Genomic DNA, 115,343 nt, shown 5'->3' on the forward strand with positions numbered 1-115,343 from the left:
TACAACATGTATGACGTGATGCCCGCTGACGAGAGCGGCTGGGAGGTCTCCCCGTTTGTTGGCGGTCTTTGCGACTGGCCTGAACTGGGGCGGGTATTTGTCGGGCGCGGTGCCGAAAACAATAAAGGTCCGGTGGCCGCCATGCTGATTCTGCTCTGCGAGCTTCAGCAGCAGCAGCGGCTGGACTTCAATATTGAAATTCTGCTGGAAGGCGAAGAGGAAGTGGGCAGCGGCACCCTGCGCCGCTATCTGGCACAGCAGCCCTGCCCAATTGCACCTGCCGAGGCGGTACTGTTTCCGTCGCTGTGCGAATACGGTGGTGGTGCACCGCGCGTTTACCTCGGATTTACCGGGCTGGCCACCGGCCGTTTAAGCGTCAGCGGCGGCGAATGGGGCGGGCCGTCTTCCGCCATTCACGCCAGCAACGCCGGATGGATTGCCAGCCCCGCGTGGCAGCTGGTCAACGCACTGAACGCCATTGCCCCGGCCGCCGACAGCGGCGTGCTGGGCCGCCTGATGCCGGACGAAGAAGCCAACCGGCTACTGGCCGAGCTGGCCAAATCGTTCAGCCTGGAAGATGAATTGCGTTTTCGCCGCAGCCAGCGGCTGATGATTGAAGGCGATACGCTCAGCTGCCTGCAAACGCTGCTCGGCAGCGCCGTGCTGACGCTGGCCGAACTGCACAGCAATCCGCCCGGCGGCCGTGGGGTGATCCCGTATCGTGCCAGCGCGGAGCTGGCGTTCCGCATCCCGCCGGGATTTGACCAGGACGCGATGATCGAACGCGCCCGCCAGCGTCTGACGCAGCCGGATCTGGCCGGGAGTGAACTTGAGCTGTTCGACAGCTATCCCGGCATTCGCTTCGGCCGCAGTGCAAACGGCGTCGATGCGCTGATCGCCAGCTATCAGGCGCTGGACGCCACGCCGCAAATCTGGCCGTGGGCACCGGGCTGCGCGCCCGCCTACGCCTTCGCGGCGGTTGCCCCGGCCTTTCTGATCGGCGGGCTGGGCCACGGCGGTAACGCCCACGCCGTTAATGAATTTGCCACGCTGGAAGGACTTGAACGCTTCCAGCAGTCGCTGAGCCTCTGGCTCACAGGATTCAATGATCCGGCCTCTGGCCGGGTCGCGCGCCACACCAGGGAAACACCAAAGACTATTAAAACAGGTAAAAAACCATGAAATCAGTTGAAGAGTTCGAACGCGTTCCGCTCGGCTTCTTCCCCACCCCGCTTGAGCCGCTACCCCGGCTCAGCGAAGCGCTGGGGATTACGCTGAGCATCAAACGCGATGACTACAGCGGCTTCGGTGGCGGGGGCAATAAGGTCCGCAAGCTGGAGTACCTGATGGCCGAAGCCCGCCGTTCCGGGGTCAATGTGGTGATCACCACCGGCGGGCATCAGTCTAACCATGCCCGTATGGTGGCCGCTGCCGCTCGAAAGTTCGGTATGCGTCCGGTGCTGGTGCTGCGCGGCAACCCGCCATCCAGCTGGCAGGGTAACCTGCTGCTGGACAAGCTGTTCGGGGCCGAAGTGCAGTTTCTTGACCCGGACGGCTACTTCACCCAGATCGAAGGGGCGATGCAGGCACATGCCGATAAGGCGGTTGCCAACGGCGAAACCCCGCTGATTATACCGCTCGGCGGCGCGACGCCGCTGGGTGCGCTGGGCTACGTGCGTGCGGTGGAAGAGATCGCTGCACAGCTTGAGCCAGGCGGCACCGCTGCCCCGGACTTTATCGTCGCGCCGACCGGTTCCGGCGGTACGCTGGCCGGGCTGCATGTCGGCACGCGACGCTACTGGCCCGACAGCCGTGTCGTGGGTATCAGCGTCAGCGCGAAAGCCGACTGGTTCCAGCCGCGCATTGCCGGGATGGCACAGGACTGCGCCGATCTTCTGCAGTGGCCGCAGCAGTGGCAGCCGGAAGATATCTGGATTGAGGATGGCTATGTCGGCCAGGCCTACGGCGTGCCGTCGGATGGCGGCATTGAGGCGATCTACACACTCGCGCAGTCGGAAGGCGTGCTGTTAGATCCGGTCTATACCGGCAAGGCGATGCACGGTCTGTTCTCGCTGGTTGAGCAGGGCAAGATCCCGCAGGGATCGCGCGTCACCTTTATTCACTGTGGTGGTTCTCCTGCGCTTTATCCGTTTGCCAACCGCCTGCTGGAGCAGTAATGGACGGCCTGCTGCGCGTCCTTAATGACGCTGACGTCGCCCGGCTGGGCGGCGCAGACGTGGCGCTGGCGCTGGAGGATGTCCGCGAGGTGGTGAAGCTGATGCGGCTCGGCGAGGCGCAGATGCCCGCCGAGAACGCCGTCGACCTCGCCACGCCGCTGGGCAAAGCCTATGCGCTGCCCGCCCGCGTCGGAGGCCGTTTCAATGCGGCCGGAGTGAAATGGACGGCGCACCGGCCCCTGCGCCCGGATGCCCTGCCCGCCGCGCTGGCCGTAACGCTGATTAACGATGCGCAGAACGGCTTGCCGCGCGGCCTGTTAGCCAGCGGCGCGTTAACCGCCGCGCGTACCGCCGCCGTTACCGCCGTAGCGCTACAGCACGCCGCACCGCAGCCGGTGAAGCGGGTGCTGCTGCTCGGCAGCGGTATCCATGCGCAGGCCCATCTGCAGATGCTCAGGCAGCTGTTCCCGGGCCTGGCGCAGATTGGCGTCTGGAACCGCACCCCCGGAAAAATTCTGCCCGCCGCCGATCTGACGCTGGAAACCGATCTTCAGCAGGCGCTGGCACAGCCGTATGACGCGGTGATTACCTGCACCAGTGCGGACCAGCCGATGTTAACCGAGACCGCCGTTCGCCCGGGGCGAATTGTGATTCAGGTGGGCTACCACGAGGTCAGCTTTGACGCCATTCGCGCCAGCGATCGGGTGGTGGTGGATGCGTGGGGCGATTTTGCCGAACGCAGTGCCAAGAGCCTGTTCCAGATGTACCGCGCCGGGCTGTTTCAGCCGCAGGAGGTGGCCGCCGATCTGGCCGCGCTGCTGCTGGACGGCTGGCGCGCCGCAGCGGATGACAGCGTCTACTTCTCTTCATTTGGCCTCAACGTGTTTGATATCGCCCTTGCCGCCCGCGTGTTACAGGCCGCGGAACGTGACGGGGTCGGGCAACGGCAGTCGCTGTTTACGGGAGCACTTCAATGATTATCTCAGCTCAAGCGCTGCACCTGCACCAGTCGCGCGGCGAGCACTTTCTGCTGATAGACGTGCGCGATGCCGCCGAATGGCAGCAGGCCACGCTGCCCGGCGCGCTACACTGTAACGTTTATGACTATTTTATTGCCGACAGCACCGAAGCGGGCCTGGCGGTGATGGCCGCTGAGGCCGCCAGCGCGCTCGAGCCGCTGCTGGCGAGCTATCCCGGCGCCACGCCGGTCTTTTTTGAGAATCAGGTCGGCATGCGTTCACCGCGCGGTGCCTGGTTTGCCTGGCTTCTCGGCCATGAGGATGCGCTGATCCTTGACGGCGGCATTGAGGCCTGGCGCGAAGCCGGGTTTGCCAGCGCTGCCGGGCGGGGATTAAGCCGGACGATCGCGCATCAGCCCGCCGCAGAAGCCACGCGCTGGCAGCGGGATCTGGTCTGTACACGTCAGCAGGTGCAGGAGGCCGACGGCGTCGCGGTGATTAACGTTGATGCCCGTCGACCCAGCGAGTTCGACGGCAGCTTTGCCCACGACTGCTGCCCGCGCGCCGGGCGCATTCCGCATTCTGCACTGCTGTTCTGGGAGGATGTGGTGTCCGGTGGTCATTTCCTGGAGCCGGAGGCGATCCGCCAGCGTGCCCTGAATGCCGGACTGCGTGAAGAGGCAAAACTGCAGGTTTACTGCCATCGCGGTGCCCGTGCGGCAACGGTGCTGGCCGCACTGAAACGGGCGGGCTTTAGCGATGTTTCAGTGTACGTCGGCTCGTGGCACGAGTGGGCCGAACATCCTGAACTGCCGCTACTGCGCGGCAGCTGAGCGCTGTGCCAGCGCCTGATGGACATCGGGCGCTGCGGCCAGCAGTTGCAGGGTATACGGGTCCTGCGGCTGGCTGATAACCCGTTCGGTCGCCCCTTCTTCCACCACTTTACCGTGATACATCACCACAATGCGGTCGCACAGCTGGCGCACCGCGCTGAGATCGTGGCTGATAAACAATACGGATAAACCCAGCTTGTGGCGCAGTTCGTTAAACAGCGCCAGGATCTGGCCGCGCACCGATAAATCCAGCGCGGCGACCGCTTCATCGGCCACCAGCAGCTTCGGTTCCATCGCCAGCGCGCGGGCAATGACGATACGCTGGCGCTGCCCGCCGGAGAACGCGCCCGGCAGTCGACCGGCATGCTGCTCCTGCAATCCCACCAGCGTTAACAGCTCTTTGACCCGGGCCTGCACCGCCGCTTCGCCTTTGCGCAGCTGCCAGACCCGCAGCGGTTCGGCAATCTGCTCGCCGACGGTGATTTTGGGATTCAGGCTGGAGTAAGGGTCCTGGAAGATGATCTGACAGTGGCGGCGCAGCACTTTGCGCTGCCGCCCACGCAGCGCCTCGCCCTGGAAGCGGATCTCGCCATTATCGGCCTCAATCAGCCCAATCGCCGCGCTGCCCAGTGTGGTTTTACCGGAGCCGGATTCACCGATCACCCCGACAATTTCGCCCTGCGCAATGCTGAGATCCAGCGGATGCAGCACTGTCTGCCGCTTAGCGGGCCAGAACGGCAGCGGGCGCGGCAGCGGATAGCTTTTGCAGATGGCGCTCAACTCAAGCAGCGGCTGCGTTTTGACGGAGGCCTGCGACGGCAGCTGCGCCACCGAGGCGTCTACTAGTTTGCGGGTATAGGGGTGAACCGGGCTGCCGAGCGTGGCGACCGTTTCCCCCTGCTCCACCAGTTGCCCCTGCTGCATCACGCACACGCGGTCGGCATAGCGGGCGACCACCGACAGATCGTGGGTGATAAGCAAAATACCCATGCCCATTTCCCGCTGCAGATCCTGCAACAGGCTGAGAATTTGCGCCTGAATGGTCACATCCAGCGCGGTGGTCGGTTCATCGGCGATCAGCAGCTGCGGCTGGCCGCTTATCGCGCTGGCAATCATCACCCGCTGGCGCATACCGCCGGAAAGCTGGTGGATGTACTGCCGCGCGCGCAGCGCGGGGTTGACGATGCCCACGCGATCCAGCAGGGCAATCGCCTCCTGCTGCGCCTGCTTCCAGCTCATCTGGCGGTGACGCACCAGCACTTCGGCAATCTGCTCGCCGATGCGCAGTGTGGGATTCATGCTCGACATGGGTTCCTGAAATACCGTCGCTATGCGGCAGCCGCGCAGCGATTGCACGTTGCCGGCTTCCAGCCGCTGGCCTGCAAAGGTCAGCTCGCCTGCCGCCTTCTGCACGCCCGCAGGCAGCAGGTCCATCACCGCCAGCGACGTCAGCGTTTTACCGGAACCGGATTCCCCCACCAGCGCCAGGATCTCCCGCTGGTCGAGATGAAACGAGACGTTATCGACCAGCAAACGGCCTTCGGCGGTTTCCAGCGACAGATTTTCAACGGACAGCAGGCGGGAATGCGTCATCGGAACGGGCTCTCTTCGGGCTTAAAGAATACATGATATATTCTGTGTTATAGCGCCTCAAGAACAATAGGTTTTCATTCTGGCCCAAATGGAATAAGCCCCGTGGGCCAGACGTTTTACTTTTAACCCGATTGATTCAGTTTTACCAGGCCAATGGTTTTCTCAATCACCATCAAAAGCAGAATGGCAATGACGATAAAAATCACCGAAATGGCGTTTACCGTGGGATCGAAAGTCTGGTCGACATAGTTAAAGACCTGCACCGGGACGGTAATCGTGCCGGGAGCGGTCATAAACAGGCTGACCGACACCTCACCAAACGAGGTAACGGCGGCAAAGACCGCACCGGCTAAAATTCCCGGTTTAATCAGCGGCAGCGTCACCGTGCGAAAGGTATACCAGCGCCCGGCTCCCAGGCTCATCGCCACCGACTCAAGGCGTTTATCCATCGCCGCCAGGCTGACGCTGACGGTGCGCACCACGTAGGGCAACGCCACCACCGCATGGCCGATCGCCAGCCCGCTGAGCGTTCCGGCGATCCCGGCGGCGGTCAGCACGTACAGCAGCGCGATGCCCAGTACCACCTGCGGGATCATCAGCGGCGACAGAATAAATGCCTGTAGCGCCTCGCGGTAGCGGAAATTAAGCCGCGCCAGCGACCAGGCGGCAAAGGTGCCCAGCACCACCGTTAGCGGCGTGACAATCGCCAGCAGCAGCAGGCTGACCCACAGTGACTCAGTCCAGGCCGGGTCCTGCAACAGCGCTTCAAACCAGCGCAGCGACAGCCCCTGCGGCGGAAACTGCGGGTAAGGCTCCGGGCTGAACGCCGACAGCACGATCACCACGACCGGCAGCGCCAGAAACAGGTAAACAATAATACCGGCAAGGGTGACGGCCAGGCGGCTCAGCCGCAGCGACAGACGGTGTAAGGCATCAGCCATGATTTTTTTTCTCCCAGCGTTTCAGGAAAATCCCGGCCACGCCCGCCACCGCCAGCGTCATCACCAGCAGCGTCAGCGACAGCGCCGCTGCCAGCGGCAGATTGGCAATCTGCATCGCCTGCTGATAAATCGCAATGGGTAGCAGCGGCTGCAGGCGTCCGCCAATCAGCAGCGGGGTAATATAGCTGCCTGCGGCCAGCGAGAAGACGATGATAAAACCGGTCAGCATTCCCGGCAGCGTCAGCGGCAGGATCACCCGGCGAAAGGTCATCCCCGGCGTGGCTCCCAGGCTCATCGCCGCCAGGCGCAGCGCGGGGGCAATCTCATTCAGCGAGGTGATCAGCGGCAGCACGGCGAACGGCAGCATGACCTGCACGTAGGCGATCACCACCGCATTCATATTCCACAGCAGGCTCAGCGGCTGCGGGATCAGCCCGGTAAACAGCAAAAAGCCGTTAATCAGGCCGTTCTGCGCCAGCAGCACAATCCACGCAAAGGTGCGGATCACCACGCTGGTCAGCAGCGGTGAAATCAGCACTACGTACAGCAGCGTGCGCCAGTGACGTTGACGGGCGTTGACCAGCAGCCAGGCGGCGGGCCAGGCAAGCAGCACCGTGATGGCCGCCGTCAGCAGCGATACCCACAGCGTAGTCCAGAGCGCGTGCAGGTACTGGGGATCGCGGAAGATCGTCACGTACTGTGCCAGGCTGAATCCCGGCAGCGGATTGAGCAGGCTGTCGACATCGGTCAGGCTCTGGTCGAAAAGCAGCAGCAGCGGCACCAGTAAAAACAGCAGCAGAAACAGCAGGCAGGGCATCAGCATCAGCCAGGGAAACAGGTTACGCGTGCGCATCATCACCCCGCACCTGCTGCGGCAGAACAATCACATCCCCGGCCTGCCAGTGCAGCCAGCAGCGGTCACCCGGCGCGGGCAGCCGGGCGAAGTGTGACTCGGCGGGCTGTACGCGGATTTCTCCTCCGCCCGGTAGATCGCACGCCAGCCGCAGCGTTGCGCCCGCAAAGCTGACCTCTCTGACCACGGCGGCACAGGCATTCACTCCGGCGATACCGGGTTCAGCGCTGTACTGCACGCGCTCGGGGCGAACCACCAGCAGATCCGCATTCACCGCCGTGGCCGCCCGCAGCCGCAGCGGCACGCCGTCGGCGACAAAGTGCTCGCGCGCGGCGTACTCTTCACCCTGTGTCGCGACGGGAAAGAGATTGGCCTGGCCGATAAACTCCGCCACAAAGCGATTGGCGGGCTGGCGATACAGCGCCGCCGGGGTGCCGACCTGCTGCAGCTCGCCGTGGCCGAGGATGCCGATGCGATCCGAGAGCGTCAGCGCTTCTTCCTGATCGTGGGTGACCAGGATAGTGGTGATACCGACGCGCTGCTGGATCGCCCGCAGCTCGTCCTGCATCTCTTTACGCAGCCGCGCATCCAGGTTGGACAGCGGTTCATCCAGCAGTAGCACCTGGGGTTCAATCGCCAGCGCGCGGGCAATCGCGACACGCTGCTGCTGCCCGCCGGAAAGCTGATGCGGCATACGCTGCGCCAGCCCTTCCAGCCGGACCAGCCGCAGCGCATCGGCCACGCGCTTCTCCTGCTCGCTGCGGGAAACCTTACGCACCTTCAGGCCAAACGCCACGTTGTCCCCCACGCTCAGATGCGGGAACAGCGCGTAGTTCTGAAACACCATACCGATATTGCGCTGGTAGGGCGGCAGCGCGGTCACCTCCCTGCCGCCCAGTAAAACCCGCCCCTGATTCGGGGCGAGAAAACCGGCGATGATGTTAAGCAGGGTGGTTTTACCGCAGCCGCTCGGCCCGAGCAGGGAGAAAAACTCCCCCTGCGCGATGGTCAGGCTGACGTCATTCAGCGCGCGGTGGTTGTCGAACTGCCGCGCCACGCCGTCGATGACGACAGAACTCACTGGTTACCGCCCAGCGCCTGGCTCCAGCGACGGGTCCAGTCGGCCAGCTGCGGGGTGGCCGTGCTGTAGTCGATCCAGATCAGCTTGCTGTAGGCCTCTTCACCCACCTTCACCTGGCTCTTGAGGCTGTCGCTGTACTGCACGTCTTTGTTGGTCATGCCGTACAGTGACTTATCCGAGAATGCTTTCTGCACCTCGGGGGCGGACATGGCATTCACCAGTTTGTAGGCGTTGGCGAGATTCGGTGCACCTTTCGGGATCACCCAGTTTGCCGCACCCACCACCGGACCGTCCGACGGATAGACAAAATCAATCTTCATCCCCTGCTGCTTCAGCGCAAAGACCCGGCCGTCCCAGTACGGCACCACCCACGCATCGCCGCGCTCCAGCAGCGTCTGAATCGCGCCCGGGCTGTCCGGGAACGCCACGACATTGCCGCGCAGCTCCTGCAGTTTGCTGAATGCCTTGTCCACCGCCGCAGGCTGATTCAGCTCGCCGCCGAGCGCATGAACCAGACCGGCAAAGAACTGCAGCCCGGCCGCATAGGTCGGTGAGGAGATAGCAACGTGGCCTTTATATTCCGGGTTCCACAGATCCAGCCAGCTTTTCGGCGGGTTTTTCACCAGATCGGTGCGGTAGGCCAGGCCCAGCTGACCGAGGCTGAACGCGGCGGCATAGGTCTGATTATCGTAAATAAAACGCGACTGCACGGTTTTATACAGGTTGTTCAGGTTCGGGATATCTTTGGCATCCAGCGGCTGCAGCAGCCCCGCAGCCTGCGCGCGCTGGACGGTATCGGGCTGGAACACCACCACGTCATACGGCGCGCGGCGCCCCTTGGCGGCACGCAGTTTGGCAAACCATTCCGCGTCCGCGCCCGGCACGATGGTGAGCTTCAGGTGATTATCTTTAGCAAACTGCTCAAGGCCGGAGGCGCGAATGTTTTTTTCCCAGTCTCCGCCGTAAACGCCCACGACTACCGAATTGCTGGCCTCGGCCGCAACGGCGGCGTGGCCGATAAAGATGCCCACCAGCGCGGCGAGCAGACGTTTTTTATTATGAATATTAGGCATGGTTGTCTCCTGGTATTGATGTCTCTGAAACGGCAAGCTGCTCGGCCAGCCTTTCCAGCGCGTCGGCGAATGCACGCCGCGCAGGGGTAGGATCGGCAGAAACAGAACGGGGGAAATTCTCCGGCAGGCTGCCCAGCGCGGCGGCAAAGACCGCCTGCTTATGGCGCTGCCGTTCGGCCGGGCTTAGCGGATACAGCAGCCGGTTCAGCCGGGTCAGTGAGGCACTGTCAAACACGCTCAGCCAGTTGGCCCTCGCGTCAGACGTTGCATTATCGGATTGGCGCGGCTGGCTGCGGGCGGCTGCCGTGGCGGCGTCATCAACGCCCTGTGCGCCGATCGCCACGCCGTAGTGCCGCAGCGCCTGTTCGGCGGTCAGCAACTGGTTATCCACATCCCGCTGCACCGCAAGGGGATCGCGCAGCCAGGGATCGCCCCAGCCGCCGCCGCCCGGGGTTTGCAGCAGCACTTCATCGCCACGGTTGACGCTGAGCAGATCGATTTTGCCGAGTTTTTTCGCCTCGGGGCTGTCAGGATTGAAGGTCAGCGTGGTGGGCGCACCGGACTGGCCGCCCTGCACGCCCCACGGCTGGAACAGCATACGCTCCAGGCCGCGCGCCAGCAGGGTGCTGTCGTCCTGTAAAATCCGTACACGGATCTGCTGGCCCATACCACCGCGCCACTGACCCGCGCCTGCGGAACCGGGCCGCAGTGCGTACTGGCGAATTTCGATTTGGGTTTCCGCCTCTACCATCTCGACCGGGTTGTTCGCCAGGTTGGAGATACTGTTATCGCGGCCATCGATGCCGTCGCGCCCTGCCCGCCCACCGCCGCCGCCGACCAGCGGCTCAATCACCTGCACATTCTGTTCCCGGCCGTGACGCGCCGACTCGGCAATCACCAGCGGGATAATGGTTCCGCCGCTGGCGGCAGGCATCACGTCGGGCAGCGGCTGGCCCAGCAGTCCGTTCAGCAAGTCGTTTACTCTTACCGCCGCCGCATGGCGCACGCCCACCGCGGCCGGATAGTGCGGATTGACCAGCGAGCCCGGTGGCGCATACAGCGTAACCGGAGCCAGCAGGCCCGCATTCAGCGGCACCGTTTTATCCAGCGTGCACACCAGCGCAAGTATCCGCAGCGTCAGCCACGCGTGGGGATCGCCGTGGCTGGGAATATTGATGGCGGCCGCCACCTGCGCATCGCTGCCGGTAAAATCCAGGTGGACCTGGCCGTCAGTAAAGGTGGCGGTTATCGCCAGCCGTACCGGCAGGCCGCTGCCTGCGGCATCATCCAGATAGTCTTCAAACTGATAAACGCCGTCGGGAATGCGTTTCAGCACTTGTCGCGCACGCGCCGCCGAGTAAGCCTGCAAATCCTGCTGTGCCTGGCGCACCGCCGGAACACCGTGCTGTGAGGCAATCCGGCTCAGACGCTCGCGGCCTGCATTCAGCGCCGCCAGCATCGCCTGAATATCGCCGCTAATCGCCTCCGGGGTGCGGCTGTTGGCGGTGAGGATCGCCATCACATCGCGATTCAGCTCCCCGGCGCGCATCAGCTTCACCGGTGGGATCTGCAATCCTTCCTGGTAGATATCGCTATTGGTGGGGGAAATGCTGCTCGGCACGCGCCCGCCAACGTCTGAGGCGTGCAGGAATGCCCAGCCCCACGCCACCAGCTCACCGTCAATAAACCACGGGGCCAGCAGCTGCAGGTCGGGAAGATGGGTGGCCAGCCCCCGTGAGCGCCACGGATCGTTGGTCAGGATCACATCGCCAGGAGCCACTTCTCCGACGGCGGAAATCGCCGTCAGGGCATTCAGCCCGACGAAGCCGGACACCCCAATGCCTTTGGGATAGGCAAAAAAACGCCCCTGCAAATCCGCCACCGCACAGCAGAAGTCGGCGGTTTCTTTCACGTACAGCGTGCGGCCGGTGCGTTGCAGAATATGGCACATCTCTTCCGTCAGCGCGGTGAGTTTCTGGTTAAGAATTTCAAGCGTAATCGCATCAAGCTTCATGCCGTGCCTCCCGGAATACGGACGATCAACAGATTGCCGTGGGCATCGGGACGCGCCGTCCAGCCCGGTAAAATCACCGTGGTCGTGTCATCCTGTTCGATGACCGCCGGGCCGTGAATCGCAGTGTCGGTGCGCAGATTCTCACGCTGCCAGATCGCGGCCTCCGTCCAGCCGTCGGCAAGGAAAATCGGCCGACTCGCCGGGGCAACGTGGGCCGTTTGCGCACCGAGCGGTTTGTCCTCCGGCTGCGGCAGCGCCGCATTCAGATACAGGCGCAGCGTCGTCAGCTCAACGGCGGCTTCCGGGGTAATAAAGCCGTAGCGCTGCTGGTGCAGCTGCTGGAATCTGGCCCTGAGCTGTTCCAGCGTAACGTCCTGCGGAGAACCGAGGCTCACGCTGAGCTCGTAGGCCTGTCCGACATAGCGCATATCCGCTTCCACGCCGTAATCAACCCGACTGCTGAGGCGGCTGGCCTGCTGAGTAAACCAGCCTTCGGCCAGCTGATGCAGTTCTTCAAGCGTGGCGGCGATTTTGCTCCAGCTGCCCGCCGTGAGCGTTATCCGCAGGCTGCGGACAAAATCTCGCCGGATATCTGCGCCGATAGCGCCGTCGGCGCAGAACGTTCCCGGGCGCAGCGGCACCAGAATACGTTGCAGCCCGGCTTCGGCGGCGAAGAAGTTGGCGTGCGTCGGGCCTGCACCGCCAAACGGGATCAGCGTCAGCTCATCGGAGGCAAGACCGCGCTGTGCCAGCGCCTTGTTCAGCTCGGTGGCCATCTGGGCCGTCGCCACTGCAATCGCACCGCGAGCAACCTCGGCGGCTTCCATCCCCAGCGTTTCGCCTGTTTGCTGAAGTGCGCGCGTGGCGGATTCACGATCCAGTTTGATACTGCCCGCCAGGCGGTTTTCCGCAGACAGGATGCCGCTGACCAGATAGCAGTCGGTCAGCGTCGGCTGCGTGCCGCCGCGCCGGTAGGCAACCGGTCCGGGATCGGCTCCGGCGCTTTCCGGCCCGACTTTCAGGATGCCGTATTCATCCACCTGCACGAGCGAGCCACCACCTGCGCCGATGGCCGATACGCCAACCACCGGCAGGATCAGCGGCAGGCCGCCGATTTCGGTGCGGTTTACCCGCTTGATGTCCCCTTCTGCCGACAGCGAAATATCGCTGCTGGTGCCGCCCATATCGAAGGAAACGAAGCCGCGACCTGCGGCAAGCCGCGATGCGGCCGTGACCCCGGAGGCCGGACCGGAGAGCAGCGTATCCACCGGGCGCTGCTGAGCGGCATCCAGCGGCAGCACGCCGCCGTTAGAGGCGGTGATCAATAATGGAACCTCAATCCCCTGCCTGGTCAGTAATGTGTTAAGGCGGGTAAAGTAGCGCTGCATCAGCGGCTGGATATAGGCGTTAAGCCCGGCCACCAGCGTACGTTCATATTCGCGAATTTCCGGCCACAGCTGCGCGGAAGAGAGTACCGGCACATTGCCGAGCCTGGCGGCCAGTGCTGCCGCCAGTTCCGCTTCCCGCGCCGGGTTGGCATAGCCATTGATGGTCACCAGCGCCACCGCGCTGACGTTTAACGCGGCCAGTTCTTCGGCAGCCTGTGCCAGCGCGGCCTCGGTGGGCCACTGCGTCACCTCACCCTCTGGGCTGAAACGCGCCGGGATCTCCACCACGCGACGGCGCGGTAAAAACGGTGCTTCGCGATCGGCGTGAAAATCGAACGAGGACGGCATACGGGCGCGGGCAATCTCCAGCACATCGCGAAAGCCCTCGGTGATCGCCAGGGCAATATCCGCCCCGCGACGCTGGATAATGGCATTCAGCCCCAGCGTGGTGCCGTGCAGTACCAGCGACAGCGCGCTGGCCGGTAAATGGCTTTTTTGCAGGATCGCCTGTAGCCCTTCACTGACGGCCAGGGCAGGATCGGCGGGCGTGCTGGGTTGTTTATGGTAAAAACGCTGCTGGCGCTGCGGGTCAAATAGAACAAAGTCGGTAAAGGTTCCGCCGACGTCCACGCCGACGGTTGCGCCGGCTGCGGGGCTGTTATCCACCTTACTTCTCCTGCATTACAAGTCACTGAGATAATCGGTACGGTCTGTAACCCCTTAATCTCCTTTGATTTGCCGGATATCACGACTAACAAAAATGACTTAGCTTTGCCGAAAAATGCATGAAGTGGATTCTTCACTTGATGGCTACTGAGATGACATATCACTCACAATAGATTTAAGAGGCTTAATTTAAGCTTTTATAGTGGATTTATCGCTTTTAAAGGCGTTAAAACAACTCTTGTGATAGACTTGCGGTTAAAGTTATTTGTTGACATAAAAGAGCTTAAAACACCCCTTGTCGATGATTTTAACTATCAGGAGCGTTTATTATGTCTCTTAAACTCTATTCGGAATCGACACTGATTGCCCAACTGGGGCAACGCCTGCGCGAGCATCGCTTACGCCGCAACCTGCTGCAAAAAGAGCTGGCCGAAAAGGCGGGGATTTCAGTCTCAGCGCTGAAAAAGCTGGAAAGCGACGGTAAAGTGACGCTGGAAAACTTTATGAAGGTGGTGTTCGCGCTGCGGCTGGAGAGAGAGATGACCGGCCTGTTTGAACTCCCGGCGATGAGCATTGCGCAGGTCGAAGCGCTGAAAGCGCCCACCCGGCAGCGTGCGGCTAAACGCCGCGCGCTTTAACCCGGCGAGAAGACGAATGACGGTTCCGCCGCTGTGGGCAACGGCGGCTGACGCGCTTCCGCCCCGTTAACCGCCGACAGAAGCTGGCGGGTCCAGGCGTGCTGCGGCCGGTGCCAGACATCGGCCGCATCCCCTGCTTCAATGATTTCCCCCTGATTCATCACCATAATCCGGTCTGACATATAACGCACCACGGCCAGGTTGTGGGAGATAAACAGATAGCTCAGACCCAGTTCCTGCTTCATCTCCAGCAGCAGATTAAGGATCTGCGCCTGCACCGAGACATCCAGTGCGGAAACCGCCTCATCGCAGATTACCAGCCGGGGTTTAACAATCAGCGCACGGGCAATGCCAATACGCTGGCGCTGACCACCGGAGAACTCATGGGCGTAGCGATGCAGCGACTGCCTCGGCAGGCCCACCCGGTCCAGCATGGTATGAATGCGCTGTAATCGCTGTGATGCCGGAGCGGGATCGTGCAGATGCAGTACGGAATCCAGAATAGTGAAAATGGTTTGCCGTGGATTTAACGACGCGTACGGGTCCTGAAAAATCATCTGCACGCTGCTGCGCAGGTTTTTCAGCCCGGATTCCGGCAAAGGGGTAAGATCCTTGCCGTCCAGCCGAATCCTGCCGCTGTCCGGGCGCAGCAGGCGCAAGATACTTCGCGACAGGGTTGATTTCCCGCAGCCCGATTCACCGACCAGGCCCAGCGTTTCACCGGCGTGTAAATCAAAGCTGATGTCTTTCAGGGCGGGGATGCGCGTGCGGCCCCGGCTGTAGCTCACATTGAGCTGGTTGACCGACAGCAGCGGCTGCACTTCCCGCTGGCTGGCCGCCTCAGGAAACGAGAGCGTAGCGGGCTGATGGAGATGAAAGCGATCGGCACCGTCGTGGCGAATTTCGGTGAGCAGGCGCTGGCGATAGTGCAAATCGCGCTCGCCCGTCAGCGAGGCGGCCATCAGGCCACGGGTGTAGTCATGGCCCGGCTGGTGCAGTATCGCCTCGGCGGCCCCCTGCTCGACAATCCTGCCGTTGTGCATCACGGCGACGCTATCGGCCCAGCGGGAAACCAGTCCCAGATCGTGGGTGATCATCAGCACGCTCAGCGAAAGTTCCCGGCGCAGCCGGTCCAGCAGCGACATAATGCTGGCCTGCACCGTGACGTCGAGTGCGGTCGTCGGCTCATCGGCAATCAGCAGCCGGGGTTCACAGGCAACGGCCATCGCAATCATCACCCGCTGCCGCTGGCCGCCGGAAAGCTGATGCGGAAAATCATCCACCCTCCGGGCAGGATCGGGAATATTCACCAGCGCCAGTAGTTCGATGGCGCGGGCGCGGGCCTGTCTGTGCGACAGACGCTGATGAATCCGCAGGGTTTCTGCGATTTGTGCCCCGACGCTGTACACCGGATTCAGTGAGGTCATCGGCTCCTGGAAAATCATCGACAGCGCATCACCGCGCAGTTTTCGCAGGGCGGACGGCGGCAGCTTCACCACATCGCGTCCGGCAAATTCAATGCGCCCGCTGACCCTGGCCTGGTCTGACAACAGCCCCATAATTGCCAGCGCGGTCGCGGATTTCCCGCTGCCGGATTCACCGACCAGCGCGAGCATTTCACCCTGTACCAGGCTGAAATTCACGTTGTTAACCGCGGCATGACTGCCGAAACGAATGTGCAGATTTTCCACGGAGAGAAGCGGTTGCATTATTGGTCACTCAGTCTTGGATTAAAGGCGTCATTCAGCGCATCGCCCAGCAGATTCAGCCCCAGCAGCGTTATCACCAGCGCCACGCCCGGCTCGGCGGTCAGATACCATGCGGTGCGGAGCATTTCCCTGCCGCTGCCGATCAGGAAACCCCAGCTCACGACGTTAGGATCGCCCAGGCCGAGAAAGGACAGTGCGGCCTCCATCAGGATGGCGGACGCCACCATCACCGATGACGTCACCACGATAGCCGGGAGGGCATTGGGCAACATCTCGCGAAAGATGATGTGCGCAGAGGAAAAACCCTGGCAGCGGGCGGCCAGCACAAAGTCAGACCCGCGCAGGGTACGGAATTCTGCCCGCACCAGTCGCGCGATGGTCGGCCAGGTAGTAGCACCGATACTGAGGGTGATTAAGGTCACTGTCGGCGTGGAGATAGCCAGAATGATAATCACCAGCAGAAAGGCGGGCATGGTCTGAAACAGCGTGGTGATGCGCATCAGGAGATAGTCAACGCTGCCGCCGAAATAGCCGCTCAGGCTGCCGACCAGCGTACCGAGCAGCAGCCCGATCAGCGTGGCACCCAGCCCAATCAGCAGCGAGACGCGCGCGCCGTGAAAAATACCGGCGGCCAGATCGCGCCCCATCGCATCGGTTCCCAGCGGCCACGCCGGGTCGGTAAACGGCGCCAGCAGCGGTGAGGCGACCATATCCAGCGGATCGCCGGGGAACAGCCAGGGGGCGATAACGGCCATCGCGACGGTCAGCAGCAGGATAATTAACCCGGCGATGCCCGCCGGGTTGCGCATAAACTGGCGCAGGGCGCGGCGGTTAACCGGGGAATGAACAGATACAACGGACAGCGTGGCCATAAATCATCTCGCAATTCGGGGGTCTAACCAGGCGTGGAGAAGATCCACAATAAAGTTGGCGAGTATCACCATCAGTGAGGAGAACAGCAGGATGCCCAGCAGGATATTAACGTCGCGCGCCATCACCGCATCCAGCGCCAGTCTGCCCAGCCCCGGCCATGAAAACACGGTTTCTACCACCGCCGCGCCGCTGAGCAGCGTCGCGATATGCATGCCGCTCACGGTGACCAGCGGAATTAACGCGCAGCGAAGGGTGTGAACCAGCGTGACGCGCAGCGGCGACAGCCCTTTGGCATGGGCGGTGCGCACAAAATCCTGATGGGCAATTTCCAGCATCGCCGCGCGCGTCAGGCGGGCGTAAATCGCCAGGAAAAAACTCGCCAGCGACAGAACCGGTAACACCGCATGCTTCAGCCGATCGCTGATATAGGCCCAGCCGTGCAGATCGGCACCGATAGTCATATTGCCGTTGCTGGGCAGCCAGCCGAGATGCACGGAAAACAGCACCAGCAGCATCAGCCCAATCCAGAATCCGGGCAGGGAATAAAGCAGCAGGCTGACGAGTGATAATACCCGGTCAGGCCAGCGCCCGACGAATAACGCCATCAGCACACCGAAAATCACGCCAATAATTAACGCAATGGCCTGCGCGGCCAGCATTAAAATAAGCGTGGCGGGAAGCCGTGAAAGAATCAACGTGCTGACCGGAGTATTAAAGCGGGGGGAAAATCCCAGATTACCCTGCAGGATGTGGCTGCCCCAGTTAAGAAACTGCTGCCAGCCGGGCAGATTAAGACCGTACTGTTCACGCATCAGCGCCATGCTGGCGGCGCTGGCTCCGCCCGACTCCCCCGCCAGCACGTCAACGGCATCACCGGGAATGGTTTTGAGGATGATAAACATAATCAACAGAATACCAATAAACGTTGGCACGACCTGAAGCGCACTTTTAAACAGAAATATCAGCAGCCAATGGCGCTCTCGCTGCATAGCCAGCGTCCTTAAATCACAATCTGTGGAGAGAGTCGAAATTAACAGGCGATGTTTTTCTCACTTAATAATTTTTCCGGGAAACCTTTTCTGAAATAAGGCGATTGAGGAGCAATGGACGCTTTTGCAAATTACGAATGAGTTAACCCGAAATACTCAGTAGCCATCGTTTACCTGATACCGGTTAATGACGCCCTCCACTTTTTATTATGTATAAAGGCGAAGGTATGTCAGAGAGAGGGGGTAACGGCCCCGTTAACCGGGTTGCTGTAGATGTTGGCGGGACATTTACCGATATCGTGATGCTGCACGGCAGTACGCAATTTTCCGCAAAAATTCTCACCAGTGCCGACGCACCGGAACGTGCGGTGATTACCGGCATCAGCGACGTGCTGGATCAGGCGAAATTAACCTTCAACGATATCGATGCGTTGATTCTGGGGACGACATTAGCCACCAATGCGCTGATTGAACGCAAAGGCGCGCGTACGGCATTGATTACCACCGCCGGATTCCGCGACCTGGTCGAAATCGGCCAGGAAGATCGCTTTGCCCAGTATGACGTTTTTCTGCAAAAGCCCCGGCCGCTGGTTGAGCGTGAATGGCGCTTCACCGTAGAAGAACGCATTGATGCCCAGGGACAGGTACGCATTCCGCTCAATGAAGCGCAGGTTGTCGCGCTGGCGGCAGAGCTACGGGCGCAGCAGTTCGAGAGCGTGGCGATTGGCTATCTGCAGAGCTTTATCAATCCGCAGCATGAGCAGCGTACCGCTGAGATCCTGCGCGATTTGCTACCCGGTGTGACCGTGTCACTTTCCAGCGAGGTCTGCCCTGAAATCCGTGAGTACGAGCGGCTGTCAACGGTTTCAGCCAATGCCTACGTGCAGCCGCTGGTCGCGGGCTATCTGCACCGCCTGCAACAGCAGCTGGCAACGCGCGGTCTGCGGGTTCCGCCCTATCTGATGACCTCCGGAGGGGGCATTACCACTCTGGAAAACGGCATCCGCGAACCGATCCGTCTGGTGGAATCCGGCCCGGCGGGCGGTGCGATTCTGGCGAGTAATATTGCCAGCCAGCTCGGTCTGCAAAAGGTGCTGTCATTCGATATGGGCGGTACAACGGCCAAAATTTGCTTTATCGATGGTTTCCAGCCGCAAATCTCCCGCAGCTTCGAATTCGGCCGCGTGCATCGTCATCAGAAAGGCTCCGGCTTACCGATACGCATTCCGGTGATCGACCTGGTGGAAATCGGTGCCGGAGGAGGATCGATTGCCCGCATCGATCATTTGCAGCGCCTGCAGGTGGGGCCCGACAGCGCCGGTTCTGCCCCCGGCCCGGTCAGCTATAACCTCGGTGGTGAATTGGTCACGATTACCGATGCCAATGCGCAGCTGGGGCTGCTCGATCCGGCCAGTTTTGCCGGGGGAAAAGTGGAGCTGAACGTCGGTAAAGCGGCTGCGGCGCTGACGCAGCAGATCGGCAAACCGCTGGGGCTGGGAACGGATGAAGCCGCACTGGCGGTCACTGAAATTATTGCCGAGAACATGGCTAACGCAGCGCGTGTTCACGCCACGGAATCCGGTAAGCAGGTGGACAGCTACACGCTGATTGCCTTTGGCGGTGCGGCACCGCTGCATGCTGCCCGACTGGCCGGCAAGCTGGGCATCGATCGCGTGGTGATCCCGCATGCCGCAGGCGTGGGGTCGGCGCTGGGCTTTCTGTGGGCACCGGCGTCCTATCAGGCCGTGCGCAGCTTTTATCAGCGACTGGATAACCCCGACTATCCTGCCGTCAATGCGCTGCTGGAAACACTGAGCGAGCAGGCCCACCGCATCGTTCAGCAGGCCGATGAAACGGCGGAAGTCACGCTGCAGCGCAGCGTTTATCTGCGCTATGCCGGTCAGGGACATGAGGTGGCGATACCGCTTGAGGGGCAGCACGTTGATGAGCAGGAGCTGACCGCACTGCATGAACGCTTCACCCGGACCTATCGCCAGCTCTACGGCCGCAGTCTCGATCACGTGGCGGTGGAAGCCATCAGCTGGACGGTCACCGCCACCACGGCCGCGCCGGAAATTGCCTTCCCTGCTCCCGGCGAACCAACCGTGCCGACTGCCGGTGCGGCCGAACGGACGATCTACTCCCTGCAACAGCAGCAGCGGATTCAGGTACCGGTCGTGACCCGTGCCGATATTGCACAAACGGGCCAACGTCCCGGTCCACTGGTCGTGGTCGACCCCGAAACCACCACGCTGGTGGATGAACGCTTTACGGTCAGCAGCACCCGCGAAGGCCATCTGCTGCTGGAACGTCAACCCCTGTCAGGAGCGGCACAATGAGCCAACAGGTTATTCAGTCTCAGGTGATCTGGAATCGTTTGATTTCGGTGGTAGAAGAGCAGGCGCAGGCGCTGATCCGCACCGCATTCGGTACTGCCACGCGCGAAGCGGGCGATCTGTCCGCCGGGGTGTTTTTACCCGACGGGCGGATGATCGCTCAGGCGGTTACCGGCACGCCGGGGCACGTCAACTCGATGGCGGAGTCGGTTAAGCATTTCCTGCGTGAATTCCCGCTGGATACCCTACAGCCTGGGGATGTGCTGCTGACCAACGACCCCTGGAAAGGCACCGGACACCTGTACGATATCACCATGGTTACGCCGGTATTTCATCACCAGCGCCCGGTGGCGCTGTTTGCCTCTACGCTGCACGTGATTGATATCGGCGGGTTAGGCCCGGGACCGGACGGTCAGCAGATCTGGCATGAGGGATTATTCCTGCCGATCCTCAAATTTATCCATGCCGGACGGCTCGACCAGACCGTGCTGAATATCGTGAAGGCCAACGTTCGGGAACCGGCGCAGGTGGAGGGCGATTTTCTGGCGCTGGTGGCCTGTAACGATGTGGGTGCCCGCCGTCTGCTGACGCTGCTGGACGAGTTTGCCCTGACCGATCTGCTGGAGGTGGGCAAGTATATTTTAACGCGCTCCGAGCAGGCGATGCTGGAAGCGGTCAGAAGCTGGCCTGCCGGCAGCTGGGAAAGTGAACTGTGGGTTGACGGCTACGACCAGCCGCTGCGGCTACAGGCGAAACTGACCCTCGGCCACGACGGTATTCACGTTGATTTTGCCGGCAGTGCGGGCTTTGTTGCTAAAGGGATTAACGTCGTCAAGGCCTATACCGACGCCTATACCTCCTTCGGCATTCGTTGCCTGATCGGGGCCGATATTCCCAATAATGCCGGTTCTCTCGGCGTGATTAAAATTGATGCGCCGGAGGGGTCGATACTCAATGCGCCTTATCCGGCGGCGGTCACCTCTCGCCATATTATTGGCCAGATGCTGCCCGACGTGGTGTTCAACTGCCTGCGGCAGGCACGCCCCGGAGAAGTCCCGGCCGAGGGGGCATCCTGCCTGTGGAATATTCAGCTTTCCGGCGGCCATATTTTGCCGGAATACGATGCCGTTAATACCCTGACGCAGCCTCGTTTTTCCATCACCAGTTTTTCAACCGGCGGCACCGGCGCACGTCCCCGGCTTGACGGGCTGTCCACCACGTCGTTCCCCAGCGGGGTACGTAACGTGTCGCTGGAAATCCTGGAGTCGATCAGCCCGGTGGTGTTCTGGCGCAAAGAATATCGTCAGGATTCCGGCGGAGCGGGCCAGCAGCGCGGCGGTCTGGGCCAGGTGATCGAACTGTCTCACGGCCAGGATCTGCCCATGGAGCTTGGCGCGGCGTGGGATCGCATCCATTTCCCTGCGCAGGGTGCCGAGGGCGGTCTGGCCGGTGCTCCGGGCCGGGTGACGCTCTCCACCGGCGAGACGCTGTCCGGGAAAGGCCGGCAGATCGTGCCACCAGGCAGCCATCTGATTGTGGAAACGCCCGGCGGCGGCGGGCTGGGGGACCCCCGCGAACGCCCTGCCGCCAGCGTTGCCCGCGACCTCACCCACCAGCTTATCAGCCCCCAGGCCGCTGCGACATCGTACGGCCACCCGGCTCAATCAACGAATAAAACGGAGTAAAACATGCTTGAGACATTTCGCCGCTCGCTGCTGGCGCTGGCACTGGGTGCCAGCCTGATTGGCGGTGGCGCGCAGGCCGCCGAGCCGCAAAAGGGCGGTACATTAAATCTGCTGCTGAACTATGAGCCGCCCGCGCTGATTGCGCTGACCACGGTCGCCACGCCTGCACTCAGCGTCAGCGCCAAGGTTACCGAAGGGCTGCTGAGCTATGATTATGAGCTCAATCCTCAACCCCAGCTGGCTACGAGCTGGGAGGTCAGCCCGGACGGCACGCGATACACCTTCCATCTGCGCCCTGGCGTGAAGTGGCACGACGGGCAGGATTTCACCTCTGCCGATGTGGCGTTTTCCATTGAGCTGCTGAAAAAAGTGCATCCGCGCGCCTCCAGTACCTTCGCCAACGTCACGAAAGTGGAAACGCCCGACCCGCTGACGGCGGTGCTGGTGCTGTCGAAACCCGCCCCCTATCTGATTAAAGCGTTTGCCGCCGCCGAGTCCCCTATTGTGCCCAAACACATTTATGACGGTACTGACGCACTGACCAATCCGCACAACAATGCACCGATTGGCACCGGTCCGTATGTCTTCGACAAGTGGGTGCGGGGCAGCTACATCCTTTATAAGCGGAATCCTCACTACTGGGATAACAATCGCCCGTACCTGGATCAGCTGGTGGTGAAGTTTATTCCCGATGCGGCAGCGCGCTCGGTGGCGTTTGAAACTGGCGATGCGGATCTGGGCTATCGTACCCCGGTGGCGCTGAATGATGTGGCGCGGCTGAAAACGCTGCCGCAGCTGGGCTTTGAAACCAAGGGCAACAGCTACTCCTACAACGTCAGTTCGTTACAGTTCAACCTCGACGATCCGCATTTTAAAGATCTGCGCGTGCGTCAGGCGGTGGCCCATGCCATTAACCGAAATGTGATTTTGCAGGTGGCCTACTTTGGTCTGGGCCAGGTGACAGCGTCACCGATTGCGCCGGGGATTAAGGCGTATCACGACCCTTCTCCGTCTCCTTATGACTTTGATATCAAGAAAGCCAATGCGTTGCTGGATCAGGCGGGCTTTGCCAAAGGCAGCAACGGTACGCGGTTTAGCGTGACGCTGGATTACAATCCAATCTCAGAGGATCTGCGCAAAACGGCGGAATACACCCGCTCGGCGCTGGCGAAAATCGGTATTAAAGTCACGCTGCGCGCTCAGGATCTCTCCAGCTTTGTGCGCCGCATCTATACCGACAGGGACTTCTCTTTCACCATAAACGGGCACAGCAATCTGTACGACCCGACGGTGGGCGTGCAGCGCGTGTACTGGTCGAAAAACTTCCGCAAGGGCGTGCCGTTCTCTAACGCATCGGATTATCACAACCCGGAAGTTGACCGTCTGCTGGAAGCCGCTCAGGTGGAAAACGATCCGCAGAAGCGCGTTGAGGAGTTTAAGGCCTTCCAGAAAATCGTTGAACAGGAACTGCCCGATATCAATCTGATATCACCGCAGTTTATTACTATCTACAACCGCAAAGTTCACGATCATTCGGTGACCGCCGATGGCGTGGAGGGGAATCTTTCGCAGGTCTGGCTGGAGAAGCAGTAAGAGATGTGGGAAGCCGTCGCTGACGGCTTCCCTCTCGCGATGTCAGGATCAGAAGCGATACTGCAGGCCCGCGGTTACCGTGTAGTTTTTGTTAGCAATACCGGCCGCATCACCGCCGATTGAGCCAGACTCAGCGGTGCTGTTGTCGATAATCTGCGTGCCGCCCTTACCTTCTTCGTATTTGCTGTAGCTGAATTCAGCGAAGACTTTGGCGTTTGGCGTCACGTAGTAACCGGCATCAACGGACACGCCGTAATAACGGGAGCCGGACGTCTTCTCACGGAAGGTCAGTTCGCGGACATAGTGTTCGTCGTTATCGTGCGCGCGGACCCAGTCGCTGAATTTGAACTGAGTATTGAATTCAAAGTCATTGAAGCGGTACTGACCCACCAGACCGATATACGGCAGGGTGAAGCGCTGGCTATAGCCAATGCCGACCTGATCATTCGGGAAGTTACCCACGGTACTGCCGTTATCGTAGTTGTAAGACCCGCCGGTCGCCGTCCAGCTAAAGCGCGTTTCCTGATAACCGGCCACGATCCCGGCTTTGTAGTCCTCGCCACGCAGCAGCCAGCCCTTCACGTTCAGGTCATACTCGTTGGCGTAGTTGACGTCGGTGCTCGGGTGAGACGAATGGTCAGTCCAGCCTGACTGGTTGCTGTTGTCCCAGTCGTAATCATCCATATGACCGGAACCGGATGCCAGCGATGTCCAGCCGCGCGCGTTCAGCGTCAGGAATGAGTAGGCATCCCAGGAGAAATCCGCTTTCAGGATCGCCACATTTTTGATTTTCCAGTCCAGCTGGCTGAGTTTACGGCCGGTCGTTTCGTCATAAACCAGCTCGGTTGATTTGCCGCTCAGCAGGCCCACGGAGGTGGAAACGCTGAGGCTGTCAGAGGATAAATTCGGTATATATTGTGAAGACTCAGCGGAAGCCGTTCCGGAAATCCCAGCCATCACCATCATGCAGATAATACTTTTTTTCATTATATTTCCTGTGGGTAATTATATTAATCCTTAAACTGCGCGCGCAGATTAAAACATGACAAATTGTAAAGCAAGTGTAAGGATTCTATTAAGATGAAATCAGAATCATGCGGATGATATGGTGATGGGATGATTCGTAGTAGATTTTAAAAATCCACCGTCTTATTTCGCGTAATGAAATTTGTCACTGAGTTTATTTTTCCAATGAATAACTTTCATGTTGTGTTAAAAATAACCTGATGTCAGGATGTGTCGCTACATTTGATAATCATCAGACACCGATATCTTAATAAGCAGAACGGTGGATATCCTCAATCTGAACGCGTCAGGCAGAGCCTGAATGTTACGCAGGTTAGGAACATGGAAACGCAACTTAGCGTGCGTTATGACAGGTTTATGGAGAGGTAACCAGATGAAATACAGTGTTTTTATCGCCGCAGCGATGCTGTCCCAACCCGTCCTTGCCGAAACGGATTACGATAAAGCGGTCAGTGCCTACATTGAATATAACTGCGATTACAATGCCAAATCGTTAATCAAAGAAGAGGCGAAAATCCCCTATAACGACCTGATTGAAGCCTGCAAGAAAGGCGCGGCGGATATTAAAAAGTTTATTACCGACTGGCCCGACTTTGGCACTAATGAAGGTATTATGGCATTCCAGGATACCGTGGCACCCTATGCGAAAGAAGCCAGTGCTGAGGGCGCGTATAAAAACCAGATTTACCAGTATGGCGTGGGCTCATGGGGGATTGGGTATATTCAAAGCCCGGCAGCAAAAGCCAATACGGTAAAACAGTGGAAGCAGGGAAAGTTTAAAGTGAAATAACCGCCGGGCGATCCGTCGATGGATTGTCTTCGGATGACCATTGGTCCGATTCAGAAAGCCGCCTGCGTTAACAGGCGGCAATGTCATTAGAAAAGTACCGAATAGCCTCATCAGGCATTCGCGCAAATCATGCCGTAGTTGGTGACCCTGCACCTGCTGCTCGATTTAGCCCCTACGATCGCACGGGTGGTTTTCGCCATGTCGGCCACAAAGATCTAAAAACTCGCAGAGAGATCGTCCGTTTATGACAAAGGACAGCGCTGGATAAATAAATCCCTGTTTACGATTGTTATATATTTTCGGGGAAATAATTTTAATTTGCCGAACGACATTACCAGGTAATTTTTATGTCAGCTTTCTGACTGGAAATTAGATTTTATGATCTTAATTTAACGTTATTATCATAAATTCCCACCCCGTGAAATGAATGATATTCATTAGTGTTTTCTGCTAAAGCCATGATAAAGTTGTTGTTAAAATCGTCTGTATTCCCACTGGTGTAGAATTATGCAACATGAGATCGATCAGTACATATCAGTCATTCTTAATGAATGGATTCCTTTAAGAAAGAGCCTACGCGAAGATACCGTGGCGTTATTATCTCAGATAGCTGAATGCGAGTCGGAAAAGCTGACCAGCAAATTCTACGACAGCATGCTGAAAGATCCTGATACCGCCTCGCATCTTTCTTATGAACTGGTTCAGGTGCAGCTGAGTCGCTCACTGATCAAATGGCTAAAAGCCGTACTTTGCGTGAAGACCGATGAGCTGGAACCGCTGGCGAAACAGCAGTACCACATTGGCGGTGTCCATGCACGAATCGGCATTCCCATCCAGTTTGTTCAGCGCGGCTCCCGCCAGATTAAATACGGCATCTACCAGTATCTGAAAGAGTATGACGCCGATCGTGCGGTCATTTTTGAAGTGAAGCATTACTCATCAATGGCTATTGATATGGCGATAGAACTCATGAGTCATGCTTATGCGATGTCGCATCACCGCGCTACGCAGAACGAGGAGTCCTATCGTCTGCACGTGCTGATGAACAATTCTGACCTGGAACAGGGCAAGCAGCAGGCGGCTCTGTCCAGCTGGGAAAACACCGTCATGTACGATCTGGTGAGCGGAGCCAGGAACACGGAGTCGTTAATCAGCCTGTCCAGTTCCGGGTTCGGCCTGTGGTTCCGGCATAAATGCGTTAAGAATTTCGGTGAAGATCGTAAGGTTAGTGAAATTCGCCAGTTAATCGATGTTATCGACCGGGAAATACTGGGCATTGATACCAGCGTGGAGCTGGAAGTGAAAAAAACGCAGGAGCTGTTACGCGTTATTCATTCCAACTGCCAGCAGATACATATGAATCTGGAGATGTTATTCAGCGATGCTTCTAATATGAAGGACGGTAAAGATGCGCTGACGAATCTGCTCAACAAACGCTATCTGCCAACAATATTAAAACATGAGGTGAGTCTGGCAATTGAAAATAAATTGCCGCTCAGCGTGGCGATAATTGACGCCGACTACTTTAAGAAAATAAATGATAAATGGGGCCATCCGGTTGGCGACCGTGCGCTGATGCATATTGCCGGGCTGCTGGGCGATAATATCCGCTCGAGCGATTATCTGTTCCGCTACGGCGGCGAAGAGTTTTTGCTGATCCTGGTGGAGGCTGGCGAGTTCGACGCCCGCACCTCGCTGGAGCGGATAAGAAGAACGATCACCAGTACGCCGTTTGAAGTGCTGCCGGGAGAAACTATCCAGATCACCGTCAGTATCGGCTATGCGATCCATAACGGCCATCCTGACTATAACCTGTTATTGAAAAACGCTGATGCCGCGCTGTACACCGCGAAGGGTAACGGCAGAAACCGCATCGAGCGTTTTTAAGTTTGAGATAGTCGTTTAGCGAGTCAACCCCGTGGCGTAGCATCCCTGCTCCACGCCATCCGGAGTATGAACGGAAGAGAATTAACGCAAAGGCTTGCCGCGAACCGGCGCATCGCCCGCCACATAGTAATCGGCGGTGCTACGCGGCAGCGGTGCGCGGCCACGAATGGCGTCGGCCATCTTTTCACCGATCATAATGGTGGTGGCATTCAGGTTGCCGGTGATAATCAGCGGCATAATCGAGGCATCCACTACGCGCAGGCCGTCCAGGCCGTGCACGCGCCCTTCTCCGTCGACCACCGCCATCTCGTCGGTGCCCATTTTACAGGTGCCGCACGGGTGGTAGGCCGTTTCGCCGTGATTGCGCACGAACTCATCCAGCTCTGCGTCAGTCTGGTAGGCGTCACCGGGGCTGATCTCTTTACCGCGAAACGCATCCAGCGCGGGCTGATTGATAATCTCGCGGGTGATGCGGATTGCCGCACGGAACTCAATCCAGTCCTCTTCATCTGCCATGTAGTTAAACAGAATGCTCGGGTGCTGGCGCGGATCGCGGGATTTCAGCTGCACGCGGCCGCGGCTTTTGGAGCGCATTGAACCGACGTGGCACTGGAAGCCGTGAGCTTCTACCGCGTTGGAGCCGTTGTAGTTAATCGCCACCGGCAGGAAGTGATACTGAATATTTGGCCAGGCAAACGCGGCATCGCTGCGGATAAAGCCACCGGCTTCAAACTGGTTGCTGGCACCAATGCCGGTGCCGTTGAACAGCCACTCCGCGCCTATTTTCGGCTGATTCCACCATTTGAGCGCCGGGTAAAGCGAAACCGGCTCTTTGCACTCGTACTGCAGGTACATTTCCAGGTGATCCTGCAAGTTCTCACCCACGCCGGGCAGGTCGTGCACCAGCGGGATATCAAACTGTTTTAACAGCTCAGCCGGGCCCACACCGGAGCGCTGGAGGATCTGCGGCGAGGCAATCGCCCCGGCGGAGAGCAGCACTTCTTTACGGGCGCTGGCGCGATGCAGCGTATCGCCGTCACCCACCAGGTATTCCACGCCCACGGCGCGTTTGCCGTCGAACACAATGCGGTTGGTCAGCGCGTGAGTGATGATTTTCAGGTTCGGGCGCGGTTTGGCCTGGTCCAGGTAGCCGCGTGCGGTGCTGGAGCGGCGGCCTTTCGGCGTCACAAAGCGATCCATCGGACCGAAGCCTTCCTGCTGATAGCCGTTCAGATCGTCGGTGCGCGGATAGCCTGCCTGCACCCCCGCTTCCACCATCGCCGCGAACAGCGGATTGTTGCCCGCTTTGGGTGTGGTGATGCTCACCGGACCATCTGCACCATGCCAGTCGTTGGCGCCGGTGTCGCGGTTTTCCAGCTTGCGATAGTACGGCAGGCAGTCCAGGTAGCTCCAGTTCTCCAGACCGGGCTGCTGCGCCCAGCCGTCGAGATCCAGCGCGTTGCCGCGAATGTAACACATGCCGTTAATCAGTGAAGAACCGCCCAGGCCTTTACCGCGCCCGCACTCCATCCGGCGGTTGTTCATATGCGGCTCCGGGTCGGTTTCATACGCCCAGTTATAGCGTTTTCCCTGTAGCGGGAAGGCCAGCGCCGCCGGCATCTGCGTGCGGAAATCAAAACGGTAGTCCGGGCCGCCCGCTTCCAGCAGCAGCACGTTAATATTTGCGTCTTCGGTCAGGCGGGTGGCCAGCACGTTACCTGCCGAACCCGCACCGATAATAATGTAATCAAATTCCATGAGTTGCTCCTCTAAGCAGGGATTAAAACACCGACTGGAAGGTGGCCATCTCAATCTGTACTGACTTCAACTGCGTATAGTTTTGCAGGGTCATCACGCCGTTTTCGCGGCCGATGCCTGAATGCTTGTAGCCGCCCACCGGCATTTCAGCGGCGGATTCGCCCCAGGTATTAATCCAGCAGATACCGGCCTCAAGCTGGTGGATCACGCGGTGCGCGCGGTTCAGGTCGCGGGTGACCACACCCGCGGCCAGGCCGAACTCGGTGTTGTTGGCGCGGCGAATCACTTCGTCTTCGTCGTCGTAGCTGAGGATCGACATCACCGGGCCGAAGATCTCTTCGCGGACGATGGTCATCTCGTCGTGGCAGTCGGTAAATACGGTCGGTGCCACCCACGCGCCGTTGTCGAAGCCTTCGCCGGTTAAGCGCTCACCGCCGCACAGCACGCGTGCGCCTTCGGCCTTGCCGCTGTCGATAAAGCGCATCACGTTGTCGCGATGGGCGAAGCTGACCAGCGGGCCGAAGTTGGTTTGCGGATCGTTGAGGTCACCGGCGCGAATGCGGGAAACGCGGAAGCGGATTTTGGCTTCAAACGCGCTCTTCAGCGCCGACGGAATAAACACCCGGGTGCCGTTGGTGCAGACCTGGCCGGAGCTGTAGAAGTTGGCCATCATGGCGATATCCGCCGCCAGATCCAGATCGGCATCGTCGAAGATAATCAGCGGCGATTTACCGCCCAGCTCCATCGTCACCTCTTTCAGCGTTGAGCCTGCGGCGTTGGCCATCACCTTCTTGCCGCTGACCACGCCACCGGTAAAGGAGACTTTGTCGATGCCCGGATGCTCGGTCAGCAGCTGTCCGGTGACCGCACCGATGCCAGGCAGGACGTTAAACACGCCGTCCGGCACGCCCGCCTCGGTGTAGATTTCGGCCAGCTTCAGCGCGGTCAGTGGGGTGACTTCGCTCGGTTTGAAGATCATCGCATTACCGGCGGCCAGCGCCGGAGCGGATTTCCACAGGGCGATCTGGATTGGGTAGTTCCACGCGCCGATACCGGCCACCACGCCCAGCGGCTCGCGGCGGGTATAAACGAAGGACGTTTCACGCAGCGGGATCTGCTGACCTTCCAGTGAAGGTGCCAGCCCGGCGTAATACTCCAGCACGTCCGCACCGGTGACGATATCAACGCTGGCGGTTTCGCTCAGCGGTTTGCCGGTATCCAGCGTTTCTAATTCTGCCAGCGCATCGTTGCGCTCGCGCAGGATGTCGACCGCACGGCGTAAAATGCGTGAGCGTTCCATGGCGGTCATCGCGGCCCAGATCTTCTGGCCTTTGCGCGCGGATTCGACGGCGCGGTTGACGTCGGCGGCACCGGCGGCGTGAACCTGGGCCAGCACTTCACCGTTCGCGGGGTTGATGGTGTCGAAACGCTCACCGCTTTCTGCTGCGACGTAGCCGCCATCAATATAGAGTTTCTGCTCCGGGAATCGTGACATGGTATCTCCTTTCTCAGGTTATTCGGTTCGTGCAAGCTGTTGACGAATAAAGCGGCTGGTCAGCGTCAGCGCCAGCTCTTCGTCAAACGGTTTGCCGCTTAGCGCGGCACGTAGCCAGAGGCCATCAATCAGCGAGGCCAGTCCGTGCCCGGCAATGCGCGCCGCTTCTCGCGGCAGTTCCCTGCGAAATTCCACCACTAACATGCTGAACAGCCTGCCGCTGCTGACCCGCTCCAGGCGGTGTAATGAAGGCTGATGCATGCTGCTGGACCAGAAATCCAGCCAGGCCTTCATGGCGGCGCTGTGGACCTGCGTTTTATCAAAGTTCCCTTCAACGATGGAACACAGCCGGGCTTCTGCCCCGGCACCGGCCAGTTTTTCCAGCCGCGCCGCTACCGCGTCGCGCAGCTGGCGGGTTACATCACGCATGGTCGCTTCCAGCAGACCGTTCTTGTCTTTGAAGTAATGGCTGATGATGCCGGTAGACACGCCAGCCCGCCTGGCAATCTGCACAATGGTGGCATCGTTAATGCCGACTTCATTGATGGTGTTCAGCGTGGCATCTATCAGCTGTCTCCGCCTGATTGGCTGCATCCCTACCTTTGGCATATCCTCAACTCCACGAGTAAAACGAGACGCTAGTGTAACTTTTTATTGATTGAACGTTCAATATAAAATGTTTTGTTGCTAGTATGTATGTGTTGCAGGCGATTCGTTACGAACCGCAAGTAATTGTTGTGAATTCTTTTTGTTGATTTAAAAACCAGAGGTAATTGATGAATAATCCACCTGCCAGTGAAAAGGACAAAATCAATCCCGTGGTGTTTTACACGTCCGCCGGGCTGATTTTGTTGTTTTCCCTGATGACGATTCTCTACAGCGACCTCATGGCGAGCTGGATACTGCGCGCCGTTAACTGGGTTTCCGCCACGTTTGGCTGGTATTACATGCTGGCTGCCACGTTGTATGTGGTGTTTGTGATTTTTATGGCCTGTTCGCGATTTGGCGCGATCAAACTCGGGCCCGAGCAGTCGAAACCGGAGTTCAGTATCCTGAGCTGGGCGGCGATGCTGTTCGCCGCAGGCATCGGTATCGATCTGATGTTCTTCTCGGTGGCTGAACCGGTAACGCAGTATATGCAGCCACCGGAAGGCCAGGGGCAGACGTTCGAAGCGGCCCGTCAGGCGATGGTCTGGACGCTGTTCCATTATGGCCTGACCGGCTGGTCGATGTACGCCCTGATGGGCATCGCGCTGGGCTACTTCAGCTACCGTTACAACCTGCCACTGACCATTCGCTCCGCACTGTATCCCATCTTTGGTAAACGCATTAACGGCCCCATCGGCCACACCGTGGATATCGCCGCCGTTATCGGCACCATCTTCGGCATCGCTACCACGCTGGGTATCGGCGTGGTGCAGCTAAATTACGGGCTGAAGGTGCTGTTTGATATCCCGGAAGGGCTGGGTGCCCAGACGGCGTTAATCGTGCTGTCGGTGATTATCGCCACGATTTCCGTCACCTCCGGCGTCGATAAAGGCATTCGTATTTTATCCGAGCTGAATGTGGCGCTGGCGCTGTTCCTGATCCTGTTCGTGCTGTTCTTCGGCAACACTGAATTCTTACTGAACGCGCTGGTGCTGAACGTCGGTGACTATATCAACCGCTTTACCGGTATGACGCTGAACACCTTTGCCTTCGATCGCCCCGTGGAGTGGATGAACAGCTGGACGCTGTTTTTCTGGGCGTGGTGGGTGGCCTGGTCGCCGTTTGTCGGACTGTTCCTCGCGCGTATCTCACGCGGCCGTACCATTCGTGAATTCGTGCTCGGCACGTTGATTATCCCCTTCACCTTTACCCTGCTGTGGCTGTCCGTGTTCGGTAATGCCGCACTGTATGAAATCATTCACGGTGATGCAGGATTCGCGCAGGAAGTGATGAGCCATGCCGAGCGCGGTTTCTACAGCCTGCTGGCACAGTACCCGGCCTTTAAGTTCAGCGCCTCGGTGGCGACGATCACCGGTATGCTGTTCTATGTCACCTCGGCGGATTCGGGATCGCTGGTGTTGGGTAACTTCACCTGCAAACTGAAGGACATCAACAGTGATGCACCGAACTGGATACGTATTTTCTGGTCGGTCACCATCGGTCTGCTAACGCTGGGTATGCTGATGACCAACGGCATTTCCGCGCTGCAAAACGCCACGGTGATTATGGGGCTGCCGTTCAGCTTTGTGATCTTCTTTGTGATGGCCGGTCTGTATAAATCGCTGAAGGTGGAAGATTACCGCCGGGTGAGCGCCAACCGCGATACCGCCCCGTATCTGGCCAGCGCACACGATCGGTTAAGCTGGAAAAAGCGCCTGTCGCGCCTGATGAACTATCCTGGTTCGCGCTATACCGAGCAGATGATGCAGACGGTGGTTTATCCGGCGATGCAGGATGTGGCGAAGGAGCTGGAGCTGCGCGGCGGCAAAGTGATGCTGGAAAGCCTGCCGGCCCAGGAAGGGGAAGACCTCGGCCATCTGGAGCTTCGCGTGCATCTGGGCGACGAGCAGGACTTCGTCTATCAGGTGTGGCCGCAGAAATACTCGGTGCCGGGCTTTACCTACCGCGCCCGCAGCGGGAAATCCAGCTACTTCCGCCTGGAAACCTTCCTGCTGGAGGGCAGCCAGGGCAACGACCTGATGGATTACAGCAAGGAACAGGTGATTATTGATATTCTCGATCAGTACGAACGTCACCTGAACTTTATCCACCTTAACCGCGAAGCGCCGGGCAACAACCTGACCTTCCCGGATATTTAAAGCCCCCCGCACGCGGCGTTCTGCCGCGTGCTTTTACCACATAGACTTATTACTCTTCTCATTAACTGACACTCTGAGGCGGCAGGCAATATCATTCATCGCCTTTGCGCCGGGGAATAACCCTTTCGTTGATAATAAATATAAGTCGTGATGCTGCCGTGCACTGGCAGGATGATTCTTATGTTACTGAACAGGTGACTATTTCTGGTTAGTTATCATTTAAATCATGGCGGATTTTTTGTTATTACCACCTCGATGGTAATTAATTTAACGATGGTTAACTTTCAGTTCGGATAATTCTCATAATGCTGTCAGGTAGGGATTATTTATAGGGAAGGCTCAATTTTTCCGTGTAACTTTATGTATACAAAAATACGCAAAAAGACATGGATTATTACAAACAAAGGGCTTTCATTAATGTTCAACTTTAAAACGACCTTGTTACTTTCCGTTATTGCACTTACTGCCTGCGGTGGAGGCGGCGGTGGCGGTGGCGACGACAGCGCTCCCCCGGTCACCACCTCGCCGGGCGAAACCGATGGCGGCAGCGGCGGCGAGAATAACGGCGGCACCACCACCCCAACGTTGCCCACTTCACCGGCAGCCAGCTACGCCACCGGCGGGACTGTTTCCGGCTACACCTACACCACGCCGGACGGCAGTAAGTACACCATGCGCCAACCGGGCCTTGTCGTGACTGGCGTATTCACCCAGATGCTGACCCGCACCGACGGCACCCAGGTTTCCGCCACGTCCTGGTGCTGCGGCACGATGAGCTACACCACCTACGGCACCTGGACGCATTTTGAAAAGGGCACGCATGACGTGTTCTACACCGGCGATGCCACGCTGGCGGCCAACGTTCCGACTCAGGGCACGGCGACCTATGCCGGTAGCGGCATGCGCGAAAGCACCCGCAGCGACGCCACCTTCAACGTGGATTTCGCGGCGAAAACCATTAACGGCAGCATCGCCGCCGGTGACGATTACGGCAGTGCGGTCGCCATGCAGGGCAAAATCAGCAACGGTGGCTTCAGCGGTGACGCCCAGTCCGGCGGCGAGAACGGCACCTTTATCGGCCACTTCAACGGCCCGGCAGCCGAAGAGCTGGGTGGCATCGCGCAGTTCAGCGATAGCACCAAGAACACCTCGTTTGGTGCGACGAAAAAATAATCCCTTTCCGGCCAGCCAGCCTGGCCGGTTTTTCTGCAATGGTAATGTCTATGAAAGTCCGGGCTTTAGCTGTACTGGGATTATTGTGCCCGCTCAGCACGCTTTTTGCTGCACCACCTGAAACCCAGTATCTTCCCGCCGCCAGTCATTTAGAGCGGCTTGAACAGCCGACCGCTACCGGCGACAGCCGCCGTACGCAGCACATTAACAATAGCGATCTTGCGGCGCAGCCTGAGTTGGCCAAAGCGATGCTGGACCGTGCCGTCAGTGAAGGCCAGTGGCCGATCGTGCGCGCGATTTTACCGGTTTACGCCGCTTCCCCGCAGCCGGACGAGATACTGATCCACTTTGCCCGCGCGGGTCTGGCCCGCAGCGAAGGCCATTACGATCGGGCGATAAAACACTATCGCGCGATACTCAGTGCCCACCCCGATTTTGCTGCGGTGCGGCTGGAACTGGCGCGGGCAATGTATGAAAACCGGCAGACCGACGCCGCGGAATATCAGTTCCGCCGGGTACTGAGCAGCAATCCGCCGGAGAATGTTCAGCAGATTATCGCGCAGTACCTGGACCGTATTCACCGCGGCAGCCCGCTCACCGGGAGTTTCAGCCTCAGCTATCTTAACGACAGCAACGTGAATAACGCCTCGTCGGGCGACACCGTGCGCATCGGCGATCGCCTGTTTATCCGCAATAAAGACAGCCTGCCGCAGCGCGGCGAGGGCGTGCAGTTCAGCGGCGCGCTGCAAAAAGACGTGCAGCTGTATAACCAGCACGGTTTACGCTTCCTCGGCACGGTGTATGGCAAAAGCTACTGGAACAATCACCGCTTTGATGACGTCACCGGGCGCGTTTACGCCGGCTATCAGTGGCGGGATTTCCGTCAGCAGTTTGCCGTTCTACCGTTCTTTGAGCAGCGCTGGTACGGCACCGAAAGCTACTCTTCCGGCCCCGGCGTGCGTGCGGAATACAGCTATCTGCTCTCTCCCCGCTGGCAGATTAGCCAGGCGCTGGAGTATCAAAAACTCGGTTATGACAACGGCGACTATGCGTTTCTGCGCGGCCATAACCGGCTTTCCTCCACCACCCTTTCCCACGCGCTGAACTCGCGGGTTTCCCTGTTTGGCGGGGTGGATTTGCTGGAGCAGCAAACGCTGTCGCAGAGCGAGAATAACCGCCGCATCGGGCTGCGCACCGGCACACAGGTTGATTTACCCTGGAAACTCTCTTTCTCCGCGATGGGGGCGTTTTCCCGCCGCCAGTACCAGGCGGACAGCGATATCTTTTCCATCCGGCGCAGGGATAACGAGCAGTATTACAGCCTGGCCGTCTGGCACCGCGATCTCGACCTGTTTGGTCTTATGCCAAAGTTGAATTTCACCTACAAACGGGTAAACAGTAACATCGATTTTTACGACTACCATCAGCGGAATATCAGTATTTCGCTGGATAAAAACTTCTGACGGCCGGGTCGTCGCCCAGGGTTATGCGGCGGCGATGAGCGGCTAAGGTGGACATAATCGATGACGACATTACGTGATTTCAATCATCTCTGGCGTGACCGCAACGACACCTCTGCACTTAAAACGCCGCGCGTGCTGATCCGGGTTTTTGTTAAACCCGGTGAACTGGAAAGCAGCGTGGCCTTTTACGAGCATCTGCAATCAACCCTAGCGGATGGCGGATTCCCGTTCCCGGAAGCAGGCTTAAGGCTGGCGATGGTCGGTGCTTTTTTGCTGATTGAAGGCAGCGAGGATGCGCTGGCCCCGTTCACGTCCACAACCGGCACGCTGCTGGTAGACGACGTTCAGCCCTGGTACGACAAACTGATTGCTGCCGGTGCCACGATCGTTTTTCCACTTCAGGTCGTGCCGACCGGAGCAGCGTTTAATGCCGTTCATCCTGATGGCACGGTCGTGGAATACGTTCACCATCGGCCTGATGGTGAGGGTCGCTAAGGTTTATATGGTGATAAATATACGGCGATAATTGCCGTGTATTTTTAATGCAATAAACCGCTGAACACTCCCTCAACTATGCTTATGTCACTCCCCCTACTCCAACACAGCAAAGTGACGACTCTAAATGGACGCCTGGACGGGCTGAACATCTCCGAAGACGAATTCTTTATGGAGCTGCGCCAGAGTGGGTTGAGCACCTGGGACAGGTACGGCTGGCGCTGATTGAACTGGACGGGCAGCTGAGCCTGTATTATTTCGACGATCGGGACGTGCGACCCGGCCTCAGCGTGCTGCCGCCGGAACATCGACCCGCGTTTGCCCGGGTGCCGAATACGGGGTTATATGCCTGCACCCGCTGCGGGCTGAGCCTGCATATTGTCGGAGGTGAAAGCCCGCCCTGCCCCCGCTGCAAAAATACGCTGTGGTCGGTGGCACTGGCGACCCGACGTGCGCAGTAGAGCCAGACCACTCAGAGTGGTGTCCTGGCTGCTATTTAAGTGCAGCGTGTTATCGATTATGGAGAATCAATCTTTATATCTATCTCAAAAAAAAATGAATTTGAGATAGATTCCATCAGCTGTACTATACTATCGCAAAACTGAATAATTTTGAGGTAGTCACTATGTCAATTAAACGACCGCCTGCATTAATCCCGCTGGCGTCGCTCTCCGGTGCTGACTTCGCCGCTCACCAGCAGTATAACCGGGTGGTCGATGAAAGAGGCCGTTATCTGCCCTTTGATGAATTTCGACATCGCGTTTCGCGCCGCGATAACGTGGATCTTGCCTGGTCGATGACGCGTCGCGCCCGTAACGCGGCAATGCAATGGATTAACTATCATGATGAAGCCGGTCAGCAGGCCGGGTTGATTATCACTCCAGCCATGGCCGCAGTTTGCGAGAGGGTCGATAAGCATGCAACCCGACTGGCGCTGAAGGAACTGACGCAGCGTCTAAAAGGCGCGGGAGCTGAACTGAGCCAGCTACAGCTGGATGAACCTATTACCAGTAGCCAGTTGGAAGGCGCGAACACCACTACGCTGGTTGCGCGAAATATGCTGGAAAGCGGTCGCGAACCTCGTACTGCTGATGAACATATGATCGCCGGTAATGCCCGCCTGATGGCTGAAATACCCGACTGGCTAAGTGAGCCCTTAACGCCTGATTTAATCCGGCGTTTCCACGCAACGGGTATGGCGGGTATTGATGACGAAAAGTACCAACCCGGTGAATTCCGCACCACCGACGACATTGTCATTGCCGACTATGACGGCAACATTGTGCATCAGCCACCTGCTGCCGTTCTGCTGCCGGAACGCCTTGAAGCCGTCTGTGACTGGGTTAATGACAGAGCGGTATATATCCATCCGCTGATCAAAGCATGCATTCTGCATTTTATGATTGCTCACGAACATCCGTTCAGGGATGGCAACGGGCGTACCAGCAGAGCGCTATTTTACTGGTTTATGTTGAAAGCAGATTACGACACTTTCAGATATATCTCGATCAGCAGCCTGCTCCATTCGGCCCCGGTAAAATATGCGTTGAGCTATCAATACAGTGAGACTGACGGCATGGATTTGACCTATTTCCTTGAGTATCAGACCCGTATTATTGCGCGAGCGCTGGAGCATTTGCTGCAGCACGTTGATAAGTTGACCCAGCGGGCTGCGGCATTGGACCGCCAGCTTTTTCAATCAGGTGCGCTAATCCGCCTCAGCCCAAGGCAGGTTACGCTGCTGAACGTGATGCTGTCGAGCGAGGGCAAAGAATACACCGCAGCAGACGTGAGCCAGGCGTTGGGGATCTCTGATAATACCGCCAGAAATGATCTACGAGCGATCGTTCGGGAAGGCTTTGCGGAAGAAATCGCCGTTAACGATCAAAAAACGGTTTATATCAGCCACCCGAACCTCGTATAACTTGGCTCAGTGCGGCCGTGATGCTGCCCCAGGGTAACTCACCGAGCCGCAGAAAAAATATCTGAATCAACCATGGGAAACACGATGAAGCTACATATCTATCAGCACTGCCCTTTCTGTAACCGCGCGCGCATGATTTTTGGTTTTAAGAATCAGCCCGTTGAGCTGTCGGTAATTATGGAAGGCGATGTGGAAACGCCAACCCGGATGGTGGGTAAAAAAGTGGTGCCGATCCTTGAGAAAGATGACGGCACCTATATGCCGGAGAGCATGGATATCGTTCACTACGTTGATGGCCTGCAGGGCGATCGCGTGGCGGCGGAGCCAGCGGATCAGGCGATCGTTGAGTGGAGCAAGCAGGCGTCCGGTGCGATTTATAAACTCGCTATTCCCCGCTTCACCCGCGCTGATTTTGCCGAGCTGGCAACGCCGGAAGCCCGCGCGGCCTATACCCAGCGCGAAATCGCCGCTTTCGGTAATCTGGATGAGCTGCAGGCGCAGAGCGAGGCGTTTATTGCTGAGACGGTGGAAAAGCTGACTGAGATTGAACCTTATCTGCAAAACTTCAGTAAGGTATCCACCACCGAGTTTATTCTTTTCCCCGTGCTGAACAGCCTGAGCATTGTGAAAGATTTCCCGTTCAGCCCGGCCTGTTTGGCCTATTTGCAGAAGGTTTCTGCGCTGAGCAAGGTGCCGTTGTTTATTGAGAAGGCGCTCTGATTCACTTGTTCGCCCTCTTCCCTGAGGGCGAATCCTGGCTTCCTCATTCGTTCTGCGCTGCGGATTATCCTGGTGAGGCAGCCGCCAGTCCGCTCAGCAACATTAGTGATAGCTTTCAAAGTCAAGGGATTACCTGCTTACCTGCTTTCCCGCCCTCACCCGATAGTATAAAAGCGACAGCAGGATCAGCGCACAGCCCAGCATCTGCTGCAGGCTCATCATCTCGGTAAACCACAGCGCGGCGGCGACCACGGTCAGTAGCGGTTCCAGCAGCATAATCAGCGCGGCGTTGGCGGCGCTGGTCATGCTCTGGCCTTTCAGCTGTAGCCAGAAACGCAGGCTGGTGGCGATCAGCACGCTGGCGGCCAGCCATCCCCATGTGGATAGCGCAACCTGCGGCGGCCAGGTTTCCAGCAGCAGGGAGAGTGCGGAAGCAATCACGCCGGTGCAAATCAGCTGGAAGGACGCCAGTGGACGCACGGATACAAAGCTGGCGTATTTGGTGTTATAGCAAAAGTAGATCGCCTGCAGGATAGCCGATCCGAGGAAAAAGAACTGGCTTGGCTCAAACACAATGTTCTTTTTCAGAGTCAGCAGGCCCAGACCCATCATACCCACGGGCAGGGAAACCCAGAATGACGCCGACGGACGAGCCTGTAAAATAACCCATGCGACAATCGGAACAAACAGCATCGACAGGCTCATAATAAACGCTCCCTCCCCCAGCGATCGGGTGGTGGCAACGCCGTATATCCACAGCAGCATACAGCAGGCCAGCAGCAGGCCGCTGATCAGGACCGACCGGCGATGATGCAGAGCCTGTCTTAATTCGCTGCGTTTGCAAAAGCAGAGCAGCAGCAGGCCGGCCAGCAGGAAACGCAAACCAAGAAATGCCATGGTGGGCATACCGGACACTGCCTCTCTGGAACAGATCCAGCCAAATGCGGCAATCATAGTGGTGCAAACCAAAAAGATATCTGCGTGGCCCTGCCGTGACGACATGTTCAGTCCTTAAGTCGTTGAAAAATGATGTCTGCTTTGCTGGTGCGGCGATGCTGGCTTTCGCTCGTTCTCTGCCAGGATGAGTCGTGATACCGGTAAATTGTATGGAATTTTTCTTCCGCTTTATATATCAAGCGAAAATATTAATTCACTAAAAGGTTAAGCCGGCGCGAGCCCGCAGAGCCGCTTATCCCTCCAGCATAATCAAACTCACACTAAAACCACATGTTGGTTTCTGATACCGGGAAGGCGAATGGGTCGTGTTAAGGCCGCCTGCTTTCGTCGGGAATTAATGTATTTTATCATTATAACAGCCAGTTACCTGTTGGTTTCCGCCGTTAATGAGCAATTTCTCGGAAAGTTGTGATGTGGTTTTAGTGTGGCTAATACGCTGTTTTGTTGTTGTGGTTGTGTGGTTTTTGTGTTTAGATAATGACAGAACCTGAAGCCGGGATGATGTTTATGACACAGTTGAATGAAAATGTTGATGTGGTGGTGATCGGCGGTGGCGTTGTCGGATGTGCGGTATTCCGGCGCTTCACGCTGATGGGCGCACGCACCATGCTGCTGGAAAAAGGGGGAGATATTCTTTCCGGTGCCAGTAAGGCGAATAGCGCCATCCTCCACACGGGCTTTGACGCCCCTACCGGGAGCCTGGAACTGCAATGTATGCAGGCTGGCTACGAAGAATATATGGCCATTCATCAGCAGATGAATTTGCCGCTGCTGAAAACGACGGCCATCGTCGTTGCCTGGAGTCAGGAGCAGCTGGACGCCCTGCCGGGAATTGTGCAGCAGGCCCATAACAATGGCGTGTTCGACGTCGAACAGATTTCTTCTGAGGAAGTCTATCGCCGCGAGCCGCACCTGGCAAAAGGCGCACTCGGCGGCGTTTACGTTCCGGGAGAATACGTCATCGATCCGTGGAGCTCGCCGCTGGCCTATATGACTCAGGCGGTGATGCACGGCGGTCAATATGCTTTCAACTGTGAAGTACAGCGTGTGAAATCCACCGATGACGGCTGGGAGCTGACGACCAGCAGAGGCCGTGTACAGACACGACTGGTGATCAACTGCGCCGGGAATCACGGCGATCTGATTGACGGCATGTGGCGCACCCCGGAATTTGAAATCCGCCCGCGCAAGGGGCAGTTCCTGGTGTATGACAAGGCGTCGGCATCACAGATTAACGCCATTATTCTTCCGGTTCCTACCCCGACCACCAAAGGCGTGCTGCTGTGTAAAACCATTTTTGGCAACATGATCCTCGGCCCCACTGCGGAGGAACAGCAGGACCGTAATCGTGCTGACGTGGATGAAACGGTCATGCAGGGGCTGATTGAGAAAGGCAGCCTGATGCTACCGACGCTGACAGACTATCCGGTCACAGCGACCTACGCCGGTCTGCGCCCTGCCACCGAGAAAAAAGAGTACCGCATTTTTCATTATCCGCAGGACAGCTGGATCACCGTCGGGGGAATTCGTTCCACCGGATTAACCGCCGCGTTGGGGATCGCCAGCCACGTGGAATCGCTTTATCAGCAGCACTTCCCGGCGCTTTTTGCGCTGAATGCGCCTGCCGAGCTGCAATGGCCACGTATGCCGATGCTCTCAGAGTATGAAAAGCGGGATTACGCCTGCCCGGGTAACGGCGGCATTGTCTGCCACTGCGAGCTGGTCACACGCCGCGAGCTGGAAGCGACGTTTGACTCCGCCATCCCGCCGGAATGCATTGGTGCGTTACGACGCCGCACCCGGGTAATGATGGGGCGCTGCAACGGCTTCTTTTGCAGTAATAACGTTGCTGAAATCATCGGTCATCGTTTTGAAAACACACTGGTCGTCGGGAAAGTCGAATGAGCAATCAGTATGAAGTCATTATTATCGGCGCGGGCCCATCCGGGCTTGCCGCAGCCCGCTCTCTGTTTGAGGACGGCATTCGCAACGTTCTGTTAATTGAACGCGAAGCAGAAGCCGGTGGCGTTCCCCGCCACTGCCGCCACCCCACTTTTGGTTTACAGACCTGTTTCCGACCGATGAACGGCCATAACTGGGCGGCGCGCATTCTCAAACGTGTTGCCGGAAAATATGAAATCCGCACCAGCACCACCGTGGTGAATATTAAGCCCGGCGGTGAAGTTGACGTGTCGTCCGATCGCGGTTTTGAAACGCTGAAGGCGAAGCGGGTGATTATCGCCACCGGCGTGCGCGAAACGCCCCGCCACGCTCGCCTTGTCAGCGGCCTTCGGCCACAGGGCGTACTTACTGCCGGTGCGCTGCAACAGTTTATCTATCTGAAGAAGCTGAAACCCTGCAATCGTCCGGTGATTGTCGGTTCCGAACTGGTGAGCTTCTCGACTATCTGGACATTGCGCAACGCCGGAATCAAAGCGCTGGCGCTGATTGATGAGAATTCCCGTCCGGTGGCGTTTCGCCCCAGCGCGCTGTACGCAAAACTGATGGGGGTGCCGTTGCATCTGGGGGCGCATATCACGAAAATTAACGGCGGTGAGCGGGTGGAAAGTGTGGAGTTCACCGATGCGAAAGGCCGGACGCAGTTAGTGGAGTGCGACAGTATTATCTTCACCGGGCGCTTTACCGGCGAGTACACGCTGATCCGTAAAAGCCATCTGGCCTTTGAACCGAACAGCGGTCGGCCGCTGTTCGACCAGTCCGGGCGCTGTTCCGATCCCTGCTATTACGCGGTCGGCAATATGACCCATCCGGCGGACATGGGCGATCAGTGTTATCAGGAAGGCCAGCAGGTCGGGCATGCGGTGGCGAACTCTCTGAAGAGTGAGGATGCAGGAAGTTTCAGCGTGCCGGTTTCACTGGCCGAGGTGTTCCGTATTTCTGCGCCGAATGTGATTCGCTGTGGTGAGGACGGCCGTGGTGAGGTGACGCTGAATGTACGTGTCAACGCAGCGTACAGCGGAGAGATTGTGATTCGCGATGGTGAGAAAGAGCTTTATCGTAAACGTCATCGCTGTATGCCGGAGCGGCGCGTTCTGCTGAAGAATATTGATGTGGCGGGGCTGACGCCGGAGAGCGTGTTAACGGTCTCTGTTCGCTGATTGTTAGCAGATGCCGGTTGTTTGCAGCCGTTATCGACTGAAGCCTCAAAGTAAACATTTTGAAAGCCGCGACTCTATTAGATCGCGGCTTTTTTTGTTGCTGGATGAATGGTGAACGGCGGCCAGCCTTTGCGGCTGCCGTGCGGTCCTCGCGCCGCTTGCGCGGTTCCCTCGGTTACGGCATCCGGCCTGCCGGACCGGTGAAGATGGTGCCTCCCTGCACCAGCTTCACCTGACGCACACATCCCTGTTGGCGTCTCCTGGCCTGCTGCCTTCACCTCAGCGCTGCGGATTACCCGGCAGCCGCAAAGGCTGGCCACCTGCATCGATCCAGTCCGCTGTTAAAAAAGCAGTGAAGTTCGAAGTGAGAAGCGTGCTGTATTGAACTCCTGGCCATAAGCTTCTTTCAATGAACAGCCGCAAAGCTGCGGATTTTCCTGTGAATGCGACTACTTTTGCCACATACACTTAGTCGCTGAGTCATACTTGCCAGAACTGTCCACGCGCTATGGCTACCTTCAAACGGGGTTTCTCAATTGTGTTCTGCTGCTAGTCCTCACCTCGACTTTTATCCCGACGCTACAATGGCTTAAATGACCGAATGCGTCAGTTTGCCTGAAAATAATCCGCATTGCTGAGTACAGTCAGGAATCCCGATTCAGTTCATCAGCCCAACACGACGTTCCCCCCTGGAAAAACTCAAGCGATATAGCTATCAAAACGCAGGCAGGTTACGAGGGAGTGTGGTCAATCCACAGTGCAGAACAGAGAGAGGAAACCAGATTCGGACATAAATTCAGATCGACTTCTGCCTTAAAAGGTTTTCTCAGATGACACAAATATCGAAACGCGGGTGGGTGGCGGAGACTGTGGTCAATCCGCAGCTCTGAACAGAGAGAGGAAACCAGATTCGGGCATAAATTCAGATCGACTTCCGCCTTAAAAAGTTTTCTCAGATGACACAAATATCGAAACGCGGGCGGGTGGCGGAGCCTGCGGGCAATCCACAGCGCTGAACGGAGAGAGGAAGCCAGGATTCGCCTGCATGGACGCAGGCGAAAGGCACAGCCGCGCAGGACGCGCGTCTGTGCCGGTCCGTCAGGCTGACGAGCGAAGTGAAGGAACCGCGAAGCGGCGCGAGGACCGCCCGCAGGCTCCGCCACCCGCCCGAGTCAGCACTATGCCAACCAGATTAATTAAACTCCCCCGCCACCTCAGACCACAAACTCACCCGCTGGTCCCTTCCTTTATAGAATTCGATCTCACGCTGAATCCCCGCGCTCTTATCCCAGCCTTCGAGGTCCAGAATAATCAGCTCACTCATGGCATCAAGAAACACAGCATCGATCGGTGCCCACATCTTGCCGATATTCGCTTTCTCCGTTTTCTCCAGCACCAGATTAATCGGATGAGACATAGTGACCTGGCTGAAAATAACATTTCCCGACTCGGCGATTTTCGCGGCAACTTTATTACAAGCCAGAAAACGTTCGTGAACGACCTTCTCGTCTGCGTGGCTGTACGGGCAGGCAAGGAAAATTTTACGCATATAAACCTCAGTAATATAAGAGTCTGATAAAAACTGTAAAAGTTATTCAGAGGGAAAACATGATTGCTTACGACAGCAATACGGTTAACCCTGATTTAAAATATCGGCCATCTGCAATAATTAGATAGCGCCTGTTCTGGTGGGAACCAGATGAGTGCCGCCTGCTAAATAATATTTAAAAGAATAAAGGTTATTACTTGACCATTTCGCAAAAACTTTAATAATTAAAAGAATGACTCAACTCATGGCGCGGGTGATAAAAAGTCGATGCTATTAAGCGTTTTTCATCACAGGCAGTATGTAAACTTCATGAGTACCATCGTGCTTATCGCATTACTGGCTTAACTGCGCGGCCATTTTAGTTTCGGATGATTCACTCTCATTTAATTCATCACGTTTTTCCATTCTCTCCGCTTCTGGTACGGAAATAAATATCGCAATCGCCACTGCAATGGCCCCGGCCATAAATTTACCCACCATAATCGGCAGTACCAGAGTCGGCTGGAAGTTAGCCGTGAAGGCCAGATGGTCACCTAACGTTGCCTGAGCACAGATCCCGAAGGCCACGCAAAGCACTTTGTCACGGGCGCGCATGTCTTTAAAGATATGATACACCGCGATAATGTTCGCCAGCACCATCACAATCCCCAGTGCACCGGCTTCGGTCAGCTTCAGCTGGCGACCAATAAATTGCATCGGGCGGTGACAGTATTTCTGGAACAGATAGCAAATCGGGAAGGTTCCGGCCAGCATAATGCCGATATATCCGGCGATCTCAATGGCGCGATACAGCTCCTTTTCATCGGCGAATAGCGGGTCGAATACCCAGCCGCCGAAGACTTTGGTAAATACGCCGGTGAAATGCTGAATAATACAGGCCGCCAGCACCAGCTTAATAAAGGCATCCATGATTTTACCGAACATCAGGAAGCCGCGAACCATCCATTCAGTGCGGTATTTTAATCCCAGCGCCAGCAGGAAGCAGAAGGCAAAAAGCGGTGATAAAAGCTGTAGCGCATTAACAAAGTCAATGGTCAGATAGTGACTGGCCGGTGACGATGTGGAAATAATATCACGCACCGGGATGTTATTGACGGTAATAATCATCAGTGAAATCAGTACGCCAAACGGAATACTGATTAATCCCGCCATTGCGCCCAGCGCCAGATATTTATGGTCGCGCTTTTGCAGCATAATTAACCCTACCGGGATCAGATAAACAATACTGGCTCCCGAGGTATAACCAATCAGCATCGCGGTGATCCACTGATCGCGGTTAGAGGCAATCACATCCGCCAGCTGGTAGCCGCCCATATCCACGGCAATAATAGACAGTGCGGCAACCGACACATCCGACCCCATCGACTCGAACAGCGGGCCGATAGTATGCGTAATACCGTAGGAAATAATCGGAATGGCAGCCATTATCCCCGCCTGCGCCAGAAATACCGGGCCGATGGAGTGAATACCGTTAACAAACTCTTTCCCCAGTCCGCTTTCCGGGCGAACGATCGACGCCATTGCTCCTAGCAGCGTGCCAGCCATGATGATGTAAATAATGATATTTCCAATCTCTGACATGATAGCCTCTTATTATTATGCGTTCCGCAGGTTGCGTGAGCGATTAATGATGTCCTGATACCGTTCAAAATAGGGCGTGAAGTCCCTGCTTTGTGGTTCAGTGATGGACTGCTGGTTTCTGACTTTCATCGGATGCGTATTGCCTAACCCTCTTCTCGCCAGCAGCGCCACGCCCTGGGCGGTAATTTCGCGATTCGAAGGTGAGACAATGCGTTTCTGAATCAGGGTGGCAAGGAACTGCTTGAAGTAAACATTGGAGGACAGCCCGCCGTCGACGGAGATGGTGTCGCCAATGCTGCGCACCTTGTCCATGGCGTTAATCACTTCGGCGGAGCGCACGGCAATGCCTTCCAGAATGGACTGCAGCATGTCTTTGCGTTCGGTTTCCAGCGACAGCCCGGCCCAGACTCCCGCCGCTGAGCGATCCCAGTGCGGGCAGCCCAGCCCGGAAAGCGCCGGAACAAACGCCAGGCCGCGTGCAATCGCCGGTTCGTCCGGAAAATCGGAGAACTCCTCCAGGTCGCTGTACAGGCCGATTTTTCCCGCCCAGTTGATCGCGGAGGCCGCGTTATAGACGCCGCCGTCCAGACCATACAGCGGGTTTTCACCCGGGAGCTTCCAGCACAGCGTGGGGAGCAGGCCGGAACCGGCGGCATCAGGCACTTCTGCGCCGGTAATTGATTGTAAAAATGCGCCGGTGCCAAAGGTGATCTTCATCTGGCCGGGTTCCAGACAGCCGTGGCCGTAGGTTCCGGCAAACTGGTCAACGATGCAGGCGGTCAGCGGGGTGGTGTTCCCTTCATAGCGCACGTCGCCAAAGTGGCTGATGTTGTGACGCACTTCCGGCAGGGCTTCTATCGGCACGCCGAAGATGCGACACAGCTCTTCATCCCACTGCAGGGTGTGGATATTGAACAGCGAAGTGCGGGAGGCGGAGTTGTAATCCGTGGCATGCACGCCACACAGGTGGAACATAAAGAAGGAATCCATCGTTCCCAGCCGCAGATCGCCACGGCGCAGCAGCTCCTGCGCGCCGGCAACGTTCTGCATCACCCAGCCCATTTTGCTGGCGGAGAAATAGGTATCCAGCGGCAGCCCGGAGCGCGCACGCACCGTCTCTTCTACGCCGTCGGCGCGCAGTTTACGAATGGTGGCTTCAGTGCGCTGATCCTGCCAGATAATTGCATTGCACAGCGGCAGCCCGCTGCGTGCGTCCCAGGCAACAATGCTTTCCCCCTGATGGGCCAGCCCGATAGCATCCACCACGCCACAGTGATTCAGGCAGTTGCGGATGTTACGCAGGATCTCCATCGGATCGTGTTCAACCCATCCCGGGTTTGGCGTGAGCTGTTTGTGGGCGATCGCGGCGGGCGAAAAGTGTTTGCCGTCCTCGCTGAACACGACAACGCGCGTTCCGGTTGTTCCCTGGTCAATGGCTGCATAGCGTTGGTTAAGCATATAACCCTCAGTTCTTATGTGTTACTTAAATGTTGCCAGTAAGCGATTTCCCACCATTTAGCATCATAACCACACATCAAATCAACATTAATATCACATTACACTGTGCAAACGTGACATGCCTCATACTTTTTCCTTATGTCCATGTGGGTATTTTGCAGCAGTTTTCAGGGATATAGCCGAGCCATAAAAATGGGTCATATGATGGCGAAAGATACCGTCAACCCCTTGAGTATCGCGGTTCTGACGGGAAACAAGGCGCGGTCGCTCACAGAGATGAAAAATGTTCTGAGGGGGAATTTGCAGATAATCGCGGCGAGCCGGTGGGGAAATCAACAAACAAAAACAACATGAAAACAACATTGAGATGTGGTTTCTGTTGACGGCATCGTACTTGTCCGACATTTAGCGAATGCGTACTATTGCGGTTTACGATCGGATGACCGGAAATTTACATGGATCACTCAAACGGTTCGGAACGCAGGAACATCATCCTGGAAAAACTCAGGGAAAGCGGCCAGGTGTTTGTTAACGATCTGGCGGAGTTCTTCAACGTCTCTCAGGAAACGATTCGTCGCGACTTCAACAAGCTTGAAGAAATGCGCTATATCAAGAAGATCCACGGCGGTGCGGTCAGCGCCCAGTTTGGTTTTGAGCTGGAATTTAAGGAACGGGCAAAGCTGGCAGAGGAAGAGAAAAAATCAATTGCCGCACGCGCCGCAGAACTGGTGAAGCCGGGAGATTCCCTGTTTATCGACTTTGGCACCACCACCATGGAGTTCGCCCGCCAGATTAGCGCAATTAACAATCTGACGGTGATCACCAACTCGCCGGTGATCGCCAACCTGTTCCATGACAATGCCACCATCAAGCTGATTCTGATTGGCGGCGAGTTCGGTTCGTCGAAGATGGAGTGCATTGGCCCGATTGCCCTGCAGTCCATCAGCGCGTTCTACGCCGATTATGCGTTTATCGGTGCCGGGGCCGTCAGTCCGGAAGCCGGTGTGATGGACCAGGATCTGAACGAAGCCGCCATCGCCAGGCAGATGATTAAACAGAGCAATCAGGCGGTGGTGCTGGCGGATGGCCACAAGGTAAACAGCCGCGCAACCGCGCTGGTGGCCGTGTGGAAGGATATTTCCTGGCTGATTACCACCGATCCCGACCGTAAAATCAGGCAGCTCTCGTTCCCGAAACACCTGAATGTGGTTGTGGCCTGAGATAACAGGATGTTCTGATGGATGTTAATCTTGCAGGTTTTCTTCCCGCCCTGCTCCCCGTTGCGCTTTCGCCCGGAGCCAGCTTTACGCTGGCGATGAACAGCGCCCTCGCCGGAGGCCGCAGCGGTCTGATTCGCACGCTGGTGGGCACTGCGCTGGGGATTTATACCCACGCGCTGCTGATTGGGCTGGGGGTGACGGCCGTTCTGGTGGCTTCCCCCGCGATGTTTGGCGTACTGAAAGTGGCCGGGACACTGTATCTGCTGTGGCTCGGCGTGCAGCTGATCCGCAGCGGCCTGCGAGCGGGCGCGATGGACTTCAGCGGCGATGAAGGAGCGATAACGCTAAAGAATGCCTGGCTGGCGAACGTGCTCAATCCCAAGGCCATCGTGTTTTATCTGACCGTGGTGTCGCAGTTTGCCGGGCGGCAGGGTGACATAACCGATTATCTGGTTCTGGCATCGGTGCATATCGCGGTGATGGTGTTATGGCTGATTGTTGTCAGCTATTTACTGATTTTCTCCGCCAGCAAAGCCGATCCGGTGAAGATAAAAAAAACCGTGAATATTGCCGGTGGGGCGTTGCTGATTATCTTTTCGGTTTTGGCGGCTTTTCACTGATCTCTTTCTAATGCGGCTACTGTCGCAGATGAAACTACTACTGAGGTGCACCAGCCTGAGGTCGTGAATTTTACTGTGTAGATAAAAAAACACCGCCAGCACAACGCCAGCGGTGTTTTCTAAGCAGAACGACTAACCCGTTACGTCCTGACCCGCAGCGCCGCCTCGATCTTATCGGCGACCTTGGTCACCACCCATGCAATCACCATATAGAACAGCACCGCAATAGCGAAGGCTTCCAGATAGTAGAAGTTCAGCGCGGCGGTCAGCTGCGCCTGAGCGAAGATATCCACCACCTCAATCGCAAAGGCCAGCGACAGCGCCTTCATAATCACCATAAACGAGTTGGCAAGGTCGGGGATTGCCGAGACGATAATCTGCGGGAACATCACCCGGCGGAACAGCTGCCAGTTGCTGTAGCCCAGCGCATGCGCGGCATCGGACTGGCCGCTGTCAAAGGCGTTCAGTGCGCCCTTCACCACTTCGGCCTGAAACGCCGACACGCAGGCGGTCAGCGCCACGATGATAATCACCCAGTTCGGCAGGGAATGGGCATTCACTTCCACGTTCAGCACCGAGGCAACAAAGTGCAGCGCGGGCGGCAGGCCGTAGTAGGCGAGGAAAATCACCACCACCATCGGCATCCCTTTGAAGGCCACCTTCCAGGCGATCACCAGCTGGCGCAGCACCGGGATGCGCCGGTATTCCACCAGCGCGAACAGGCCCCCGACCAGCGTGGAAGTGATAAAAATCAGCACCGCCATCGCCAGCGTAACGGGCACGGCATCCAGAATGCTCCAGAAGTCCGGCAGTAATACATCGATATCAAACATCACACTCTCCCGGTCAGAGGCTTGCCGTGAACTTCACCTTCGAAGCGGCCGTTTTTGAGCTGTACTTTGCATGGCGGCGTTCAAAGAAGCGCACAATAAGCCAGGCCACCAGGCACAGCAGCGAGTAGATCACCGCCAGCACCAGATAGGTGCCGAACTGATACTGGTTATAGTCGCGCTCCATAATGAGATGCGCCGTTGCCATAATGTCGGCGGCCCCGATATACATCACCAGTGCCACGTTGTGGATCAGGTAAATGATCGCGTTACCGTAGCCGGGCAGCGCGATGTGCACCGCCTGCGGGCCGATAACGCGGAATATTTTTTGCCGGAAGGAATAACCGAGACTGTCCGCCGCATCGTGCTGTCCGCGCTCAACGGCCAGATACGCCGGGCGCAGTACCTCCGACAGATAGCCTCCGTGATACAGGCTCAGGCCAATCATCGCGGCGAAATTGGCGGAAAACACATCACCCAGCCCCAGCAGAGATGACACCAGCGGAAGCCCGTAAAAGGCCACAAACAGTTGCAGCACCACCGGTACGCTGCGCGCATAGGATACGTACAGATCGGCCAGCTGACCGACCACGGGGATACGGTAAACCCGAAGGGTTGTGGCGATCAGCGCGAGGATAAACCCGACGATGATGGCGACGAACATAATCCCAAGTGTCAGCGGCAGGGCCGACAGCAACTCGGGAATCATGGAAGCGAGATCCACGTTACACTACTCCTGAATACAGTTTCAGCCGGTGTGCCCGGCTGAAAACCTCGGGTTTAAGCGGAGGCGTTATTTGATGTACTTGCTGACTTCTTCGCCAAACCATTTCACCGACAGCTTATCCAGCGTGCCGTCATCCTTCAGCTCTTTCAGCGCCTTGCTGATGTCATCGCTCAGGACTTTGTTCTCATCCGATTTGTGGATCAGCGCGTAAGTGTTGTTGATCACCACCGGCTCGCTGGCCACGATGTTCAGCTTCTGGTTGTCGATAACCGTCTGCTCGCCGAGGTTGGAAGGCAGGATCAGCGCATCGTATTTGCCGTTCTGAACCTCTTTCAGGCGATCCGGGTAAGGGATACCGGCGCTGGAGGCTTTGATATCAATCTTGTCGGCCGGGTTTTCCTGCTGCCACTGGGTGATGAACTTGTACACGCCGCCACCGGCGGTGACCGGTACGATTTTCTTGCCGACCAGTCCTTTCATATCGTCGATCTTGTCGTCTTTACGGCTGTAGATCTTCATCAGGCTGGCACCCATCGGGCTTTCCGGGATCAGGAACTGCTTGCTGCGCGCGGGCGCTTTGTAATAGCCGCCGGTGGCCATATCGTATTTACCGGTGACCAGCCCGGTTTCCTGCGCGATATCCGCCGCGCCTTCCATCACAAACTTATACTGCGGCAGCTTCGCGTTCACCGCCTTCAGCACGTCCGGCTCGTAGCCCTGCGGCTCCACGCCAATCGCACCCCAGGAGAGCGGCTTGGATTCTGCGGCGGTGGCGATTTTGATGGTGCGAACGGACTCTGCGTAGCTGGCTCCGGCGGCGGTCATCGCCAGCGTGACGGCAACCGGCAGGGCCAGGCGGCGTAAAACAGTTTTGAATGCAGGCATGTCTTCGTTTCCTTTTAATTATTAGATGATGCGTTCAGCGTTAAGGAATTGCGCAAGTCGTGGCGTTGACGGGTTGTCAAAGATCTCCGCCGGGCTGCCTTCTGCGGCCACCACGCCCTGATCCATAAATACAATTCGGTTCGAGATATTTTTGGCAAACTGCATTTCGTGCGTCACCAGCAGCGAGGTAATGCCGGAAGACGTCACATCTTTAATCACCTTCAGCACTTCACCCACCAGTTCCGGGTCCAGCGATGAGGTGGGTTCATCAAACAAAATCACATCCGGGCGAACCGCCAGCGCGCGGGCGATGCCGGTACGCTGTAGCTGCCCGCCGGAAAGCTGCGACGGGTAATTGTCGAGCCTGGTCGACAGGCCAACCCGATCCAGTTCCTGACGGGCGATTTCCCGCGCTTCCTCTTTCGATTTGCGCTGAACCACTATCAGAGGGTCCATGACGTTTTCCAGTACCGTCATATTCTTAAAGACGTTGAACTGCTGGAACACCATTGCGGTGCGCAGGCGGATAGCCTGAATTGCCGCTTTATCCGCCGCGCGATAATCCATGCGGATATCGTCAAAGGTGATGGTGCCGGAGGACGGTTTCGCCAGATAGTTAATGCAGCGCAGCAGCGTGGTTTTACCGGTGCCGCTCGGGCCGATAATCGACACCACATCGCCACGATTTACCGAAAGGTTGACGCCTTTCAGGATCGGGGTGCTGCCGTAAGAGAGCGTAATATCGTTAAGTTCAAGCATGGAATTCAGTGTCCTCTCGGCTATGCCGGGCGCAGAACGGGTTTATTTTTCCACCCCGGCATGGCCGAGGACGTGCATCAGGCGATTCGCCCAGCCAAAAATGGCGGTGGCGTGGATCAGGTCGATAATTTCGTGGTCGTTCATACCCACTTCGCGCAGCGCCGCCACATCTTCCGGCGTGGCTTCAGACGGCGTGACCGACAGGCGGCGGGCAAAGCGATAAATTGCCGCATCGCGCGGGCCGAGCTGGTCTTCGCGGTGGTAATACAGGGCGCTGACCAGCGCGTTATCTTTGCGCAGCTGCGCGTGGCGGCGGGCGTGAACCACGGCGCAGTATTTGCAGCCGTTGACCAGCGATGCGCCCAGCGCACCCAGCTCGCGGTCGGCGCGGTCCAGGCCGCCTTCCACGTACATAATGGCGTTAAACAGCAGCGTGCGGGCCACGTAACTTTCCGGGTCGTGCGCCAGAGTGCGCACGTACTCCGACACCTTCTTGTTTGACGGCGTGACCTGCATGGCGGCCAGCTGTTCCGGGGTGGCATTGGCCAGTTCAACCGGGGCGATCCACGGGTGCCAGCTCAGCGGTTTCAGGGTAACGGACGGGATCATGCGGACCTCATCAGACGCAGACCCGCGGCGACGCGCGTCTGGAAATTCACAAAGGCAATCAGTTCAGACAGCGCCACAATCTGCGGATTGTTCAGCCCGGCCTGCTCAAGCCGCCGGATCGCGTCGGCATCGGCGCGGTCAGGCGTCAGGGTGATCAGGTCGCTGTGGCGGCCCAGCGTTGCCAGCGGTTCCGGCAGCGCAGACTCCCCGGCGGCCAGCGCCAGCAGCGATCCATCCGGCTGCTGTTCTGCCAGCAGCGCATCGTATTCGGCGATCAGCGGGTCATCGCTATTCAGTGCGGCGATGCGGCGGGCCAGCGCCAGGCGCAGTGCCGCATTCAGCCCCAGATCGTGTTCGGGCGTCAGTACGGAACGGCGACAGGCTTCTGCACCGTCAACAAACTCGGTACGGAAGCGACGGGCGTGGAACAGCGCATCGTCCGGCTTCAGCCCGGCGGCTTTATCTATGGCGTCGATCACAACGCATTCTCCTTTTTCAGCAGAGGTGAGGCATCCACCCACTCGTCGCCCTGCAGTTCTGGGGTGTCGTAAGCCTGTAAACTGGCGTAATGGCTGGCGACGTCTTCGGCAAACAGCGACGCGGTAATGCCGCGCACCAGCCGCTCGGCCCCGGCGCTGACCGCCGGAATATCGCCGGATACCTTGCCGTGCGTCAGCATGGCGGCATCGTTAAAGCAGTAAATCTGGGCAAGCTGCGGGCAGGTTCCCGGTACTTTCTCGCGGAATTCAAAATCCGGCCCGAGGTCGGGCGCGTCCAGCATACTGGCGCGCGGGGTGCCCATTTCCGGCGTGTAGCGGCCGTCAGACCAGCTGCGGATAAACGGGGCAACGGCGGCGAACTCAGGGCGGCCGTTGAAATCGTTGGCAAATCCGGTGGCGGCAATCAGAAAGTCGTAATGCTTCTCGCCCTGAGTGGTGGTAATCGCCAGGCCGTCGCCCTCTTCCCGCACCGCCTTGATGCCGCAGTTCAGGTAGAAGTGCGCCTGCGGGTGGCGGGAAACGCGCAGCGTGGAGGATCGCGGCGGCGGCGTCTGCGAAGCGGAGGTGTAGTCAACGAACTTCCACTTCCAGTCGTCCGCCAGGCGATGCATACCGTGGACTACACCCTGGCTACCGATGCCGGTCATTTTATTGATGCGCGGCATTTCAGCACGGCGGATCAGCATATCTACCGCAGCGGCACCGGCCTCCAGCGCCGTGGCGGCGTTATCCATTGAGGATGCGCCCGCACCGATCACCGCCACGCTTTTCCCGCTCAGCGCCGCGAAGTCGATATCGTCAGCGGAGTGCGCCCAGAAGCGGCGATCGACGCCCTGCAGGAAGTCAGGAACGGCAGCCCCGCCCAGACCGGAGCGTCCGGTGGCCAGCACCAGCCGACGGGTATAAATTCGCCCGGTTTCGGCACCGGTGAGGTCCAGCGCAATCAGGTCGTCGATTGGGGTGATGGCAGTAATGCGAACGTTGTTACGCACCGGCAGATCCAGTACCTGGCGATACCACACCAGATAATCCATCCACTGTGCTTTAGGGATTTTATCCAGCTCATGCCAGGCCTCTGCGCCCCACTGGGCGGTAAACCAGGCGCGGAAAGTCAGCTGCGGCAGACCGAGCGCCGGGCCGTGCAGCGTTTTTGGTGAGCGCAGGGTTTCCATGCGGGCGAAGGTGATCCACGGCCCTTCCTCTCCGGCCGGAGCGGCATCATAGGCCACCACGTTGCTGATGCCGGTAAACAACAGTTTCGCCGTAGCCGCCAGGCCGCACATCCCGGCTCCAATCACCACCACGTCACGCACGGTTTCACCTTGCAGGGTACGCGGCGGCACCCAGGATTTTGCCGGGAGTTCTAGCAGTTCAAGATCGGATCGGAGCCGCTCTTCCAGAGCCTGAAGGCCGATCGCCGTTGCTGGTGCAGCAGAATGCGTCATGGTTATTTTCCTGAATGCTATCTTCTCCGAGCGGCGGGCAGCCTGCCTGCAAAACCCCGGATAGCGTCAATTTTTATTATTCAAAAAAAGCATGATTGAACAGTAAGGATTAGATATTCACATAATCATGCGCAATCGCTGGATAATCCTCCGCGCCATGATTTGTGTCAAGAAAGTGCTTACAATTCGAACGACGGATTTCTTATATCTTATGCCGAAATTGATATATAGACGGGTTTGGCAAGGTCAGAGCAGCGGCGCATTCCTGAAGGAGATGCGCCGTGTAGCGATCAGCTGTCCTGGTTGATCAGCCGCATCACGCGCGGGTGTTCAGCGGCAGGCAGCTGCTGGAAGCCGGGCAGCAGCGTGGCGGCCGACGTAGCCAGCGCGCTGACCAGCGACTGCGCGGCGCTGGAAAGCGGCCGCCCCTGCGGGGTGATAACGCCAAAGAAATAGGGGATCTCTTCCTCAAGTGGGCGAATCGCCACGCCCGCCAGCGGCATGCCCCAGGCAGTAACCGGCTCAAGTATCGCCACGCCCAACCCGGCGCGCACGCAGGAAAGGATATTGGCGGAGGAGTTAGTTTCGATGGTTTCGTGCAGCGGCGTTTTCAGCTTTTTGAGGGCTTTTTCAAAGCGGCCGCGCAGGCGCAGCGGATTCCAGGGCGCAATCAGACGCCGTCCGGCCAGATCTCCGAGCGTGATCTGCTCCTGCGCCGCCAGCGGGTCGTCCTGCGGCAGCGCTACCGCACAGCGCGACTGGCCGATCCAGTGCAGTTCCACCGCGTGATGCTCAAGCGGCAGGCTGCACAGCGCAATGTCTGCTTCACCGGAGATCACCGCGTGCGCCGTATGCTCGGCGGATTCACTGATAATCTGCACCTTGTTTTGCAGGCTCAGCGAGGCCAGCGCCAGCGGCAGCAGCCCCGCCGCCAGCGCGGGCGTGGCGGCGATATGCAGCGGGCGATGCTGCTGGCTGCCGATTTCCTGCGCCCGCAGGCGGATCTGCTGAAGTGACAGCAGCGCTTTTTGTACGTACTGATGCAGCTGTAGCGCTTCCGAGGTGGGGTGGATGCGCGGCCCGTTGCGGATAAACAGCGGATAGCCCAGCGACTGCTCAAGATCCTGAATCAGCCGTGAAACAGCGGGCTGTGAGCGATCCAGCGCTTTCGCCGCCGCCGTCACGCTTCCGGCGGAAATCACCGCGGCGAAGGCTTCCAGCTGCTTTAAATCCAAATCCTGCAGTGGCGTCACGGCTTCACTCCTGTGCCAGGATGGCTTCGGCCAGCAGCGTATCAATCACCAGCGTGTTGGCAAAGCCGCCCTTCAGCGCGGCAACGATGGCGGTAAGCTTATCCAGCCCCGAAGCCACCAGCAGGCCGTTCATCTGGCGCAGGGTATCCAGCTCAATGCCGATCACGCGATCGTCCACCTCGCCGAGCAGCGGCTGCCCTTCACTGTCAATAAAGCGACCGGCAATAATCCCCGCCGCGCCGTGGGCAACGTAGCGTTCAACTTCTTTTTCGGTAACGATTTTAAACTGGGTGACGTGGCCGTCCGGGGTGCAGGGGCTGACGGTGAAAATGGCTTTATTACAGCGGGTCAGATGCTGTAGCTGTTCGGCGATAATCGGTTCTTCGCGCAGCAGGCGGGCCAGTTCGTTGTTGCTGCACACGGCGGGTGCGTTGAGCGTGACGCATAACGCACTGAGCCGGTGGGCTATTTCAATCGAGCAGCGTTCGGCGGTGGGCAGCAGCGGGTTGGACATCGCCCCGATCAGCTGCCGTACCGTCAGATTTTCAATTGGCCAGTACGGCACCTTATCCGAGATCAAACTCAGCGTGGAGCCCCAGCTCACGCCGAGCTGATCGCCAGGCTCAAGGAAATCAAGCAGGACATGCGCAGCCGCTTCGCACACTTCGTTAAACCGACTTTCGTCCGACAGTCCGTCAGCGGGAATAACAAAGGCATCGTCCAGAGAAAAACGCTCCGCAAGACGGTCGGCAAGATCGTTGGTGCGGAAGTGTTCCCCGCTTAACCTTACCGAGACAATCTCCCGCGTTTTGGCCAGCCTGAGGTAGTTAATCACCGTCAGGCGGGACAGCTTCATGCGGGTGGCGATTTCGCTTTGCGTCAGGTTTTTCACATAATAGAGCCATGCCGCTTCGGCAATGATCCTGTCTGACGGCGACGTACTCTTAGGCTGCGTCTTGATATCCTTGCTCCTGGTTAGGTTAAATCTGACCGGAGCACATCTTCCGTTATCTCGCTATCGGTTTCAAGATGACGATCGGCACGCAGGCCTAATCGTTGTAAATCCGCATGATAGCCGCGCACGGCTTCCAGCGAGGTGGCTTCGCGATCCACCACCCGGCGCATCCAGTTCACCATGGTCGGCTGATGCTCCGCGCCGTTGATCTTGCGGCCAAACAGCGCCAGCCTGCCGCCGCGCCGTTCGGCCTGCGCCAGCAGCTCAAAGGTATCGCGATGCGTCCCCTGCCCACCGCCGAGTACGCCCACCACCACCGACGGATCGTGGCTGACCAGCTCTTCCAGTGCCTGCGGGCCGTTATAGGCCACTTTAAGAAACTCCGGGCGCTCTGCACGGGTCAGCGAGGCCAGCGTGCGGATAATGCAGTCGTTAATAAACGCCGGCGTATCCCGGGCGCTGAGCCCGGTATCCACGTTCGGGTTAAACACCTCCAGGAAGTGCATAATCCCGTGCGAGCGGGCGTCAGCGCGGAAGCGTGAGTATGCTTCCAGTGAGGCGACATCGTGTCGTGCATCATTGATCCACGTCAGCGAGTAAAGGCAAATCGGCGCGCTGGCAAACTCCAGCGCCGCGCCGCGATACGGCAGCGGAGTAAACTCGCGGTAGCGGCCGCCGCGCAGCCCAACCCAGGCATCCGTGGCTTCATTGCCGCGAAACGCCGCCAGCATCCGGCTGCCCTCGAAAGCGCCCTCTTCCTTCAGCTGCTCCATGGTGGAGGTAGAGGTCAGCATAATATCCAGCGTATCCTGCTGGATCAGATCGCGGATCTGCTGATGGAATTCAGGCCGGGTGCGCAAACCCACAGCGGCACCGCTGCCGTCGCGGCGATAGCCCATTGCGGTAACGCCTGCGGCCAGATCGCCGTCTTTGGCATCGGCCAGCATAAAATCACCCGAACGATATTCACCGCGACGGATACGATCGATTTTTTCAGCAAATCGCGTGGTTTGAAACGGTAGTAACGAACTCATTTTTTACCCTTATCAGTAATCGGAAGGTTGAACGTCTAGCAGCGCTTTTATTCCCTGGTCGAGGCGCGTGAATTCCCGATAGCGGGCCTGCAGTACCGCCACATTTTCGGCAACGGGTTCATGGCGGCGCAGAATGCGGCTCATGGCGGCAGTAGCCTGCTCCAGCGAGGGATAAATCCCGCCCGCCACGGCGGCACAGATCGCCGCGCCCAGCGCGCCGACCTCCGGCGTATCCACCACTTCAACCGGACGGTTACAGGTATCGGCGAAGATCTGCGCCCACAGCGGCGAACGCGCCGCTCCGCCGGTCAGACGGATAGCCTCCGGCCAGGCACCGTCGGTGTGAACCAGCAGCGCTTCGGCGTGGCGGCGGTGCTCAAACGCCACACCTTCGCAGATGGCGCGAATCATCGAAGCCTCGTTGTCCGTGGCGCGCAGGCGCATAAAGCTGCCCTGGTACGGATCGGGGCCGTGGATATACGGCATAAAGAAGCAGCGCTGGCTGTCAACCGGGCAGCCTGCCGCGATATTCATCGCTTCGTCCACGCCGATCCGGTTGCCCAGTGCGTGCTTGAGATACCAGCCTAAGTTGGCGGCCGATGACGGGCTGCCTTCGGCGACCAGTCTGGCTGCACCGTCGCGGTAGAGCATATTTAGCAGCGGATAGTTCTCGCTTATCGGGCGCGGCACTTCGATGGCGTTAATCGCCCAGGTACCGGCAATAAACACCATACGGTCCGGCGAAGTAACGCCCGCGCCCAGTGCGCAGGAGGCCACATCCATCATGCTACCGGCGACCGGAATGCCCTCGCGCAGTCCGGTCAGCTGGGCAATCCCGGCGGTGATCCGCCCGCCGATGGCGGAGCTGTTGACCACCGGCGGAAGCTTCTCCGTCAGCGGTCGATGGCCCAGCAGTTCGAATGCCTCCACGGAATAGTCCTGCCTGTCGAGATTCATCAGCCCGCCGCCGCTGGCATCGGACGGATCGGTCAGCGCCTCCTGTGTCAGGCAGAAGCGAATGAAATCCTTGCAGGCCAGGCCCCAGCGGGTTTTCGCCATCACCGCAGGTTCATTCTCCGCCAGCCCGGCCAGCTGGATCAGCGTCTGGCCGCCCCACGGACGGTGGCCGTTTTCATCACTTAACGCACGGTCCTGCCCGGCGGCAATGGTGCGATCGGCGATCGGCTGGGCGCGATGATCCACCGAGACAATGCCGGGACGGGTGGGCTGTCCATGCTGGTCAACGAGGAAGATGCCGTTGCCGAAACCGGTACAGCCAACGGCAACCACCCGTCCGGCGGTATCGCCTTCCAGCACGTCGCGGATGGCGGTGAGCGTGGCCTGCCAGAACGCATCACCGTCGCGTTCTACCCGGCCATCCGGGTAGTGTTCGGTGGTCACTTCGGCGTTGCGGTGGCTGACCAGACGCCCCGTGCTGTCAAACAGGGCCACTTTAACGGCGGTGCCACCGGCATCGATGGCGAGAACGAGAGGTAAGTAGGATGCAGACATAATTCTTATTTTCCATTCCAGAGAATGCGGGGATCGGCGGCGCAGCCCTGTGACTGCGTTTGCGCCCATAAATCATCATGGCCCAGCGTTTCGGCCATAATGTCAGCGATGTTGTCGAGCGTGCAGGTTGAAAGGCGTCCGGTCATGACGATATTTGTCCGGCGCAGGATCATATCCTCCAGATTAAGGGTCATACGATTGCGGGTCAGCCAGATGATTTCGCGGCGCGAGTAGCCCGGCGCATCGGTAACCTGCGCATCCTCCTGCTCGCCACAAAACGCGGCCACTTCGCGGGCCACGGTGCCGTAGCGGCTATAAAGCTCTTTCGTTCGCTGGGTGGTCAGTCCGCTATCCTGCGCCAGCTGCACGACATCCAGCGCGCCCGCTCCCGGGTAGGCACGATCGGCGGTACTGGCCGTTCGCTGCCGCCCCAGCAGATCGAGCACACTGTTGGCCGCCATTTCGGCAAACGAGCGGAAGGTGGTCCATTTTCCCCCGACCAGCGAGATAACCGGCGTACTGCCCGCGCGGTCTTCAAAGAGAGCATGATCGCGGGCGGCCTGTGTCGCACTGCCGTTGCCCGCCTGCAAAGGGCGGATGCCGCTGGTGACCGCGACAATGTGTTCCCGGGTCAGGGTGATATCGTCAAACAGGTGATTCAGTGACGACAGCAGATAGTTCACTTCATCATCCACCACCAGGCGGTCCTGCGGATCGTCGGTTTCCACCTCGGTGGTGCCGATCAGCGTTACGTCCTGCACCGGCATACAGACCACCATCCGTCCGCGCCCGTCGTCGAAATAGAACGATCGCCCGCCCATACGTCCGTGAAGCTGAGGATGGCGCAGCACCAGATGCGCGCCCTTTACGCCACGGACGCGGGTTGCGTCGATGCCCAGCTGCGAATTGACCCGGTCAATGGCCGAGCCTGCGGCATTTATAATGACCCGGGGCCGCAATTCTGCCGTCTCGCCGCTCAGCGGATCGGTCACGGTAATACGTCCATCCTGCATGTATTGCCAGCGGATGTGGTTCACTGCGGTTACGCCCTCAATGCGGCTGGCGGCCTCCAGCATTTCAAAGACCAGTGCTTCCGGGCCGGTGATTTGCCCGTCGTAATAGCTGATCACTGAACGCACCGCTTTAGGCAAGCCTGGCGGAAAGTTCCTGCCGCTGAGAACCACTTTATGATGCGGCAGCGCCCGGCGGATCGCCCCAAAACGTTCGTAGGCCAACAGGCCACTTTTCAACGCCACGAAACTGAGTGGACCTGGGCTGCGGGAAAAGCCAAAAAAGCGCAGCGCCGTGCCCGGCAGCCCTTTCACCCAGTGACGTACCGGCACCACCACCTCCAGCGGTTTCACCAGATGGGATGCGTCGTGCAGCAGCATATTACGCTCCCGCGCCGATTCCCGTACCAGATCGAACTCGCGGTTCTCCAGGTAGCGCAGTCCGCCGTGAGCCATACGGCTTGACGCACTGCTGGCCCCGGCGCAGAAATCCCCGCTGTCGATCAACGTTGCCGATACGCCGTTGAGGGACAGGTCCCGCAGCAACCCCACCCCATTGACACCCCCTCCAATCACCAGCACGTCCGGCACCGGGTTCGCTTTCAGCTTTACCCAGGCTTCCTGACGGCCAGTCTGCGATTGATCCCTGCTTTCAGAACTCAACATGCGATCTGCCTCACGAAACTTTGATTATTAAACACGTCGTACGTATTACATATGTCAATAACGATAGACTAATGTCAATATCGATGTAACAGTAATGTGAAGAAAAAACACCTGCCTGCGGGATTTCACCCCCCGACAGCCGCAGGTTTTTTTCTTCTTACCTACTGAAAAACAACGAAAACCTGCATAACTTTGGAGTGAAATGATGGATAGAGTGAAAAATAACGGGCTGCTGCTGAGCGGAAGCATCATTGCCTTTGTACTGATGGGGGCCGGGCAATCGCTGATGGGGCCGGTGCTGCCGGAGTTTCGCCAGATGTTCGATCTGACCATTGCTTCAGCCAGCATGGTGGTGACTGCTCAGTGGGTCGGCGCGTTAATTGGCGTTATCGCACTGTTTTTCGCCGGTAAGCGCGACTGGACGGCGCTGGCCTTTACCCTACTGGTGGTGGGTGCGGCGCTGATGGCGTTTCATCTGAACTGGCCGCTGACGCTGCTGGGATCGCTGGCGTTTGGAGCCGGTTACGGTGCCAGCCTGGCGCTGGTGAATACGCGCCTGCTTGACGCCTTTGGCAAAAAGGGGCCGTCAATGGTCAGCCTGGTCAACGCCCTGTTCGGCGGCGGCGCCATTGTTGCCCCGCTGGTATTTGTGGCGCTGGCGCGCAATCCGCAGCTGTGCTTCGGCATTCTGGCTGTCGGGCTGGTCCTGCCGCTGCTGCTGTCGTTTCGTTTTCCAAAAGCGCACGCGGCAGAAGAAACGGCTCAGGGCAACAGCGGTTTCACACTCTCGGTGCCGACGCTGCTGGTAGGCGCCTCGGGTACGGCGATTGAGGCCTGCCTGATCGGACTGGGCCCGGTGATCCTGGTGGCGGGGAATTTCAGTGACACGGCGGCGGCCAGCGCGCTTTCGCTGTTCTTTGTCTTTTTCCTCAGCGGGCGTATTGCGCTGAGCTTTGTCGGCCATCGCCTGCCGGCCGCGCCGATGCTGATCGGCGGCTTTGTCGGTGGCGCTGTGCTGCTGGCCTGCGCCGGTAGCGGGATCGCCCCGACGCTGACCTATCCGCTGGCGGGCTTCTTTATCGGCAGCATCTTCCCGAACTTCTTTGTGTTTGGTTCGGCGCGGATGGGCAACGACCCGCGCACCGGCTCAATTATCGTGACCGCCGCACTGGCCGGAGGCGTGGCCGGGCCGCTGATTGTGGGACAGGTGATGGCAAATCTGCCGCCGCTGACGCCGTTCTGGCTGCTGGCAGGCTACAGCGCGTTTGTTGCGCTGTGTGGTCTGCGCATTCTGAAGAGCAGGACGGCATCGCCGCTGCCCGTCGCCGGGAAATAAGATTTTGTGATGGTTGATAATTCTGCTGCCGAAAGCCTGATGACCGTGATTTCACGCTTTGCGTGAGAAAGTGCACCAGAAGGGTATGGCAGTTTATCGGAAGGGTTGCGCAGTGAGATGCCCGCCTGGCAGTAACGTGGCGGACAGATGACCAGACCAGTTATCCCCGCGTACTGCGGGGATACCTTTCTGTCACGCGGCGGAGCGGCTTAGCTGCCTACGTTCGGCGATCTTCTCGGCGTGCAGCAGCACTTCCTGCAGGTCGCCTTCATCGATATCGAGCAGTTGGCCTGCCAGCAGTGCCTCGTGCAGGTCGTCACGGGTGATCGATACGGTGATGTCAACCGGCGGCGGTGCGGGTTCCGCAGCGGCCAGCGGGTGCGGATAGCGACGCCCGGCAAGGTTGTTGAACAGAATGGCCAGCAGCGCCAGCGACACCGAATTCAGCAGAACCGGGGTAAACGCAAACTCATAGCCCGTGCTGTGGATGCCCGGCCCGCCGAGCACGGCGGTCAGCGCCACGGCCCCGCCGGGCGGATGCAGGCAACGCAACTTAAACATCAGTGCAATTGCCAGGCACGCCGCCACACCACAGGAAATGGCCGGATTGTCGATCCACATCCCGACGGTCACCCCGGTCAGGGCGGAGATAAAATTACCGCCAACGATCGACCACGGCTGGGCCAGCGGGCTGTTGGGTACGCCAAATAATAAAACGGCCGAGGCCCCCACCGGGGCGACAAACCATAAGTTAACCTCACCCAGCACCCAGTGGCTGAACAGGCTGGTGATCGCCAGCCCGATACCGGCACCGATACTGGCAAGAACCATCTGCTTTCTGGCAACCGCCAGCGGATGGGGTTTCAGGCGGCCGAAGAAAATCCGGACCTTGGCGAGAAAATTATCTGGAGTGGAGTGATTCATAGCGCAGGTGACTAATCCATAGAAAATTCTTATATTATGAGCGGGCGATTCTCCTCCGATTACGCCCCGCAGACAACCTGCAAAAAAGTAAGGTTTTTCATATTCAACCGACCGTTTTTCGGCTACGGTATTTTTTTATGTTTATAAAATCGCTGTGTTATTTTTCAAGGAGCTGTAATGCGTCGTTACGTACTGAAGGGAGTTATGCTGGCACTGGTGGGGTCGTTGGCCGCCTGCAGCCAGTCCACGGATAGCGTCACCGCCCACACCAAAAGTTATGTTTTTAAATCAAAAAACGACTTTGACCCCAATTACACCACCCAGATTTCCGGCACTATCCAGCTGATGAAACCGGTTTTTAAAGCGTATCATGACGACGGTATAAAGGATCGTCAGGCGGGAATGTCGCGTGAGGTGGCGTTGCAGAAAGTAGATAACTTTAAAAAAGAAAAATCCGCAAAAAAGATGGAAAGCCAGCATACCTTTATTAACAGCAGCTATGCCAGCACGCTGAGCGACAAGCAGCGGGCGCTGTTTATCAACGAAGCAATGGGTGCTTATCTGGACGGTTTTGACGGCCGCTGATCGAAAATCACTGCGGTGCCGGGGCCAGACCCAGCGATTCATCTGGCCCCGACGAGCCGCCTTTAGCCAGCGGCTCGTTACCCTGAAATTGAAGGTCAGTTAAACCAGTGCGGCAGCGGATCGGGCAGATTCACCCAGCTGCGCGGCCCGGCGGCGAGTTCGCTGTCGGTGAGCAGCGCCGCATTCAGCTGGCGGCGCAGTTCCCCTTCATCCATCTGCATGCCGATAAACACCAGTTCCTGGCGCGCATCGCCCACCCCATCCTGCCAGTGCTGCATAATCCAGCGCAGGGATTCTTCATCCTGCGGCCAGCGATCGCGCGGTACGCCTACCCACCAGCGGCCCGCCATCTCCTGGCGCGACACACCACCGGCCTGTGACCAGCTGCCGGCAAATTCAGGGCGACTCGCCAGCCAGAAATAGCCTTTGGAGCGCACGACCCCCGGCAGTTCGCCGCTGAAAAAGTCCCAGAAGCGTTCCGGATGAAACGGCCTGCGCGCCCGCCAGACAAAATTGCTGATACCGTACTCTTCCGTTTCCGGCACGTGGGTGCCGCGCAGCTCCTGCATCCAGCCGGGTGCCTGCGACGCTTCGGCAAAGTCAAACAGGCCGGTATTCAATACTTTATCCAGCGGCACTTGGCCGAAACGGGCGATTTCAATACGTGCGCGGGGATTGAGGCTGCGAAGGATACCGGTAAGCTGTTCGCGCTGCTTTTCGCTGATCAAATCGGTTTTGTTGATAATCAGCACGTCGCAGAATTCGATTTGCTCGATAAGCAGGTCGACCACCGAACGTTCGTCGAATTCGCCCAGCGACTCGCCGCGGGATTCAATGCTGTCGCGCGACTGATAGTCGCGCAGGAAGTTAAAGCCATCGACCACCGTGACCATGGTATCCAGCCGCGCCACCGCCGACAGGCTTTCGCCGCTGTCGTCCTCAAAGGTGAAGGTTTCGGCGACCGGCAGGGGTTCGGAGATGCCGGTGGATTCAATCACCAGCTGATCGAAGCGGTTTTCGCGCGCCAGGCGATTGACCTCCAGCAGCAGATCTTCACGCAGCGTGCAGCAGATGCAGCCGTTGCTCATCTCGACCAGTTTCTCATCGGTACGGGAGAGATCGGCTCCGCCATCACGGACCAGTGCGGCATCGATATTGACTTCAGACATATCGTTGACGATAACCGCGACGCGTCTGCCCTCGCGGTTATTGAGAATATGGTTGAGCAGCGTGGTTTTACCCGCGCCCAGAAAGCCGGAAAGCACGGTTACCGGCAGGCGACCATCACGATCGGTGTTGATGCGTTGTTGTGACATAGTGACATCCTCAGGTGCGTTAACGCGGAAATGAACGGGCGTTAAACCGTATCCCTTATGGGGTAATTGTTATGTTATAACATAACAATTGAGGCTGTCATCTGTTTATCGTTGTTACGGCCCGCATGAGCGGGCATGTTTAGCCAGTAAACCCCGCAGCAGCAGCGCCAGCGCTTCGCTACTCTGCGCCAGGCGGGCGTCACTATCTTCTCCTTCGGCGATCCAGAATGCGGCTTCGGCCAGGCTGCCGTAAATCAGCGAGGCCAGCGCCTGCGGATTCGCTTCGGCTATCACGCCCTGAGCAATCAGTTGGCTGATCAACCGCTGCATGGCGTCAACGCAGTGGCGCTGTGATTCCTGAGACGGTCCACCCAGCACGGAACGGGCATCGCGCAGGACAATACGCTGATATTCAGGCTCCAGCGCCATGGTCAGATAGGCATTGCAGCGATGGGTAAATCCCTGCCAGCCGTCTTCAGCCGTGCTGGAAATCGTCTCCAGCCGCGCGTCCATTTCTGCATCGATCTGCTCAACCACCGCCGCGAGCAGTCCCTTTTTATCGCCGAAATGATGATAAAGCGCCCCCCGGGTTAGCCCCGCCTGCCCGGTCAGATCGTCCATTACCGTATCAGCATAGCCGACCTCACTAAAAACCTTTCGCGCCGTTGATATCAGCGCGGCACGGGTTTCTTCCATCTCTGCGCGCGTACGTCGCACCATCATCCTCTCCTTCAGCTAACGAGCTTTGACTGTTTACATACGCAGTGTATGAATATATGCTTTTTCATACGCCACGTATGTATTATGTCTGCAGCCGTTTTTCGTGGCAAGCGGATGCATTATGGAGAAGGAAATGATCGCCACTTATCGTGAGTTATTTGCTGCGCCGGGCACACGGGCTTTTACCCTCGCCGGAATACTGGCAAGGCTTCCGCTGCCGATGACAGGTATTGGTATCATCATCATGCTATCGCAGTCCGGTGGTAGCTACGCACTTGCCGGGGCCGTTTCTGCAACTTTTGTTTTGACCTATGCGCTGTTATCACCGCAGATTTCCCGTCTGGCGGACCGTTACGGCCAGCGCCGGGTGCTGCCTGCTGCCACGGCAGTCAGTTCGCTGGGTTTTTTAACGCTCTCAGTGAACAGCCTGTGGCAGGATACGGCATGGTTGATGTTCACTGGCGCAATGCTCACCGGATTTATGCCTGCGGTCTCGGCGATGATCCGCACTCGCTGGACGGCTCTCTATCGTGGGCGACCTCTGCTACAGACGGCCTATTCACTGGAAACGGTGCTGGATGAACTCTCTTTTATCGCCGGGCCGCCGCTGGCGGTGGCGCTGGGAGTGATAGTGCAGCCCCAGGCCGCTTTGCTTGTGGCTATGTTACTGCTGATCGTCGGCATAGCCGCGCTGCTCGCCCAGCGAGTAACCGAACCGCCGCGAATCTCATCTGATATCAACGGCGGCAGCCAGGCTCTTATCCATCTCCCGACGGTGCGCTTACTGGCCATTTTAATGATGGCGATGGGCGTTATCGTTGGCACCATCGATATCGTCAGCGTGGCTTTTGCTACCGGGCAGGGGCAGCCCGCGCTGGCTAGCCTGGTGCTTTCTGCCTATGCGCTGGGATCGTGTTTTGCCGGGCTGCTGTTTGGCACGCTCAAACTGCAGGCCACTCTGAATCAACAGTTGGTGTTCGGTGGGCTGGGGACCGCTTTAGCCTCTCTGCCGCTGATAATGGCAGGTAGCATCCTTTCCCTGACCGCGGCGGTTCTGCTCTCCGGTCTGTTTTTCGCCCCGACGATGATCGTCGCGATGTCTCTGGTTGAGCGCACCGTGCCCGATCATCGTGTAACCGAAGGGATGGCCTGGCTGCTTGCCGGGTTGAATATCGGCGTTGCACTCGGCGCGGCAGCGGCGGGACAGGTACTCAATCATGGCACGCCTTCACAAGGGTTTAGCGTAGCGGCGGGAGCCGCAGCGGTGATTCTTGCCGTCGTTTTTTATGGCTTCCGCCGCCCGGAGCCTGCTGTCACCGGTGAATAAGTACGATCGGGTTAATGATGAAATCAACTGATTCTGATAAGGAAAACATGAGCACTGAACTAAAACCCTCTGCGGTTGCCCCGGAAAACAGTTTATGGATGGCGGTGATTTGCGTTGGCCTGGCAACGTTTGCCGTGGTTACCACAGAAATGCTGCCCGTGGGACTGCTGACGACAATGGCAGAATCCTTAAACACCTCTAACGGAAAAGCCGGGATGGCTATTTCACTGCCCGCTCTGCTTGCCGCCCTGTTTGCGCCGTTTGTTGTTATTGCAGCCGGTGGCACAGACCGGCGTATTATTCTCCGCTGGCTATTGGTGCTGCTGACGATTGCCAATATCGCATCGGCGCTGGCGCCCGGCATCATTTCGCTGCTGGCTGCACGTACCCTGGTGGGGTTTTGTATGGGAGGGATCTGGGCGATAGCCGGGGGATTATCTTCGCGCCTGGTTGCCGCACAATACGTCGGCCTGGCAACGGCCATTGTGTTCGGCGGCGTGGCCGCAGCCTCTGTGCTTGGCGTTCCGCTTGGCGCATTCATCGGGGATTATGCCGGATGGCGTTGGGCATTTGGCGGCATGGCGCTGTTCAGCGTTTTGGTGCTGGTCCTGCACTGGATCTTTATTCCGGCGCTGCCGGTAACGCATTCCGTTTCGTTCCGCCAGTTTGTGGCACTGCTGCAAAACTCCCGGGTACGGGCCGGTCTGGTACTGACTCTGCTGCTGGTGGCCGGGCATTTTATGGCTTTTACCTTTGTTCGCCCCCTGCTGCTGGATGTGGCGCTGTTTGAGGTGAAATGGATCGGTATTCTGCTGCTTATTTATGGTATCACCGGCGTGGTGGGGAACTTCCTGACCGGGATCGTCACCATGAAGCGGACGGCGTTTACCCTGCTGGCGATTTCGCTGGGCTTAATGTTTACTCCGCTGCTTTTTTTGAGCATCGGACACTATCACACCGGCAGCGGAGCCGCGCTGATACTCTGGGGCCTGGCTTACGGCGGAGTATCGGTTGGTTTGATGAGCTGGATGATGAAAGCCGCACCGCGAGCAATTGAAATCGCCACGTCGCTCTATGTTGGGGTGTTTAACATCGGTATTGCTGGCGGTTCCTGGTTCGGAGGGCAGATCGTCGACCAGTTTGGTCTGGTGCCCAACCTCTGGGTGACAGCCACGATACTGACGGCTGCGGCGCTGCTGTCACTTTACCTGTTGCTTCACGAGCGGAAAAACACCCCTATTACTCTGAAGCTCTAGCTATAACGCTTTGCCCCAAACACACAAAGGATCACCGCCGTGGCGCAGGCAACCATGCTCCAGGCGATGGATTCATGGAGCAGCACGGCGGCCAGCAGCAGGCCAAAAAACGGCTGCAACAGCTGAAGCTGACTGACGCCTGCAATGCCGCCAAGCGCCAGGCCGCGATACCAGAACAGAAATCCAATCAGCATACTGAACAGCGAAACATAGCCCAGGCTTAACCAGCCTGGCTGGCTGACGGCGCTCCAGCTGGGCGGCAGGCTGAACAGGCTGATAACCGCCATCAGCGGCAGGGAGAGCAGCAGCGCCCAGCTGATCACCTGCCAGCCCCCCAGCCGACGCGATAAACCCGCGCCTTCCGCGTAGCCCAGACCGCAGACGATGACCGAAGCGATCATTAGCAGGTCGCCGCTTAGCGATCCGCCCTGCCCGTTGGCGATAGCGAATCCGGCCACGATGGCGGCACCGAGCAGTGAAAACAGCCAGAAAGCCCTCCGGGGGCGTTCTCCACCGCGCAGTACGCCAAACAGTGCCGTGGAGAGCGGCAGCAGCCCGATGAACACCACCGAGTGGCCGGCGCTGATATGGCGCAGGGCCAGCGCGGTCAGCAGGGGGAACCCTACCACCACGCCAAGCGCGACAATAAGCAGCGGCAGGATATCCGAGCGCGCCGGGCGGCGCTGGCGCAGCAGCAACAGCAGTGCCCCGCCCAGCAGTGCGGCAATGGTGGCCCTCGCCGATGTCAGGAACAGGGGCGAAAAATCATTTACCGCCACGCGTGTGGCCGGGAGCGAACCGCTGAAAATCATTACGCCTGTCAGCCCACTCCACCATCCTGCCGTTGTCCGTTCCATAGTGCCTCGCTTCTGTTTTGCCTCACGTTTTCAACGATAATAGGCAACGTCAGGAACATTTCGAAGATACAATGCAGTACAATTTTACCAAACTGTATGGATAAAATTGACCATACAGCTGTGATTGCCATGAGGAAAACTGCGATGACCCGTACCGAAATGCTGATAGCCGACATTCGCAGCCAGATTATCGGTGGCGCACTCTCCGCAGGAGAACGTCTGCCGTCAGTGCGCGGCTATGCGGCAAAGATGCAGGTATCGCCGTCGACCGTTGTTGAAGCCTATGAACGACTGGCGGCGACGGGAATGATCCGCGCACGCCGGGGGGCCGGATTTTTTGTGACCGGGTCGCATCAGCCGCCGCTGAATCTGGTTGAAAAGAATGTCGATTACCAGCGCGACGTTGATCCGTTCTGGGTGTCTCGCCAGGCGCTGGATGCCGATCGCGATGTGCTGAAACCCGGCTGTGGCTGGCTTCCTGCCGACTGGATGCCGGTGGAGCCCCTGCGAAAAGCCATGCGGCAGCTGGCCCGTTCGGATGCCAGCCTGCTATGTGATTATGGTACGACACGCGGTGCGACGGCGCTACGGCGCCTGCTGCTGGCGCGCTTTGCCAGCGAAGGGCTGACGACGCCCATGGAGCAGATTATGCTGACCGGTTCCGGAACCCAGGCGCTGGATTTAATCTGTCGTTTCCTGCTGCGGCCCGGTGACACGGTTTTGGTAGACGACCCCTGCTATTTCAATTTTCAGGCCCTGCTCCGCGCGCATCAGGTCACTATCGTGGGCGTTCCCTTTACGCCGACCGGCCCTGACGTGGCCGTATTTGAGTCGGTTCTCAGCCAGTCGCGACCCAGGCTGTATATCACCAACTCGGCGTTACATAACCCGACAGGCGCGAGTCTCTCCCCGCAAACGGCCTGGCGCTTGCTTAACGCGGCCCGCGAGCACGATCTGATTATCGTTGAAGATGATATCTTCGCCGAGTTTGAACCTGAACTGTCATCACGGCTGGCGATCCCCGACGGCCTGGAGCGGGTGATTCGCATGGGCAGTTTTTCCAAAACGCTTTCGGCTTCGGTTCGCTGTGGCTATATCGCCTGTCGTCCTGAATGGATTGAGGGGCTGACCGATCTGCAAATTGCCACCAGCTTCGGTGGCCCAAGCCCGATGACCACTCAACTGCTGGCTGCTGTGCTTTCCGGCGGTAGCTACCGTAAACATCTTGATGAGGTGGTTCGCAGGCTGTCAAAAGCACGCAAAGATGCGGTTGAACGGCTGGCTGCGCTCGGAATAACGCCGTGGATGGTGCCGCGCGGTGGGTTTTATCTCTGGTGTCGTCTGCCTGCGGGATTCGATTCCACGGAAATTGCCCGCCGCTGCCGACTGCACAACGTGGTGCTGGCACCGGGTAATGTCTTCAGCGTGTCGCAGTCGGCGGGGGAATTTTTACGTTTTAACGTCGCGCATCTGAACGATGAGCGCGTGTATAGCGTTTTGAAGGAAGTGATGGCGGCATGTTCAGCCGGGGATTAGCGTCCGGGCGGGCAGCGTATAACAGAGGCTTCCGTTTAAAACTGCCCGCCGGGCTCCGTATGCCGCTGACGGTCTCACCGTTTTCACGACGGAGAGATTCGCCAGCGGGGTGTTTCGCCTTTAGTGCAGGCTCTCTTCCTTCAAATCAATCGCTCTCAGCGCCTGCTGGAAGGTCGTGTCGGTGATGTTGCGCGCGCGTTTAAGCCTGAACAGCTCGGCACGCTGGGCCACGATGGCCTCGCGCTGCATCTCTTTTTCAATGCGGGCACGCTTCTTCAGCTCCTGGCCGACATCGTTCTGGTCGTCGCTGTCGTTATAGTGCAGGCGACGCTGGTAGGTTTCCAACAGCAGGTTTCCGGCATCCGCCCGCATGGCTTCTTCTTCCGGGTCGTCCAGGGGCTGGCTGAGCAGTTCGTTCAGGCGGGCAATCGCCGCTTCGGTTAGCGCAGCACCAATCGCGCCCTTTCCGGAATCATGGGGTAAGTCATCGGCCAGATACGAAGTCATGATCGGCAGACCGATCGCGGCAACGATCAGCGACAGCAGGATCACCGACATCGACAGGAAAATCAGCAGGTCTCTGCCCGGGAACGGTGAGCCATCGGTCAGCACCACTGGGAGCGTCAGGATACCGGCCAGCGTGATCGAACCTTTTACGCCGGCCAGCGCCATCACCGCCACCGCGCTGAACTGCGGGCGGCTGGTGGTCACTTTACCGCGGCGCTTCTGGCGGAAGACCGTGAGCGTAATCGACAGCCAGACCCAGCAAAAGCGCATTGCGCCCAGCGCCAGGGTGATCACCACCGCATACAGCAGCAGATACCAGGGCGATGAAACGCCTGCCTGGCTGGCAACGTCCGGCAGCGTCTTCAGCATACGGGGAAGCTGTTCGCCTAGCATCAGGAAGATCATACCGTTAAGGATGGTTTGCAGCATGTTCCATACGGCGCTGCTTTTCATGCGGGTGGCGGGCAGGCGCGGACCGGAGAGCTGCTCGTAGTGCATGGCAATCCCGGCGGCAACCGCGGCCAGAATGCCCGACACGTGGACGCTTTCAGCCAGAATGTAGGCGGCAAACGGGATAAGAATACTGATCAGGATCTGTATTGCCGGTTCTTCACGGGTACGTTTAATCAGGAAGTTATTGCACTTGCCGGTGGCCCAGACCACCACCAGCCCGCTGAGGATACCGCCGACGGCCATCAGAACAAACCGCGTTACCGCATCGCCGGCTGAGAAACTGCCGGTCAGCACGGCGGCAACGGCAAAGTTAAACGCTACCAGACCGGACGCATCATTCAGCAGCGACTCGCCTTCAAGAATATGACCCATTCTGGAGGGCAGCGGCGAGCTGGCGGTCATCGCCGATACGGCGACCGGGTCCGTCGGTGACAGGATCGCCGCCAGCGCAAAGCCGGCCGCCACGGTAATTGCCGGGATCAGCCAGTGGATGAATAAACCGATACCGATAATGGTAAACAGCACCAGCCCGATGGCCAGTGACAGAATGGGTTTTAAATCGCTGAAAAAGGCATCCTTCGGGATGCGCCAGCCATCAAGAAACAGCAAAGGAGGAATAAACAGCAGCAGAAAGATGTGGGGATCAAAATCGACCTGAAAGCCGCCTGCAGCCAGCGCTGCTCCCGCCGCAATCTGCAGCAGCGGCAGTGGGATTTTAGCGGACAGTAAATGAGATATAAAAACGGTAACAACAATGGCCATCATAAAAACTAATACAATGGTGATCAGCGACATTCGCAACCTCCCCTTTTGGTAAAAATGGCATAACACATACAGACCTTCTCCCTGGTTGAAATAAACAACAAAAAATGACTGATATTCACGGAACACCGGTTCTCTCGTCATTGAATGAAGCGTCATTTTGGCTATCAGCCCGGAGGGATGATACAGGAAATATCCGATGCGAAAATGATGCATTCATGGTGCGCCGTACGGGCACTGCTCACGCGGTCAAAATACACACACTTTTTAAGGCGTTAATCTTTAACATCAGATGTGGTAGTCAACCTATTAAGATTTTAACTGCGCATCGTTATCAGATATTTATCTTTCACAGTTTCCCCCCTCGCTGTTAATAATCGTAATAACTTAATTGTCTGGCGGTGAAACTCATGACTGAACGTATTCGTTTAGCAAAAGCGGAAGAGGCAGAATTACTCCACGGTTTATTGCAGCGCGCCTATGCGCCGCTTATTCCTCAGGGTATTCATTTCACTATTACCCGCTCCAGCGTGGAAGATGTTCGCGCGGTGATCGCCAGCGAATCCACCTTCGTACTGGAGAATGAGGGACGCCTGGTTGCCACGCTGACCGTCCGCTTTCCCTGGGCTGCCGACAGCAAACAGGTATCGCCGTGGCCCTTCCTGCACTGGTTTGCCGTCGATCCGGAGTTCAAAGGTCAGGGCTTCGGCAGCCGGATTATCCGTTACGTTGAGGAAAGCTTCCTGCGCGATACGATGAAATCCCCGGCGGTGTATCTGGCCACGGCCATTAAACATCCGTGGCTGTCACAGCTCTATTTACGCCGTGGCTATCAGCCGTTTCATCGTGCGGTTAATCCGCTGGGCGTAGAGCTGGTTTATTTAACCCGCGTGCTCGATCAGCAGCGCTATCAGCAGGCGAAAATTAAAGAGTACGTACACGATTATATTGAAAACTCACTGACTGCTTAGTCGTCTTTATTACCTTTCTGGGAAAACTATGCGCTTAAATAATAAAGTGGCCATGATGGCTACGGTATCGCTGTTGGCTTTATCCGTCTCATCGGCATTTGCCGCCGCTGAACCCCGCACGGGCGGCACCCTGACGTGGGGCGTTGAAACCGAACCTAAGCCGTTAAATCCTCAACTGAACGGTCAGTCAAAAGCCGAGCTGATCCTGCGTGTAGCCTATGAATCACTGCTGGCACGTAATGCCGACGGTAGCTTTGTTCCGTGGCTCGCGGAAAGTTACCGCGTGGAGCAGGACGGCAAGCGCATTATTTTCACCCTGCGTCCGGATGTAAAATTCTCCGACGGGGCCAAATTGAATGCTGAAGCGGTGGCAGAAAACTTCCGCCATATTCAGGACCCGGCCTACTGCGCGGGTTCCAGTCTTTGCGCGTTAAGCCGCCATATTGACAGCATTGAGACCCCGGACGAACGTACCGTGGTGCTGAATCTCAAGGCGGTTTACTCACCGTTCCTGGCCTTTGCCGCCGGTCTGAAACTGATTTCACCGAAATCCTGGCAATCGCCGGATCTGAAAGCGGGCGGCGCTTCCGTGGCCGGAACCGGGCCGTTTATCCTGCAGCGCTATGAAAAAGGCCAGCAGATTGTCTTTGTGAAAAATCCGGAATACAACTGGGCACCGGCCAACGCTGCTCATCAGGGACCGGCGTATCTGGATGGCGTGACCTATCGCTTCCTGCCGGAATCCTCGGTGCGCGTGGGGGCGCTGCTCTCCGGCCAGGTTGATGCGATCGAAGGCGTTTCCGGTAACGATGCCGGTGAGTTCAAAAACAATCCGGACTTCACCTATCAGCACGCGCTGAATACCGGTACGCCGTACTCGCTGTTCCTCAACGTGGAATACGGCCCGACGCAAGAACTCAAAGTGCGCCAGGCATTGTTACAGGGACTGGACGTGGCGCCGATCCTGCAATCCATTTATCGCGGCGAACGCACGCGCGCCTGGGGCATTACCTCCCCGGTCGATCCGCTGTACACCAACGGCGTGGAGGGTAAATACGGTAATAACCCGGATCTGGGCAATAAACTGCTGGATGAAGCAGGCTGGAACACGCGTGATGCCGACGGTTTCCGCACTAAGGACGGCCAGCGCCTGAGCATTGAAATCATCCAGGCGCAGGCGACGGTGCGCGATCAGCGCGATGTGCTGCTCCAGGCCATTCAGGCTCAGGCCCGCCAGCGTCTGGGCGTGGAGCTGAAGCTGCGCTACGTGGACTCCGGCACGTATACGGAACTGCGCAACAGCGGCCAGTTCGGCTCGATTGCCAACTCGAATACCGAAACCGACGGCATTGATATTGAAAACCACTATCTGCCGGTGAATGCAGGCGGTGCTATCAACTACAGCCGCACGTCCGATCCGGCGATCCTGCCGTTGCTGAAAGGCGCGTCCGCGACCGCCGATGTGCCGGCCCGCCGTGGCTTCTACGCGCAGCTGCAGCAGCTGGCGATTATCGACCGGGCCGTGGCGATCCCGCTGTACGAGCCTGAAGATCAGATTGCCGCCGCCAGCTACGTCCACGGTATTGGCTTCCGTCCCTTTAAACAGATGCCGGAAAACGCCTACAGCGTCTGGCTGAGCGAACATTAACAGGTGAGTCATGAGTAGCGAAACCACCCCCCTGATTAAAAGCGTCGGGCAACCACGACCGAAGTCGTCATCATCGCTGGCCTGGCGTATTGCCGGGCGTATCGGCGGCGGCGTGATGGTGCTGTGGGCAGCCGTCAGCCTGTCGTTCATTGCCGTCTGGCTGGCACCGGGTGATATCGTCAGCCTGCTGGTCGGTGAACAGGTGCGTACCCCGGCAATTGAGGCGGCTATCCGCGCCGAATGGGGGCTGGATCGCCCGCTGTGGCAGCAGTATCTCAGCTATCTGTGGCGCATCATGCACGGTGATTTTGGTCGCTCATACATGCTGAACGTTGATGTGGGCCAGCTGGTCACCTCGCAACTACTGCCCACGCTGAAGCTGGCCGGTGCGGCGCTGCTGGTCAGTGTGGTGTTTGCGGTACTGGTTGCCGTACTGACCGCGCACCGCCGCTGGGGACGCAGCGTTGCCAACGGGCTGGAGCTGCTGCTGGCTTCCACTCCCTCTTTCTGGCTGGGGATTGTGCTGCTGTTTATCTTCAGCTTTACGCTGCGCTGGTTCCCGGTGGCCGGCGACCGCAATTTCGCCGCGCTGGTACTGCCTTCTCTGTCGCTGGGGCTGGCTCAGGGCGCGGTGGTGTCGCAGGTGCTGCGGCGCGGGCTGGAAGATGCGCTGGACCAGCCCTTCTCCCTGACGCTGCGCGCCTGGGGGATTCACGGGGTGATCGTGCGTCTGCGCCATGCGCTACGACATGCGGCACTGCCGGCGGTGACGCTGACCGGCTGGCTGGTGGGTGGCCTGCTGAGCGGCGCGGTGATCACCGAACAGGTGTTCAGCCGCCCGGGACTCGGCAAGGTGACCGTTGATGCGGTGCTGGCCAAGGACATGCCGGTGGTGCTGGCCGTGGCGATCCTCTCTGCGCTGGTTTATGTGGTGATGAGTACGCTGGTCGATATTCTCGGCCTGCTGATCGATCCGCGCCTGCGCAGCCAGGCAGACAAGGAGTAAGCCATGTCCACGATGTTGATAACCCCCCGCCTGCCGCGACGCATTCCATTTGCTCTGCTGCTGTCCTTTATTTTTCTTGCCGTGCTGGCGCTGGCCGCCGCGTTCCCCGCCTGGCTGGCTCCGGGCGATCCGCTGCTGGCCGATCCGTTAAACGCCATGCAGCCGCCGTCCTGGCAGCACTGGTTGGGAACCGATCAGCTGGGTCGTGATCTGCTCAGCAGGGTGATTTACGGCAGCCGCTACTCCCTGCTGATTTCGGTGGCGGCTATCGGTCTGGCCGTGGTTGTCGGCACCGCGCTGGGCCTGCTGGCCGGGCTGGCGCGCGGCGTGGTGGATGAAGTGATTGGCCGCACGGTGGATGTGATCTCCGCTTTCCCCGACCTGCTGCTGGCGCTGATGCTGATCGCTTTCACCGGTCCCGGAACCACGAATCTAATTATCGCGCTGGGCGTGGCGTCTGTTCCCCGCTTTGCCCGTGTGGTGCGTGCGCAGACCTTTCTGATTGCCCGCTCCGGCTACGTTGAACAGGCACGTACATTCGGCCAGCCGTGGCCGGTGCTGGTGTGGCGGCACGTGCTGCCACACGCCATTGCTCAGGTTCCTGCGCTGGCAACCCTCGGTCTCGGTACGGCGATTATTGGTACGGCGGGATTAAGTTTCCTTGGTATGGGCCCACAGCCGCCGACGGCGGAATGGGGACTGATGCTGGCCGAGGGGCGTAACTATCTGCGTAACGCCTGGTGGACCGGCGTCTGGCCCGGTGTGGCGATAACCCTGACGGTGGTGGCGGTGAGTATCGTTGGCCGTCACTGGCAGGCTCGATTTGAAGGAAAACAGCGATGACCGCGATTGTCGATATTCAAAATCTCTCGATTCGTTTTGGCGCTCAGACGGTAGTTGACGGGCTTGACCTCAGCATTTACCCGGGTGAGTCGGTGGCGCTGGTTGGTGAGTCGGGGTCGGGTAAAACCGTTACCGCCCGTGCGCTGCTGGGGCTTCAGGCAAAAGGCGCATCGATCGAGGCCGATCGTTTCACGATTCAGGGGCAGCCCGCGCTGGCAAACCGCGAGCGCGACTGGCGGCAGGTGCGCGGCCGGGAGATTGGCTATGTTCTGCAGGATGCACTGGTCTCGCTGGATCCGCTGCGAACGGTGGGTCAACAGCTGGCCGACGCGCTGACGGCCAGCGGTCGGGTTTCCCCCCGCGATATTCCGGCTCGCAGCTTGCAGCTGCTGCATGAAGCGGGCATGGCCGATGCGCAACAGCGGCTGGCGGTCTACCCGCATCAGCTTTCCGGCGGGCTGCGCCAGCGTGTGCTGATCGCCTGCGCGCTGGCCGGGCAGCCCGCGCTGCTGATTGCCGATGAGCCGACCACCGCGCTGGATATGACGGTACAAAAACAGATCCTGACGCTGCTCCGGTGGCGGCGGGAAAACGGCCAGGCGCTGCTGCTGATTAGTCACGATCTGGCGGTGGTGGCCGAGTTGGCCGATCGCGTGCTGGTGATGCGTGACGGTAAGGTGGTGGAAAGCGGTGAAACCCGGCAGGTGTTAACCGCGCCACATCATCCGTGGACCCGCCGGCTGCTGCGTGCCATTCCAACGCCGCAGACGCGCGGCTTCCGACTCGCCAGTGAGCGCCCGCAGGCGCTGCCTCCCCGCCCGGTGGTCAGCGGTGAACCGCTGGTCAACGTCAGCAACGTACATAAATACTACGGCGATCGCCACGTGGTGAATAACGTCTCTTTCCAGCTGCGCGCCGGTGAAACGCTGGGCGTGGTGGGCGAATCCGGTTCGGGCAAAAGCTCGCTGGCGCGGCTGTTGCTCGGATTGAGTGAGCCGCAGCGCGGCAGCATTGATATTGCCGGTGAGCGCTGGAGCCAACAGCCGGAAACGCTGCGCCGCAGCCGCCGCGCAGGGCTTCAGCTGATCGCGCAGGACCCTCTCAGCTCCTTCGACCCGCGCTACAACGTTGAGCGGCTGATTGGCGAGAGTCTGGATACCGCCGGGATCGTCGGCACGGCGAGGCGTGAGCGGGTGCTACAGCTGCTGGATGAGGTCAGCCTCAGCCCTAAATTACTGCATCGCTATCCGCGTGAGCTGTCCGGCGGGCAGCGCCAGCGCGTGGCGATTGCCCGTGCCTTTGCGCCGAACCCTGCGCTACTGGTAGCCGATGAGCCGGTCAGCGCGCTGGATGTCTCGGTGCAGGCGCAGATCCTCGATCTGCTGGCCGATATGCAAACTGAACATCGTACCGCCCTGCTGTTTATTTCCCACGATCTTGGGGTGATTCACCATCTTGCCGACCGGGTGCTGGTGATGAAAGAGGGGCGGATTGTCGAAAGCGGGGATGTGGAGCAGGTGTTTAAGCACCCTGTTCATCCCTGGACGCAACAGCTACTTGATGCGCTGCCGGCGATGCCCGGCCGCGCTGCCTGAGATAAAGGAGCACTATCATGAGTCAGACCCAATCCCAGCTGCGTCTGGGTGCGATTATTCAGGGGCCTTCCGGCAATATGTCGGCATGGCGTCATCCTGATGCGCAGAGCGATGCCAGTATTAACGTTGAATTTGTGCAGAAGCTGGCAAAACAGGCGGAGCAGGCAAAATTCGATTTCCTGTTTGTCGCCGACGGGCTGTATATCAATGCCCAGTCAATTCCGCATTTTCTCAACCGTTTCGAACCGATCACCCTGCTTTCCGCACTGGCGCTGGTGACGAATAAAATCGGACTGGTTGCCACGTTATCCACCTCCTACAGCGAGCCGTTTACCGTGGCGCGACAGTTTGCCAGCCTCGATCAGCTGAGCGGCGGTCGGGTGGGCTGGAACGTGGTGACTTCACCGCTGGAAGGCTCGGCGAAGAACTTCTCCCGCGATCGTCATCCTGAACACGACGAGCGCTATCGCATTGCCAGCGAGTACCTGCAGGTGGCGAAGGGGCTGTGGGATTCATGGGAGGCCGATGCCTTTGTTCGCAACAAGCAGACGGGGGAATTCTTTGACGCCAGCAAACTGCACACCCTGAACCACAAGGGCCATTACTTCTCCGTGCAGGGGCCGCTTAACGTTGGGCGTTCGCCGCAGGGCCGTCCGGTGATCTTCCAGGCCGGGGCGTCGGATGCCGGTAAGGCTTTTGCCGCCGAAACGGCCGATGGCATCTACACCCGCCAGGAAACGCCGGAGCTGGCGCGGGCGTTCCGTGAAGACGTGCGCCGTCAGCTGGTGGCACGCGGCCGCAGCGCCGATGATATTCGCGTGTTCCAGGGGATCAGCGTGATTATCGGCGAGGATGAGGCGCAGGCAGAGGAACGCTACCAGCAAACCGCCCAGCTGGTGACGGTGGAAAAAGCGCTGGAGTATCTGGGGCGCTATTTCGAACACTACGATTTCAGCCAGCATCCTTTGGATGAACCGTTCCCGGATATTGGCGATCTCGGCCAGAACAGTTTCCGCAGCACCACCGACACCATCAAGCGCGATGCCCGCGAGCGTGGCCTGACCCTGCGTCAGACGGCGCTGGAGGCGGCAACGCCAAGGCCGGGATTCTTCGGCACGGCGGAACAGGTTGCCGACGGGCTGGAGCACTGGTTCCGTTCCGGTGCCGCGGACGGCTTTATCGTGCGCGGCGGTACACCGACCGCCTTTGATGATTTTGTTGAGCAGGTGATTCCGATCCTGCAGCAGCGCGGACTGTATCGCACCGAGTACGAGGGCAACACGCTGCGTGAAAACCTTGGGCTGAGCGAGCCGGAAAATCAGTTTGCTGTGCAGGAGCAGCAGGCGCTGAGCGCCTGATCTGACGCCTTCTTCCCCGTTGCCCGGCAGATCGCTTTCGCCGGGCAAGACGGGCAAGCATTCACACTAGAATACAGTCATCGTCTGTATCAAGGCTGCTGCCGACGTTATCCCACCGCGTCGGGTATCGACCGACGGCGCCTTTCGCTCCCGATCAATCCTCCTCCTCCTTCTGTCATTTGTTTAAATAGTGTCCATTTGACGCCTGTTGATTTGGCATCCTTTTCTCACGTGTTGCACTGATGTGATGCAATTGTCACCCGTGTTGCACTGCTGCATTTTCTGGCGGCTAAACGCCCGAAAATGCCCATCGCGAAAATAATCGATGTAACAACATGATTTTCATCAACAAAAAACAACCCCACAAAGATGGCATACATCGTGCTTTGTTAGCTTCATGTCAGTAATCAGTTCAATGACAGCGAACTAACACGGAAACACGATGAGCGCGAAGAACAAACTGTTCACCCTGATTGAAGCCGCCTGGAGTAGCCAGACGCCGAGCGAAAAACGCATCAGCTCCTGGCTGCTAAGCAACCGGGAACAGATCCCGTTTGAGACGGCTGACAGCATCGCCCAGGCCACCGGCACCAGCGGCATCACGGTGGGGCGGTATCTGCGCAAAATGGGATTCCGTAATCTGGAAGACGTAAAAAGCCAGCTGCGTGAAGCGCCAAGCCAGGTCTACAAACACTGGGGAGTGATCGACCGTCTGGACTCCTGGGAGCAGCAGCAGGCCCTGCCCGACCGGGTGAATCAGTCGCTGCATATGGAGCTGGAAGCCATTCGCTACGTCTATCAACTGGCGCAAACCGACACGTTTAGGGCGGTCAGCAAACAGATTGCCCAGGCGGATGCCGTGGTGATCCTGGGTATCCAGTCGACGCGAGGCATCGCCAATACCTTTTTCAGCCATCTGGAATATCTGCGGCCGCGCGTGAGCTATGCCGAAGGCAGTTCGGGTAGCTGGCTTGAATCACTTAACTCCGAATATGAAAAACCTTACGTGGTGCTGACCGATACCCGCGCCTACTCCACCGTGGCGCGGCAGTTTTGCCGGGTGGCCGCCGAGCGCGGCGTGGCCATGGCGCTGGTCACCGACATGTGGTGCCCCTGGGCGCGTGACTATCAGGCCGATGTGCTTCAGGTAAAAACCGATACCGGCAGCTTCTGGGACTCTCTCGCACCGGTGAGCTGCCTGTATAACCTTCTCCTTTCTGCCGTGGTGGAACAGCTTGGGCCAACACTGTCGGCTCGTCTGGCCCAGAACCGCCTGCTACAGCAGGAATTTGGTCAGTTTGAACGTTAAAAGCAGGGATTAAAGCATGATTCGCGAAACACAACTTATCGACATTGCTGAGCGCTTTCCTCAGCTGAAGTTCGATATGAAATATGCCACGGCCGACAACATCACCGGCCAGCAGATTTACAGCTCCGCGCTCTGTCTGCTGCACGTTGATGCGGTTAAGGCGCTGGAAAAGAGTATCGACATCGCCCGCCTGGCTGGCTTCACCCTGCTGGTGCTGGACGCCTATCGCCCGCAGAAAGCCCAGGAGCTGCTGTGGCGCGCCTGCCCCAACCAGGATTACGTGGTGCCGCTGAGCCAGGGATCGAACCACAGCCGGGGGACGGCAATTGACGTCACGCTGCTGGACGCCGATGGCCACGCGCTGGATATGGGCACCGGGTTTGATGAAATGGACGAATTATCCCATCCCTACCATCCCGCACTGGCGCAGGCTGCACAGCGTAACCGGCTGCTGCTTAACGCGGTGATGTTCGGCGGGGGCTTTACCGGTATTGCGACCGAATGGTGGCACTTTGAATTACCGCAGGCGTCGGTTTATCCGCTTATTGATGATGTTTTCTCCTGTATTTCACCCGCACCGATTGACGGAGTCTTACCATGAACAAGACATACACAGCATCAGGTTATTTTCGTCCACTTTTACTGGCGGCGCTGGTAGCCGTTTCAGCTAAGGCGATTTCAGCCGTTCCGAAGGATATGCTGGTGATTGGCAAAGCGGCCGATCCGCAAACGCTCGATCCGGCAGTGACCATTGATAATAACGACTGGACCGTAACCTACCCCGCCTATCAGCGTCTGGTGAAGTACAAAACGGAAAACGGTAAAGGTTCGACCGACGTGGAGGGCGATCTGGCCGCCAGCTGGAAAAGCTCCGATGACGGGAAGGTATGGACCTTTACGCTAAATAAGGGCGCTCAGTTCGCTGACGGCAGCGAGGTTACGGCTGAGGCGGTGAAGCTCTCCTTTGAACGACTGATGCGGATTAAACAGGGGCCGTCCGAAGCGTTCCCGGCGGATTTAAAAGTGGAAACGGTCGATCCGCAGACCGTTCGTTTTACCATGAAGGATCAGTTCGCTCCGTTCCTGTACACGCTGGCTAACGACGGCGCATCGATTATCAATCCGGCGGTGCTCAAGGCGAACGCGGGCGACGATGCGCGGGCATATCTGGCCGAACACACCGCCGGTTCCGGTGCCTATATGCTGCAGCGCTGGCAAAAAGGGCAGCAGCTGGTGCTGGTACCTAACCCACATTTCGCGGATGGCAAGCCAGCCTTTAAACGCGTCTCGGTCAAAATCATCAGTGAAAGCGCCGCGCGTCGTCTGCAACTGGAGAAAGGCGATGTGGATATTGCCGACTCTCTGCCGGTTGATCAGTTCGCAGCCCTGAAAAAACAGGGTGAGGTGGCGGTTTATGACTATCCGGCGCTGCGGGTCACCTATCTGTATCTGAACAATGCCAAAGCGCCGTTAAATCAGCCGGATCTGCGCCGCGCGGTGTCGTGGGCGACCGACTACAAAGGCATGGTTGACGGCATTCTGGGCGGCAACGGCAAGCAGATGCGCGGGCCGGTACCGGAAGGCATGTGGAGCTACGATGCCTCCGCCATGCAGTATTCGCTGGACTTAACCAAAGCGAAAGAGGCGTTTGGCAAGGTGGCGGATAAACCGAAAACGCTGTCGTTCCTTTATTCCGATAACGATCCGAACTGGGAGCCAATTGCCCTGTCAATGCAGGCCAATCTGCAGTCGCTGGGTATCAACGTGAAGCTGGAAAAACTGGCTAACGCCACCATGCGTGAACGCATTGGCAAAGGGGACTATGACATTGCCATTGGTAACTGGAGCCCGGATTTCGCCGACCCGTATATGTTTATGAACTACTGGTTTGAATCGAACAAAAAAGGGCTGCCCGGCAACCGTTCCTGGTACGCCAATCCGCAGGTGGATACGCTGCTGAAGCAGGCGGTGTCGACCTCTGACCAGGCGCAGCGCACCCAGTTCTATCAGGCCGCGCAAAAAGTGGTGATTGATGAAGCCGCCTACGTTTATTTATTCCAGAAGAACTACCAGGTGGCGATGAATAAAAACGTTAAGGGCTACGTCTTTAATCCGATGCTGGAACAGATCTTCAATATTTCCGAGATGAGTAAGTAAGTCGTTCATTCATCCTTATTCCGCAGGATCGGTTTCGATCCTGCTAAGGAAGCCATATGAGTTTCTGGAGTTTAATCCGGCAGCGAAGCTGGGGACTGCTGCTGGTTGTCGCCGGCGTTTGCGTGATTACGTTTATTATTTCGCATCTGATCCCCGGCGACCCGGCGCGACTGCTGGCCGGGGACCGGGCCAGCGATGAAATCGTGCAGCATATTCGCGAACAGCTGGGGTTGAACCTGCCGCTCTGGCAGCAGTTTATCCGCTATGTGGAACAGCTTTTACATGGCGATTTGGGGATGTCGATCCGCACCGGACGCCCGGTGCTGGAAGATTTGAAAACCTTCTTCCCGGCCACACTTGAGCTGGCGTTCTGTGCGCTGCTGATTGCTCTGGCGGTCGGCGTTCCGCTGGGCGTGCTCTCTGCGGTGTATAAAAACCGCTGGCTGGATCATCTGGTGCGCCTGCTGGCGCTGACGGGCATTTCCACACCGGCCTTCTGGCTCGGACTGGGCGTTATCGTGCTGTTTTACGGCAAGCTGAATCTGCTGCCTGGCGGCGGCAGGCTGGACGACTGGCTTGATCCTCCTGCTCACGTTACCGGCTTTTATCTGATTGACTCCCTGCTCAGCGGCGACATGGAGGCATTTGTTAATGCACTGACTCACCTGATCCTGCCCGCTACCACTCTGGCCTTTGTGCACCTGGGCATCGTGGCTCGCCAGATCCGCTCGGCGATGCTGGAACAGCTCAGCGAGGATTACGTGCGTACGGCATTAGCGAGCGGGTTGAGTAAATTCACTATCGTGGTGCGCTATGCCTTGCCTAACGCGCTGATCCCGTCGGTGACGGTGCTGGGGCTGGCGCTCGGCGATCTGCTGTACGGTGCCGTACTGACCGAGACGGTATTTGCCTGGCCGGGTATGGGTGCCTATGTCGTTTCTTCTATTCAGGCGCTGGATTTCCCGGCAGTGATGGGCTTTGCCATCGTGGTTTCCTTTGCTTACGTGCTGGTCAACCTGCTGGTCGACCTTCTTTATCTGTGGATTGACCCGAGAATGGGTCGTGGAGCGTAACCGATGATGTTAACTCAGGAACAGCCCGCAAGTGCCCGGGCTACGCCCCGCGCTTCGGCATGGAAACGCCGTCTGTGGATGATTCGTCAGAGTCCGTTAACGGTGGTGGGCGGCGCGATTATCGTGTTAATGCTGCTGTTGATGATTTTTGCGCCATGGCTGGTCCCGCAGGACCCGAATGCCATTAATCTGGCCGAACGCCTGCTGCCGCCCGGGGCCGGACACTGGTTCGGCACTGATGAGGTAGGCCGCGATCTGTTCAGCCGGGTGCTGATCGGCAGCCAGCAGTCCGTTGCCGCCGGTCTGGCTGTCGTTCTGGTGGCGGGAATCAGCGGGTCGCTGCTCGGCTGCCTGTCCGGTGTACTCGGCGGCCACAGCGATGCCTTTATTATGCGCCTGATGGACATCATGCTGTCGATTCCGTCGCTGGTGCTGACCATGGCGCTGGCCGCCGCGCTCGGCCCGAGCCTGTTCAACGCTATGCTGGCGATTGCTATTGTGCGCATTCCGTTCTATGTGCGGCTGGCCCGCGGCCAGACGCTGATTGTTAAGCAGCATACCTTTGTTGAGGCTTCCCGTACTTTTGGCGCTTCGCGCTGGCATTTGATCAGCTGGCATATTCTGCGCAATGCGCTGCCTCCGCTTGTGGTGCAGGCTTCCCTTGATGTGGGCAGCGCAATTCTGATGGCGGCTACGCTGGGCTTTATCGGCCTGGGTGCCCAGCAGCCGACCGCAGAATGGGGCGCAATGGTCGCTATCGGCCGCAACTATGTACTCGACCAATGGTGGTACTGCACCTTCCCGGGTGCGGCCATTTTGATTACCGCCGTCGGATTTAACCTGTTTGGCGACGGCATTCAGGATTTACTCGACCCGAAAGCCGGAGGACGTAACTGATGCAGGACAGAATTCTGACCATTGAAAATCTTCGCCTCAGTTTTCCGGTGTACCAGGGGGAAGTGAGCGTACTGAACAACGTATCGATGCATATCAACCGGGGAGAAATTGTCGGCGTGGTCGGTGAGTCCGGCTCCGGCAAGTCCGTTACCGCCATGCTGTCCATGCAGCTGATACCCCGGCATACCTATCGGGTGAACAGCGGCAGGCTGGAAGTGGCTGGAAAAGACGTGCTCAGCGCCAGCGAAGCGGAGATGCGGCAAATGCGCGGCAACAGGGTGGCGATGATTTTTCAGGAGCCGATGACCGCGCTGAATCCGACCCGCCGCATTGGCAAACAGATGGTGGATGTGCTGCGTCAGCATCGGCCACTGTCGGTCAGCCAGGCCCGCGAGCGTGCAGAAGCGCTGCTGAAAGATATGCAGATTGCTGACCCGCATAATGTGATGCAGCGCTATCCGTTTGAACTGTCCGGCGGGATGCGCCAGCGGGTGATGATCGCGCTGGCCTTCTCCTGCGAACCGGACCTGCTGATTGCCGATGAGCCGACAACGGCGCTGGATGTGACGGTGCAGCGCCAGGTGCTGAGGCTATTGAAAGAAAAAGCCGCCGCCACCGGCACCGCCGTGCTGTTTATCAGCCACGATATGGCGGTGGTCTCTCAGGTTTGCGACCGGATTTATGTGATGTATGCCGGTTCGGTCATCGAAAGCGGCAGAACGGCAAGCGTTCTGACCCAGCCGTCGCATCCCTACTCTGCCGGGCTGCTGGAATGCTCACCGGACAGCGCCGAACCCCGCGCGGAACTGGCCTCGATTCCCGGCACCGTGCCTAATCTGGCCAGCCTTCCGACGGGCTGCGCCTTCCGCGAGCGCTGTTTTGCAGCAGGTGACGCCTGCGGTAAAGCACCGTTACTGCGTACTGCTGGCAGTGTCGACCGGCAGGTGGCCTGCTGGTATCCGCAAAAGGAGGCGGTAAATGTCTGAATCCCTGCTCGAACTGAATGACGTCCACGTTAATTTCCCGGCCAGAACTAACTGGCGGGGGAAAGTCACCGAGCGCGTTCATGCGCTTAATGGTCTGGATATGGTGGTCCATCGCGGCGAAACGCTGGGCATCGTCGGCGAATCCGGCTGCGGAAAAAGTACTCTGGCGAAGCTGCTGATGGGCATGCTGAAACCGACTTCGGGGAAACTGGAGCTGGCCCGATCGCCAAATTCGTGGCTGGGCCGAGGTATGCAGATGGTCTTCCAGGACCCGCTCTCCTCCCTCGATCCGCGACTGCCGGTGTGGCGAATTATTACTGAACCGGTGTGGATACAATCACGTAGCGATGAAAAGGCCCGCCGTCAGCTTGCGGAGTCGCTGGCCGCGAAGGTCGGTATTCGGCCGGAGTATCTTGACCGCCCGCCCCACGCCTTTTCCGGCGGCCAGCGGCAGCGCATCGCCATTGCCCGCGCGCTTTCCGGGCAGCCGGACATTATGGTGCTGGATGAACCCACTTCCGCGCTCGATATTTCCGTGCAGGCGCAGATCCTTAATCTGCTGGTTTCATTACAACAGCAGCAAAACCTCACCTACGTACTGATTTCCCATAACGTGTCGGTGGTGCGGCATATGAGCGACCGCGTGGCGGTGATGTATCTGGGGCAAATCGTCGAGATTGGCGAAACGCGGCAGGTGCTGGATGCGCCGCAGCATCCGTATACGCGACTGCTGATGGAGTCGGTGCCGCGCATCGGTGCTCCGCTGGATGGCGCTCCGAGCAATACGGAACTGCCGGTAAATCGTCAGCTACCTGCGGGCTGTTATTTCCGCGAGCGCTGCCCTTATGCGACAGCCCGGTGCAGTGAAATGCAGCCGCTGCGAAAGTTGGCTAACGGTCATTCCGTCAGGTGCTGGCAGGCGGGGGAGTCAACATCGTTGCAGTAAATCCAATCGTTTTCCCCGGGGAATGTCGCCCGGGGAGGGCGTAGTGCACCTCGTCACACTTCCCGTGTCCAACGTTCAGCGAGGTTAAAAGAGCGTCATATTGATCAAAATAGTTACAACATACAAAATGCGCATCAAATCAATCAACAAGCCTATGTAACCATAAAGCCGCAATTAAGACCGGCAAAACATGCAACAGCTCAGCAGAAATTAAAGGGCTGAAACTGGCGCAGTTCCTTAAGCGCCAGCTGGTTACGACTCAACATGGCACCGCTGCCGGTGAATCCATTCCGCCACACCTGGCAACACTCCTGGGGAATAGGCTTTCTGTCCGAGCATCAAAAAAGCCCCCTGCTTCCACCAGGGCCACTGCGACGTCAGCTGATAATCGAACAGCGCACTCCGCAGCAATCCATGAGTCGCCCCGCTCACCTGCCGCAGGCATTGCGTCGTTTTTACCGGCAGCGATTCTTTCCACCGTTCGACGGACTCATCGGAATCAACATTTCGGTCCGCTTCACCCATCAAAAGCAGAACTGGCGTGGTCATCTGGCGTATATCCTCACGGGCATCCGCCAGCGCATTCCGTCGCTCAAAATCCTGCCGGTTACAGTGAGAAAGGCAGGGACGCTCCACTGCCTGGCGTGAATACTGTTTATCGAAAGCTTCTGTTTCATCGGCCAGCGCTTTTACTATTCCACCGTCAGACACGCCTTCCGACAGCAGCCTTTGCCGCATAAAATAAAAGCCCTGGCTGCGCCAGTTAATCGCGGCCCCAATCAGCACGGCAAAATCCGCGCGGCTCTGACGACTGGCGCGCGGAACAACCCAGCCAGCCTGGGAAAATCCCAGAAAACCCACGGGACTATTTTGCAATTCGGGAAGCGCTTTCAACTTTTCCAGCGCCCGCGTGGCTTCATCGGCACGATCGGCCATGGTTTGCGCCAGCCAGTTACCACTGCTGCTACCTACGCCAGGTTTATCCCAGGAGAAAACCGCGATCCCCTGCGAGAGCAGATAATTCACCAGCGGCAGATAGCCCCCGGCCGACCAGCGATCCTGCGCACCATCCCCATGAACCAGCAGAACCACCGGCGGTGAAGATATGCCATCCGGCAACAGCAGCGTTCCTTCCAGTCGGTCTGCGCCCTGGTTGAAAACAACATGGCGCTGCCGGGCAGAATCGGGCAGTTCAAATGCCTGAAGCCTGCTCAGTACCGCTATTATCATCACCATTAGCAATGCGATGAACGGGAGAACAATTCTCAACATCCATTTTCCGCGAGACATATCATCCTTTCACATCCGTGCCGACCGGATACTTTTCAAGTCATTCCGTAGCCAGCGATGAGCTTCCCGACTGCGGGTTTCGTAATAAACTGGATATAACACTAGCAGGATCGTTCACGATCCTCAAAATGCAGGGTCAGTGCCAGTATCGTTAACGGCTGAATGACCGCAAACCCGCCTCGGCTACAATCTCCACCAGAAAATCCGCCACTGCCCTGACCCGTGCCGATGCGGTCAGCTCGGCATGTGTCACCAGCCACAGATCTTCACTAAAGACGCGATCGGCAGGGATCGCTATTCTCAGTTCGCTCTCCTGCGCGGCAATAAAACCAGGCAATACGGCCAGGCCCAGGCCAGCTTTTACCGCAGCCAGCTGTGCCACCAGACTGATCGTGACCAGTACGGAAGGCGCATTCGGGTAATTTTCAGCTAACCATCTCGCTGAGGGAAGATGCCCGTAGGCCGGCTCCCAGGTGATAATCTCCCTCCCCTGCAGCGGAAAATCGTCAGGGGCCGGATGCCTTTCGAGATACGTTTTCGATCCGTATACCGCCGAATCAATGCGGCCCACTTTCCGAATTTTCAGCGACTGCTGCTCCGGCCGCACCAGGCGGAGTGCGATATCAGCATCGTGCCGGGACATCGAGACGGTATTTATCCCGGTTATCACTTCCAGCACGATATCGGGATATCTTTCATTGAATCGCGGCAGCGCAGGAATAATCAGATGGCTGGCCAGCGTCATTGCCGTTGCCAGCCGGACCTTACCGGCCGGGCGCATATCCGTGCCGGAGATATGACTCTCCAGCGCCAGGATTTTTCCTTCCACTTCTTCGGCATAGTGCAGCACGTCCTGCCCCGCATCCGTTAAGAAGTAGCCGGTCTGATGATGAACAAACAGACAGGTTTTCAGGCTGCCTTCCAGCGCACTAATTCTTCTTGCTACGGTTGACTGACTGACCCTCAGCGCGGCGGCCGTTTTCGTCAAACTTTGCGTACGCGCGACGGTAAGAAAGAAGCGCAAATCGTTCCAGTCCACAGTAAATTCCCCGTTACCGTTTTCTATTATTGGAAAATGATTGTCCTGTTTTGTCTGTTTTTTCCCAAATCCGCCATAACTATACTGCCTGAAATGATACGTAACCTAATGATTTAAAAATAAAGAGGGTTTTTATATGGCACAGGGAAATAACCTAAGCACACCAAATTTGACTGCCACGGAAGTGGTCAAACGCTATTTCGCCGCATTTGCAAGAGGCAATATTGCGGACGCTATCGCCCTGCTGGATGAGAATGTTGTCTGGCATATCGACGGCGATCCGAGCGTTTCTACCACCGGTCTGCTGTACGGGCAGAAAGAGGTCAAAAAATGGCTGGAGCGCTTTCCTGAAAACTTCAAGCCAAAGGTCTTTGCCATAAACGAACTTATTGAACACAACGGCAGCGTGCTGGCTATCGGTCGCTTTCGACATACTGTGTTAAGCAGCGGTAATACCATCGGTAGCGATATGATTATTCATTTCACCGTCGAAAATTCGAAAATTACCCGCTATCAGATATATGAAGATTCGGCTCTGCTGCAGCGTGCTTTTGATGCCGACGACAGCTGGCAGAGTCAGCAGGTAAGAATTAACGGCACGCTCTATCGCTACCGCGACTGCGGTGAAGGCCCTACCCTGCTGTTTGCCCACGGGCTGCTGGTCGATCGCGATGTCTTTGCGGCACAGGTCCGCGTGCTCAGCCAGACCCATCGCTGCATTGTGCTGGATATGCCCGGCCACGGGCAGAGCGGCTACCGCCCCGATGGCTGGACGCTGGATGATATCAGCAGCGACCTGGCGTTAATGATCCGTGAGCTGTCGTTAGGCAAAGTGACGTTTGTGGGACAGAGCCAGGGCGGGATGGTGGGAATACGACTGGCCGCGCGGGAACCGGAGTGCGTATCGGGACTGGTTTTGATCGGCACCAGCGCCAGGGCTGAGTTCCCGGAACGGCTCGATAGCTGGAAAGCGCAGCGTGAGGTGATACTCAACGGCAGCGATGAGTCGCGTGAATCGCTGTTCAGGGATATTCAGCACCGGCTTAACGGAGAGCGCTGGCTTGCAGATCGTCCGGATGAGGCCCTGCGTGAACGCGCCGTGATGCTGAGCCATAACCGAACCGGACTGGCACTTGCGCTCGATGCCGCCGTATTCACCCGAGGCGATATCCGAGCGCTGCTGCCGATGATTACCGTGCCCACACTGATTATCAGCGGTGAAAACGATCGGGCTACCCCACCTGAGCTAAGCCATGAGATGGCGCAAGCGATACCCGGCTCAACGCTGCGACTGTTACCCGAAACGGGGCACCATCCCACGCTTGAGTCAGCTGAAGCGGTGACCGATGCTATTGCCGCATTTTTATCTCAGCACCCGCAGGATTGATCCTAACGGCCGGTCGCGGTACATCATGTACCGCGACCTCAGAGAATGAATAATGCAAAGTAAATATTTAAAAGAAAAGTAATCATAAAAAATCCATATTATCGTTATTTAAGAGGCACAGAATTAATAAAACATAATTAATTACGCCTCAACATCATTCTTTACATGATTGCCATCCTGCATCCTATACTTACCGACATGCCGCTGCTAAAATTCGCCCATTTTTAATAACTAACGAAAAGTGAGGCCTGAAGCATGTCCTGGAAATATCTATTAAGGCGCATTGCATTCAGTCCCTATGACTATAAAGCCACTCATATTAATCCGGATAAAGTCAGTCTGGCCGTTATTCATATTCCAGATCAAATCGGAGATGCGATGTCAATTTTTCCGGTGATACGTTCGCTGGAAAGGCAAAAAGTCGACCATATTATTATTGTGGCATCCACGCTGAACAAAACGGTCTTCGACGATCTGATTTTAGCTTCGACCAGACTCACCGTTATAGAGATGACCTTTCAGGATAACGCAAGCCTGGCGGAAGTGAAGGCGGTGGCGCTGGAGATACGTAAAGCGTTTGGCACACCCGATCTCTGCGTTGAAGCGATGCGGAAAAACAATTTTAAAACAATGTGTTTCATAAAAAACCTGAAGGCTAAAACTAACTTTCAGGTGGTGGGATTATCCCTGCGATGCTTTTCGCCAGCATGCAAAATCCCGTCCAGAATGGATCAGGTTTTTCGCGCGCCGGTGCCGTTAACATGGTCGATTATGATGCGCGAAGCCGGATTTCCGCTGGTGCGGCCCCGATTCGAATTTCCTCTGGGTGAGGATGTGCAAAATGAAGTGCGGGAAGATCTCGATTATGCGGGAAAATATGTTGCACTCAATTTTGAAGGCAGCGTTGATGAACGGACTTTTTCAGCGGCAATGATTAAAAAAATAATAATATTAATCAGGCAGCAGCTAAAAATTCCGGTGGTAATTGTCCACAGTCCTAAAGGAATGAACACCGCCATTGAATTAGAACAGATGTGCGATCATGTTTATCGCCTGAACCTGGCACCCTCCATAAAACGCTCCGCTGCGGTGATTAAAGACGCGTTTATCGTCATCACGCCGGACACGTCGATATTACATATTGCCAGCGCGTTTAATATACCGACCCTTGCCATTTACGCCAATTATAAAACGCGCTGGCCGGCCATGCAGGATATCGCGGAAACGATCGTCGTTGGAAATCACATTAACGATCTCAATCTCGATGAGTTCTCTATGGCCTTACGGAGCCTGCAGACGCGTCTTGGCCTGCCTCATGAAGATCGGGAAGTGTCTGCAGGCCATGCTGTGAACGAATGATATTAATAAATTCTCGCAGGGCCGGATGAACATATCGCCTGCTGCTGTAGTAAATATGAAAAGGCTCGCCATAAGATGAGTGTGCGGGCATGACATTCACCAGCGCACCCGCAGCAAGCTCATCACTCACGCGCGATTCCAGCACATAGGCCAGGCCAGTACCGGCTTTGGCTGCCGAAATTGTGGTTTCCGTATCCTTGATGGTGATATGGCCCGGAACATTGATACTGATGCCGCCTTCAGGTGAATCAAATTCCCAGCGATAACGCGCGTTATTCCCCAGTAATAGCTGGATGCAGCGATGTTTTACCAGCTCTGCCGGTGATGCGGGCACGCCGTATTGCTCAACGTACTGCGGTGAACCAACCACGATCCAGCGCTGCGCACCGGTCAGCGGTACGGCGACCATATCCTCCGGCACCAGATGACCGTAGCGCATACCGGCATCAAAGCCTTCGGCGGTGATATCAACCGGCCTGTCCTCCACCACAATGCTGAGCCTGACCTGCGGGAAGCGCTCGGAGAATATCGGTAAGGCAGGAGCAACCAGCAGCCTGGCTGCATCGGCAAAAACGTTAACGCGCAGGGCACCGAAACTGTTACGCCCGGGCGCATCCAGCGTTTCAATCGCGGCAGAAATAGTGTCAAATCCCTCACCCAGTTTTTCGGCCAGCTGCTGGCCTAACGCCGTTGATGATACCGCCCGGCTGGTACGGTTAAGCAGGCGGGCATCAAGGCGCGCTTCCAGCCGCCGTATTGCATGGCTGACCGCCGACGAGGTCAAACCCAGCTCAATCGCCGCCAGCTTAAAGCTGCGGCAGCGCAGCACGGTCAGAAAAACCTGAAGGTCTGCGAAATCAATGCGTTCCATAGTAATAGTGAACTCTATTAACTGCTTGAATGAACCCTATTCATCTTTTACCACGAGAGATCCCGGCGGGTAAACGCTAAGCTCCTTCACACACCCAATTTTGTACCCGGCTTGCCGAGTTGCAGCCGCCCTTTCAGTCAATAACGGTAAGGAATAACAAGATGAAACACAGAACGCTGGGAAAAACCGGCCAGAAGGTGTCGGAAATTGGTTTTGGTGCCTGGGCGATTGGCGGAACCTGGGGTGAAGTTAGCGTTGAAGACGCGGAAGAAGCGCTGAACGCCGCACTGGACGCCGGGATCGACTTTATTGATACCGCCGATGTTTACGGCGACGGGCGTTCGGAAAAAATCATCGCCAGCGTGCTGAACCAGCGCGGCGGCGAACGCCCGTTTATCGCCACCAAGCTCGGCCGCCGGCTTTCTCCGCATCAGGCATCCGGCTATACCGAAAAAAACCTCAACGAGTTTGTTGACCGTTCACGGGTTAATCTGCAAATGGATACGCTGGACCTGGTGCAGCTGCACTGCCCGCCGACGGAAATTTACTACACGCCGGAAGTTTTTGCCGTGATGGATGAGATGATTGCCGCCGGGAAAATACGCAGCTATGGCGTGTCGGTTGAAAAAGTCGAAGAGGGTCTGAAGGCGCTGGAATACCCAAACGTTGCCTCTATTCAGCTGATTTATAACATCTTCCGGCAGCGCCCTGCCGAACTGCTGCTGCGGGAAGCCAAGCGGCGTGACGTCGGTATCATCGCCCGCGTACCGCTGGCTTCCGGCTTATTGACCGGTAAAATGAACGCCGCCACCGCGTTTGCCGCCGACGATCACCGGGCATTTAACCGCAATGGTGAAGCCTTCGATAAAGGGGAAACGTTCTCCGGCGTGCCTTATGAGGTGGCGCTGGATGCCGTAGAGGACATCCGCCGTTTCATTACCGGTGACGTGACGATGGCGATGTTTGCCCTGCGCTGGATACTGATGAATGAAGATGTCACCGTGGTGATCCCAGGCTCTAAAAACAGAGCACAGTCACAGGCTAACGCCCAGGCGAGCGGCGTCGACGCGCTGTCAGAGGAAACCATGGCCGCGCTGAAACAGCTTTACCAAGAAAAAATCGCGCCGTGGGTGCATCAGCGCTGGTAGCGTGAAGTTATCGAATCTCAGATTGGTGAAAGGGGAGCATTGCGGCTCCCGTATTTTCACCGTCAGGCGTTAAACGGCGCATGCCCCAGCAGCATGTCATCAATGACCGCTAAAACACCCTGTTCATCATTAGCCGGTGCTGCATAGCGCGCAGCCGCTTTTGCCGCCGGTGAACCGTTCGCCATAGCAAAGCCAAATCCGGCATGTCTCAGCATTTCCAGATCGTTGCCGCCGTCACCAAAGGCCAGCACTTCGTTATCCGCAACGCCGTAAATTTGCTGGATACGGCGGATGCCGTTCGCTTTATGATTGCCGGGGATAATCAGGTCAACGGAGCCGTGGCCGCTGGAGAGCGGCGTGACGATATCCCCCACCTCTTCAGTAATCCGCGCCATCAGCGCGCTGACGTCATCCTCAACGTAGCTGAGCGCGAATTTAAACACGGTGTCGTCAATCTGGTCATAGCTGTCGATTTTCTCCAGCATATGGTAGTAAACCCGCATCTCATTGAAGAACACCTCGCCGGCGCTGGCCAGCATCCAGGCCCATTTCCGGCCGCAGACCAGGAAGTTCACGCCCTCAATCCGGCTTATCACTTCAATAACGCGTTTTACTTCGGGCCCCGGCAGGCTTCCGCAATAGATCTCCCGCTGCTTATCAACAATATAGGCACCGTTTTCCGCCACGTAGGCCAGCTCGGCATCAATATCGGGAAAGAAGCTTTTCAGCTGGTAGTACTGATTACCGCTGGCAACCACGAATTTGATATCTCGCTCTTTAAGCTGCTGGTACTGTTCTGCAAAGCGCTGACGCGCATAATCCCCCTGACTGTTAAGGAAAGTTCCATCCATATCCACGGCCACAAGCTTAATCATTTTATCTCCCTGCAATTAAAAAAAGCCGGTACGAAAGACCCGGCCGGCACGTTGCCACTCAGGTAATCGTTAATATTTCAGTTTCAGGGCGCCCAGCACGATAATCAGGAAGCTCAGAGCCACCAGCGAAAACGCCACATAAAGATTGGAAAGATGCGCCACCCAGCCAATCAGCGCCGGTCCGCCCAGCACGCCGAAGTAACCCAGTGTGGCCACCATCGCTACCGAACGGTTAACCGGCATCACTTTTTCCTGACCCGCCAGGGTAATCAGCACCGGGACAATATTCGCCGCGCCAATGCCGACCAGCGCGAAGCCAAACAGCGACATCGCCCAGCCGTCAGTCAACACCGTCAGCAGATAGCCAACGATACCCAGCACACCTCCGATTATCAGCACTCGCTTGCGGCCCAGCGCGGTGACGACCACATCGCCGGTCAGACGCATCAGAGACATTGCGATAGCAAACGCTGCAAACCCCCATCCGGCGTGTTCAACCGCCATACCGCGCTCCTGGGTGATAAAAATACCGCTCCAGTCGAGGATGGCACCTTCGGCCATAAAGCAAATCATCGCCATAACCGCCATCAGTACCAGGCGGAAATTGGGCCGCGCTTTACCACCTTCAGACTGTTCCTCCTCCCCACCGGTCGGCAGCAGTGACGACAGGAAGCCCAGCGTCACCAGTACCACCAGCGCCACGGTGCAGAGCACTGCCCCCAGCGGCGAGAAGCCGGACCCCAGCAGCAGCGCTCCACCGCCCGCCCCGGCAATTCCGCCAACGCTCCACAGGCAGTGGAAGCCTGACATCAACGGCTTATTTGCCGCCTGCTCCACCAGCGTACCCTGCACGTTCATCGCCACATCGGTCAGGCCGACACCCATGCCGAAAATCAACAGGCTCAGCGCCAGCAGACGGATATCGCTGAATACCGCCAGTAAAGGCAGCGTCAGGCAATACAGCAGCACCCCGGCGACGATCACCGCGCGGCAGCCCAACTGCCCGATAATCCGCCCGGAAGCCAGCATCGCAATCAGCGAACCACCCCCGAGGCACAGCAGCAGCAGCCCCAGGTCCCCGGCTTCGGCCCCCGTACGCAGCTGCGCATAGGGAACCAGCGCCGCCCACAGACCCATTGCCATCCCGGTGACAAGAAATATTGCCCGCGTGGAGGCCCGACGTGCGGAGCTGTCCACCCCCACCATCGTGTTTTGCATCGACATAATCAGAGGTTCCTTCGTTTGTGATTATACTTATTAAAAGTCTTTTAATAACTCGGTATTATTACGATGGCGAAAAAAATGTCAATCGGGGAACGGGAAATTATCGGAAAGAAATGCGGCGTTACTCCGCGTACAAACGATGGTAGTTGTACTGTTGCAGGGTGCGATCGGCAATGCCCTGCAGATAGTCCTGGCGAATTGAGTCACGGTAAATCAGTTCAGGCAGATGTTTTTCCGGAACGTACCGCAGGCAGATTTCTCTCATCTCCGGCAGATGGTCAGCGCGAATATTATCCCCCGCCACCGCGACGGTACGCGGGTTAATCAGCGCCGTCAGCGAAACCAGGGTTTTGGCCATGCCTTCCACCAGCGGCGGTTCGCCTTCGACGTTAAACGGCAGATGCAGCACCTCACCGGCAAAATTACTGACGCCGGTAAGCACTTTGCCATCAATCACCATGCCACAGCCGGGGTAGTGAACATCGGGTTTGTAGAGATAGGCTACCGGTGCGCTGACGCCCGCACAGCTGCTGCGGTAAAAGCCCCATACCGTGTAGTTCAGATCGTTACCCGCCTGGGTAAAACAGCCGGTTTGCCGTGCGGTGCGCGCTGCAATCGGCAACCCGCTAAACAGCGAGATATCACAGTATCCCACCACATCGTCCACCACCACGCCGGGCAGCCCGATGCCAATGACCCGCACGCCGGGATACTTCGCCAGCAGAGAGGCAATCAGGGTGTCGAAGGTTTCCACCGTCAGCGGCAGAAACGGCATCTCTCCCTGAGCCAGCAGATTGCCGGTGGCCGAACTGACCGCCCACACCAGTTCAGCACGGGCATCGCTTCCCGCCGCATACAGGCTAAGGACGGAGAAAAAATCCGGGTTGCAGGCATAGCGTTGTGCCGGGCGACCACCGCGCGATGCTTCAAACTCCAGCGCCAGCACCTCCCCGGTTAGGGTCAGCTCATTGAGTACCGCCCCGCAGGTAGCGCTGCTCAATCCGGTTTGCTGCGCCAGCTCGCCCTTGGTTGCTGTGCCAAGGGATTTCAGCATGCCGATCACCAGCGCGATATTGCTCTTTTTCATTTCACGGGTGGTGCGGCTGAGCGGCGTATTCATTTTTTCTCTTCGGCTGTAGCGGGTAACGGCAGTAATTTAACACAGATGGCCGCGTTCCGGGCTGCGCTTCGCCCGGGGCGGGAGAATCTGCCCGGTATTTATCCAAACCGGGCGGGTGTATCAGGCTTTCACTGTTGTATAACGCTCGGCCAGCTTATCGAGGAAGGTGTACAGCACCTGGTTCATCGCCCGGTAGTCATGGGCGCGCAGCTCATCCGGTGTATTCACAAAACGAAATTCAGCCGCGCGGCTGAGATCGTTTTCAGAGTGGGCAATGAGCAATTCAACCACTTCGGGCGTCAGTTCCATATGGCACTGGAAGCCGAAGACGCGATCTGAGTAGGCCACAATCTGTCGCGGGCACCCTTCGCTGTAGGCGATGATGCGCGCATCGGGCGTCAGGCCCGGCATATCGTTATGCCAGTGCCCGACTTCCTGCGTCTGGCCGAAATGTGAAAACAGCGTATCCTCCGCTGCGGCATCGGTCAGGAAGATGGGGAACTTGCCGATCTCTTTTTCCGGGCTGTGGGCAAACGGCGCACTCAGCGCTTCGCCAATCAGCTGCGAACCGAGGCAGATACCGATAACCGCTTTGCCCGCTTTGATAGCCGACGCAATCAGCACCTGTTCACCCTTGGAATCAAAGTGCGGGCACGCTTCCGGTGTGGTTGCCGGGTCCTGCGGGCCGCCCATCACGATCAGAAAATCAATATCGGTGACGGTCTTCGGCAGCGGATCGCCAGCGTAGACCCGGGAAAAGGTCACATCATGGCCACGCTCTCTGACCCAGATTTCATAAGCGCCCGGGGCTTCAAAACTTTCATGTACGATGAAATGTACGCGCATTGCAGGTAACTCCATTAATCGTTATACAGGCCGTTTCAGGCCAGCTGAGGGATAAAGGTCTGGCGCGATGCAGAGAGGATCGCTGCCAGAGACTGCGCAATCTGTTCGGTTTCCGCCGGGTTAAGATCGGAGACGGTAATCCGCAGACCGCTACTGCCACCGCCGAGCGCGAAGGAATCCCCGCCCCTGACCAGCCATCCGCGCTGAGCCAGCTGCATGACAATGGCCGATGTGTCACCGACAAGTGGAACCCAGATATTCAGTCCGTCATGCTGTGACGAAATAGTGACACCGTAACGTTTTAATGCCGTCACTAATCCTTCCCGCTGCTGCTGATAGCGCTGGCGCGCTTGCTCAATCGTCTGGCGGAACTGTGGTGACGTTATGGATGCACCGGCCAGGTCCTGAAGAATATGACTGACCCAGTTGGTGCCGGTATTAAGCCGCTGCCGCAGGCGGGCGGAGGTCTCGCCATCGCTGGCGACGAAAGCCAGCCGAAAATCAGGCCCGAGAAATTTCGACGTCGAGCGGATCAGCACCCAGTTTTGCGTATTAAGCGGAATAACATGATGATAATCCTGCGTGGAAAGCAGAGAAAAATGGTCGTCCACAATCACCAGCACCTGCGGATAGCTCTCCAGCAGGGTACGGATCTGTGCGGCTCTGCCAGAACTCAAGCCGTAACCGGTAGGATTATGCGCGCGCGGGGTAATAATGACCGCCTTCACGCCGGTTTCCAGCTGGCTCGCCAGCGCTTCAGGCTGCATTCCCTCAGTATCGACCGGCACCGGGCAAACCTGCAGACGGTTATGTTTCAGCGTGCTGATACTGCTGAGAAAGCAGGGATCTTCCACGGCCACCCGATCGCCGGCAATCAGCCAGGTTGCCAGCACGCGCTCTACCGCATCGACCGCACCGCTGGTCAGATTCAGTTCGAAGCGGGTTGATAAGTCAGCCTGTAACCATTCACGCCCTGCCTCTTCCAGTTCAGGGCGAATAGTGGCTTCACCGTAAAGGCTTGGCGAACTGCGGATAAAGGTCACGAGGTCGTGAAGTTTTGGCAGAACGTCGGGGGAAGGATTACCGCTGGCAAGATCCTTTAAAGTCAGGCCGGCGGTGCTCCCCTCCAGCTCAACGTCAGATACGGCGTCGCGAATAATGGTGCCGTTACGCCCCTGCGAGAGCGCAAAACCCGCATCGGTTAGCCGTTTATAAGCGAGTGCAACCGTATTGCGATTGACCCCCAGCTCATTTGCCAACTCCCGGACGGAAGGAAGCAGCATTCCCGGTGTCAGCTCGCGGGCATGTACCAGAGATCGAATGCTGTTGAAAATTTCACCCGCTGTTTTACCGTTTATCTTCATTGAACTGTGACAAAATTAGGTTTAGCCTAGGACAATGTTAATTCACTGCCGATGAGTTGTCTATCCGTTATGAAAACACACCAGAGTTCCACTCTCGATCCGGCTGTCGCGGAGCACACGCAGCCGCGCCATGAGATGCATAACCGCTGGCCGCAGGCGGAAAGCGTTGAGGATTTCCGCCATAACCTGGCTGCGGTTCAGGCGCGGATCGACAGCGCCTGCCTGCGCGCCGGGCGCGATCCTTCTGAAGTGCGGCTGCTGCCGGTCAGTAAAACCATGGATGAAGCCCACATTCGCCTGGCGCATCAGGCAGGCTGCACTCAGCTGGGCGAGAATAAAGTTCAGGAGGCGTGGGGAAAATCGCAGGCGATGGCCGATTTAACCGATCTCAGATGGTCGGTTATCGGTCATCTGCAAACCAATAAAGCGAAGCTGGTTGCCCGCTTTGCCAGTGAATTTCAGGCGCTTGACAGTCTGCATACCGCAGAGGCACTTGACCGCCGCCTGCAGGCAGAAGGCCGGGCGCTGGATGTATTTATACAAGTGAATACCTCAAATGAACCGAGCAAATACGGGCTGCACCCCGATGCGGCTGGCGAATTTGTGCGGAAAATTCAGAGACTGGATACCCTGCGCGTGCGCGGCCTGATGACGCTCGCCGAATTCAGTTCCAACGCCGCACGCGTGCGGGCCTGTTTTGTGCGGCTGCGAACGCTGCGGGATCGTCTTGGCGATGCTCAGCAGCTGGCGCTGTCGATGGGTATGTCCGGGGATTTCGAAATCGCCATTGAAGAAGGCGCGACCGTCGTGCGGGTCGGACAGGCTATTTTCGGCGCGCGGTCACTGCCTGACGATCACTTCTGGCCAACGGAGAAATAATCTTATGATACCAGGCATCACTCCGGCCCAGCTGCAAAAGCGCCGCCCGGAAAAAAACGCGGATATTATCTCGATCCAGTCGCAGGTCATTTACGGCACCGTCGGCAACAGCATTGCCCAGCCTGTGCTGGAAAGCCACGGCTGGCAGGTTCTGGCCGTACCCACTTTTTTACTCAGCAATACGCCCGACTATCCCAGCTGCTTCGGCGGTGAGATTTCATCAGACTGGTTCCATGGTTTCCTTCAGGGGCTGCACGATCGCGGGCAGGATGCGCAGCTATGCGCCATTATTACCGGCTACCTGGGCAGCACCGGCAAAGCCGGGGAAGTCAGCCGCTGGCTGCCTGATACGCTGCGGACAAATCCAGATGCGATGGTGATTATCGATCCGGTTATGGGTGACGACGACTGCGGCTACTACGTCGATCCGGCGCTGCTGGAGTGGTATCGCGACAGCCTGGCGCCGATGGCGACGGGCCTGACGCCCAACCGTTTTGAGCTGGCCTGCCTGAGTGGAAAAACGCTGAAAAATGACGATGATGTGATAACTGCAGCACGAACGCTGCTAAACCAGCAAACTCAGTGGATCATCGTCACCAGTGCCGCACGCGGCGAAGCGGGGAAAACACTGCGTGTTATCTGCGTGACCGCAGAGGCCGTGCATATCATCGAGCACGAAGCCTACGACGGTGCGCCTAAAGGCACCGGCGATATGTTTACCGCGCAGCTGACCGCCCTTCTGCTGAAGGGGTTAACGCTGTTCGACGCGGCAGAACTCGCCTGCCAGATGACCCGCCGTAGCGTACTGGATTCGCTGAATGATGGGACAGGACTGCTGAATCCACGGCCGGATATGTCGATCGGCCCGGCGGGGAATGAAACTGACTGAAGCGGAATATCGGCGACATGCTGACCGGCTGGCGATAGCCATCGTCAGCGTTTAAAGACTTTCCGCTTTGCCGTTAGCAAACACCCTGTCGGTCAGGAAATCAACCAGCGCACGTATCTTCGGTGATGCGTGCTTGCTGGCGGGCCAGAGGATATGGAACACCCCTCTGCGTTTATCGATATCGTCCAACAGGGTCACCAGCTGCCCTTCCGCAATGAGGTTGTTAATCGCAAACTCCGGCAGAAAAGCAATACCTAACCCCTTGAGAGCAAAGCACACCCGGGTTTCGATATTATTGCATACCATGGAAATCGGCAGATTCAGCTCCACGTCGCTGCCAAGCTCCCATTTTTCCAGCTTTCCGCTGTACGGGAAACGGTAGTGCATGCAGCGGTGACGCAGCAGATCGCCGGGATTTTCCGGCGTGCCGTAGCGGGCAAGATAGGCGGGAGAGGCAACGATTTTCATGGTGAAATTACCCAGCTTTCTGGCCGACAAACGGGAATCCATCGGCTGCCCGGTGCGGATCACCGCATCAAACCCTTCTTCAATTACCTCCACCATTCTGTCGCTGAAGTCCAGATCCAGTTCGATATCCGGGTAGCGCGCCATAAAATCGCCCAGCACCGGCAGCATCAGCGGGCTGACCTGCGGCAGGCTGATGCGCAGGCGTCCCGCCGGTTTTCCCGCAACCTGCGACAGCTCAAGCTGCGCGGCCTCCATCTCACCGATAATGCGCCGGCTTCGCTCCAGAAACAGCGACCCTTCAGCCGTCAGCGTCATGCTGCGTGTGCTGCGATGGAACAGCCGGACGCCCAGCTTTTCCTCCAGCCGGGCAATGCTTTTGCTGACCGCCGAAGCAGAAAGCCCCAGTTGGCGACCCGCCGTCACGAAACTACGGCTTTCCGCCACCTGCACAAACACCGTCACGCCGCTGAAGCTGTCCATTTTCACCTGCCGATTAACGAAATTTATTCACGGGTTTACTGAACTATACCCCACTTTTTCTTTAATACGTCACTGATTAAGGTAGTCGGACATTCACTGTTTTAAGGAATTCCAGATGAGCAACAGCCTTATTCCGCCGGTTACGGCAGCGCTTTCAGATCGCGTCGGCGCGGTCATTCAACAGGCCCTGGACCAGCAGAGACTGGTGGGCGCGGTTGTGCTGATTGCCCGACATGGCCGCATTATTTACCGCCAGGCCGCCGGACTGGCCGACCGGGAAAACAACCGCGCCATGACCCCGGAAACGCTATTTCGCTTGGCCTCGGTTAGCAAACCGATTGTCTCTGCCGCCGCGCTGGTGCTGGTTGCGCGTGGCCAGCTCGATCTGGACAGCCCGATCAGCCGCTGGCTGCCGGAGTTTACCCCAACGCTGGCCGACGGCAGCCCGGCAACCATCACCGCCCGCCAGCTGCTGAGCCACACCGCCGGTCTGGGCTATCGCTTTTTCGAAAGCGATGAACAGGGCCCCTATGCGACGGCGGGCGTTTCCGACGGCATGGATTCTTCTGATATATCGCTGGATGAAAACCTGCGGCGCATTGCCCGCGTGCCGTTGCAGTTTGCACCCGGCAGCAGCTGGGCGTACTCACTGGCGACCGATGTTCTGGGCGCGCTGGTCGCACGCGTCCACGGAACCACGCTGAATACGGCAGTTAGCAAGCTGATTACCGAACCGCTGGCGATGCGCGACACGGCTTTTTACAGTAAGGAACCACAGCGCGTCGCGTGCGCCTACGTCAATGATCGGCCCCAACCGCATCGGCTGCAGGAAGGTGAAATCGTTCCGCCGTTCCCCGACGTGGTTGGCATTAATTACAGCCCGGCACGCATTTTCAATGCCGATGCTTTCCCTTCGGCGGGTGCGGGAATGGTCGGAACGGCAGATGATTTTCTGCACCTGCTGGAAGCGCTGCGCGACGGAGAAACGCTGCTGCCGCGTACGCTGGTTGATGAAATGTCCCGCGACTGGACGCACGGCCTGGAGCTTGAAGGCTCACCGGGTATCGGTTTTGGTCTCGGTTTCTCTGTGCTGCGTGACCCCGAACTTGCCGCCTCGCCGGAGTCACCGGGTACCTGGCGCTGGGGGGGAGCCTACGGCCATTCGTGGTTCGTCGATCCGCAGCAGGGCCTGAGCGTGATTGCCTTTACCAATACGCTGGGCGAAGGGATGTCCGGGCAGTTCGTTAACGATCTGCGCGATGCGGTTTACGGTGTTTCCGCTACCGGCCGGGAGGCAGCATGAGCAGCGACATCACCGCGTATATCGAACGCGATAGGCTGCCGGTTTCCGCCCTGCTCGCCCTGGCGCTGGCCGGGTTCATTACCATTCTGACCGAGGCGTTACCGGCAGGACTGTTGCCTGAGATCGGCAGCAGCCTGTCCGTTTCCACCGCCAGCGCGGGCCAGCTGGTGACGCTGTATGCGCTGGGATCGCTGCTGGCGGCGATTCCGCTGACGGTCGCTACCCAAAGCCTGCGCCGCAGGCCGCTACTGCTGACGGCGGTGTCCGGTTTTATTGTCGCCAATACGGTAACGGCGTTGTCCGGCGATTACCTGTTGACGCTGGCCGCACGGTTTCTGGCCGGTGTTTCCGCCGGATTATTGTGGGCGCTGATTGCCGGTTATGCCGCCAGAATGGTCAAGCCGTCGCTGAAAGGACGTGCGATCTCGCTGGCGATGGTCGGCACTCCGCTGGCGTTGTCTGTCGGTATTCCACTGGGTACGTTTATCAGTGGAATTATCGGCTGGCGCAGCTGCTTTATGGCGATTTCCGCACTCAGCGTGCTGCTGATGCTGTGGATCGCGGTCAGCGTGCCCGATTTTGCAGCACAGCCCACCGCAAAAAGGCTGCCGCTGTCCGGCGTACTTCGCCTGCCCGGAGTGCGTTCGGTGCTGGCGGCGACGCTGATTTTCGTGCTGGCGCATAACATTCTTTATACCTATATCGCCCCGTTTTTACAGGCGGTACGGATGGAAGATCGCATCAGCACCGTGCTGCTGGTGTTCGGCGTTGCTTCCCTGCTGGGGATCTGGCTGGTTGGCATTACTATCGACCGCTGGCTGCGGGCGGGCTCGCTACTGTCAACGCTGCTGTTCGCGCTGGCGATGGTGCTTTTGCAGTGGGGAGGCGGCAGCCCGGCGGTGATATATTCGGCGGTCGTGCTGTGGGGGCTGGCATTTGGCGGCGCGCCTTCACTGTTCCAGACGGCGCTGGCGAAAACCGCCGATGACTCGGCCGACGTAGCGCAGTCGATGCTGGTTACCGCATGGAATATCGCGATTGCCGGTGGCGGCGCGGCGGGCGCGGCGATTTTGACCGGGTTCGGACCGGGTCTGTTTGCCCCCACGTTACTGGCCCTGCTGGCATTCACCTGGTGGACGATCTGGCGGGCAAAACGCCACGGATTCACGACGTAACGAGTGGATTAAGGCTCCATAAATAGCAGCGCGCGCTCGCTGAGGTGCAGTTTTTCCCCCTGATAGCGGTGAGTCAGCGTATGATAAGACGGCGCGGCAATAATGGTTTTGATGCTGTCGGACAGCGCATTTAACGCCTGCTGCATTTGCGGCAGGTAGTTATGCGTATCGTAAACGCGGTCGATCCCTTCCAGCGCGTGGTTCATGATCTTACGCGCCACATCGTTGGGCGTATCCAGCGCCGCCAGGCGGGATCGCGCGGTACGGCGCAGGTCGCGGGTGGTAAACGGCTCCAGACCCAGCCCACGATCGGCACGGATCATTCGTCGCAGCGCCTGAGTGATGGCTCCCTTAGATAATGGACGTGACACTGTCACCGGTGACGGAACCAGCCAGGGGGAATCCTCCGGGCTGGCCCGCAATAGCGCATCGATGCAGGTACGCATCATCGGGGTGATCGGCAGAATATGCTCGCGCTGCGACTTGTTACGATCGCCCTGCCGCCAGATACCGGACTCCAGATTAAACTCCTGCTTGCGCGCCTGCACCACTTCATCCGGCCTTCGCGCCGACAGCAGGCACAGCCTCAGCGCCCAGCGACACTGCTCGGAAAGCTCCCACTCATCAAGCCCGTGCCAGAACACCCACACTTCCGCATCGCTTAATGTACGGGTTCCCGGCGGTGTGCTTCTTCCGGCAATATCGCGCTTTTTCATCGCACTTAGCGGCGAATGGTCGAGATATCCCTGAATTTCCGCCCAGCTGAGAAACTGCTTACACAGAGAGAAAACGCGCCGCGCTTCCTCTTTTTTGCCGTCGGCAATCAGGATATTAAACAGCCGGTTGAGCTGCAGGCGGGTCACGCCGCTCAGTGATCGATGGCCAATGACCGGCAGCACGTGCTTCAGCAAAGACGAAACGGCGATTTCCGGACGACGGCGGGTTTGCAGCAGTGAAAGGCGAACCCAAAGTTTCATCACCTGCTGCACGCTGCCCTCATCTTCGCCGGACTCCAGCTGGATCAGCGAGGCGTTTTGTACCTCGTTCAGCCAGATCAAAACGTGGCGGCCAACGTGAGGCGAATGCAAAAGCGGGGGTTTCTGTTTTTCAGCCATACGCGGTTCCGGCGATATTTCCCAACGCCGACCGGCTTTTCCGGCAACGATCGGCGATAACGGTGTTTATTTCACCCGGCATCTTCTTTTCAACAGTGGGATAGGCCGGTGATTTCAAAGCATATTTTACCTCGTTGCACGATATGACTCCAGACTTAATAGGTCTGGAGTCACAAAAATAACGCAGAACGAAATCTGATGAAGATAACGGGTCAATCCTCAGGCCAGTTCAATCAGCATTACGGCAGTGGTATTGGCTTCCAGAGCGTCAAAAATGTGAGGGCAGTCGGCAGAATAGCTGATGTAATCGCCCGCGCTGAGTTCAACCCACTGCTCCGCAGGCCCGATCCGTGCGCGGCCGCTGCAAAGGATCACATGTTCCAGCGTCCCCGGCTGATGCGGTTCCGACAGGCGCGGCTCACCGGGCTGCACGCTGAGGCGATAGATATCGCGCTGCGCCCCGACCGGGCATGCGGCCAGCAGCGTTGCAACATAGTTCGCCTGACCGGAAACCAGCGGCGTGCCTTCTCCGGCGCGGATCACCTGTACCTGCTGACGCGGCTGGGCGATCAGCCGGCTGACGGGAACATCCAGCGCCATCGCCAGCGACCACAGCGTTTCCAGGCCCGGATTTCCCAGGCCGCTTTCCAGCTGCGAAAGCGTGGACTTTGCAATTCCCGCCCGCTTCGCCAGTTCGGTAACGGTGATACCGGCTTTTTCTCTTTCCCGCCGCAGCGCCTGTGCCAGCAGAGCAATCGGGGAATGGTTAAGGTGTGAAATGACTTCAGACACGTGTTCGTTTCCTATATCGGTCGTTTGTTCATCTTGACGAACATCAACACTGTGTTCATCATAATAGTCATCTGTTCATTTTATCGTATTCATTCCGTTTGCACAGCATGCGGAGAAAAAAAGGAAAACAAATGACGTCGGCACGCGGAACAATTGAGATGACCCTGGCAATGTCCATTGCCGGAACAACCGGATGGATGGTGATACTTTCCGGGCAGGATGCGATCGCCGCCGTTTTCTGGCGCTGTCTGTTTGGCGCGGCGGCGATGCTGATCGTCTGCGTCGTGGGTGGGCAGCTTCGACGCGGTGCAATGACCTTACCTCAGTTTTTTCTGGCGCTGGCCGGAGGCGTGGCGTTGGTTATGAACTGGGTTCTGCTGTTCGCCGCCTATTCGGATGCGTCGATCGGCATTGCGACCGTGACCTATCACACTCAGCCGTTTATGCTGACCGCACTCAGCGCCCTGCTGTTTGCAGAAAAAATTACCCTGACCAAAGCGGGCTGGCTGCTGCTGGCTTTTGTCGGTCTGCTGATGATCGTTGCCGGTGGTGAAAAAAGTCAAGGCGTCGGCGATCATTATCTGCGCGGAATACTTTTGGCTCTGGGTGCCGCATTTTGTTACGCCGGAGTGGCAATCACCGCACGCTATCTGAAACAGGTCGCGCCTCAACTGCTGGTTCTGATCCAGCTGACGCTCGGCGCACTACTGCTGCTACCGTTAGCCCGGTTGAACGTGAGCGAATATCAAATGAACACTTGGCTGGTTTTGATCGCACTGGGTGCAGTCCATACCGGACTGATGTCGACACTGCTCTATTCAGCCATCGGCAAACTGCCCGGAAATCTGGTGGCTGCGCTCTCATTCTTATACCCGGTCATCGCCGTCGTCGTGGACTGGGCGGTGTTCGGTCACCGGCTCGGCCTTTGGCAATTTTTCGGCGGGCTGGCGATCCTGCTGGCCGCGGCGGCCAGCCATTTCAACTGGACGCCGGAAAAAATCTCACTGATGGCGAATGCGGCTAAAGCCAAACGCCAGCGAGGTCAGAGCCAGCAAAACCGTCAGCACTAAAACGATCGCAGCCAGCGCCGCCGAAGGTGGACGGCCCGTCATCGCCATCCCGGCGATCGAAGGTAGCAGTCCCCCTGCCAGATAACCGACGGTCTGCACCCATCCCGACAGTCTGACCGCCGAGGCGGCATCCGGACTGATCGCAACCGGCAGATGCAACGCCAGCGGAAAACAAAGTCCGATGGCGATCCCCATCAGCAACACGGGAACGACAACCGGCACTCCGGCGGCGTAAAGTGCCGCTGCCATCAGCGATGCGATAGCGGCAGCCAGCATAGTGAAATATTCCCGACCGGAAAAAAGACGAACGAACAGCGGATAAAAAAGACTGACCAGTGTTGAAAACGCAATCAGCAGCGTGGTCAGTGAATCCGCTTTAGCCGCACTGTAACCTTCAACCCGTAACCACGTAGGCAGCCAGGCAATCAGAGTGTAATTCATTCCCGCCTGCAAAGCGAAAAACAGAGACAGCCCGGCGGCCAACCAGAACATGGATTGCCCTTTGTTGGCAGCCTGCTGTTGTTCGCGTTGAACAGGAAGTGTAAATAAACTCCAGCAGATCAAAGCCAGCAGCGTCGGCAATGCCCAGAAAGCCAACCCGCCACCCGGGTGCCCGCTGATATCCGCTAACGACGCCGTGCTCAAGGTTGCCGCCCCCGCTCCGGCACCCATTGATGCGGCATACACACTCACGGCCAGTCGGCCACGATCGGCGCAGCGTAGTTTGATAAAACCGGAAATCATCGGCCGGATCAGCGCATCACCCACGCCTACCAGCACCGCGGTCAACAACAGTAAGCCAAACCAGCTATCGAACCAGCGTAGTAGTTCACCGAAAAATACCAGCACCAGTCCGACCATCAGCGTTTGTTTCAGACCGACTCTTTTTTCCAGCAGAAACGCCAGCGGAGAAATAACCCCCATGCAGACCACCGGGATACTGGTTAGCAAGCCAATCCCCGTGGCACCGACGTCATAAAACTGCCGTTGCAGCGTTTCGGCTAGCGGTGCAATAGAGGATATCCCGGGGCGTAAACAAAACCCGGCAAGGATTAAGAGAAATAAAACGGGAAATTTCAGAGAGATTTTCATTAACGTTAACCCGGGCACTGCATGTTGAGATGGAATGCAGAACAACACACAGCGCCGCTTAAGATAAAAAGTGGAGTCTGTGCGTTGAATGACGTTAACGCGTACGAATGTATCGACAATGAAAGTAGCATAACCCCGGCCTGGTGAAAACCCCCGTTCACCGGGGTCGAAGCGGGCACCATTAACCGCATGCTTTACAGTATGTTGTAACTATAATCGCCACTGATAATAATCCCGTCGTATCAAAACTGATATCAGGATCTATTAGGCAAAAAGGGCCACGCAGGGGTGAGTCCGCGGCCAATACTGTTGTCCTGTTTATCGATAATAACGAAACCGTATCGATAACTGTTTAATCTGCAATTGCGGTACGTGTGGATAAATCGCCTGGTCAGGAACAGCATTTTATTAAAATGCACAAAAGTGTGGAAGACATCAGATTTCTTCTCAGAACTTTGGTTGATAAATGGATTTTTTACAAATTTTGTTAAATCTCGGGTGACAGGGTAACGCGAATAGTTTATTAATGCGGTCGTTAATGTGATGACGGCAACGGCAGAACACAAGCAATCTGAGCCATAGTGGATTATAAATTTCCACCTGTTTATCCAGCGTTGATTATGATACCCGCCGGCCTGCGGGGTAAAGTTTCATCAGATAATGATGAGTCACCAAAGAAAGTGTTAAGATTTATCCCATATGTTGTAAATATAGTCCTTTTGCCATTCACTACATTAGTGACTAAACTTGCACTGAAGAAACATTTAAAGAAACATTTTTTTTGATTGGGTGTTTTTTCGCGATTCATTTGTCTGTACACTTGTCTTCGAAACATTAGTTGACTAAATTTAAACCAACCCAAAGGTTACGGATTCCGTTATGAGTGAAACGCTGAAAGTATTAAATAACATTCGCACCCTTCGTGCCCAGGCTCGTGAAGTCTCTTTAGCTGAACTGGAAGAGATGCTGGAAAAACTTGAAGCGGTTGTGAACGAACGACGTGAATCAGAAGCCGCTATCGCTTCTGAGATTAAAGAAAAAGAAGAGAAGCTGGCTAAATACCGTCAGATGCTGCTGGAAGACGGGATTGATTTAAGCGAGCTGACCGCCGCTGATACTACCGCTGGCAAAACCCGTACCAAGCGCGCACCTCGTCCGGCTAAGTATGAATATACTGATGAGAACGGCGAAACGAAATCCTGGACCGGCCAGGGCCGCACCCCGGCTGTGATCAAGCAGGCGCTGGATGCGGGTAAATCACTGGATGATTTCCTGATCAAGTAATGATAAAGGGTCACTCAAAAGAGTGACCCTTTACTTTTCCTCTTCGGCAATCGCTGGCTTTTTAATCTTTTTTTATTTTAAGCCCATCGCAAAACACCGACCTTTTTTTCCTGCCAAACGCGTTAACGATGGTACTTTGATCGCCCTGGATAATCCCGAACACAGAAAAATCTGTATGTGCAGGTTGAATTTGATCCATACCCACAATATAGCACCTGGCTTTTCACGGCCGATTCGGTTTAGCGCAACCTGACGAAAGCAATAGCCTAATATTAGCGACATTCTGAGTGTCTGACCGACATAAAGCTGCTGCCGGGATAACCTTATTCATGACTAACATGATTAGTAACGTCACTTTACCCGGGCCAACCCATCGCACCGGATGCCCGTTCAGACAAAAATATCGCCGTTAAAATTCTTATCGCCCCCATCGCGGTAAAACCGGCCAGTGTTAATATTCTCACCGGCGCTGCGCATTGATTGCTCCTGTTTTGAAAATATGCGACACCAGACAGGCGAAAACCCAACGGCGAAGTTAGCTTCGTTATTCCGCAGCGTCAGACCGTTTTATGCGATCGAGCAGCAGCAACAGACGGTCAATATTGGCGTCTTCCGTTCGCCATGAGGAAATGCTGATACGTAAAGCGGGTTGCCCCTGCCATTGCGTCGCAGCAAACCAGGTTTCTCCAGACGCCTGAACCGCATCGCAAATACGCAGCGTCTGCTGTTGATCATCAGCACGGAACAGGACCTGGTTTAGCACCACCCGATTTAAAACCCGATAGCCCGAAGATGACAAGCCTTCGGCAACTCGCTTTGCCAGGCGACAGTGACGTTCAATCATCTCCGCCACACCCGCCCTCCCCAGCGAACGCAGTGCAGCCCAGACCGGAATACCGCGCGGGCGTCGAGAGAACTCCAGCGTCAGATTTTTCTGCGCATCCTCTGCCGCCGCGGAATAAACCGCATCGCCGCGCAGGGTGGCCGAAAGAGCCGACGCATGGCGACAAATCGCCATTGCACAGTCATAGGGTGTGTTCAGCCATTTGTGCGCGTCGGTGGTCCAACTGTCGGCCAGCTCAATGCCCGAAGTCAGCTTGTTGAGTGATGAAGCTCTGGCCCACAGACCGAATGCACCGTCAACGTGTACCCAGCTTCCTGCCGCTTTTGCCAGCGGAATAAGCTGTGCAAAATCATCAAACTCACCGCTGTTAACCTCTCCAGCCTGCAGGCACAGGATGGTGCGGTCGTTCAGCTCCGGCAGTCGCTCGATATCCACCTGCCCCCGTTCATTCACCGGCGCGATTAACAGATGGCGCAATCCAAAACCTAGCACCCGCAGCGCCTTAATCACCGTGATATGCGCCAGCGCCGACACCACCACGCGGATCTCCGGCGCACCGATCAGCCCGTCCTGGTCAAAGTCCCAGCCCTGTTGCTTCAGCAGCTCGCGCCGGGCGGTCGCCAGGCAGCTCAGGGTACAGGCCGTGGCGCTGGTGCCAAATCCCACCGCGCTTTCACGGGGTAAGTCGAGGATTTCCAGCAGCCAGCGCGCGGCCTGCCGCTCCAGCGTGGCGGACACCGGCGAATTATCCCAGCCGGAAGCGCACTGATCCCAGGCAATCATCAGCCGTTCAGCAGCGCTGGCCACCGGCAGAGCCGCGCCAATAACAAAGCCATAATAGTCGGCCCCGTTAGAGGCGGTAGTTGCGGGCGAGCCAACGTCATCGAGCATTGCCAGCGTGTGTTCTGGCGGATAACCGTCCAGTGGCAAAGGTTCATCAAAGCGTTTCAGTCCGGCAATCGCTTCGGCATCGGGAAAGACCCGGCGCGCAGGCAGCGAACGGGTATACTCCAGCGCGCGCCGATCAGCCGCCGCCAGCAGTGCAAGTTCATCCATTTTTCACCTCGTGTGATTGTGTCGATAAGCCAAAAATCAGTGCCAGCAGGCTGATAGCTGCCCCGGCGAGGCACACCGCCGACCAGCCACCGTACGCGAACGCCTGCGTTGAAATCAGCGCCCCCATGCCGCTTCCTGCGGAATAAAACAGCATATAGGCAGCGATCAGCTGCGAACCTGACGCGTTCATGCCGCTAAGTAACAGGCTCTGGCTGGTCACGTGCAGCGCCTGTCCGCCGGCATCCAGCAGAAAAATGCCGATAATCAACAGTAGCAGCGAACTCTCCCCCAGCCACAGCGGCAGCCAGCTAAGCAGCAGTATCAGTAGTGAAAACCGGGTGTTGCTGCGAGCCAGCCCACGGTCGACTCGCCTGCCCGCCCGGCTGGCAATCAGCGCGCTGGCTGCCCCCACCAGCCCCAGCGCGCCGGTCTGCGCGTGGCTGAAATTCCAGGGGGGTGGCGTTAACAGCAGTACCAGCGCACTCCAGAAAATCGCGAAGCTGGCAAACATCAGCAGCGCCAGCACCCCGCGTATCTGCAGCTGTTTATTGTGATGCAGCAGATGCCAGAGCGCAGCGAGCGGTGCGCGTCCGCTGTCTGTCTTCTGCTGCGGAAGAACGGGCAGCCGCCGCCAAAGCACGGCCGCCAATAGCGCCATCATCAGTGCAGAAGCAAAATAGACGCTGCGCCAGCCCGCAATATCACTGACCACTCCGGCAAACACCCGTGCCAGCAGCAGCCCGATCACCACTCCGGCAGAAACGGCACCCACCGTCTGGCCACGCGAATGCTCCGGCGCCGCTGCCGCAGCAAAGGCGATCATCCCCTGAGTCATTGCGGTGCCGGTCAATCCGGTCAGCAACATCGCCAGCAGCAGCATCGTGGCGGAGGGAGAAACAGCCACCAGCAGCAGTGAAACGATCAGCGCCAGAAGCTGGCCGCGCATCAGCCAACGGCGGTTGAGACTGTCGCCCAGCGGCACCACGAACAGCAGCGCCAACAGGCAGCCCAGCTGTGTGGCGAAAATTATCGCGCCCAGCGAGGCGGAACGCAGCCCGTAGGTGATACCGAGGGTATCCAGCAGCGGCTGGGCATAATAAACGTTGGCGACGCTGAGCCCGGTAGTCGCCGTAAACAGAGTGACCTTCCAGACGGACAAACTCTGTGGCGATCCGCAGGCCGGAATAATGTGACTCACTGCTGCCTCCTGATTAGTTTCAAATTAAAACCAATTGCAGCCTGCGTGAAATGGTTTTAAAATGCAACTGAATAATTTTCAGGAGATCAAACGATGGCGGTAACTATTCCGTTCAGCCAGTCACCCTGCCCGGTGGCGCGGAGCGTGGATCTGATCGGCGATCGCTGGATGCTGATGATCCTGCGCGACGCCTTTGACGGCAGCCGGCGCTTCAGCGAGTTTCAGCGCGGCCTCGGGGTGGCGCGTAATATTCTGGCGGACCGCCTGAAAAAACTGGTGGAAGCCGATCTGTTCAAGGTGCAGCCCGCCTCGGACGGCACCGCGTGGCAGGAATATGTGCTGACCGAGCGCGGCCTGGCCACGTTTCCGCTGATCGTGGCGCTGCGGCAGTTTGGCGAGAATCAGCTGTTCGGTGCCGGTGAGGCGCACTCCGAACTGCTGGAAGCCGCCAGCGGGAAAACGCTTTCCCCCCTGCGGATACTCAACCACCAGGGTGACGATATCACCCCGGAAATGACCCGAGTGCAGAAGCTCGGCTGAGCCTTATGCAAAAAACGCAAATAGCTAGATGAATTCCTTGGTTCACCAAACCCCTTGTCAGGATTGATATTTATCGTCAGCAGATAAAACAAACTGACAATAAAGGAATTCCTCATGCGCACGACTTTCCGCCTCAACGCCCTCGCCGGCGCACTGGCGTTATTTTCCGGGGTGATTGCCGCACAGGCCGCCGATAAACCCGTTCAGGGCGGCACGCTGGTTTACCTTGAGCAGCAGGCACATACCAACCTTTATCCGCCGGCCGGTGGCTTCTATCCCAACGGCGGCATTCTGAATCAGATCACCGATAAACTGACCTGGCAGAACCCGAAAACGCTGGAAGTGGAACCGTGGATTGCGGAAAGCTGGAGCAGCAACGCGGACAAAACCGAATACACCTTTAAAATCCGCCCGGGGGTGACGTTCTCTGACGGTACGCCGCTGGATGCCAACGCGGTCGCGAAAAACTTTGATACCTACGGCCTCGGCAATAAAGCCCAGCGCCTGCCGGTGTCGGAAGTGATCAACAACTATGACCACAGCGAAGTGATCGACCCGCTGACGGTGAAGTTCTTCTTCAAAAAGCCGTCGCCGGGCTTCCTGCAGGGCACCGCCACCATCGGTTCCGGTCTGGTGTCC

99 protein-coding genes (2 of these 99 only partly in view) are annotated in these 115,343 nt (G+C 57.8%); 50 read left to right on the top strand and 49 right to left on the bottom strand.

Translation table 11 applies throughout. From position 1 onward, the window contains the following. The 4 genes in view from IBT46_RS06370 to IBT46_RS06385 are tightly spaced (each overlapping or abutting the next) and all read left to right on the top strand, a layout consistent with a single transcriptional unit that may run on beyond the window. Positions 1-1,182: the 3' portion of a M20/M25/M40 family metallo-hydrolase gene (locus IBT46_RS06370; protein WP_200544914.1), read on the top strand. The gene continues 225 nt to the left of window position 1, outside the view; the window shows 1,182 of its 1,407 coding nt (coding positions 226-1,407); its start codon lies off the left edge, out of view; it ends in the stop codon at positions 1,180-1,182. Beyond that, the gene (locus tag IBT46_RS06375) at positions 1,179-2,177 is read left to right on the top strand and encodes a 1-aminocyclopropane-1-carboxylate deaminase/D-cysteine desulfhydrase (RefSeq protein WP_200544915.1); all 999 of its coding nucleotides are present in this window, start codon (positions 1,179-1,181) and stop codon (positions 2,175-2,177) included. Before IBT46_RS06370 ends, IBT46_RS06375 begins: the two co-directional genes overlap by 4 nt. After that, positions 2,177-3,154 (top strand): ornithine cyclodeaminase, encoded by a 978-nt coding sequence (locus IBT46_RS06380; RefSeq protein ID WP_200544916.1) that lies wholly within the window; start codon positions 2,177-2,179, stop codon positions 3,152-3,154. Before IBT46_RS06375 ends, IBT46_RS06380 begins: the two co-directional genes overlap by 1 nt. After that, positions 3,151-3,969: a sulfurtransferase gene (locus tag IBT46_RS06385; protein ID WP_200544917.1), complete on the top strand. Its 819-nt coding sequence runs from the start codon at positions 3,151-3,153 to the stop codon at positions 3,967-3,969. The genes IBT46_RS06380 and IBT46_RS06385 overlap by 4 nt, the downstream gene beginning before the upstream one ends. Here the strand turns inward: IBT46_RS06385 and IBT46_RS06390 are convergent. From IBT46_RS06390 to IBT46_RS06420, 7 genes are all read right to left on the bottom strand, one after another. Further along, positions 3,952-5,562: an ABC transporter ATP-binding protein gene (locus IBT46_RS06390; protein WP_200544918.1), complete on the bottom strand. Its 1,611-nt coding sequence runs from the start codon at positions 5,560-5,562 to the stop codon at positions 3,952-3,954. The two genes, IBT46_RS06385 and IBT46_RS06390, sit on opposite strands and share 18 nt — an antisense overlap. Positions 5,563-5,684: 122 nt before the next feature. Further along, positions 5,685-6,503 (bottom strand): ABC transporter permease, encoded by an 819-nt coding sequence (locus tag IBT46_RS06395; RefSeq protein WP_105591778.1) that lies wholly within the window; start codon positions 6,501-6,503, stop codon positions 5,685-5,687. Beyond that, on the bottom strand, positions 6,496-7,359 hold the full coding sequence (locus tag IBT46_RS06400) for an ABC transporter permease (RefSeq protein ID WP_200544919.1): 864 nt from the start codon (positions 7,357-7,359) through the stop codon (positions 6,496-6,498). The genes IBT46_RS06395 and IBT46_RS06400 overlap by 8 nt, the downstream gene beginning before the upstream one ends. Beyond that, positions 7,343-8,437 carry an ABC transporter ATP-binding protein gene (locus tag IBT46_RS06405; protein ID WP_105591777.1) on the bottom strand — a complete coding sequence of 365 codons (1,095 nt, stop codon included), beginning with the start codon at positions 8,435-8,437 and terminating at the stop codon, positions 7,343-7,345. Before IBT46_RS06405 ends, IBT46_RS06400 begins: the two co-directional genes overlap by 17 nt. Next, entirely contained in the window at positions 8,434-9,510 is a 1,077-nt protein-coding gene (locus tag IBT46_RS06410; RefSeq protein WP_200544920.1) for a PotD/PotF family extracellular solute-binding protein, read from the bottom strand. The genes IBT46_RS06405 and IBT46_RS06410 overlap by 4 nt, the downstream gene beginning before the upstream one ends. Further along, a complete protein-coding gene (locus tag IBT46_RS06415) occupies positions 9,503-11,524 on the bottom strand; it encodes a hydantoinase B/oxoprolinase family protein (RefSeq protein WP_200544921.1) in 2,022 nt (673 codons plus the stop codon). The genes IBT46_RS06410 and IBT46_RS06415 overlap by 8 nt, the downstream gene beginning before the upstream one ends. Next, on the bottom strand, positions 11,521-13,578 hold the full coding sequence (locus IBT46_RS06420) for a hydantoinase/oxoprolinase family protein (protein ID WP_200544922.1): 2,058 nt from the start codon (positions 13,576-13,578) through the stop codon (positions 11,521-11,523). Before IBT46_RS06420 ends, IBT46_RS06415 begins: the two co-directional genes overlap by 4 nt. 329 nt (positions 13,579-13,907) lie before the next feature. Here IBT46_RS06420 and IBT46_RS06425 point away from each other — a divergent pair, with 329 nt between their 5' ends. Next, positions 13,908-14,216 carry a helix-turn-helix domain-containing protein gene (locus tag IBT46_RS06425; protein ID WP_200544923.1) on the top strand — a complete coding sequence of 103 codons (309 nt, stop codon included), beginning with the start codon at positions 13,908-13,910 and terminating at the stop codon, positions 14,214-14,216. On the opposite strand, the gene IBT46_RS06430 is transcribed toward IBT46_RS06425, so the two are convergent. Genes IBT46_RS06430 through IBT46_RS06440 form a run of 3 tightly spaced genes read right to left on the bottom strand, consistent with a single transcriptional unit; the run spans position 14,213 to position 17,787 of the window. After that, a complete protein-coding gene (locus tag IBT46_RS06430) occupies positions 14,213-15,925 on the bottom strand; it encodes an ABC transporter ATP-binding protein (RefSeq protein WP_200544924.1) in 1,713 nt (570 codons plus the stop codon). The two genes, IBT46_RS06425 and IBT46_RS06430, sit on opposite strands and share 4 nt — an antisense overlap. Further along, positions 15,925-16,797, bottom strand: coding sequence for an ABC transporter permease (locus IBT46_RS06435; protein WP_200544925.1), 873 nt, complete (start codon positions 16,795-16,797; stop codon positions 15,925-15,927). Before IBT46_RS06435 ends, IBT46_RS06430 begins: the two co-directional genes overlap by 1 nt. Before the next feature lie 3 nt (positions 16,798-16,800). Continuing rightward, the gene (locus IBT46_RS06440) at positions 16,801-17,787 is read right to left on the bottom strand and encodes an ABC transporter permease (protein ID WP_200544926.1); all 987 of its coding nucleotides are present in this window, start codon (positions 17,785-17,787) and stop codon (positions 16,801-16,803) included. A gap of 227 nt (positions 17,788-18,014) precedes the next feature. Between IBT46_RS06440 and IBT46_RS06445 the strand changes: the two genes are divergently transcribed. Genes IBT46_RS06445 through IBT46_RS06455 form a run of 3 tightly spaced genes read left to right on the top strand, consistent with a single transcriptional unit; the run spans position 18,015 to position 23,401 of the window. Beyond that, entirely contained in the window at positions 18,015-20,126 is a 2,112-nt protein-coding gene (locus IBT46_RS06445; protein WP_200544927.1) for a hydantoinase/oxoprolinase family protein, read from the top strand. Further along, positions 20,123-21,808: a hydantoinase B/oxoprolinase family protein gene (locus IBT46_RS06450; RefSeq protein ID WP_200544928.1), complete on the top strand. Its 1,686-nt coding sequence runs from the start codon at positions 20,123-20,125 to the stop codon at positions 21,806-21,808. Before IBT46_RS06445 ends, IBT46_RS06450 begins: the two co-directional genes overlap by 4 nt. A 3-nt stretch (positions 21,809-21,811) precedes the next feature. Further along, on the top strand, positions 21,812-23,401 hold the full coding sequence (locus IBT46_RS06455; RefSeq protein ID WP_200544929.1) for an ABC transporter substrate-binding protein: 1,590 nt from the start codon (positions 21,812-21,814) through the stop codon (positions 23,399-23,401). A 48-nt stretch (positions 23,402-23,449) separates the two neighbouring features. On the opposite strand, the gene IBT46_RS06460 is transcribed toward IBT46_RS06455, so the two are convergent. Next, positions 23,450-24,388, bottom strand: coding sequence for an omptin family outer membrane protease (locus IBT46_RS06460; protein WP_200544930.1), 939 nt, complete (start codon positions 24,386-24,388; stop codon positions 23,450-23,452). 412 nt (positions 24,389-24,800) lie between these two features. On the opposite strand from IBT46_RS06460, the gene IBT46_RS06465 reads away from it, so the two are divergent. Together IBT46_RS06465 and IBT46_RS06470 are read left to right on the top strand one after the other, a co-directional pair. Further along, a complete protein-coding gene (locus IBT46_RS06465) occupies positions 24,801-25,217 on the top strand; it encodes a hypothetical protein (RefSeq protein ID WP_200544931.1) in 417 nt (138 codons plus the stop codon). A gap of 507 nt (positions 25,218-25,724) precedes the next feature. Continuing rightward, on the top strand, positions 25,725-27,104 hold the full coding sequence (locus IBT46_RS06470; protein ID WP_105591762.1) for a GGDEF domain-containing protein: 1,380 nt from the start codon (positions 25,725-25,727) through the stop codon (positions 27,102-27,104). 81 nt (positions 27,105-27,185) lie between these two features. Here IBT46_RS06470 and betA read toward each other — a convergent pair whose 3' ends face one another. The 3 genes from betA to betI are packed head-to-tail and all read right to left on the bottom strand — an operon-like array spanning position 27,186 to position 30,966. Then, a complete protein-coding gene (gene betA / locus IBT46_RS06475) occupies positions 27,186-28,862 on the bottom strand; it encodes a choline dehydrogenase (protein WP_200544932.1) in 1,677 nt (558 codons plus the stop codon). 22 nt (positions 28,863-28,884) lie between these two features. Then, the gene (gene betB / locus IBT46_RS06480; RefSeq protein ID WP_200544933.1) at positions 28,885-30,357 is read right to left on the bottom strand and encodes a betaine-aldehyde dehydrogenase; all 1,473 of its coding nucleotides are present in this window, start codon (positions 30,355-30,357) and stop codon (positions 28,885-28,887) included. Between the two features lie 18 nt (positions 30,358-30,375). Continuing rightward, complete coding sequence (gene betI / locus IBT46_RS06485; RefSeq protein ID WP_200544934.1) at positions 30,376-30,966, bottom strand: transcriptional regulator BetI; 591 nt, start codon at positions 30,964-30,966, stop codon at positions 30,376-30,378. A 167-nt stretch (positions 30,967-31,133) separates the two neighbouring features. Between betI and IBT46_RS06490 the strand changes: the two genes are divergently transcribed. From IBT46_RS06490 to grxB, 7 genes are all read left to right on the top strand, one after another. Beyond that, positions 31,134-33,164: a choline transporter gene (locus IBT46_RS06490; protein ID WP_200544935.1), complete on the top strand. Its 2,031-nt coding sequence runs from the start codon at positions 31,134-31,136 to the stop codon at positions 33,162-33,164. A gap of 417 nt (positions 33,165-33,581) precedes the next feature. After that, complete coding sequence (locus IBT46_RS06495; RefSeq protein ID WP_200544936.1) at positions 33,582-34,337, top strand: Slam-dependent surface lipoprotein; 756 nt, start codon at positions 33,582-33,584, stop codon at positions 34,335-34,337. 44 nt (positions 34,338-34,381) lie between these two features. Continuing rightward, positions 34,382-35,800, top strand: a complete 1,419-nt coding sequence (locus IBT46_RS06500; RefSeq protein ID WP_200544937.1) for a porin family protein — start codon at positions 34,382-34,384, stop codon at positions 35,798-35,800. 60 nt (positions 35,801-35,860) lie between these two features. Continuing rightward, positions 35,861-36,295, top strand: coding sequence for a VOC family protein (locus IBT46_RS06505; RefSeq protein WP_200544938.1), 435 nt, complete (start codon positions 35,861-35,863; stop codon positions 36,293-36,295). A 272-nt stretch (positions 36,296-36,567) separates the two neighbouring features. After that, positions 36,568-36,756 carry a hypothetical protein gene (locus tag IBT46_RS27685; protein ID WP_200544939.1) on the top strand — a complete coding sequence of 63 codons (189 nt, stop codon included), beginning with the start codon at positions 36,568-36,570 and terminating at the stop codon, positions 36,754-36,756. A 164-nt stretch (positions 36,757-36,920) separates the two neighbouring features. Further along, positions 36,921-38,219, top strand: coding sequence for a Fic family protein (locus IBT46_RS06515; protein WP_200544940.1), 1,299 nt, complete (start codon positions 36,921-36,923; stop codon positions 38,217-38,219). A gap of 84 nt (positions 38,220-38,303) precedes the next feature. Then, positions 38,304-38,939 (top strand): glutaredoxin 2, encoded by a 636-nt coding sequence (grxB, locus tag IBT46_RS06520; protein WP_200544941.1) that lies wholly within the window; start codon positions 38,304-38,306, stop codon positions 38,937-38,939. A gap of 129 nt (positions 38,940-39,068) precedes the next feature. On the opposite strand, the gene IBT46_RS06525 is transcribed toward grxB, so the two are convergent. Next, positions 39,069-39,941: a DMT family transporter gene (locus IBT46_RS06525; protein ID WP_200544942.1), complete on the bottom strand. Its 873-nt coding sequence runs from the start codon at positions 39,939-39,941 to the stop codon at positions 39,069-39,071. 462 nt (positions 39,942-40,403) lie between these two features. On the opposite strand from IBT46_RS06525, the gene IBT46_RS06530 reads away from it, so the two are divergent. Together IBT46_RS06530 and IBT46_RS06535 are read left to right on the top strand one after the other, a co-directional pair. Further along, on the top strand, positions 40,404-41,801 hold the full coding sequence (locus IBT46_RS06530) for an NAD(P)/FAD-dependent oxidoreductase (protein ID WP_200544943.1): 1,398 nt from the start codon (positions 40,404-40,406) through the stop codon (positions 41,799-41,801). Beyond that, a complete protein-coding gene (locus IBT46_RS06535; RefSeq protein ID WP_200544944.1) occupies positions 41,798-43,015 on the top strand; it encodes an NAD(P)/FAD-dependent oxidoreductase in 1,218 nt (405 codons plus the stop codon). Before IBT46_RS06530 ends, IBT46_RS06535 begins: the two co-directional genes overlap by 4 nt. 1,192 nt (positions 43,016-44,207) lie before the next feature. Here the strand turns inward: IBT46_RS06535 and IBT46_RS06540 are convergent. From IBT46_RS06540 to IBT46_RS06550, 3 genes are all read right to left on the bottom strand, one after another. After that, complete coding sequence (locus IBT46_RS06540) at positions 44,208-44,564, bottom strand: DUF1937 family protein (protein ID WP_105591748.1); 357 nt, start codon at positions 44,562-44,564, stop codon at positions 44,208-44,210. A gap of 333 nt (positions 44,565-44,897) precedes the next feature. Beyond that, complete coding sequence (gene eutH, locus IBT46_RS06545) at positions 44,898-46,145, bottom strand: ethanolamine utilization protein EutH (RefSeq protein ID WP_200544945.1); 1,248 nt, start codon at positions 46,143-46,145, stop codon at positions 44,898-44,900. Positions 46,146-46,160: 15 nt separating this feature from the next. After that, positions 46,161-47,603, bottom strand: coding sequence for a glycerol kinase (locus tag IBT46_RS06550; RefSeq protein WP_200544946.1), 1,443 nt, complete (start codon positions 47,601-47,603; stop codon positions 46,161-46,163). A 455-nt stretch (positions 47,604-48,058) separates the two neighbouring features. On the opposite strand from IBT46_RS06550, the gene IBT46_RS06555 reads away from it, so the two are divergent. Both IBT46_RS06555 and IBT46_RS06560 read left to right on the top strand, forming a co-directional pair. Then, complete coding sequence (locus IBT46_RS06555) at positions 48,059-48,823, top strand: DeoR/GlpR family DNA-binding transcription regulator (RefSeq protein ID WP_105591745.1); 765 nt, start codon at positions 48,059-48,061, stop codon at positions 48,821-48,823. 17 nt (positions 48,824-48,840) lie between these two features. Next, positions 48,841-49,443 (top strand): LysE family translocator, encoded by a 603-nt coding sequence (locus IBT46_RS06560; protein WP_200544947.1) that lies wholly within the window; start codon positions 48,841-48,843, stop codon positions 49,441-49,443. A 140-nt stretch (positions 49,444-49,583) separates the two neighbouring features. Here IBT46_RS06560 and IBT46_RS06565 read toward each other — a convergent pair whose 3' ends face one another. The 12 genes from IBT46_RS06565 to IBT46_RS06620 all read right to left on the bottom strand — a co-directional run bounded on the left by IBT46_RS06565 (position 49,584) and on the right by IBT46_RS06620 (position 61,628). After that, entirely contained in the window at positions 49,584-50,276 is a 693-nt protein-coding gene (locus IBT46_RS06565; protein ID WP_105591744.1) for an amino acid ABC transporter permease, read from the bottom strand. A 13-nt stretch (positions 50,277-50,289) separates the two neighbouring features. After that, the gene (locus IBT46_RS06570; RefSeq protein WP_200545064.1) at positions 50,290-50,982 is read right to left on the bottom strand and encodes an amino acid ABC transporter permease; all 693 of its coding nucleotides are present in this window, start codon (positions 50,980-50,982) and stop codon (positions 50,290-50,292) included. A gap of 84 nt (positions 50,983-51,066) precedes the next feature. Further along, complete coding sequence (locus IBT46_RS06575; protein WP_200544948.1) at positions 51,067-51,885, bottom strand: transporter substrate-binding domain-containing protein; 819 nt, start codon at positions 51,883-51,885, stop codon at positions 51,067-51,069. A gap of 21 nt (positions 51,886-51,906) precedes the next feature. After that, positions 51,907-52,644, bottom strand: coding sequence for an amino acid ABC transporter ATP-binding protein (locus IBT46_RS06580; RefSeq protein WP_105591741.1), 738 nt, complete (start codon positions 52,642-52,644; stop codon positions 51,907-51,909). A 42-nt stretch (positions 52,645-52,686) separates the two neighbouring features. Further along, positions 52,687-53,253, bottom strand: a complete 567-nt coding sequence (locus IBT46_RS06585) for a peroxidase-related enzyme (protein ID WP_200544949.1) — start codon at positions 53,251-53,253, stop codon at positions 52,687-52,689. Beyond that, positions 53,250-53,732 carry a hypothetical protein gene (locus IBT46_RS06590; protein WP_200544950.1) on the bottom strand — a complete coding sequence of 161 codons (483 nt, stop codon included), beginning with the start codon at positions 53,730-53,732 and terminating at the stop codon, positions 53,250-53,252. The genes IBT46_RS06585 and IBT46_RS06590 overlap by 4 nt, the downstream gene beginning before the upstream one ends. Continuing rightward, a complete protein-coding gene (locus IBT46_RS06595; RefSeq protein WP_200544951.1) occupies positions 53,729-55,198 on the bottom strand; it encodes an NAD(P)-binding domain-containing protein in 1,470 nt (489 codons plus the stop codon). The genes IBT46_RS06590 and IBT46_RS06595 overlap by 4 nt, the downstream gene beginning before the upstream one ends. Positions 55,199-55,488: 290 nt before the next feature. Next, positions 55,489-56,451: a LysR family transcriptional regulator gene (locus IBT46_RS06600; RefSeq protein ID WP_200544952.1), complete on the bottom strand. Its 963-nt coding sequence runs from the start codon at positions 56,449-56,451 to the stop codon at positions 55,489-55,491. Between the two features lie 4 nt (positions 56,452-56,455). Beyond that, the gene (locus IBT46_RS06605) at positions 56,456-57,343 is read right to left on the bottom strand and encodes a sugar-binding transcriptional regulator (protein WP_200544953.1); all 888 of its coding nucleotides are present in this window, start codon (positions 57,341-57,343) and stop codon (positions 56,456-56,458) included. An 83-nt stretch (positions 57,344-57,426) separates the two neighbouring features. Next, positions 57,427-58,440 carry a hypothetical protein gene (locus IBT46_RS06610; RefSeq protein WP_200544954.1) on the bottom strand — a complete coding sequence of 338 codons (1,014 nt, stop codon included), beginning with the start codon at positions 58,438-58,440 and terminating at the stop codon, positions 57,427-57,429. Between the two features lie 12 nt (positions 58,441-58,452). Beyond that, positions 58,453-59,952: an FGGY-family carbohydrate kinase gene (locus tag IBT46_RS06615; protein ID WP_200544955.1), complete on the bottom strand. Its 1,500-nt coding sequence runs from the start codon at positions 59,950-59,952 to the stop codon at positions 58,453-58,455. A gap of 5 nt (positions 59,953-59,957) precedes the next feature. Continuing rightward, on the bottom strand, positions 59,958-61,628 hold the full coding sequence (locus IBT46_RS06620) for a glycerol-3-phosphate dehydrogenase/oxidase (RefSeq protein WP_200544956.1): 1,671 nt from the start codon (positions 61,626-61,628) through the stop codon (positions 59,958-59,960). Between the two features lie 202 nt (positions 61,629-61,830). On the opposite strand from IBT46_RS06620, the gene IBT46_RS06625 reads away from it, so the two are divergent. Beyond that, complete coding sequence (locus IBT46_RS06625) at positions 61,831-62,964, top strand: sugar MFS transporter (protein WP_200544957.1); 1,134 nt, start codon at positions 61,831-61,833, stop codon at positions 62,962-62,964. A gap of 192 nt (positions 62,965-63,156) precedes the next feature. Here IBT46_RS06625 and IBT46_RS06630 read toward each other — a convergent pair whose 3' ends face one another. Further along, complete coding sequence (locus tag IBT46_RS06630; protein WP_200544958.1) at positions 63,157-63,888, bottom strand: HPP family protein; 732 nt, start codon at positions 63,886-63,888, stop codon at positions 63,157-63,159. Between the two features lie 177 nt (positions 63,889-64,065). Here IBT46_RS06630 and IBT46_RS06635 point away from each other — a divergent pair, with 177 nt between their 5' ends. Continuing rightward, positions 64,066-64,473, top strand: a complete 408-nt coding sequence (locus IBT46_RS06635) for an Exc2 family lipoprotein (protein WP_200544959.1) — start codon at positions 64,066-64,068, stop codon at positions 64,471-64,473. Positions 64,474-64,568: 95 nt separating this feature from the next. On the opposite strand, the gene zigA is transcribed toward IBT46_RS06635, so the two are convergent. Then, positions 64,569-65,789, bottom strand: a complete 1,221-nt coding sequence (gene zigA, locus IBT46_RS06640; protein ID WP_200544960.1) for a zinc metallochaperone GTPase ZigA — start codon at positions 65,787-65,789, stop codon at positions 64,569-64,571. Between the two features lie 114 nt (positions 65,790-65,903). Continuing rightward, positions 65,904-66,509, bottom strand: a complete 606-nt coding sequence (locus IBT46_RS06645; protein WP_200545065.1) for a TetR/AcrR family transcriptional regulator — start codon at positions 66,507-66,509, stop codon at positions 65,904-65,906. A gap of 133 nt (positions 66,510-66,642) precedes the next feature. On the opposite strand from IBT46_RS06645, the gene IBT46_RS06650 reads away from it, so the two are divergent. Then, a complete protein-coding gene (locus tag IBT46_RS06650; RefSeq protein ID WP_200544961.1) occupies positions 66,643-67,836 on the top strand; it encodes an MFS transporter in 1,194 nt (397 codons plus the stop codon). Positions 67,837-67,883: 47 nt separating this feature from the next. Further along, on the top strand, positions 67,884-69,092 hold the full coding sequence (locus IBT46_RS06655; protein ID WP_200544962.1) for an MFS transporter: 1,209 nt from the start codon (positions 67,884-67,886) through the stop codon (positions 69,090-69,092). Here IBT46_RS06655 and IBT46_RS06660 read toward each other — a convergent pair. Further along, positions 69,089-69,949, bottom strand: a complete 861-nt coding sequence (locus IBT46_RS06660) for a DMT family transporter (RefSeq protein WP_200544963.1) — start codon at positions 69,947-69,949, stop codon at positions 69,089-69,091. The two genes, IBT46_RS06655 and IBT46_RS06660, sit on opposite strands and share 4 nt — an antisense overlap. A 144-nt stretch (positions 69,950-70,093) precedes the next feature. Here IBT46_RS06660 and IBT46_RS06665 point away from each other — a divergent pair, with 144 nt between their 5' ends. Continuing rightward, positions 70,094-71,485 (top strand): PLP-dependent aminotransferase family protein, encoded by a 1,392-nt coding sequence (locus IBT46_RS06665; protein ID WP_200544964.1) that lies wholly within the window; start codon positions 70,094-70,096, stop codon positions 71,483-71,485. A 120-nt stretch (positions 71,486-71,605) separates the two neighbouring features. On the opposite strand, the gene IBT46_RS06670 is transcribed toward IBT46_RS06665, so the two are convergent. Then, the gene (locus IBT46_RS06670) at positions 71,606-73,240 is read right to left on the bottom strand and encodes a Na+/H+ antiporter (RefSeq protein WP_200544965.1); all 1,635 of its coding nucleotides are present in this window, start codon (positions 73,238-73,240) and stop codon (positions 71,606-71,608) included. A gap of 377 nt (positions 73,241-73,617) precedes the next feature. Here IBT46_RS06670 and IBT46_RS06675 point away from each other — a divergent pair, with 377 nt between their 5' ends. From IBT46_RS06675 to IBT46_RS06735, 13 genes are all read left to right on the top strand, one after another. Then, complete coding sequence (locus tag IBT46_RS06675; RefSeq protein ID WP_200544966.1) at positions 73,618-74,178, top strand: GNAT family N-acetyltransferase; 561 nt, start codon at positions 73,618-73,620, stop codon at positions 74,176-74,178. Positions 74,179-74,230: 52 nt separating this feature from the next. Next, positions 74,231-75,826 carry an ABC transporter substrate-binding protein gene (locus tag IBT46_RS06680; protein ID WP_370569410.1) on the top strand — a complete coding sequence of 532 codons (1,596 nt, stop codon included), beginning with the start codon at positions 74,231-74,233 and terminating at the stop codon, positions 75,824-75,826. Positions 75,827-75,836: 10 nt separating this feature from the next. Next, on the top strand, positions 75,837-76,832 hold the full coding sequence (locus IBT46_RS06685; RefSeq protein ID WP_200544968.1) for an ABC transporter permease: 996 nt from the start codon (positions 75,837-75,839) through the stop codon (positions 76,830-76,832). A gap of 3 nt (positions 76,833-76,835) precedes the next feature. Continuing rightward, positions 76,836-77,675, top strand: a complete 840-nt coding sequence (locus IBT46_RS06690) for an ABC transporter permease (protein WP_234471666.1) — start codon at positions 76,836-76,838, stop codon at positions 77,673-77,675. After that, the gene (locus IBT46_RS06695) at positions 77,672-79,270 is read left to right on the top strand and encodes an ABC transporter ATP-binding protein (protein ID WP_200544969.1); all 1,599 of its coding nucleotides are present in this window, start codon (positions 77,672-77,674) and stop codon (positions 79,268-79,270) included. The genes IBT46_RS06690 and IBT46_RS06695 overlap by 4 nt, the downstream gene beginning before the upstream one ends. A 17-nt stretch (positions 79,271-79,287) precedes the next feature. Then, a complete protein-coding gene (locus tag IBT46_RS06700; protein WP_200544970.1) occupies positions 79,288-80,628 on the top strand; it encodes an LLM class flavin-dependent oxidoreductase in 1,341 nt (446 codons plus the stop codon). Between the two features lie 442 nt (positions 80,629-81,070). After that, the gene (locus IBT46_RS06705) at positions 81,071-81,937 is read left to right on the top strand and encodes a MurR/RpiR family transcriptional regulator (protein WP_200544971.1); all 867 of its coding nucleotides are present in this window, start codon (positions 81,071-81,073) and stop codon (positions 81,935-81,937) included. Between the two features lie 16 nt (positions 81,938-81,953). Continuing rightward, entirely contained in the window at positions 81,954-82,538 is a 585-nt protein-coding gene (ddpX, locus tag IBT46_RS06710) for a D-alanyl-D-alanine dipeptidase (RefSeq protein ID WP_200544972.1), read from the top strand. Then, positions 82,535-84,094, top strand: a complete 1,560-nt coding sequence (locus IBT46_RS06715; protein WP_200544973.1) for an ABC transporter substrate-binding protein — start codon at positions 82,535-82,537, stop codon at positions 84,092-84,094. Before ddpX ends, IBT46_RS06715 begins: the two co-directional genes overlap by 4 nt. Positions 84,095-84,150: 56 nt before the next feature. Beyond that, positions 84,151-85,167, top strand: a complete 1,017-nt coding sequence (locus tag IBT46_RS06720; RefSeq protein ID WP_200544974.1) for an ABC transporter permease — start codon at positions 84,151-84,153, stop codon at positions 85,165-85,167. Positions 85,168-85,170: 3 nt separating this feature from the next. Next, the gene (ddpC, locus tag IBT46_RS06725) at positions 85,171-86,064 is read left to right on the top strand and encodes a D,D-dipeptide ABC transporter permease (RefSeq protein ID WP_200544975.1); all 894 of its coding nucleotides are present in this window, start codon (positions 85,171-85,173) and stop codon (positions 86,062-86,064) included. Continuing rightward, a complete protein-coding gene (locus IBT46_RS06730) occupies positions 86,064-87,050 on the top strand; it encodes an ABC transporter ATP-binding protein (RefSeq protein WP_200544976.1) in 987 nt (328 codons plus the stop codon). Before ddpC ends, IBT46_RS06730 begins: the two co-directional genes overlap by 1 nt. Further along, the gene (locus IBT46_RS06735) at positions 87,043-87,996 is read left to right on the top strand and encodes an oligopeptide/dipeptide ABC transporter ATP-binding protein (RefSeq protein WP_200544977.1); all 954 of its coding nucleotides are present in this window, start codon (positions 87,043-87,045) and stop codon (positions 87,994-87,996) included. The genes IBT46_RS06730 and IBT46_RS06735 overlap by 8 nt, the downstream gene beginning before the upstream one ends. A 252-nt stretch (positions 87,997-88,248) precedes the next feature. On the opposite strand, the gene IBT46_RS06740 is transcribed toward IBT46_RS06735, so the two are convergent. Next, a complete protein-coding gene (locus IBT46_RS06740) occupies positions 88,249-89,268 on the bottom strand; it encodes a S9 family peptidase (protein WP_200544978.1) in 1,020 nt (339 codons plus the stop codon). Between the two features lie 169 nt (positions 89,269-89,437). Further along, positions 89,438-90,325, bottom strand: a complete 888-nt coding sequence (locus IBT46_RS06745) for a LysR family transcriptional regulator (RefSeq protein ID WP_200544979.1) — start codon at positions 90,323-90,325, stop codon at positions 89,438-89,440. Positions 90,326-90,461: 136 nt separating this feature from the next. Between IBT46_RS06745 and IBT46_RS06750 the strand changes: the two genes are divergently transcribed. After that, the gene (locus tag IBT46_RS06750; protein ID WP_200544980.1) at positions 90,462-91,712 is read left to right on the top strand and encodes an alpha/beta fold hydrolase; all 1,251 of its coding nucleotides are present in this window, start codon (positions 90,462-90,464) and stop codon (positions 91,710-91,712) included. Between the two features lie 255 nt (positions 91,713-91,967). Further along, positions 91,968-93,071, top strand: coding sequence for a glycosyltransferase family 9 protein (locus tag IBT46_RS06755; RefSeq protein WP_200544981.1), 1,104 nt, complete (start codon positions 91,968-91,970; stop codon positions 93,069-93,071). Here IBT46_RS06755 and IBT46_RS06760 read toward each other — a convergent pair. Beyond that, positions 92,986-93,942 carry a LysR family transcriptional regulator gene (locus tag IBT46_RS06760; protein WP_200544982.1) on the bottom strand — a complete coding sequence of 319 codons (957 nt, stop codon included), beginning with the start codon at positions 93,940-93,942 and terminating at the stop codon, positions 92,986-92,988. The genes IBT46_RS06755 and IBT46_RS06760 overlap by 86 nt on opposite strands. Positions 93,943-94,103: 161 nt before the next feature. Between IBT46_RS06760 and IBT46_RS06765 the strand changes: the two genes are divergently transcribed. Further along, complete coding sequence (locus IBT46_RS06765; protein ID WP_200544983.1) at positions 94,104-95,090, top strand: aldo/keto reductase; 987 nt, start codon at positions 94,104-94,106, stop codon at positions 95,088-95,090. A 62-nt stretch (positions 95,091-95,152) separates the two neighbouring features. Here the strand turns inward: IBT46_RS06765 and IBT46_RS06770 are convergent, their stop codons facing one another. The 5 genes from IBT46_RS06770 to ptsJ all read right to left on the bottom strand — a co-directional run bounded on the left by IBT46_RS06770 (position 95,153) and on the right by ptsJ (position 100,519). Next, positions 95,153-95,965, bottom strand: coding sequence for a Cof-type HAD-IIB family hydrolase (locus tag IBT46_RS06770; protein WP_200544984.1), 813 nt, complete (start codon positions 95,963-95,965; stop codon positions 95,153-95,155). A 69-nt stretch (positions 95,966-96,034) separates the two neighbouring features. After that, a complete protein-coding gene (locus IBT46_RS06775) occupies positions 96,035-97,189 on the bottom strand; it encodes an MFS transporter (RefSeq protein WP_200544985.1) in 1,155 nt (384 codons plus the stop codon). A gap of 121 nt (positions 97,190-97,310) precedes the next feature. Then, positions 97,311-98,309 carry an ROK family protein gene (locus IBT46_RS06780; protein WP_200544986.1) on the bottom strand — a complete coding sequence of 333 codons (999 nt, stop codon included), beginning with the start codon at positions 98,307-98,309 and terminating at the stop codon, positions 97,311-97,313. A gap of 120 nt (positions 98,310-98,429) precedes the next feature. After that, on the bottom strand, positions 98,430-99,155 hold the full coding sequence (locus IBT46_RS06785) for a type 1 glutamine amidotransferase (protein ID WP_200544987.1): 726 nt from the start codon (positions 99,153-99,155) through the stop codon (positions 98,430-98,432). 35 nt (positions 99,156-99,190) lie between these two features. Continuing rightward, the gene (gene ptsJ / locus IBT46_RS06790) at positions 99,191-100,519 is read right to left on the bottom strand and encodes a transcriptional regulator PtsJ (protein WP_200544988.1); all 1,329 of its coding nucleotides are present in this window, start codon (positions 100,517-100,519) and stop codon (positions 99,191-99,193) included. A gap of 69 nt (positions 100,520-100,588) precedes the next feature. Between ptsJ and IBT46_RS06795 the strand changes: the two genes are divergently transcribed. Beyond that, a complete protein-coding gene (locus IBT46_RS06795; protein WP_234479997.1) occupies positions 100,589-101,398 on the top strand; it encodes a YggS family pyridoxal phosphate-dependent enzyme in 810 nt (269 codons plus the stop codon). Between the two features lie 4 nt (positions 101,399-101,402). Next, positions 101,403-102,287: a PfkB family carbohydrate kinase gene (locus IBT46_RS06800; RefSeq protein ID WP_200544989.1), complete on the top strand. Its 885-nt coding sequence runs from the start codon at positions 101,403-101,405 to the stop codon at positions 102,285-102,287. Positions 102,288-102,338: 51 nt separating this feature from the next. On the opposite strand, the gene IBT46_RS06805 is transcribed toward IBT46_RS06800, so the two are convergent. Further along, entirely contained in the window at positions 102,339-103,235 is an 897-nt protein-coding gene (locus tag IBT46_RS06805; protein ID WP_200544990.1) for a LysR family transcriptional regulator, read from the bottom strand. Between the two features lie 115 nt (positions 103,236-103,350). Here IBT46_RS06805 and IBT46_RS06810 point away from each other — a divergent pair, with 115 nt between their 5' ends. Next, entirely contained in the window at positions 103,351-104,538 is a 1,188-nt protein-coding gene (locus IBT46_RS06810) for a serine hydrolase (RefSeq protein WP_200544991.1), read from the top strand. After that, positions 104,535-105,713 (top strand): MFS transporter, encoded by a 1,179-nt coding sequence (locus IBT46_RS06815; RefSeq protein ID WP_200544992.1) that lies wholly within the window; start codon positions 104,535-104,537, stop codon positions 105,711-105,713. The genes IBT46_RS06810 and IBT46_RS06815 overlap by 4 nt, the downstream gene beginning before the upstream one ends. Before the next feature lie 8 nt (positions 105,714-105,721). On the opposite strand, the gene IBT46_RS06820 is transcribed toward IBT46_RS06815, so the two are convergent. Further along, entirely contained in the window at positions 105,722-106,828 is a 1,107-nt protein-coding gene (locus tag IBT46_RS06820; RefSeq protein WP_200544993.1) for a site-specific integrase, read from the bottom strand. A gap of 219 nt (positions 106,829-107,047) precedes the next feature. After that, positions 107,048-107,620, bottom strand: a complete 573-nt coding sequence (locus IBT46_RS06825; protein WP_200544994.1) for an XRE family transcriptional regulator — start codon at positions 107,618-107,620, stop codon at positions 107,048-107,050. Positions 107,621-107,751: 131 nt separating this feature from the next. Here IBT46_RS06825 and IBT46_RS06830 point away from each other — a divergent pair, with 131 nt between their 5' ends. Beyond that, positions 107,752-108,690, top strand: coding sequence for a DMT family transporter (locus tag IBT46_RS06830; protein ID WP_200544995.1), 939 nt, complete (start codon positions 107,752-107,754; stop codon positions 108,688-108,690). Here IBT46_RS06830 and IBT46_RS06835 read toward each other — a convergent pair. Beyond that, the gene (locus IBT46_RS06835) at positions 108,622-109,782 is read right to left on the bottom strand and encodes a CynX/NimT family MFS transporter (RefSeq protein ID WP_200544996.1); all 1,161 of its coding nucleotides are present in this window, start codon (positions 109,780-109,782) and stop codon (positions 108,622-108,624) included. The two genes, IBT46_RS06830 and IBT46_RS06835, sit on opposite strands and share 69 nt — an antisense overlap. Before the next feature lie 879 nt (positions 109,783-110,661). On the opposite strand from IBT46_RS06835, the gene IBT46_RS06840 reads away from it, so the two are divergent. Then, complete coding sequence (locus IBT46_RS06840; RefSeq protein WP_105591695.1) at positions 110,662-111,066, top strand: H-NS family nucleoid-associated regulatory protein; 405 nt, start codon at positions 110,662-110,664, stop codon at positions 111,064-111,066. Positions 111,067-111,610: 544 nt separating this feature from the next. On the opposite strand, the gene IBT46_RS06845 is transcribed toward IBT46_RS06840, so the two are convergent. Both IBT46_RS06845 and IBT46_RS06850 read right to left on the bottom strand, forming a co-directional pair. Then, complete coding sequence (locus IBT46_RS06845) at positions 111,611-112,966, bottom strand: pyridoxal-dependent decarboxylase (RefSeq protein WP_200544997.1); 1,356 nt, start codon at positions 112,964-112,966, stop codon at positions 111,611-111,613. Continuing rightward, positions 112,959-114,164 carry an MFS transporter gene (locus IBT46_RS06850; protein WP_200544998.1) on the bottom strand — a complete coding sequence of 402 codons (1,206 nt, stop codon included), beginning with the start codon at positions 114,162-114,164 and terminating at the stop codon, positions 112,959-112,961. Before IBT46_RS06850 ends, IBT46_RS06845 begins: the two co-directional genes overlap by 8 nt. 93 nt (positions 114,165-114,257) lie before the next feature. On the opposite strand from IBT46_RS06850, the gene IBT46_RS06855 reads away from it, so the two are divergent. Both IBT46_RS06855 and IBT46_RS06860 read left to right on the top strand, forming a co-directional pair. After that, a complete protein-coding gene (locus IBT46_RS06855) occupies positions 114,258-114,704 on the top strand; it encodes a helix-turn-helix domain-containing protein (RefSeq protein WP_200544999.1) in 447 nt (148 codons plus the stop codon). 114 nt (positions 114,705-114,818) lie between these two features. Beyond that, positions 114,819-115,343, top strand: partial view of a TIGR04028 family ABC transporter substrate-binding protein gene (locus IBT46_RS06860; protein WP_200545000.1) — the 5' end (the start) only. The gene runs 1,104 nt beyond the window's last position; 525 of the gene's 1,629 nt are visible here — the first part of the coding sequence; it begins with the start codon at positions 114,819-114,821; the stop codon falls past the right edge of the window.

It is taken from the genome of Erwinia sp. S38 (genome assembly GCF_016624545.1).
Classification (GTDB): Bacteria; Pseudomonadota; Gammaproteobacteria; order Enterobacterales; family Enterobacteriaceae; genus Erwinia; species Erwinia coffeiphila.

Coding starts and splice junctions, on each gene's coding strand:
- IBT46_RS06560 (WP_200544947.1), top strand. CDS start 48,841: ATGGATGTTAATCTTGCAGGTTTTCTTCCCGCCCTGCTCCCCGTTGCG.
- IBT46_RS06450 (WP_200544928.1), top strand. CDS start 20,123: ATGAGCCAACAGGTTATTCAGTCTCAGGTGATCTGGAATCGTTTGATT.
- IBT46_RS06845 (WP_200544997.1), bottom strand. CDS start 112,966: ATGGATGAACTTGCACTGCTGGCGGCGGCTGATCGGCGCGCGCTGGAG.
- IBT46_RS06565 (WP_105591744.1), bottom strand. CDS start 50,276: ATGTTTGATATCGATGTATTACTGCCGGACTTCTGGAGCATTCTGGAT.
- IBT46_RS06430 (WP_200544924.1), bottom strand. CDS start 15,925: ATGCAACCGCTTCTCTCCGTGGAAAATCTGCACATTCGTTTCGGCAGT.
- IBT46_RS06445 (WP_200544927.1), top strand. CDS start 18,015: ATGTCAGAGAGAGGGGGTAACGGCCCCGTTAACCGGGTTGCTGTAGAT.
- IBT46_RS06740 (WP_200544978.1), bottom strand. CDS start 89,268: ATGTTGAGAATTGTTCTCCCGTTCATCGCATTGCTAATGGTGATGATA.
- IBT46_RS06800 (WP_200544989.1), top strand. CDS start 101,403: ATGATACCAGGCATCACTCCGGCCCAGCTGCAAAAGCGCCGCCCGGAA.
- IBT46_RS06670 (WP_200544965.1), bottom strand. CDS start 73,240: ATGTCGCTGATCACCATTGTATTAGTTTTTATGATGGCCATTGTTGTT.
- IBT46_RS06525 (WP_200544942.1), bottom strand. CDS start 39,941: ATGTCGTCACGGCAGGGCCACGCAGATATCTTTTTGGTTTGCACCACT.
- ddpX (WP_200544972.1), top strand. CDS start 81,954: ATGATTCGCGAAACACAACTTATCGACATTGCTGAGCGCTTTCCTCAG.
- IBT46_RS06570 (WP_200545064.1), bottom strand. CDS start 50,982: ATGATTCCCGAGTTGCTGTCGGCCCTGCCGCTGACACTTGGGATTATG.
- IBT46_RS06660 (WP_200544963.1), bottom strand. CDS start 69,949: ATGGAACGGACAACGGCAGGATGGTGGAGTGGGCTGACAGGCGTAATG.
- IBT46_RS06720 (WP_200544974.1), top strand. CDS start 84,151: ATGAGTTTCTGGAGTTTAATCCGGCAGCGAAGCTGGGGACTGCTGCTG.
- IBT46_RS06705 (WP_200544971.1), top strand. CDS start 81,071: ATGAGCGCGAAGAACAAACTGTTCACCCTGATTGAAGCCGCCTGGAGT.
- IBT46_RS06455 (WP_200544929.1), top strand. CDS start 21,812: ATGCTTGAGACATTTCGCCGCTCGCTGCTGGCGCTGGCACTGGGTGCC.
- IBT46_RS06435 (WP_200544925.1), bottom strand. CDS start 16,797: ATGGCCACGCTGTCCGTTGTATCTGTTCATTCCCCGGTTAACCGCCGC.
- IBT46_RS06685 (WP_200544968.1), top strand. CDS start 75,837: ATGAGTAGCGAAACCACCCCCCTGATTAAAAGCGTCGGGCAACCACGA.
- IBT46_RS06635 (WP_200544959.1), top strand. CDS start 64,066: ATGCGTCGTTACGTACTGAAGGGAGTTATGCTGGCACTGGTGGGGTCG.
- IBT46_RS06835 (WP_200544996.1), bottom strand. CDS start 109,782: ATGAAAATCTCTCTGAAATTTCCCGTTTTATTTCTCTTAATCCTTGCC.
- IBT46_RS06830 (WP_200544995.1), top strand. CDS start 107,752: ATGACGTCGGCACGCGGAACAATTGAGATGACCCTGGCAATGTCCATT.
- IBT46_RS06820 (WP_200544993.1), bottom strand. CDS start 106,828: ATGGCTGAAAAACAGAAACCCCCGCTTTTGCATTCGCCTCACGTTGGC.
- IBT46_RS06665 (WP_200544964.1), top strand. CDS start 70,094: ATGACCCGTACCGAAATGCTGATAGCCGACATTCGCAGCCAGATTATC.
- IBT46_RS06770 (WP_200544984.1), bottom strand. CDS start 95,965: ATGATTAAGCTTGTGGCCGTGGATATGGATGGAACTTTCCTTAACAGT.
- IBT46_RS06795 (WP_234479997.1), top strand. CDS start 100,589: ATGAAAACACACCAGAGTTCCACTCTCGATCCGGCTGTCGCGGAGCAC.
- IBT46_RS06630 (WP_200544958.1), bottom strand. CDS start 63,888: ATGAATCACTCCACTCCAGATAATTTTCTCGCCAAGGTCCGGATTTTC.
- IBT46_RS06730 (WP_200544976.1), top strand. CDS start 86,064: ATGCAGGACAGAATTCTGACCATTGAAAATCTTCGCCTCAGTTTTCCG.
- IBT46_RS06695 (WP_200544969.1), top strand. CDS start 77,672: ATGACCGCGATTGTCGATATTCAAAATCTCTCGATTCGTTTTGGCGCT.
- betI (WP_200544934.1), bottom strand. CDS start 30,966: ATGCCAAAGGTAGGGATGCAGCCAATCAGGCGGAGACAGCTGATAGAT.
- IBT46_RS06470 (WP_105591762.1), top strand. CDS start 25,725: ATGCAACATGAGATCGATCAGTACATATCAGTCATTCTTAATGAATGG.
- IBT46_RS06500 (WP_200544937.1), top strand. CDS start 34,382: ATGTCTATGAAAGTCCGGGCTTTAGCTGTACTGGGATTATTGTGCCCG.
- IBT46_RS06815 (WP_200544992.1), top strand. CDS start 104,535: ATGAGCAGCGACATCACCGCGTATATCGAACGCGATAGGCTGCCGGTT.
- IBT46_RS06540 (WP_105591748.1), bottom strand. CDS start 44,564: ATGCGTAAAATTTTCCTTGCCTGCCCGTACAGCCACGCAGACGAGAAG.
- IBT46_RS06655 (WP_200544962.1), top strand. CDS start 67,884: ATGAGCACTGAACTAAAACCCTCTGCGGTTGCCCCGGAAAACAGTTTA.
- IBT46_RS06580 (WP_105591741.1), bottom strand. CDS start 52,644: ATGCTTGAACTTAACGATATTACGCTCTCTTACGGCAGCACCCCGATC.
- IBT46_RS06680 (WP_370569410.1), top strand. CDS start 74,231: ATGATGGCTACGGTATCGCTGTTGGCTTTATCCGTCTCATCGGCATTT.
- IBT46_RS06610 (WP_200544954.1), bottom strand. CDS start 58,440: ATGAGTTCGTTACTACCGTTTCAAACCACGCGATTTGCTGAAAAAATC.
- IBT46_RS06625 (WP_200544957.1), top strand. CDS start 61,831: ATGATGGATAGAGTGAAAAATAACGGGCTGCTGCTGAGCGGAAGCATC.
- grxB (WP_200544941.1), top strand. CDS start 38,304: ATGAAGCTACATATCTATCAGCACTGCCCTTTCTGTAACCGCGCGCGC.
- IBT46_RS06440 (WP_200544926.1), bottom strand. CDS start 17,787: ATGCAGCGAGAGCGCCATTGGCTGCTGATATTTCTGTTTAAAAGTGCG.
- IBT46_RS06700 (WP_200544970.1), top strand. CDS start 79,288: ATGAGTCAGACCCAATCCCAGCTGCGTCTGGGTGCGATTATTCAGGGG.
- zigA (WP_200544960.1), bottom strand. CDS start 65,789: ATGTCACAACAACGCATCAACACCGATCGTGATGGTCGCCTGCCGGTA.
- IBT46_RS06735 (WP_200544977.1), top strand. CDS start 87,043: ATGTCTGAATCCCTGCTCGAACTGAATGACGTCCACGTTAATTTCCCG.
- IBT46_RS06780 (WP_200544986.1), bottom strand. CDS start 98,309: ATGAATACGCCGCTCAGCCGCACCACCCGTGAAATGAAAAAGAGCAAT.
- IBT46_RS06495 (WP_200544936.1), top strand. CDS start 33,582: ATGTTCAACTTTAAAACGACCTTGTTACTTTCCGTTATTGCACTTACT.
- betA (WP_200544932.1), bottom strand. CDS start 28,862: ATGGAATTTGATTACATTATTATCGGTGCGGGTTCGGCAGGTAACGTG.
- IBT46_RS06840 (WP_105591695.1), top strand. CDS start 110,662: ATGAGTGAAACGCTGAAAGTATTAAATAACATTCGCACCCTTCGTGCC.
- IBT46_RS06425 (WP_200544923.1), top strand. CDS start 13,908: ATGTCTCTTAAACTCTATTCGGAATCGACACTGATTGCCCAACTGGGG.
- IBT46_RS06415 (WP_200544921.1), bottom strand. CDS start 11,524: ATGAAGCTTGATGCGATTACGCTTGAAATTCTTAACCAGAAACTCACC.
- IBT46_RS06690 (WP_234471666.1), top strand. CDS start 76,836: ATGTCCACGATGTTGATAACCCCCCGCCTGCCGCGACGCATTCCATTT.
- betB (WP_200544933.1), bottom strand. CDS start 30,357: ATGTCACGATTCCCGGAGCAGAAACTCTATATTGATGGCGGCTACGTC.
- IBT46_RS06775 (WP_200544985.1), bottom strand. CDS start 97,189: ATGTCGATGCAAAACACGATGGTGGGGGTGGACAGCTCCGCACGTCGG.
- IBT46_RS06715 (WP_200544973.1), top strand. CDS start 82,535: ATGAACAAGACATACACAGCATCAGGTTATTTTCGTCCACTTTTACTG.
- IBT46_RS06855 (WP_200544999.1), top strand. CDS start 114,258: ATGGCGGTAACTATTCCGTTCAGCCAGTCACCCTGCCCGGTGGCGCGG.
- IBT46_RS06575 (WP_200544948.1), bottom strand. CDS start 51,885: ATGCCTGCATTCAAAACTGTTTTACGCCGCCTGGCCCTGCCGGTTGCC.
- IBT46_RS06650 (WP_200544961.1), top strand. CDS start 66,643: ATGATCGCCACTTATCGTGAGTTATTTGCTGCGCCGGGCACACGGGCT.
- IBT46_RS06760 (WP_200544982.1), bottom strand. CDS start 93,942: ATGGAACGCATTGATTTCGCAGACCTTCAGGTTTTTCTGACCGTGCTG.
- IBT46_RS06615 (WP_200544955.1), bottom strand. CDS start 59,952: ATGTCTGCATCCTACTTACCTCTCGTTCTCGCCATCGATGCCGGTGGC.
- IBT46_RS06375 (WP_200544915.1), top strand. CDS start 1,179: ATGAAATCAGTTGAAGAGTTCGAACGCGTTCCGCTCGGCTTCTTCCCC.
- IBT46_RS06390 (WP_200544918.1), bottom strand. CDS start 5,562: ATGACGCATTCCCGCCTGCTGTCCGTTGAAAATCTGTCGCTGGAAACC.
- IBT46_RS06465 (WP_200544931.1), top strand. CDS start 24,801: ATGAAATACAGTGTTTTTATCGCCGCAGCGATGCTGTCCCAACCCGTC.
- IBT46_RS06460 (WP_200544930.1), bottom strand. CDS start 24,388: ATGAAAAAAAGTATTATCTGCATGATGGTGATGGCTGGGATTTCCGGA.
- IBT46_RS06400 (WP_200544919.1), bottom strand. CDS start 7,359: ATGATGCGCACGCGTAACCTGTTTCCCTGGCTGATGCTGATGCCCTGC.
- IBT46_RS06620 (WP_200544956.1), bottom strand. CDS start 61,628: ATGTTGAGTTCTGAAAGCAGGGATCAATCGCAGACTGGCCGTCAGGAA.
- IBT46_RS06755 (WP_200544981.1), top strand. CDS start 91,968: ATGTCCTGGAAATATCTATTAAGGCGCATTGCATTCAGTCCCTATGAC.
- IBT46_RS06395 (WP_105591778.1), bottom strand. CDS start 6,503: ATGGCTGATGCCTTACACCGTCTGTCGCTGCGGCTGAGCCGCCTGGCC.
- IBT46_RS06785 (WP_200544987.1), bottom strand. CDS start 99,155: ATGCGCGTACATTTCATCGTACATGAAAGTTTTGAAGCCCCGGGCGCT.
- IBT46_RS06490 (WP_200544935.1), top strand. CDS start 31,134: ATGAATAATCCACCTGCCAGTGAAAAGGACAAAATCAATCCCGTGGTG.
- IBT46_RS06750 (WP_200544980.1), top strand. CDS start 90,462: ATGGCACAGGGAAATAACCTAAGCACACCAAATTTGACTGCCACGGAA.
- IBT46_RS06765 (WP_200544983.1), top strand. CDS start 94,104: ATGAAACACAGAACGCTGGGAAAAACCGGCCAGAAGGTGTCGGAAATT.
- IBT46_RS06380 (WP_200544916.1), top strand. CDS start 2,177: ATGGACGGCCTGCTGCGCGTCCTTAATGACGCTGACGTCGCCCGGCTG.
- ddpC (WP_200544975.1), top strand. CDS start 85,171: ATGATGTTAACTCAGGAACAGCCCGCAAGTGCCCGGGCTACGCCCCGC.
- IBT46_RS06515 (WP_200544940.1), top strand. CDS start 36,921: ATGTCAATTAAACGACCGCCTGCATTAATCCCGCTGGCGTCGCTCTCC.
- eutH (WP_200544945.1), bottom strand. CDS start 46,145: ATGTCAGAGATTGGAAATATCATTATTTACATCATCATGGCTGGCACG.
- IBT46_RS06530 (WP_200544943.1), top strand. CDS start 40,404: ATGACACAGTTGAATGAAAATGTTGATGTGGTGGTGATCGGCGGTGGC.
- IBT46_RS06535 (WP_200544944.1), top strand. CDS start 41,798: ATGAGCAATCAGTATGAAGTCATTATTATCGGCGCGGGCCCATCCGGG.
- IBT46_RS06645 (WP_200545065.1), bottom strand. CDS start 66,509: ATGGTGCGACGTACGCGCGCAGAGATGGAAGAAACCCGTGCCGCGCTG.
- IBT46_RS06385 (WP_200544917.1), top strand. CDS start 3,151: ATGATTATCTCAGCTCAAGCGCTGCACCTGCACCAGTCGCGCGGCGAG.
- IBT46_RS06585 (WP_200544949.1), bottom strand. CDS start 53,253: ATGATCCCGTCCGTTACCCTGAAACCGCTGAGCTGGCACCCGTGGATC.
- ptsJ (WP_200544988.1), bottom strand. CDS start 100,519: ATGAAGATAAACGGTAAAACAGCGGGTGAAATTTTCAACAGCATTCGA.
- IBT46_RS06595 (WP_200544951.1), bottom strand. CDS start 55,198: ATGACGCATTCTGCTGCACCAGCAACGGCGATCGGCCTTCAGGCTCTG.
- IBT46_RS06410 (WP_200544920.1), bottom strand. CDS start 9,510: ATGCCTAATATTCATAATAAAAAACGTCTGCTCGCCGCGCTGGTGGGC.
- IBT46_RS06675 (WP_200544966.1), top strand. CDS start 73,618: ATGACTGAACGTATTCGTTTAGCAAAAGCGGAAGAGGCAGAATTACTC.
- IBT46_RS06550 (WP_200544946.1), bottom strand. CDS start 47,603: ATGCTTAACCAACGCTATGCAGCCATTGACCAGGGAACAACCGGAACG.
- IBT46_RS06505 (WP_200544938.1), top strand. CDS start 35,861: ATGACGACATTACGTGATTTCAATCATCTCTGGCGTGACCGCAACGAC.
- IBT46_RS06555 (WP_105591745.1), top strand. CDS start 48,059: ATGGATCACTCAAACGGTTCGGAACGCAGGAACATCATCCTGGAAAAA.
- IBT46_RS06810 (WP_200544991.1), top strand. CDS start 103,351: ATGAGCAACAGCCTTATTCCGCCGGTTACGGCAGCGCTTTCAGATCGC.
- IBT46_RS06805 (WP_200544990.1), bottom strand. CDS start 103,235: ATGGACAGCTTCAGCGGCGTGACGGTGTTTGTGCAGGTGGCGGAAAGC.